At 70.3% G+C, this 115,343-nt stretch carries 96 protein-coding genes, 1 tRNA gene and 2 pseudogenes (2 of these 99 cut by a window edge); 64 read left to right on the top strand and 35 right to left on the bottom strand.

From position 1 onward, the window contains the following. Together ACWPQI_RS13350 and ACWPQI_RS13345 are read left to right on the top strand one after the other, a co-directional pair. A protein-coding gene (locus tag ACWPQI_RS13350) for a PDR/VanB family oxidoreductase (RefSeq protein ID WP_029540103.1) crosses the window boundary here: on the top strand, positions 1 to 823 show its 3' portion. It extends 137 nt beyond the left edge of the window; only the last 823 of its 960 coding nucleotides appear in the window; the start codon falls outside the window, past its left edge; it ends in the stop codon at positions 821 to 823. A gap of 23 nt (positions 824 to 846) precedes the next feature. Next, positions 847 to 2,052: a cytochrome P450 gene (locus ACWPQI_RS13345; RefSeq protein WP_048771058.1), complete on the top strand. Its 1,206-nt coding sequence runs from the start codon at positions 847 to 849 to the stop codon at positions 2,050 to 2,052. Between the two features lie 433 nt (positions 2,053 to 2,485). On the opposite strand, the gene ACWPQI_RS13340 is transcribed toward ACWPQI_RS13345, so the two are convergent. The 3 genes from ACWPQI_RS13340 to ACWPQI_RS13330 all read right to left on the bottom strand — a co-directional run bounded on the left by ACWPQI_RS13340 (position 2,486) and on the right by ACWPQI_RS13330 (position 3,813). After that, on the bottom strand, positions 2,486 to 2,617 hold the full coding sequence (locus ACWPQI_RS13340; RefSeq protein ID WP_017681335.1) for a hypothetical protein: 132 nt from the start codon (positions 2,615 to 2,617) through the stop codon (positions 2,486 to 2,488). Positions 2,618 to 2,753: 136 nt separating this feature from the next. Then, the gene (locus ACWPQI_RS13335) at positions 2,754 to 3,536 is read right to left on the bottom strand and encodes a chymotrypsin family serine protease (RefSeq protein ID WP_010595308.1); all 783 of its coding nucleotides are present in this window, start codon (positions 3,534 to 3,536) and stop codon (positions 2,754 to 2,756) included. 203 nt (positions 3,537 to 3,739) lie between these two features. After that, positions 3,740 to 3,813: transfer RNA gene (locus ACWPQI_RS13330), tRNA-Leu, on the bottom strand. Positions 3,814 to 3,923: 110 nt separating this feature from the next. On the opposite strand from ACWPQI_RS13330, the gene ACWPQI_RS13325 reads away from it, so the two are divergent. Together ACWPQI_RS13325 and ACWPQI_RS13320 are read left to right on the top strand one after the other, a co-directional pair. Further along, positions 3,924 to 4,538, top strand: coding sequence for an ANTAR domain-containing response regulator (locus ACWPQI_RS13325; RefSeq protein ID WP_003937895.1), 615 nt, complete (start codon positions 3,924 to 3,926; stop codon positions 4,536 to 4,538). A gap of 155 nt (positions 4,539 to 4,693) precedes the next feature. Further along, on the top strand, positions 4,694 to 6,019 hold the full coding sequence (locus ACWPQI_RS13320) for an ABC transporter substrate-binding protein (protein WP_010595309.1): 1,326 nt from the start codon (positions 4,694 to 4,696) through the stop codon (positions 6,017 to 6,019). A gap of 53 nt (positions 6,020 to 6,072) precedes the next feature. Here ACWPQI_RS13320 and ACWPQI_RS13315 read toward each other — a convergent pair whose 3' ends face one another. From ACWPQI_RS13315 to ACWPQI_RS13300, 4 genes are read right to left on the bottom strand one after another with little or no spacing between them, the layout of a single operon-like run. Next, positions 6,073 to 6,888: an ABC transporter ATP-binding protein gene (locus ACWPQI_RS13315; RefSeq protein ID WP_026137906.1), complete on the bottom strand. Its 816-nt coding sequence runs from the start codon at positions 6,886 to 6,888 to the stop codon at positions 6,073 to 6,075. A 5-nt stretch (positions 6,889 to 6,893) separates the two neighbouring features. Then, positions 6,894 to 7,934, bottom strand: coding sequence for an ABC transporter ATP-binding protein (locus tag ACWPQI_RS13310; RefSeq protein WP_040275108.1), 1,041 nt, complete (start codon positions 7,932 to 7,934; stop codon positions 6,894 to 6,896). Further along, positions 7,927 to 8,916, bottom strand: coding sequence for a branched-chain amino acid ABC transporter permease (locus tag ACWPQI_RS13305; RefSeq protein WP_040275126.1), 990 nt, complete (start codon positions 8,914 to 8,916; stop codon positions 7,927 to 7,929). The genes ACWPQI_RS13310 and ACWPQI_RS13305 overlap by 8 nt, the downstream gene beginning before the upstream one ends. 5 nt (positions 8,917 to 8,921) lie before the next feature. Continuing rightward, positions 8,922 to 10,268 carry a branched-chain amino acid ABC transporter permease gene (locus ACWPQI_RS13300; protein WP_064066323.1) on the bottom strand — a complete coding sequence of 449 codons (1,347 nt, stop codon included), beginning with the start codon at positions 10,266 to 10,268 and terminating at the stop codon, positions 8,922 to 8,924. A 201-nt stretch (positions 10,269 to 10,469) separates the two neighbouring features. On the opposite strand from ACWPQI_RS13300, the gene polA reads away from it, so the two are divergent. Continuing rightward, positions 10,470 to 13,193 (top strand): DNA polymerase I, encoded by a 2,724-nt coding sequence (gene polA, locus ACWPQI_RS13295; protein ID WP_017681330.1) that lies wholly within the window; start codon positions 10,470 to 10,472, stop codon positions 13,191 to 13,193. 57 nt (positions 13,194 to 13,250) lie between these two features. On the opposite strand, the gene trxA is transcribed toward polA, so the two are convergent. Both trxA and ACWPQI_RS13285 read right to left on the bottom strand, forming a co-directional pair. Further along, a complete protein-coding gene (trxA, locus tag ACWPQI_RS13290) occupies positions 13,251 to 13,622 on the bottom strand; it encodes a thioredoxin (RefSeq protein ID WP_003937902.1) in 372 nt (123 codons plus the stop codon). Between the two features lie 128 nt (positions 13,623 to 13,750). Beyond that, positions 13,751 to 14,758, bottom strand: a complete 1,008-nt coding sequence (locus ACWPQI_RS13285; RefSeq protein ID WP_017681329.1) for a GlxA family transcriptional regulator — start codon at positions 14,756 to 14,758, stop codon at positions 13,751 to 13,753. A 42-nt stretch (positions 14,759 to 14,800) separates the two neighbouring features. Between ACWPQI_RS13285 and ACWPQI_RS13280 the strand changes: the two genes are divergently transcribed. Next, positions 14,801 to 14,968 carry a hypothetical protein gene (locus ACWPQI_RS13280; protein WP_017681328.1) on the top strand — a complete coding sequence of 56 codons (168 nt, stop codon included), beginning with the start codon at positions 14,801 to 14,803 and terminating at the stop codon, positions 14,966 to 14,968. A gap of 28 nt (positions 14,969 to 14,996) precedes the next feature. Here ACWPQI_RS13280 and ACWPQI_RS13275 read toward each other — a convergent pair whose 3' ends face one another. Then, positions 14,997 to 15,515, bottom strand: coding sequence for a 2'-5' RNA ligase family protein (locus ACWPQI_RS13275; RefSeq protein WP_010595316.1), 519 nt, complete (start codon positions 15,513 to 15,515; stop codon positions 14,997 to 14,999). A gap of 19 nt (positions 15,516 to 15,534) precedes the next feature. Here ACWPQI_RS13275 and ACWPQI_RS13270 point away from each other — a divergent pair, with 19 nt between their 5' ends. From ACWPQI_RS13270 to ACWPQI_RS13250, 5 genes and pseudogenes are all read left to right on the top strand, one after another. Beyond that, positions 15,535 to 16,629 (top strand): isocitrate/isopropylmalate dehydrogenase family protein, encoded by a 1,095-nt coding sequence (locus tag ACWPQI_RS13270; RefSeq protein WP_010595317.1) that lies wholly within the window; start codon positions 15,535 to 15,537, stop codon positions 16,627 to 16,629. A 145-nt stretch (positions 16,630 to 16,774) separates the two neighbouring features. Then, the gene (locus tag ACWPQI_RS13265) at positions 16,775 to 17,104 is read left to right on the top strand and encodes an antibiotic biosynthesis monooxygenase family protein (RefSeq protein WP_040275116.1); all 330 of its coding nucleotides are present in this window, start codon (positions 16,775 to 16,777) and stop codon (positions 17,102 to 17,104) included. Positions 17,105 to 17,226: 122 nt separating this feature from the next. Further along, positions 17,227 to 18,099: an ABC transporter substrate-binding protein gene (locus ACWPQI_RS13260; protein WP_010595319.1), complete on the top strand. Its 873-nt coding sequence runs from the start codon at positions 17,227 to 17,229 to the stop codon at positions 18,097 to 18,099. Positions 18,100 to 18,113: 14 nt separating this feature from the next. After that, positions 18,114 to 19,100: an amino acid ABC transporter permease gene (locus tag ACWPQI_RS13255; RefSeq protein WP_010595320.1), complete on the top strand. Its 987-nt coding sequence runs from the start codon at positions 18,114 to 18,116 to the stop codon at positions 19,098 to 19,100. Then, a pseudogene (locus tag ACWPQI_RS13250) lies at positions 19,097 to 19,857 on the top strand (amino acid ABC transporter ATP-binding protein). The gene ACWPQI_RS13255 and the pseudogene ACWPQI_RS13250 overlap by 4 nt, the downstream one beginning before the upstream one ends. Positions 19,858 to 19,870: 13 nt before the next feature. On the opposite strand, the gene ACWPQI_RS13245 reads toward ACWPQI_RS13250, so the two are convergent. The 3 genes from ACWPQI_RS13245 to ACWPQI_RS13235 all read right to left on the bottom strand — a co-directional run bounded on the left by ACWPQI_RS13245 (position 19,871) and on the right by ACWPQI_RS13235 (position 24,372). Further along, the gene (locus tag ACWPQI_RS13245; protein ID WP_010595322.1) at positions 19,871 to 22,666 is read right to left on the bottom strand and encodes an AMP-binding protein; all 2,796 of its coding nucleotides are present in this window, start codon (positions 22,664 to 22,666) and stop codon (positions 19,871 to 19,873) included. A 99-nt stretch (positions 22,667 to 22,765) separates the two neighbouring features. After that, the gene (locus ACWPQI_RS13240; RefSeq protein WP_017681324.1) at positions 22,766 to 23,455 is read right to left on the bottom strand and encodes a TMEM175 family protein; all 690 of its coding nucleotides are present in this window, start codon (positions 23,453 to 23,455) and stop codon (positions 22,766 to 22,768) included. A 68-nt stretch (positions 23,456 to 23,523) separates the two neighbouring features. Further along, positions 23,524 to 24,372 carry a class I SAM-dependent methyltransferase gene (locus ACWPQI_RS13235; protein WP_010595324.1) on the bottom strand — a complete coding sequence of 283 codons (849 nt, stop codon included), beginning with the start codon at positions 24,370 to 24,372 and terminating at the stop codon, positions 23,524 to 23,526. Positions 24,373 to 24,593: 221 nt separating this feature from the next. On the opposite strand from ACWPQI_RS13235, the gene rpsA reads away from it, so the two are divergent. Beyond that, positions 24,594 to 26,057 (top strand): 30S ribosomal protein S1, encoded by a 1,464-nt coding sequence (gene rpsA, locus ACWPQI_RS13230; RefSeq protein ID WP_010595325.1) that lies wholly within the window; start codon positions 24,594 to 24,596, stop codon positions 26,055 to 26,057. 172 nt (positions 26,058 to 26,229) lie between these two features. Here rpsA and ACWPQI_RS13225 read toward each other — a convergent pair whose 3' ends face one another. Next, positions 26,230 to 26,445 carry a hypothetical protein gene (locus ACWPQI_RS13225; protein ID WP_010595326.1) on the bottom strand — a complete coding sequence of 72 codons (216 nt, stop codon included), beginning with the start codon at positions 26,443 to 26,445 and terminating at the stop codon, positions 26,230 to 26,232. A gap of 216 nt (positions 26,446 to 26,661) precedes the next feature. Here ACWPQI_RS13225 and coaE point away from each other — a divergent pair, with 216 nt between their 5' ends. Beyond that, positions 26,662 to 27,879, top strand: a complete 1,218-nt coding sequence (coaE, locus tag ACWPQI_RS13220; RefSeq protein ID WP_026137901.1) for a dephospho-CoA kinase — start codon at positions 26,662 to 26,664, stop codon at positions 27,877 to 27,879. A gap of 30 nt (positions 27,880 to 27,909) precedes the next feature. On the opposite strand, the gene ACWPQI_RS13215 is transcribed toward coaE, so the two are convergent. Both ACWPQI_RS13215 and ACWPQI_RS13210 read right to left on the bottom strand, forming a co-directional pair. Next, complete coding sequence (locus ACWPQI_RS13215) at positions 27,910 to 28,422, bottom strand: ribonuclease FAU-1 family protein (RefSeq protein ID WP_017681321.1); 513 nt, start codon at positions 28,420 to 28,422, stop codon at positions 27,910 to 27,912. Positions 28,423 to 28,471: 49 nt separating this feature from the next. Beyond that, the gene (locus ACWPQI_RS13210) at positions 28,472 to 29,065 is read right to left on the bottom strand and encodes a DUF3267 domain-containing protein (RefSeq protein WP_432373271.1); all 594 of its coding nucleotides are present in this window, start codon (positions 29,063 to 29,065) and stop codon (positions 28,472 to 28,474) included. A gap of 194 nt (positions 29,066 to 29,259) precedes the next feature. Here ACWPQI_RS13210 and uvrB point away from each other — a divergent pair, with 194 nt between their 5' ends. The 3 genes from uvrB (at position 29,260) to ACWPQI_RS13195 (ending at position 32,917) form a co-directional block, all read left to right on the top strand. Beyond that, complete coding sequence (gene uvrB / locus ACWPQI_RS13205) at positions 29,260 to 31,413, top strand: excinuclease ABC subunit UvrB (RefSeq protein WP_010595331.1); 2,154 nt, start codon at positions 29,260 to 29,262, stop codon at positions 31,411 to 31,413. Positions 31,414 to 31,423: 10 nt separating this feature from the next. Beyond that, the gene (locus ACWPQI_RS13200) at positions 31,424 to 32,296 is read left to right on the top strand and encodes an SCO6745 family protein (RefSeq protein WP_029540105.1); all 873 of its coding nucleotides are present in this window, start codon (positions 31,424 to 31,426) and stop codon (positions 32,294 to 32,296) included. 168 nt (positions 32,297 to 32,464) lie between these two features. Beyond that, positions 32,465 to 32,917 (top strand): universal stress protein, encoded by a 453-nt coding sequence (locus ACWPQI_RS13195; protein ID WP_010595333.1) that lies wholly within the window; start codon positions 32,465 to 32,467, stop codon positions 32,915 to 32,917. An 8-nt stretch (positions 32,918 to 32,925) separates the two neighbouring features. On the opposite strand, the gene ACWPQI_RS13190 is transcribed toward ACWPQI_RS13195, so the two are convergent. The 3 genes from ACWPQI_RS13190 to ACWPQI_RS13180 form a co-directional block, all read right to left on the bottom strand. Continuing rightward, positions 32,926 to 33,207 carry a DUF732 domain-containing protein gene (locus ACWPQI_RS13190; RefSeq protein WP_010595334.1) on the bottom strand — a complete coding sequence of 94 codons (282 nt, stop codon included), beginning with the start codon at positions 33,205 to 33,207 and terminating at the stop codon, positions 32,926 to 32,928. A 271-nt stretch (positions 33,208 to 33,478) separates the two neighbouring features. Continuing rightward, entirely contained in the window at positions 33,479 to 35,719 is a 2,241-nt protein-coding gene (locus ACWPQI_RS13185; RefSeq protein ID WP_099528191.1) for a HelD family protein, read from the bottom strand. Positions 35,720 to 35,891: 172 nt separating this feature from the next. Further along, a complete protein-coding gene (locus tag ACWPQI_RS13180) occupies positions 35,892 to 36,938 on the bottom strand; it encodes a DoxX family protein (protein WP_061064843.1) in 1,047 nt (348 codons plus the stop codon). Between the two features lie 129 nt (positions 36,939 to 37,067). On the opposite strand from ACWPQI_RS13180, the gene ACWPQI_RS13175 reads away from it, so the two are divergent. From ACWPQI_RS13175 to ACWPQI_RS13085, 19 genes are all read left to right on the top strand, one after another. Then, positions 37,068 to 37,586, top strand: coding sequence for an SRPBCC family protein (locus ACWPQI_RS13175; RefSeq protein WP_017681315.1), 519 nt, complete (start codon positions 37,068 to 37,070; stop codon positions 37,584 to 37,586). A 147-nt stretch (positions 37,587 to 37,733) separates the two neighbouring features. Then, positions 37,734 to 38,096: an ArsR/SmtB family transcription factor gene (locus ACWPQI_RS13170; RefSeq protein WP_010595340.1), complete on the top strand. Its 363-nt coding sequence runs from the start codon at positions 37,734 to 37,736 to the stop codon at positions 38,094 to 38,096. 83 nt (positions 38,097 to 38,179) lie between these two features. Continuing rightward, the gene (locus ACWPQI_RS13165; RefSeq protein ID WP_017681314.1) at positions 38,180 to 39,982 is read left to right on the top strand and encodes a SulP family inorganic anion transporter; all 1,803 of its coding nucleotides are present in this window, start codon (positions 38,180 to 38,182) and stop codon (positions 39,980 to 39,982) included. Positions 39,983 to 40,159: 177 nt separating this feature from the next. Then, the gene (locus ACWPQI_RS13160; RefSeq protein ID WP_010595342.1) at positions 40,160 to 40,582 is read left to right on the top strand and encodes an Rv3143 family two-component system response regulator; all 423 of its coding nucleotides are present in this window, start codon (positions 40,160 to 40,162) and stop codon (positions 40,580 to 40,582) included. Between the two features lie 266 nt (positions 40,583 to 40,848). Further along, positions 40,849 to 41,208, top strand: a complete 360-nt coding sequence (locus ACWPQI_RS13155; RefSeq protein WP_010595343.1) for an NADH-quinone oxidoreductase subunit A — start codon at positions 40,849 to 40,851, stop codon at positions 41,206 to 41,208. An 83-nt stretch (positions 41,209 to 41,291) separates the two neighbouring features. Beyond that, the gene (locus ACWPQI_RS13150; RefSeq protein WP_432373266.1) at positions 41,292 to 41,852 is read left to right on the top strand and encodes a NuoB/complex I 20 kDa subunit family protein; all 561 of its coding nucleotides are present in this window, start codon (positions 41,292 to 41,294) and stop codon (positions 41,850 to 41,852) included. Further along, a complete protein-coding gene (locus ACWPQI_RS13145) occupies positions 41,849 to 42,607 on the top strand; it encodes an NADH-quinone oxidoreductase subunit C (RefSeq protein WP_235593853.1) in 759 nt (252 codons plus the stop codon). The genes ACWPQI_RS13150 and ACWPQI_RS13145 overlap by 4 nt, the downstream gene beginning before the upstream one ends. Then, complete coding sequence (gene nuoD, locus ACWPQI_RS13140) at positions 42,604 to 43,917, top strand: NADH dehydrogenase (quinone) subunit D (protein WP_010595346.1); 1,314 nt, start codon at positions 42,604 to 42,606, stop codon at positions 43,915 to 43,917. The genes ACWPQI_RS13145 and nuoD overlap by 4 nt, the downstream gene beginning before the upstream one ends. Further along, a complete protein-coding gene (gene nuoE, locus ACWPQI_RS13135) occupies positions 43,914 to 44,786 on the top strand; it encodes an NADH-quinone oxidoreductase subunit NuoE (RefSeq protein ID WP_010595347.1) in 873 nt (290 codons plus the stop codon). The genes nuoD and nuoE overlap by 4 nt, the downstream gene beginning before the upstream one ends. A gap of 1 nt (position 44,787) precedes the next feature. Continuing rightward, positions 44,788 to 46,113, top strand: a complete 1,326-nt coding sequence (gene nuoF, locus ACWPQI_RS13130) for an NADH-quinone oxidoreductase subunit NuoF (RefSeq protein WP_010595348.1) — start codon at positions 44,788 to 44,790, stop codon at positions 46,111 to 46,113. Next, positions 46,110 to 48,581, top strand: coding sequence for an NADH-quinone oxidoreductase subunit G (locus tag ACWPQI_RS13125; RefSeq protein ID WP_064065834.1), 2,472 nt, complete (start codon positions 46,110 to 46,112; stop codon positions 48,579 to 48,581). Before nuoF ends, ACWPQI_RS13125 begins: the two co-directional genes overlap by 4 nt. Positions 48,582 to 48,624: 43 nt before the next feature. After that, positions 48,625 to 49,977, top strand: a complete 1,353-nt coding sequence (nuoH, locus tag ACWPQI_RS13120; RefSeq protein ID WP_051059603.1) for an NADH-quinone oxidoreductase subunit NuoH — start codon at positions 48,625 to 48,627, stop codon at positions 49,975 to 49,977. Next, positions 49,970 to 50,575: an NADH-quinone oxidoreductase subunit NuoI gene (gene nuoI / locus ACWPQI_RS13115; RefSeq protein ID WP_017681310.1), complete on the top strand. Its 606-nt coding sequence runs from the start codon at positions 49,970 to 49,972 to the stop codon at positions 50,573 to 50,575. The genes nuoH and nuoI overlap by 8 nt, the downstream gene beginning before the upstream one ends. 33 nt (positions 50,576 to 50,608) lie before the next feature. Next, positions 50,609 to 51,412 carry an NADH-quinone oxidoreductase subunit J gene (locus ACWPQI_RS13110; protein ID WP_040272775.1) on the top strand — a complete coding sequence of 268 codons (804 nt, stop codon included), beginning with the start codon at positions 50,609 to 50,611 and terminating at the stop codon, positions 51,410 to 51,412. Then, positions 51,409 to 51,708 carry an NADH-quinone oxidoreductase subunit NuoK gene (nuoK, locus tag ACWPQI_RS13105; protein WP_003937937.1) on the top strand — a complete coding sequence of 100 codons (300 nt, stop codon included), beginning with the start codon at positions 51,409 to 51,411 and terminating at the stop codon, positions 51,706 to 51,708. The genes ACWPQI_RS13110 and nuoK overlap by 4 nt, the downstream gene beginning before the upstream one ends. 100 nt (positions 51,709 to 51,808) lie before the next feature. Further along, positions 51,809 to 53,830 carry an NADH-quinone oxidoreductase subunit L gene (gene nuoL, locus ACWPQI_RS13100; protein WP_102031161.1) on the top strand — a complete coding sequence of 674 codons (2,022 nt, stop codon included), beginning with the start codon at positions 51,809 to 51,811 and terminating at the stop codon, positions 53,828 to 53,830. Further along, complete coding sequence (locus ACWPQI_RS13095) at positions 53,830 to 55,461, top strand: NADH-quinone oxidoreductase subunit M (protein ID WP_010595355.1); 1,632 nt, start codon at positions 53,830 to 53,832, stop codon at positions 55,459 to 55,461. Before nuoL ends, ACWPQI_RS13095 begins: the two co-directional genes overlap by 1 nt. A gap of 74 nt (positions 55,462 to 55,535) precedes the next feature. After that, positions 55,536 to 57,107, top strand: a complete 1,572-nt coding sequence (nuoN, locus tag ACWPQI_RS13090; protein WP_230831670.1) for an NADH-quinone oxidoreductase subunit NuoN — start codon at positions 55,536 to 55,538, stop codon at positions 57,105 to 57,107. A gap of 278 nt (positions 57,108 to 57,385) precedes the next feature. Then, positions 57,386 to 57,946 carry an NAD(P)-binding protein gene (locus ACWPQI_RS13085; RefSeq protein WP_307718188.1) on the top strand — a complete coding sequence of 187 codons (561 nt, stop codon included), beginning with the start codon at positions 57,386 to 57,388 and terminating at the stop codon, positions 57,944 to 57,946. A gap of 417 nt (positions 57,947 to 58,363) precedes the next feature. On the opposite strand, the gene ACWPQI_RS13080 is transcribed toward ACWPQI_RS13085, so the two are convergent. Both ACWPQI_RS13080 and ACWPQI_RS13075 read right to left on the bottom strand, forming a co-directional pair. Then, on the bottom strand, positions 58,364 to 59,794 hold the full coding sequence (locus ACWPQI_RS13080; protein ID WP_474738376.1) for a DUF1254 domain-containing protein: 1,431 nt from the start codon (positions 59,792 to 59,794) through the stop codon (positions 58,364 to 58,366). 135 nt (positions 59,795 to 59,929) lie between these two features. Then, on the bottom strand, positions 59,930 to 60,130 hold the full coding sequence (locus ACWPQI_RS13075; protein ID WP_228287191.1) for a helix-turn-helix domain-containing protein: 201 nt from the start codon (positions 60,128 to 60,130) through the stop codon (positions 59,930 to 59,932). A 201-nt stretch (positions 60,131 to 60,331) separates the two neighbouring features. Between ACWPQI_RS13075 and ACWPQI_RS13070 the strand changes: the two genes are divergently transcribed. Beyond that, complete coding sequence (locus tag ACWPQI_RS13070; RefSeq protein WP_201027022.1) at positions 60,332 to 61,171, top strand: alpha/beta fold hydrolase; 840 nt, start codon at positions 60,332 to 60,334, stop codon at positions 61,169 to 61,171. An 84-nt stretch (positions 61,172 to 61,255) separates the two neighbouring features. Here ACWPQI_RS13070 and ACWPQI_RS13065 read toward each other — a convergent pair whose 3' ends face one another. The 3 genes from ACWPQI_RS13065 to ACWPQI_RS13055 all read right to left on the bottom strand — a co-directional run bounded on the left by ACWPQI_RS13065 (position 61,256) and on the right by ACWPQI_RS13055 (position 64,405). Further along, a complete protein-coding gene (locus ACWPQI_RS13065) occupies positions 61,256 to 61,900 on the bottom strand; it encodes a chymotrypsin family serine protease (RefSeq protein WP_017681585.1) in 645 nt (214 codons plus the stop codon). A 347-nt stretch (positions 61,901 to 62,247) separates the two neighbouring features. After that, entirely contained in the window at positions 62,248 to 62,748 is a 501-nt protein-coding gene (locus ACWPQI_RS13060) for a DUF427 domain-containing protein (protein ID WP_040272773.1), read from the bottom strand. A 274-nt stretch (positions 62,749 to 63,022) separates the two neighbouring features. Next, positions 63,023 to 64,405 carry an aldehyde dehydrogenase family protein gene (locus ACWPQI_RS13055; RefSeq protein WP_010595361.1) on the bottom strand — a complete coding sequence of 461 codons (1,383 nt, stop codon included), beginning with the start codon at positions 64,403 to 64,405 and terminating at the stop codon, positions 63,023 to 63,025. 548 nt (positions 64,406 to 64,953) lie between these two features. Here ACWPQI_RS13055 and ACWPQI_RS13050 point away from each other — a divergent pair. Beyond that, positions 64,954 to 75,501, top strand: coding sequence for an SDR family NAD(P)-dependent oxidoreductase (locus ACWPQI_RS13050; RefSeq protein WP_474738375.1), 10,548 nt, complete (start codon positions 64,954 to 64,956; stop codon positions 75,499 to 75,501). A gap of 138 nt (positions 75,502 to 75,639) precedes the next feature. Here the strand turns inward: ACWPQI_RS13050 and ACWPQI_RS13045 are convergent. Next, a pseudogene (locus tag ACWPQI_RS13045) lies at positions 75,640 to 75,822 on the bottom strand (MBL fold metallo-hydrolase); the annotation flags it as partial. Between the two features lie 50 nt (positions 75,823 to 75,872). Here ACWPQI_RS13045 and ACWPQI_RS13040 point away from each other — a divergent pair. From ACWPQI_RS13040 to ACWPQI_RS13030, 3 genes are all read left to right on the top strand, one after another. Beyond that, positions 75,873 to 77,351 carry a recombinase family protein gene (locus ACWPQI_RS13040; protein WP_474738374.1) on the top strand — a complete coding sequence of 493 codons (1,479 nt, stop codon included), beginning with the start codon at positions 75,873 to 75,875 and terminating at the stop codon, positions 77,349 to 77,351. 693 nt (positions 77,352 to 78,044) lie between these two features. Beyond that, positions 78,045 to 78,494, top strand: coding sequence for an HNH endonuclease (locus tag ACWPQI_RS13035; RefSeq protein ID WP_474738373.1), 450 nt, complete (start codon positions 78,045 to 78,047; stop codon positions 78,492 to 78,494). A gap of 1,272 nt (positions 78,495 to 79,766) precedes the next feature. After that, positions 79,767 to 80,492: a GIY-YIG nuclease family protein gene (locus ACWPQI_RS13030; RefSeq protein ID WP_474738372.1), complete on the top strand. Its 726-nt coding sequence runs from the start codon at positions 79,767 to 79,769 to the stop codon at positions 80,490 to 80,492. A 51-nt stretch (positions 80,493 to 80,543) separates the two neighbouring features. Here the strand turns inward: ACWPQI_RS13030 and ACWPQI_RS13025 are convergent, their stop codons facing one another. Next, a complete protein-coding gene (locus ACWPQI_RS13025) occupies positions 80,544 to 81,119 on the bottom strand; it encodes a hypothetical protein (RefSeq protein ID WP_474738371.1) in 576 nt (191 codons plus the stop codon). 340 nt (positions 81,120 to 81,459) lie between these two features. Between ACWPQI_RS13025 and istA the strand changes: the two genes are divergently transcribed. From istA to ACWPQI_RS13005, 4 genes are all read left to right on the top strand, one after another. Continuing rightward, on the top strand, positions 81,460 to 82,959 hold the full coding sequence (gene istA / locus ACWPQI_RS13020; RefSeq protein ID WP_120282719.1) for an IS21 family transposase: 1,500 nt from the start codon (positions 81,460 to 81,462) through the stop codon (positions 82,957 to 82,959). After that, complete coding sequence (istB, locus tag ACWPQI_RS13015; protein ID WP_024101627.1) at positions 82,956 to 83,744, top strand: IS21-like element helper ATPase IstB; 789 nt, start codon at positions 82,956 to 82,958, stop codon at positions 83,742 to 83,744. Before istA ends, istB begins: the two co-directional genes overlap by 4 nt. A 663-nt stretch (positions 83,745 to 84,407) precedes the next feature. Next, positions 84,408 to 85,022 (top strand): hypothetical protein, encoded by a 615-nt coding sequence (locus tag ACWPQI_RS13010; protein WP_474738370.1) that lies wholly within the window; start codon positions 84,408 to 84,410, stop codon positions 85,020 to 85,022. A gap of 159 nt (positions 85,023 to 85,181) precedes the next feature. Next, positions 85,182 to 85,769 carry a recombinase family protein gene (locus ACWPQI_RS13005; RefSeq protein WP_474738369.1) on the top strand — a complete coding sequence of 196 codons (588 nt, stop codon included), beginning with the start codon at positions 85,182 to 85,184 and terminating at the stop codon, positions 85,767 to 85,769. Positions 85,770 to 86,285: 516 nt separating this feature from the next. On the opposite strand, the gene ACWPQI_RS13000 is transcribed toward ACWPQI_RS13005, so the two are convergent. The 3 genes from ACWPQI_RS13000 to ACWPQI_RS12990 form a co-directional block, all read right to left on the bottom strand. After that, entirely contained in the window at positions 86,286 to 87,083 is a 798-nt protein-coding gene (locus ACWPQI_RS13000; protein ID WP_474738368.1) for an HNH endonuclease, read from the bottom strand. A 208-nt stretch (positions 87,084 to 87,291) separates the two neighbouring features. Beyond that, on the bottom strand, positions 87,292 to 88,017 hold the full coding sequence (locus ACWPQI_RS12995) for an HNH endonuclease (RefSeq protein WP_474738367.1): 726 nt from the start codon (positions 88,015 to 88,017) through the stop codon (positions 87,292 to 87,294). Positions 88,018 to 88,070: 53 nt separating this feature from the next. Continuing rightward, positions 88,071 to 89,024 (bottom strand): DNA cytosine methyltransferase, encoded by a 954-nt coding sequence (locus tag ACWPQI_RS12990; protein WP_474738853.1) that lies wholly within the window; start codon positions 89,022 to 89,024, stop codon positions 88,071 to 88,073. Positions 89,025 to 89,307: 283 nt separating this feature from the next. On the opposite strand from ACWPQI_RS12990, the gene ACWPQI_RS12985 reads away from it, so the two are divergent. Continuing rightward, positions 89,308 to 89,703, top strand: coding sequence for a very short patch repair endonuclease (locus tag ACWPQI_RS12985; protein ID WP_474738852.1), 396 nt, complete (start codon positions 89,308 to 89,310; stop codon positions 89,701 to 89,703). On the opposite strand, the gene ACWPQI_RS12980 is transcribed toward ACWPQI_RS12985, so the two are convergent. Next, a complete protein-coding gene (locus ACWPQI_RS12980; RefSeq protein WP_474738366.1) occupies positions 89,680 to 90,006 on the bottom strand; it encodes a hypothetical protein in 327 nt (108 codons plus the stop codon). The genes ACWPQI_RS12985 and ACWPQI_RS12980 overlap by 24 nt on opposite strands. Before the next feature lie 56 nt (positions 90,007 to 90,062). Then, positions 90,063 to 90,299: a hypothetical protein gene (locus ACWPQI_RS12975; protein WP_474738365.1), complete on the bottom strand. Its 237-nt coding sequence runs from the start codon at positions 90,297 to 90,299 to the stop codon at positions 90,063 to 90,065. A gap of 127 nt (positions 90,300 to 90,426) precedes the next feature. On the opposite strand from ACWPQI_RS12975, the gene ACWPQI_RS12970 reads away from it, so the two are divergent. Then, entirely contained in the window at positions 90,427 to 91,389 is a 963-nt protein-coding gene (locus ACWPQI_RS12970; protein WP_474738364.1) for a NaeI family type II restriction endonuclease, read from the top strand. A gap of 238 nt (positions 91,390 to 91,627) precedes the next feature. Here the strand turns inward: ACWPQI_RS12970 and ACWPQI_RS12965 are convergent, their stop codons facing one another. After that, positions 91,628 to 92,791 (bottom strand): SIR2 family protein, encoded by a 1,164-nt coding sequence (locus ACWPQI_RS12965; protein ID WP_474738363.1) that lies wholly within the window; start codon positions 92,789 to 92,791, stop codon positions 91,628 to 91,630. Positions 92,792 to 92,845: 54 nt separating this feature from the next. Continuing rightward, positions 92,846 to 93,535, bottom strand: coding sequence for an MBL fold metallo-hydrolase (locus ACWPQI_RS12960; protein ID WP_474738362.1), 690 nt, complete (start codon positions 93,533 to 93,535; stop codon positions 92,846 to 92,848). A 173-nt stretch (positions 93,536 to 93,708) separates the two neighbouring features. On the opposite strand from ACWPQI_RS12960, the gene uvrA reads away from it, so the two are divergent. Together uvrA and ACWPQI_RS12950 are read left to right on the top strand one after the other, a co-directional pair. Further along, positions 93,709 to 96,642 (top strand): excinuclease ABC subunit UvrA, encoded by a 2,934-nt coding sequence (uvrA, locus tag ACWPQI_RS12955; protein WP_010595365.1) that lies wholly within the window; start codon positions 93,709 to 93,711, stop codon positions 96,640 to 96,642. 51 nt (positions 96,643 to 96,693) lie between these two features. After that, on the top strand, positions 96,694 to 97,833 hold the full coding sequence (locus ACWPQI_RS12950) for a lipase family protein (RefSeq protein ID WP_010595366.1): 1,140 nt from the start codon (positions 96,694 to 96,696) through the stop codon (positions 97,831 to 97,833). A 9-nt stretch (positions 97,834 to 97,842) separates the two neighbouring features. Here ACWPQI_RS12950 and ACWPQI_RS12945 read toward each other — a convergent pair whose 3' ends face one another. Further along, complete coding sequence (locus ACWPQI_RS12945; RefSeq protein WP_017681577.1) at positions 97,843 to 98,544, bottom strand: alpha/beta fold hydrolase; 702 nt, start codon at positions 98,542 to 98,544, stop codon at positions 97,843 to 97,845. Positions 98,545 to 98,662: 118 nt separating this feature from the next. Here ACWPQI_RS12945 and ACWPQI_RS12940 point away from each other — a divergent pair, with 118 nt between their 5' ends. Next, positions 98,663 to 100,474, top strand: a complete 1,812-nt coding sequence (locus tag ACWPQI_RS12940; protein ID WP_017681576.1) for a pyruvate kinase — start codon at positions 98,663 to 98,665, stop codon at positions 100,472 to 100,474. Between the two features lie 12 nt (positions 100,475 to 100,486). Here the strand turns inward: ACWPQI_RS12940 and ACWPQI_RS12935 are convergent, their stop codons facing one another. Beyond that, the gene (locus tag ACWPQI_RS12935) at positions 100,487 to 100,840 is read right to left on the bottom strand and encodes a DUF1844 domain-containing protein (protein ID WP_003937961.1); all 354 of its coding nucleotides are present in this window, start codon (positions 100,838 to 100,840) and stop codon (positions 100,487 to 100,489) included. A gap of 357 nt (positions 100,841 to 101,197) precedes the next feature. Here ACWPQI_RS12935 and infC point away from each other — a divergent pair, with 357 nt between their 5' ends. The 15 genes from infC to argH all read left to right on the top strand — a co-directional run. After that, positions 101,198 to 101,857 (top strand): translation initiation factor IF-3, encoded by a 660-nt coding sequence (gene infC, locus ACWPQI_RS12930; RefSeq protein ID WP_017681575.1) that lies wholly within the window; start codon positions 101,198 to 101,200, stop codon positions 101,855 to 101,857. An 89-nt stretch (positions 101,858 to 101,946) separates the two neighbouring features. Further along, on the top strand, positions 101,947 to 102,141 hold the full coding sequence (rpmI, locus tag ACWPQI_RS12925) for a 50S ribosomal protein L35 (RefSeq protein ID WP_010595371.1): 195 nt from the start codon (positions 101,947 to 101,949) through the stop codon (positions 102,139 to 102,141). 64 nt (positions 102,142 to 102,205) lie between these two features. Then, positions 102,206 to 102,592 (top strand): 50S ribosomal protein L20, encoded by a 387-nt coding sequence (gene rplT, locus ACWPQI_RS12920; protein WP_003937964.1) that lies wholly within the window; start codon positions 102,206 to 102,208, stop codon positions 102,590 to 102,592. A 49-nt stretch (positions 102,593 to 102,641) separates the two neighbouring features. Beyond that, on the top strand, positions 102,642 to 103,454 hold the full coding sequence (locus tag ACWPQI_RS12915; protein WP_010595372.1) for a TrmH family RNA methyltransferase: 813 nt from the start codon (positions 102,642 to 102,644) through the stop codon (positions 103,452 to 103,454). 108 nt (positions 103,455 to 103,562) lie between these two features. Next, positions 103,563 to 104,633 (top strand): phenylalanine--tRNA ligase subunit alpha, encoded by a 1,071-nt coding sequence (pheS, locus tag ACWPQI_RS12910; protein ID WP_010595373.1) that lies wholly within the window; start codon positions 103,563 to 103,565, stop codon positions 104,631 to 104,633. Between the two features lie 54 nt (positions 104,634 to 104,687). After that, the gene (pheT, locus tag ACWPQI_RS12905; RefSeq protein ID WP_010595374.1) at positions 104,688 to 107,174 is read left to right on the top strand and encodes a phenylalanine--tRNA ligase subunit beta; all 2,487 of its coding nucleotides are present in this window, start codon (positions 104,688 to 104,690) and stop codon (positions 107,172 to 107,174) included. Between the two features lie 28 nt (positions 107,175 to 107,202). Next, positions 107,203 to 107,589, top strand: coding sequence for a PspA/IM30 family protein (locus tag ACWPQI_RS12900; protein WP_010595375.1), 387 nt, complete (start codon positions 107,203 to 107,205; stop codon positions 107,587 to 107,589). A 61-nt stretch (positions 107,590 to 107,650) separates the two neighbouring features. After that, entirely contained in the window at positions 107,651 to 108,724 is a 1,074-nt protein-coding gene (gene argC, locus ACWPQI_RS12895) for an N-acetyl-gamma-glutamyl-phosphate reductase (protein WP_017681574.1), read from the top strand. Continuing rightward, positions 108,721 to 109,977 (top strand): bifunctional glutamate N-acetyltransferase/amino-acid acetyltransferase ArgJ, encoded by a 1,257-nt coding sequence (gene argJ / locus ACWPQI_RS12890; protein ID WP_017681573.1) that lies wholly within the window; start codon positions 108,721 to 108,723, stop codon positions 109,975 to 109,977. The genes argC and argJ overlap by 4 nt, the downstream gene beginning before the upstream one ends. Beyond that, positions 109,974 to 110,918, top strand: coding sequence for an acetylglutamate kinase (gene argB, locus ACWPQI_RS12885; protein ID WP_140188637.1), 945 nt, complete (start codon positions 109,974 to 109,976; stop codon positions 110,916 to 110,918). The genes argJ and argB overlap by 4 nt, the downstream gene beginning before the upstream one ends. Beyond that, complete coding sequence (locus ACWPQI_RS12880; RefSeq protein WP_203010730.1) at positions 110,915 to 112,102, top strand: acetylornithine transaminase; 1,188 nt, start codon at positions 110,915 to 110,917, stop codon at positions 112,100 to 112,102. The genes argB and ACWPQI_RS12880 overlap by 4 nt, the downstream gene beginning before the upstream one ends. Before the next feature lie 4 nt (positions 112,103 to 112,106). Further along, complete coding sequence (gene argF, locus ACWPQI_RS12875) at positions 112,107 to 113,036, top strand: ornithine carbamoyltransferase (RefSeq protein WP_474738361.1); 930 nt, start codon at positions 112,107 to 112,109, stop codon at positions 113,034 to 113,036. After that, a complete protein-coding gene (locus ACWPQI_RS12870; protein WP_172603638.1) occupies positions 113,009 to 113,554 on the top strand; it encodes an arginine repressor in 546 nt (181 codons plus the stop codon). The genes argF and ACWPQI_RS12870 overlap by 28 nt, the downstream gene beginning before the upstream one ends. A gap of 59 nt (positions 113,555 to 113,613) precedes the next feature. Beyond that, positions 113,614 to 114,813 (top strand): argininosuccinate synthase, encoded by a 1,200-nt coding sequence (locus ACWPQI_RS12865; protein ID WP_010595383.1) that lies wholly within the window; start codon positions 113,614 to 113,616, stop codon positions 114,811 to 114,813. 2 nt (positions 114,814 to 114,815) lie between these two features. Continuing rightward, positions 114,816 to 115,343, top strand: the beginning of a protein-coding gene (argH, locus tag ACWPQI_RS12860) for an argininosuccinate lyase (RefSeq protein WP_010595384.1). The gene runs 894 nt beyond the window's last position; the window shows 528 of its 1,422 coding nt (coding positions 1–528); it begins with the start codon at positions 114,816 to 114,818; its stop codon lies off the right edge, out of view.

Genomic DNA, 115,343 nt, shown 5'->3' with positions numbered 1-115,343 from the left:
CGACCTGATGCTGCCCAACGGACTCACCCGCCAGTACTCGCTGTGCGGCGACCGCTGGGACGCCCACACCTACCGCGTCGCCGTGCTACGCGAGCCGCACGGCCGCGGGGGGTCGGTGTACATCCACGATCACCTGGCCGTCGGCGATCTCGTCGGTATCGGCGGTCCCCGCAACAATTTCCGGATGGTGCCCTCGTCGCGGTACCTGTTCCTCGCCGGCGGCATCGGCATCACCCCACTGCTGCCGATGATCCGGCAAGCAGACTCGATCGCCGCCGACTGGCACCTCCTCTACGGCGGCCGTACCCGTGACACGATGGCATTCGGCGACGAACTCGCGCGGTACGGCGAGCGGGTCTCCCTCGTCCCCCAGGACCAGAAGGGTCGACTCGACCTCGACGTCGCCACCGAAGCCGCGGCGGCCGGCGCGAAGGTGTACGCGTGCGGTCCGGTACCGCTGCTCGATGCGCTCACGACCCGCGCCACGTCCTGGCCGAAGGGCGCGTTGCGGCTCGAACGCTTCGTCCCTCGGGAGCAGCCGGCCCCGGTCCGCAACAGCCCCTTCGACATCGAACTGGCCAGGTCGGGCCGCACGATCTCCGTCACGCCGCAGCAGAGCGTGCTCGACGCGCTGCGGGCAGCCGGTGTGGGCGTGCTCTCGTCGTGTCGCGAAGGCACCTGCGGAACTTGTGAGACCACGGTCCTGGCCGGAGAGCCCGACCACCGCGACTCCGTACTCGACGACGGCGAACGAGCGGCCGTGGACTGCATGCTCGTCTGCGTTTCGCGATCGTGCTCCGACCGCCTGGTACTCGACCTCTGACCACCTCACCAAGGGATCTCGCCATGACAACTCTCGCACCGACCGGAACACCGATCAGCGACGCCGACCCGTTCGACCTCGATGTTCTCGACAACCCCCTACCGTTCCAGGAGGAACTTCGCGAGGCCGGGCCCGTCGTCCGCCTCGACCGTCTCGGCGTGTTCGGCATGGGTCGTTACGAGCAGGTGCACGCCGCCCTCACCGACTGGCAGTCGTTCCAGTCCGCCGCGGGTGTCGGACTGAGCAACTTCCGTTACGAGAAGCCCTGGCGGCCACCGAGCCTGCTGCTCGAGGCGGACCCGCCGCACCACGACGCCCCCCGTGCGCTCCTCACCCGCATCCTCGGTCCCCGCGCGCTGCGCACGCTCCGGAACGCCTGGATCGACGACGCCGAGGATCTGGTCGACGAGGTCCTGACCCGAGGAACCGAACTCGATGCCGTCACCGACCTGGCCGCGGCGTTTCCGCTGCGGGTGTTCCCGGACGCCGTCGGTATACCCGACGCCGGGCGGGAGAATCTGCTGCCGTACGGGGACCACACCTTCAATGCCTTCGGCCCCGCCAACAGCCTGGTCGACCGGGGTATCTCGCGGATCCGAGATCTGTCGGCCTGGGTCAACGCCCAGTGCGTGCGCGACGTCCTGACCGAGGGCGGTTTCGGAGCGCAGATCTGGGCCGCGGCGGATCGCGGTGACATCACCCACGACCAGGCACCCCTGATTGTTCGGTCGCTCCTCACCGCAGGGGTCGACACGACCGTCAACGGGCTGGCTGCCGTACTGTACGCGTTCGCTACCCACCCCGAGCAATGGCGAGCGGTGCGGGCGAATCCGTCGCTGGCGCGGACCGCGTTCGACGAGGCGGTGCGCTGGGAGTCGCCCGTGCAGACCTTCTTCCGCACCGCCACCCGCGACATCGAGATCGGCGGCACCGTCATCCCCGACGGCCACAAGGTTCTGCTGTTCCTCGGCGCGGCCAACCGTGACCCCCGACGCTGGGAGCGGCCCGCCGCGTTCGACCTCGCGCGCGACCCGTCCGGTCACGTCGGGTTCGGGATGGGCATCCACCAGTGTGTCGGCCAGCACGTCGCGCGTCTCGAATCGGAGGCGCTACTCACGGCGCTGGCCACACGGGTCGAGTCGATCGAGGTCGACGGTCCGGTGCACCGGCACCTGAACAACACCCTCCGCTCGTGGCGGTCGGTGCCGATCCGCGTCCGACTCGCGTGAGCGACGAGGCACAGAGACACCGTGCCCCGCGAGTTCGATCGGCCCACCACCGACACCCGGCGGCTCACCGAGTGCACCCTTCGGGTTCGGCCTGACACGCCGAGCCGGGCGGTTGTCACCGACGCCGCCGGTGTCAGTTGTCACCGACGTCGCCGGCGTCAGTTGTCACCGACGCCGCCGGTGTCAGTTGTCACCGACGCCGCCGGTGTCAGTTGTCACCGACGCCGCCGGCGTCAGTTGTCACCGACGCCGCCGGCGTCAGTTGTCACCGACGCCGCCGGCGTCAGTTGTCACCGACGCCGCCGGCGTCAGTTGTCACCGACGCCGCCGGCGTCAGTTGTCACCGACGCCGCCGGCGTCAGTTGTCACCGACGCCGCCGGCGTCAGTTGTCACCGACGCCGCCGGCGTCAGTTGTCACCGACGCCGCCGGCGTCAGTCGTCGACGACGACCACCACACCGGCGCGCATCAGCACGGCGTACAGCTCGCACAGCGGGGGAGTGAGCAGCCGGACCACGGCGCCGACCACCGCATCCGGGCCCACTGCGACCATCGGGTTCGACATGCCTCGACCGTAGGGACGCCGGATGAACCGAAGTTGACGAACGAGGAAAGAACGGTCGACGAATCGTCCGCGCGGGGGACCTCGCCGGACGACGGCGCGGACACGGAGACGACGTCCGCGGCGACGACTCGCCTCGTCACGGGGTGCACACGAGGGTGAATCCGGCGCCGATGCCGCCCCGGGCGTCGAGGTCCTCGACGATCCGGTCGGCCCGCTGGTAGACCGCGAAGCGCACATCGTCGGGGCGGTAGCCGACGGCGAGGCCGAGCCACTCGCCGGTGTCGGTGCGGACCAGTGGACCACCGGAGTCGCCCTGTTGCATCACGAGCCACGAATTGAGCGAGTTCGGGTTCACCAGCACGTCCCGGGTGCCGGCGACGTCCAGGGCGTCGACGAGGGGCAACGGCCCGCATGCGATCCCGGTCGTGTGCCCGGCCGCGCAGTGCCGGCCGATGTCCTGGTCACCGTCCGGCAGCGAGCCGATCGACTCGAGCGCCACGACCTCGCCGTCGGCGTCCGGGGCCGACGTGTTCGACCCGCGCACCCTGGTCTCGTCGAGCAGGATCACCGCGTAGTCCGGCACCGCGTCGGTCGGCACCCCGAGGGGGTCCACCGAGCCGGGGCTGTAGACGGACGTCTCGGTGCCGATCGGTCCGTGGCCCTGCTCGCCGACCTTCCACACCTCGCCGGCGCCGTTCTGCCAGCAGTGTCCGGCGGTGACGGCGACGAGGCGGCCCTCCCGGTCGTGACCGACCGCGCCGACCGAGCACCAACCCGGCGCGGGATCGGCGCTGGTGAAGGTGATTCCGTCGCCGGGGCGCAGCACGATCCGCTCGTCCGGTACGTGCGCGGCCGCACCCGGCGCCGGGGCGAGCAGCACGGCCGCACACGCCGTCACGAGGAGCAGGGCGCGTCTCATGCCTTCTCCCATCTCCATTCGTGGACCGCGAGATCGGGGGGGGGGGATTGCGGCCACGGACGCTTCACCGAAGTCGGCACGTTACCAGCGTTTCCGCGGGGAGGCGCCCCGGGTTTCGTGTTCGCGTCGCCGGCGCTGCGGGCGCACCGCGAGTCGGAGGCCGGCGGTGTCCCCATTCCGGCCGGAGACCGGCAGTGTGGCGGTGCCCCCGGTGAGACTCGAACTCACACTGGACGGGTTTTGAATCCGTTTCCTCTGCCAATTGGGATACGGGGGCGTCGTGCGCAGACCACTGTAGAAGATCGGTGACTGCCGTCGGCCACCGGTACCCTTCTAACGTTCCACCCCCTCCACGGGGGCCGCCCGAGCGACAGGAGATGGCCGACGATGACAGCCGCCCCGCACGAGAATCCCGCTCAGCCGCGGCGCGTCGTAGTAGCCGAGGACGAGGCGCTGATCAGGCTCGATCTGGTGGAGATGCTCCGCGAGGAAGGCTACGAGGTGGTCGGCGAGGCCGGCGACGGGCAGCGGGCGGTCGAACTGGCGGAGCAGCTGAAGCCGGACCTGGTCATCATGGACGTGAAGATGCCCCGGCGCGACGGCATCGACGCCGCCTCGGAGATCGCCGCCCGGCGCATCGCACCTGTGGTCATTCTCACGGCGTTCAGTCAGCGTGAGCTCGTCGAACGCGCCCGCGACGCCGGTGCCATGGCGTATCTCGTCAAGCCGTTCTCGAAGACCGATCTCGTTCCGGCGATCGAGGTGGCAGCGAGCCGGTTCGCGGAGATCCGTGAACTCGAGCGCGAGGTGGCGGGGCTGACCGAGCGGTTCGAGACCCGCAAACTCGTCGACCGTGCCAAGGGTCTGCTCATGGACAAGCACGCGATGACCGAGCCCGAGGCGTTCCGCTGGATCCAGCGGGCGGCGATGGACCGGCGCACCACGATGAAGCACGTCGCGGAGGTGGTCATCGAGACGCTGGGCGGCGCCGCGGCGGGATGACGGAGCTTCCCGTTACGCCGGTGTCAATTCTTCGATAACGGTCGCGTCACAAGGATTTCGCCCGGGTTCGCGGAACGCGTGGGGCGGATAGGTTTCTGGCCACGTCCCGGTGACGTATCCGGAGACGGTGTGCATGCCGACCGAAGGAGAGTTGGATGGCCAGACGGACCTTCGTCCGCGCCGCTGCGGTGTTCGGAGCAGCGTCTCTCGCCCTTGCGGGGTGTAGCTCGGACAGCGACGATTCCGCCACGGGCGGTTCCGGTGACAGCGCAGCGTCGGCGACGACCGTGACCACCGACTGCGAACCCGCGCAGGCGACCGCCGGGGCCACCCCGGTGACGACACCGCTCAAGATCGGCACCCTGCTACCCGAGACCGGCAGCCTCGCCTTCCTCGGGCCGCCCGAGGTGGCGGCGGTGCGACTCGCGGTGGACGACGTGAACGCCGCCGGCGGTGTGCTGAACCAGCCGGTGGAACTGATCACCGGCGACTCGGGCGACACCACGACCGACACGGCGAATTCCACGGTGGACCGGGAGCTCGCGGCGGGAACCCAGGTGATCGTGGGCGCGGCCTCGTCGTCGGTGTCGTTGAAGGTGATCGACAAGATCACCGGCGCCGGGGTGGTGATGTTCTCGCCGGCGAACACCTCCGACCAGTTCGTGTGTTACCCCGACAAGGGGCTGTACTTCCGCACCGCCCCCACCGATGTGCTGCAGGCCCAGGCGCTGGCGCAGCTGATCTCGGACGACGGTGCCCAGCGGGTGTCGATCATCGCGCTCAACGACCCGTACGGCACCGGCCTGGCCACCAACACCCAGAACAACCTCGTCGAGGCCGGCGTGCCGGAGGATCAGATCCAGAAGATCATCTACGACCCCAACGCGCAGTCCTTCAACGCCGAGGTCGACCAGATCAAGAACTTCGGGCCCGACGCCGTGGCGCTCATCGGGTTCGAGGAGTCCGCGAAGATTCTCACCCGCATGCACGAGGTGGGCATCGGGCCGGCCGACGGGATGCTCGTCTACGGCGTGGACGGAAACATGGGCAATGCCCTCGGTGAGGCCGTCGCGCCGGGACTGCTGGACACGATGCGTGGCACCACGCCGCTCACGGACGTCGGACCGGACTTCCAGAATCGGCTCCGGGCCGTCGATCCCGCGCTGATCGACTTCAACTATTCCGGCGAGTCCTACGACGCCGTGGTGATCTCGGCGCTCGCGGCGGAACAGGCCGGTTCCACCGCCGGTGTGGACATCGCCGCGAACATCAACGACGTCACCCAGGGCGGCACGACGTGTACCAGCTACCAGCAGTGCGTCGATCTGCTGCGCGGGGGCCAGGACATCGACTACGACGGTGTCACCGGCCGACTCGAGTTCACCGACGCCGGCGAGCCGGGGATCGGATCGTACGGGCACCTGGTGTTCGGGCCGGACAACACGCTCACCACGGAGGACTACATCGTGGTCGGTGAGTGACGACGACTCGGTGGGCGGGCCGGGAACCGGATCGGTTCCCGGCCCGCCCAGCGTCAGTTGTGCTTCTGCTCCCTGCTGCCGGCGAGCGTCCCGAGGTACAACTCGACGACCTTCGGGTCGTGCATGAGGTTCGGTCCGGTGTCGGTGTAGGCGTTGCGGCCCTGGTCGAGCACGTAGCCGCGGTCGCAGATCTGCAGGCACCGGCGGGCGTTCTGTTCCACCATGATGATCGACACCCCCGCGGCGTTGATCTTCTTGCAGCGGATGAACACCTCGTCCTGGAACATCGGCGACAAGCCCGCCGACGGTTCGTCGAGCAGCAGCACGGACGGATCCATCATCAGCGCCCGGCCCATCGCCACCATCTGCCGCTCACCGCCGGACAGGGTCGCGGCCTTGACCTTGCGGCGCTCACCGAGGAGCGGGAACAACTCCGCGACGAACGCGAACCTTTGGTCGAATTGCTTGGGCCGCAGGTAGATTCCCATCTCGAGGTTCTCCTCGATGGTCAGTGACGGGAACACGTTGCGGGTCTGCGGCACGTAGCCGAGCCCCTTGCGCACCAGGACGTGCGCGGGAGCGGCGGTGATGTCGTCGCCACGCAGCGTCACCGTGCCGCGTCGCACGGGGATCAGCCCGAACAGCGCCTTGAGCAGGGTCGACTTGCCGGCACCGTTGGGTCCGATGATGCCGACGATCTCGCCGTCGCGGAGGAAGAAGTTGCAGCCGCGCAGGATGTCGACGCCGGGGAAGTACCCGGCGACGATGTCGTCGGCGCGCACCAGTGCCCCCTCGGCGAGGCGGGCGTGTTCCTCGGCGGTGGCCGCGCGCTCGGCCGCGGTCGTCTGCGCCGGTTCGGGGGGCGGCATCTCGCTCACGGCTTCTCCTGCGTCGGAGGCTCGGTACCGGGCCCGGGCCGTCCGGTCCCGTCGGGCAGGTCGCCGAGGACGATGGCGTCCGGCTCGGACAGGTCGCCACCGGTCTCGAGGGTCTGGGCCTCGGCCTCCTCCATCGCCACGGCGAGCGCGGCCGTGGCGCCGACGGGGTTGCCCTCGTCGTCGAACTCGAGCACCTGGTCGTGGTGGCTGCCGAGATAGGCGTCGACGACGGCCGGATTCGAGGACAGCTGGTCCGGCGGAGCCTCGGCGATCACCGATCCCTGCGCCATCACCACCACCCAGTCGGAGATGTCGCGGATGACGTCCATGTCGTGCTCGACGAACACGACGGTCGTGCCGTCGTCGCGCAGGGTCTTGATGTGCCCGAGGAGTGTCTGCGTCAGCGCGGGATTGACCCCGGCCATCGGCTCGTCGAGCATGACCACCGCCGGTTCGGTCATCAGGGCCCGGGCCATCTCGAGGAGCTTGCGCTGCCCACCGGACAGGGAACCGGCCAGGTCGTCGGCCTTCGCGTCGAGGGCGAACCGCGCCAGCATCTCGCGGGCACGTTCGGTGACGGCACGTTCCTGCCGGTGCCACGTCCACGGCAGCAACGCTGCGAGCATCCGTTCCCCCCGCTGGCCCGTCGCACCGAGCCGCACGTTGTCGAGCACGGTCATCTTCGACAGCGCCTTGGTGAGCTGGAACGTCCGCACGATCCCGCGGCGCGCGAGCTGGTGCGGGTGCAGACGTCCGAGCGACGTCCCGTCCATGCTCCAGGTCCCCGTGTCGGGTCGGTCGAACCCGGTGAGCAGGTTGAACAGCGTGGTCTTGCCGGCGCCGTTCGGCCCGATCAGGCCGGTGATGCAGCCGCGCTGGATCTCGAGGTGCGCCACGTCGACCGCCCGGAGACCGCCGAAGGTTCGGGAGAGCGCGTCCACCACGAGGACCGGATCCGGTTTGGCCGCGCCGGGCTCGCGGGCCACGGTGTCGAACAGGGCGGAACGCTGTGCCGCGGGCAGGGTCGCGTCAGGCATCGAGCTGCACCTCCCGCTTGTTGCCGAGGATACCTTGGGGCCGGAACACCATCATGACGGCGATGAGCACGCCGAGGAGGATGTAGCGCATCGCGCCGACCTGCTGCTCGGACAGGGCCAGCAGCGGGTCCGGACCCGAGATGGCCTGGCGCAGCAGGGCATCGGGAATGGTGAGCAGGAACCAGAACAGCATCGCGCCGAGGACGGGACCGAACACGGTGGCGGCGCCCCCGAGGATCAGGGCGCCGAAGGCGAAGAACGTCTGGGCGGTCGAGTAGAAGTCGGGGTTGATCGACTTGGTCTGCAGCGCGTTGAAGATGCCACCGAGCCCGCCGATCGTGCCACCGAGCACCAGCGCCTGCATCTTGTACACGAACACGTTCTTGCCGAGCGATCGGGCGGCGTCCTCGTCCTCGCGGACCGCCTTGAGCACTCGCCCCCACGGGCTGTGACTGAGCAGGTACACCAGACCGCACAGCGCCAGCACCAGGGACCAGCCCACGACCATCGCCCACAGGTCGTCGCCGTAGAACCGCATCCCGAGCAGCGAGTACTGCCGCCCGGAGTCGAACGGGCTGAGCTGGGTGAACGGTCCGGCGAACCCGAACAGTCCGTTGGTCGAGCCGGTCACCGGATCCGATGCGGTGGAGCGGAACACCAGCCGCAGGATCTCGGAGGCGGCGATGGTGACGATGGCGAGGTAGTCGGCGCGCAACCGCAGGGTGGGGATGCCCAGCACCAGAGCCAGCAGGGCCGACGCCGCCAGGCCGACGAGGATGCCGAGCCACAGGGGCTGGTCGTAGGTGACGGTCATGATCCCCACGCCGTACCCGCCGAGCAGGGCGAATCCGATCTGGCCGAAGTTGAGCAGTCCGGCGTACCCGAAGTGCAGATTCAGTCCGATGGCGAGCAGCGCGTAGAAGATCGCCGACGGCCCGATCAACTGGGCGAAGGAAACCTGGAGAACGGCAACGAGATCCACGGCGCTCACCCCACCCTGGCCCGGCTGCCGAGAATGCCCTGCGGACGGACGACGAGGACGACGATCAACACGAGCAGGCCACCGATGTACTTCAGGTCGGGGTTGATGATCAGCGTCGACAACTGCACGAGCAGGCCGACGATCACGCAGCCCAGCAGCGCCCCGTACGCGGTGCCCAGCCCACCGAGGGTGATCCCGGCGAACATCAGCAGCAGCAGCTTGAAGCCCATCTCCCACTGGACGCGACCGCCGAGCTCGGACAGACCGAACAACACCCCGCCGAGGGCCGCGAGTCCGCCCCCGAGTCCCCACACGAACCGGACGACGCGTTCGACGTCGATGCCCGAGGCCGCCGCCAGGTCCCGGTTGTCGGCCACCGCGCGCATGGCCTTGCCGATGCGGGTGCGCTGGACGAGCAGGGCGACTCCGACGAGCACGACGAGGCTGACGACGATGCACGCCAGGTTCACCGGGGTGATCGCGATCGGGCCCCATTCCAGTTGGCGCTGGCCCTGGTAGTCGGCGAACGGCTCGGCCCGGTCGGAGAACAGCGCGAGGATCAGGTAGCGCAGCGAGATCGCGAGGCCGATCGACACGACGAGCTGGGCGATCAGGCCGGTGCGCCGCCGCCGCAGGGGCGCCCAGATCAGCCCGTTGTTGAGCAGGCCGATGGCGATGCCCACCGCGATGGCGAGCAGCGTCGCGGGGATCAACTGGATGCCCAGGCTCACGTTGAAGATCCACGCGGCCACCGCGCCGAGGGTCACGAGTTCCCCGTGCGCGAAGTTCGTCAGGCCGGTGGTTCCGAAGATCAGACTCAACCCGACCCCGGCGATCGCGATCACCAGGCCGAACCGGAGTCCGTCGACGACGGTGCGGATCACCGTCTCCCACCCGGAGGTGCCGAACCCGGAACGCGACTCGCCGAACGAGAAGATGACCGTGTTCGCCCGCCCGGCGACGACGTCGCGCTGGACGGTGGCCCGCACGCTGACCTCGTCGGGGAGGGACTGCTCGTCCACCTCGAACGTGTAGGTGCCGGGGGGCACGGTCAGCTCCCACCGGCCGTCGGCCGCCGAGGTCGCTTCGGCGACCTCGGCGCCCGTGGTGTCGCGGGCCCGGACCGTGACCCCGCCGAGGCGCTGCCCGGCGTTGTTGAGGCTGCCGCTGACCCGCACCCCCTCGCTCGGCTGCGGAGCGGTGGTGACCGGTGCCGGCGGGGGCGTGGGCTCCTGCGCGACCGCGGTCCCGATCCCGGCTCCGAGACCGGCGAGCGCGAGCAGCAGCAGCAGGAGTGTCGGGGCGAGCCGAGGGACCGGCCATCGCTCCCGGAGCGGCACGAATGGGGCCACGCAGGTCCTCCGGATCACGTCGGGGTCGTCGTGCGCGCCGCCGGGGCACCGGCGTCGTGGAACCGGACTTTAGCGGCTGCAACAGCGTTCCACGGCGCTCTGCGATTTCCGCCGCGTATCTGTTCTGTTTCGCCGCGCCGCGCCGCGCACACGGTCGCGGTGGGTCCGGGTTGTCCGAGCCGGTCCCTAGACTGAGGAACCGTGACTCGCGCATCGACCTCCTCCGCACCCGCCGCCTCCGGCGGCGACCGACCGACCCTGTTGCTGCTCGACGGGCATTCCCTGGCGTTCCGCGCGTACTACGCCCTGCCGGCGGAGAACTTCAAGACCCACAGCGGCCAGACCACCAACGCGGTGTACGGGTTCACCTCCATGCTCATCAACCTGCTGCGCGACGAGCAACCCACCCACGTCGCCGCCGCGTTCGACGTCAACCGCGACACGTTCCGGGCGACGGCGTACCCCGAGTACAAGGCCAACCGCAGCTCCGCGCCGGACGAGTTCCGCGGTCAGATCGACATCACCAAGGACGTGCTCGGGGCCCTGGGTATCCCGGTGATGGCCGAGGCCGGTTTCGAGGCCGACGACATCATCGCCACCCTGGCCACGCAGGCCGCGGCCCAGGGATATCGGGTGCTCGTCGTCACCGGCGACCGGGACTCCCTGCAGCTGGTCACCGACGACGTCACCGTCCTGTACCCCCGGCGCGGAGTGTCGGACCTGACGCGGTTCACGCCGGCGGCGGTGGAGGAGAAGTACGGGCTGACCCCGCAGCAGTACCCGGACTTCGCGGCGCTGCGCGGGGATCCGAGCGACAACCTGCCGTCGATCCCGGGCGTGGGGGAGAAGACCGCCGCCAAGTGGATCCGCGAGTTCGGGAGCCTCACCGACCTCGTCGACCGCGTCGACGAGGTCCGCGGGAAGACCGGCGACGCTCTGCGGGCGCACCTGTCGAGCGTGCTGCTCAACCGTCAGCTCACCGAGATGGTGCGGGACATGACCCTGCCCTACACCCCCGACCAGCTGGCGCTGGCTCCCTGGGACCGCGACCGCATCCACCGGTTGTTCGACGACCTCGAGTTCAAGGTGCTGCGCGACCGGCTGTTCGCGACGCTCAGCTCGGTCGAACCCGAGGCCGAGGAGGGCTTCGAGGTGCGCGGCGGCGTGCTCGAGCCGGGCGCGCTCACCGGGTGGCTGGCCGAGCATGCCGGGCCGGGTGCGCGGCACGGGATCACCGTGCTCGGGTCCTGTGTTCCGTACGGCGGTGACGCCACAGCCGTGGCGATCGCCGCGGCCGACGGGGAGGGGGCGTACGTGGACACCACGACCCTCACGCCCGAGGACGAGACGGCGCTGACCGGCTGGCTGGCCGACGCGACGGTGCCCAAGGCGCTGCACGAGGCGAAGGGCGCCCTGCACGCACTGCGCGGCCGCGGCTGGACGTTGGCCGGGGTCACCAGCGACACCGCCCTCGCGGCCTACCTGGTGCGTCCCGGTCAGCGCAGCTTCAATCTCGACGACCTGTCCCTGCGCTACCTCAAGCGGGAACTGCGGGTCGAGGAGTCGGGGGAGCAGCAGCTCTCGCTGCTCGACGACGCCGATGCCGCGGACGCGAAGGCCGCCGAGTCGGCGATTCTGCAGGCCCGGGCGGTGGTGGACCTCGCCGCGGCCCTGGCCACCGAACTCGAAGAGATCGAGTCCACCGCCCTGCTGACCGACATGGAACTGCCCCTGCTGGGGGTCCTCGCCGACCTCGAGACAACCGGCATCGCAGTCGAGGCCGAACGGCTGGAGGACCTGCAGTCCGGCTTCGTCGCGGACGTCGCCGCCGCCGCGTCGGCCGCCTACGACGTGATCGGCAAACAGATCAACCTCGGCTCACCGAAGCAGCTGCAGGTGGTGCTGTTCGACGAGCTGGACATGCCGAAGACGAAGAAGACCAAGACCGGCTACACCACTGACGCCGAGGCACTGCAGAACCTGTTCGAGCAGACCGGGCACCCGTTCCTCGAGCATCTGCTCGCCCACCGGGAAGCGATGAAGATGAAGACCACGGTCGACGGTCTGATCAAATCCATCGCCGACGACGGCCGCATCCACACCACCTTCAACCAGACCGTGGCGGCCACCGGCCGGCTCTCCTCGACCGAGCCGAATCTGCAGAACATCCCGGTGCGCACGGAGGCGGGCCGGCACATCCGCGACGCGTTCGTCGTCGGCCCCGGCTACGACCTGCTGCTCACCGCGGACTACAGCCAGATCGAGATGCGGATCATGGCCCACCTCTCCGGGGACGAGGGGCTGATCGAGGCCTTCAACACCGGCGAGGACCTGCACAGTTTCGTCGGCTCCCGGGCCTTCGGGGTGCCGATCGAGGAGGTCACCCCCGAACTGCGGCGGCGGGTCAAGGCGATGTCGTACGGCTTGGCGTACGGGCTCAGCGCGTACGGGTTGGCGCAGCAGCTGAAGATCTCCACCGACGAGGCCCGCGAACAGATGGAGGCGTACTTCAACCGCTTCGGCGGCGTGCGCGACTACCTGCACGCCGTCGTCGAACAGGCCCGCAAGGACGGCTACACCTCCACCCTCTACGGCCGCCGCCGCTACCTGCCGGACCTGAACAGCGACAACCGGCAGCGCCGCGAGGTCGCCGAACGCGCCGCGCTCAACGCCCCGATCCAGGGCACCGCCGCCGACATCATCAAGGTCGCGATGATCGACGTGCAGACGGCGCTGCGCGAGGCCGGACTGCGTTCGCGCATGCTCCTGCAGGTGCACGACGAGCTGGTGCTCGAGGTGACCGCCGACGAGCGCGAACGGGTGCAGCAGCTGGTGCGGGACAAGATGGCCTCGGTCATCGAACTGTCCGTCCCGCTGGACGTCTCGGTCGGGTCCGGACGCAGCTGGGACGCCGCCGCGCACTGACCGCCCGGCGCGGGCAGGCGCACTCCCGGTCGCGCCGGGAGTGCGCCGGAGCCGGTGCTAGCCCTGCTTCTGGTTCTGTTCGGCGATCTGCCGGCGTACCTCGTCCATGTCGAGGGCCTTGACCTGGGTCACGAGATCCTCGAGCGCGGCCGGCGGCAGGGCCCCGGCCTGGTTGAACACGAGGATGCCTTCCCGGAACGCCATGATCGTGGGGATGGACCGGATGTTCGCCGCCGCCGCGATGCCCTGTTCGGCTTCGGTGTCGACCTTGGCGTGCACGACGTCCGGGTGCTTCTCCGAGGACGACTCGAACGTGGGGGCGAAGGAGCGGCACGGCCCGCACCACGACGCCCAGAAGTCGACGAGGACCACGTCGTTACCGGTGATGATGTCGTCGAAGTTCTGCTGGGTGAGAGTCTGGGTGGCCACAGGGATCCTTTCGGTCGGGTACTGATCGCGTCAACGTCCCGTCGCGACCGTTTCTTCCCGCGGGTACCCGCTCCGGCCGGGGATACCCACCTCGCCGACACCGCGGCGGGCCCCGACCTCGGGGCGGATCATCGCCCGAGGCCGGACCCGGCGCGGAACGTGCGACGGTAGGTGTGCGGCGTGGTGCGGCGCAGACGCAGGAAGTGCTGCCGCAGGACCGCGGCGGTCCCGAACCCGACGCGGTCGGCGACCGCGTCGACGGGCAGGTCCGTGCTCTCGAGCAACCGCTGGGCGGCGAAGACCCGCTGATCGCGCAACCAGCGGGCGGGCGTCGTCCCGGTCTCGGCCAGGAACCGCCGCGCGAAGGTCCGCGGGGACATGTGTGCCTTCGCGGCGAGCGCCGCCACGGGCAGATCCTCGTCGAGGTGCTCGGTCATCCAGTCGAGCAGCGGCGCGAGGGTTTCGGCGGGTGCCGTCGGCAGCGGCATGGCGACGTACTGGGCCTGCCCGCCGTCGCGGTGCGGCGGGACCACCATCCGGCGCGCGATGCCGTTGGCCACGTCGGAACCCTGCTCCCTGCGCACGATGTGCAGGCACAGGTCGATGCCGGCGGCGGTGCCGGCGCTGGTGAACACCGGGTCGTCGTCGACGTAGAGCACGTCCGGATCGACCTTCGCGGACGGGAAGCGTGCGGCCAGCTGCGCCGCGTGGCGCCAGTGGGTGGTGCAGCGGCGATCGTCGAGCAGCCCGGCCGCACCCAGGACGAAGGCACCCGTGCACAGGCTCGCGACCCGCGCGCCGCGATCGACCGCGGCGCGCAGCTTCGCGAACAGTGGCTCCAGATCGGCGATCTCGCCGCCGGCGCCGCACACGAACGACTCGTCGCGGTCGGCGATCCCGGTGCCGCCGGCGGGAATCACGATCAGATCCGCGTCGTCGAGGCGATCGAGGTCGTAGGGGACGTCGATCGTGTACCCGAATCGGGTGGTGACCGGGTGGGGACTGCCCGCGACGAGGCTGAAGTCGTACACGGGCAACCCGTCGTCGGAGCGGTCGAACCCGAACACCTCACAGGCGACACCGAGTTCGAAGACCTCGGTGCGGGGGAGTAGCGGCACGACCACCGTCGTCAGCATGTCACCCAGTCTGCCATCGGATTGGCCGGAAAACGACGCTACATGTCGTTCCTGCCGCTGTCGGCAGGTGCGCCCGCGGACGAGGCTGAGACCATGACCGTCCTCCTGCTCGTCCTCGTCGTGTTCGTGGTGCTCGACGCCCTGGCGCTGACCGGCCGGACGCCCGACACCCACCGTGAGGAGACCCAGTTCGGCGACTACCGCGTCTGATCCGGGACCGGCCCGCGGCGGCGCGGCGTCACACCACCCGCCACTCGCGCCGCGCCTCGCCGTCCCACCGCCGGATGCCCGCCGACACGCCCGTCAGCTCCCGGGTGCCCGCACGGGTCGCCGTGAGCGCCGAGCCGAGCCGGCCCGGCGGCACTCGACGGGCCAGGGTCACGTGCGGGGTCCACTCGCCGGGCCGGATGTGCGGGGGAACACCCGGACAGCCGTCGATCAGCTCGAACACCACCCGCTGCAGCTCGAGCAGTTCGGCCGTGGGCACCACCAGCCGCGCCACCGTCGCGGTACGCGAGCCGAACAGCACCATCCCCCCGAGCCGCACCGGCAACGGCTCGCCCGTGATCCGCTCCCGCATCGCCCCTTCCACCCCCGGCGGGATCGATGCGGCGACCGCGAGCGTGATGTGCGGGCGGTTCGACTCGGACCGGTTGCGGGCCTGACTGACCAGCCCCACGTCCAGCAAGCGCGCCCATTCCTCGCGGACGGCCTGATCCAGGCGGTCGTCGAGGAGCAGTTCCACCGACTGCACCATGGTAGGTAATGATTGCCCCATGACCGACGCCGTCGCAATCCCCGCCCCGCACCGCATCGGACTGCTCGAGGGAGACGGGATCGGTCACGAGATCGTCCCGGCCGCCCGGCGGGTGGTCGACGCCGCCGTCGCCGCCTCGCACGGCCCGCAGATCGACTGGGTGCCGCTGCCGCTCGGCGCCGATGCGATCGCCACCCACGGCACCCCCACCCCCGAGTCCACCCTCGACGCCCTCGCCGGCCTGGGCTCGTGGATCCTCGGACCGCACGACAGCGCGGCCTATCCCGACCCGTTCCGGGCCCAGCTCACGCCGGGCGGACAGATTCGCAAGCGGTTCGGCCTCTACGCCAACATCCGTCCCGCCCGCGCCCTGCCCGGCGTCCGCGCCGTGTCACCGCACATGGACCTCGTCATCGTGCGGGAGAACACCGAAGGGCTCTACGCCGACCGCAACATGGCCGTCGGCAGCGGCGAATTCATGCCCACCCCCGACGTCGCGCTCGCCGTCGGCGTCGTCACCCGGGCCGCCTCCGAACGCATCGCCCACACCGCCTTCCGGCTCGCCGCCCGTCGTCGCCACCGCCTCACCATCGTGCACAAGGCCAACGTGCTGTCCCTGACCACCGGCCTGTTCCGGGACGTGTGCCGAGAGGTCGGCGCCCGGTATCCGTCGGTCACGGTGGACGACGAGCACGTCGACGCCATGGCCGCCCACCTCGTCCGCCACGGCGGCGACTACGACGTCGTCGTGACCGAGAACATGTTCGGCGACATCCTCTCCGACCTCGCGGGCGAGCTGTCCGGCTCGCTCGGCACCGCGGCGTCGATCAACGCTTCCGACACCCAGGCCATGGCGCAGGCCGCCCACGGGGCGGCCCCCGACATCGCCGGCCGCAACCGCGCCAATCCCACGGCCCTCATCCTGTCCGCCGCGATGCTCCTCGACCGGCTCGGCACCGTCCACGACCTGCCCGAGTTCGTCGCCGCCGCCCGCCGGATCGAGCACGCCGTCGAGGCGACCGTCGAGGCCGGCGTGGCCACCGCCGATCTCGGGGGACTCGCCTCCACCGCGGAATTCACCGAGACCGTCGTCGCCCGCACGCTGCGTCGCTGAGCTCGCAGCTCGAGTCGTCGCTGAGCTCGCAGCTCGAGTCGTCGCTGAGCTCGCAGCTCGAGTCGTCGTTGAGCTCGCAGCTCGAGTCGTGGCCGAGCTCGCAGCTGTTGACCTCGAGTCGGCTCGAGGTTCTAGCGTGGCCGCCATGACCACCGAGATCCTGCGCATCGACAAGTTCGCCGTTCCCGCGGCCGCACGGGAGACCTTCCTCGCCGCGGTCCACGAGACCCACCGCGACCTGCGCACCCAGCCCGGCTTCCGCGGCGACGACGTCGTCGAACTGTGCTCCGGGCCGAGCGAATACAACATCGTCACCGTGGTGCGCTGGGCGGATCCCACGGCGCTGCACGAGGCCCGGACGGTCCTGCAGGAACGCCACGCCCGCCGGGGGTTCGACCCGGCCGCGTTCCGCCTCGAGCTCGGTGTCGTCGCGGACGTCGGCAACTACGTACCGGTCGACCCCGGTACCCGGTAGGCAGGTACGACCGGCGCCGCCGGGTCTGTTCGGAGCGGATTCCGCAATACGGGCCCGCCGATGGATACTGTGCGGTTGTGGACGAACCAGCATCTCCCGGACCGACCGGCCGTCGACGCCTCATGGCGGGCCTGCTCGGTGCGCTGCTGACGGCCGCGGTCCTGTCCGGCTGCGTCGTCAACACCGAGTCGACCGTGCCGCCCGGTGACCGGGTCGGCGCCGATCGGGTCGATGCGGTCGCCGACCAGCTCCCGGCGACCGTCGCGGCGACCGGCGAACTGAAGGTGGGCGTCAACGTGCCCTACGCCCCGAACGAGTTCAAGGACGACGACGGCCGCATCGTCGGTTTCGCCGTCGAACTCGTCGAGGCCCTCGGCGACGTTCTCGGCGTGCGCCCGGTGTTCAACGAATCCGACTTCGACCGCATCATCCCCGCCGTCCAGGCGGGCACGTTCGACATGGGCTCGTCGTCGTTCACCGACACGAAGGAACGCGAGCAGTCCGTCGACTTCGTCACCTACTACAGCGCCGGGGTGCAGTGGGCGCAGCGCGTCGGTGACGACGTCGACCCCGACAACGCGTGCGGGCTGCGCGTCGCGGTGCAGACCACCACCTACGAGGACATCGACGAGGTGCCCGCCAAGAGCGAAGCCTGCGTCGCCGCGGGCAAACCCCCGATCGACAAGGTCAAGTACGACAGCCAGGACGAGGCGACCAACGCCCTCATCCTCGGCCGCGTCGACGCGCTCTCGGCCGACTCGCCGATCACTGCGTACGCGATCGCCCGCAGCGACGGCCGGCTCGAAACCGCCGGACCCGTGTTCGACGCCGCTCCCTACGGTTTCGTCGTCGCGAAGGGCTCGCCTCTCGGACCGGTTCTGCAACAGGCGATGCAGCACCTCATCGACTCCGGCGTCTACGCGCAGATCGCGCAGCGGTGGGGCATGGAAGAAGGAACCATCGACACCGCGCAGATCAACGCGGCGACGAGCTGACCGAAAGGGGTGCGATGAGCGACCGTCCGACCTCCCTCACCGGACCGGAACCGCAGACCGAACCGGAAACCATCGAGGCCGTGCCGCTGCGACGGCCGGGCCGTTGGATCGCCGGCATCGTCGTCGCCGTGCTGCTGGCGCTGTTCCTCTACGGCGCCGCCACCAACGAGGCCTACCGCTGGGACGTGTACGCGCAGTATCTGTTCGACCGGCGCATCACCGAGGCGGCCTGGAAGACCGTGCAGCTGACCGTGCTGGCGATGCTGCTCGCCGTCCTGCTCGGCGTGCTCCTCGCGGTCATGCGCCTGTCCCCGAACCCGGTGCTCAAGACCGTCTCGTGGGTGTACCTGTGGATCTTTCGCGGCACCCCCGTCTACGTGCAGTTGGTGTTCTGGGGCCTGTTCCCCTCGATCTACAAACAACTCGACCTCGGCATCCCGTTCGTGCACCAGTTCGTGCACATCGACCTGCAGGGCATCAACGCCGCCTTCCTGTTCGCCGTGATCGGACTCGGCCTCAACGAGGCCGCCTACATGGCCGAGATCGTGCGCGCCGGGATCGGCTCGGTCCCCGAGGGCCAGACGGAAGCCTCGGTGGCGCTCGGCATGTCGTGGTCGCAGACCATCCGCCGGACGATCCTGCCGCAGGCGATGCGGGTGATCATCCCGCCGACGGGCAACGAACTCATCAGCATGCTCAAGACCACCTCCCTGGTCGCGGCGGTGCCGTACAGCCTCGAGCTCTACGGCCGTGCCCGCGACATCTCCGGCGCCAACTTCCAGCCCATTCCGCTGCTGCTCGTCGCCGCCACCTGGTACCTGGCCATCACCAGCCTGCTCATGGTGGGCCAGTACTTCCTCGAACGGCACTACTCGAAGGGCCTGAGCCGCCAGCTCACGACGCGGCAGTTGCAGGCCCTCGCCGACGCGCAGGGCAAGCCCGTGCCCGTCGAGCCCGGCGCCGCGCAGGCACCCGACATCCCCGGAGGAGAACGTCGATGACGCCCATGGTCCAGGCCGACCGGGTCTACAAGAGCTACGGCGCCCTGCGGGTGCTCAACGGCATGTCCCTCGAGGTGCCCGACGGCACCGTCGCCTGCCTGATCGGACCCTCCGGATCCGGCAGTCCACCTTCCTGCGCTGCATCAACCACCTCGAGAACATCGACGCCGGCCGCCTGCACGTCGACGGCCACTTCGTCGGCTACGCCGAACGCGGGGGCAAGCTCTACGAGCTGAGCCCGCGCGCGGCGGCCAAGCAGCGCCGCGAGATCGGCATGGTCTTCCAGCACTTCAACCTGTTCCCGCACCGCACGGCCCTCGAGAACGTCGTCGAGGCGCCCGTGCTGGTGAAGAAGATGCGTCGCCCCGACGCCGTCGCACTGGCCCGGGACCTGCTCGACAAGGTCGGGCTCGCGGCCAAAGCCGACGCCTACCCGGCTCAGCTCTCCGGCGGCCAGCAGCAACGCGTGGCCATCGCCCGCGCCCTGGCCATGGAACCGAAGCTCATGCTCTTCGACGAGCCCACCTCCGCCCTGGACCCCGAGCTCGTCGGCGAGGTGCTGGCGGTCATGCGGGACCTCGCCGCCGGCGGGATGACGATGATGGTGGTCACCCACGAGATGGGCTTCGCCCGCGAGGTCGCCGACCAACTGGTGTTCATGGACGGCGGCGTGGTCGTCGAAGCCGGCCCGCCGCAGGAGTTGCTGCGCAATCCGCAGCACGAACGGACGAAGTCGTTCCTGTCGAAGCTGCTCTAGCGTCCGGGCCCGCTCAGCGGCCGCCGTCGGGTTCTCCGCAGTGCGCGGCGATCACGGCGCGCGCCGCACGCCCGAGCGCCACAGCGGCGTCCCAGCTGTCCCCGGACGGCAGGATCGGCTCGCCGACGACCAGGTGGACCGCCCCGCGGTGGATGATCCTGCCGTGCTCGGGCCACATCATCGCGCGGGTGCCGGTGATCGCGACCGGGACCACCGGAAGACCCGCCCGCGCCGCGATCACGAACGCGCCCAGGCGGAAGGACCGCAGCCCGGGGACCTCCGAGAGTGCGCCCTCGGGGAAGACCACCAGGCGCCCCCCGGTGCGGGCCACCTCGACCAGCCGGTCCGCGTCGGCCACGCTCTGTTCGCGTTCGGTGCGCTCGACGAACCGCGTCCCGAGCCGCCGCAGGAGGAACCCGATGAACGGTTTGCGCTCGAAGACCTCACCGGCGACGAACGTGTAGCTTCCCGGCAGGACCGCCGACATCGCGATGGCGTCCAGGAAGCTGGCGTGGTTGGCGACCACCACACAGTCCGGCAACCGCTCGAGATGCTCGGTGCCGTCCGCGGTCACCGGGGTGCGAGTCAGGCGCGCGAGGGCCCGTGCGGCCCGGCCCGCGGCCGCGCGGCGCGCCGAAAGGCGAGGCAGCACCGCCACGGCGACCAGGGTCGGCAGGCCGACCACGACGACCGTCGACCAGCACCACAGGGCGAACGCCCCGGTCCGGACCAGGTGTGCCGCGCGCCGCAGGCTCGGGACCGCGCCGCGGACGGCGAACCGGGTCAGTTGCCACCACACCGGCCGGGGACGGGCCCGCATGTCGCCCTGTTCGTAGCGTTCCCGGGTGGCCGACCGGCGGATCTTTCCGCTCGAGGTCTTGCGCACCGTTCCGGGCGGGGCGAGCACGATGTCGTCCGGCGGGGTCCCGAGCAGGTCCACCGCGGCCCCGACGATGCGTTCCCGGAGCCGGTCGAGGACGGCCGCTTCGGTCTCGCGTGTCTCGGCCAGAACGACCAGGCGCTCGGTGCCGCCCGTCTGCGCGGTGGTCGCGAACACCGCCACGCAGCCCTTCCGGATGCCGGGGATCTCGCCCACCGCCCGCTCGAGTTCCTCCGGGTGCAGGTTGCGGCCCGCCCGGATGACGAGGTCCTTGACGCGACCGGTGACGTAGAGTTCGCCGCCGTCGAGATAGCCGAGATCGCCGGTGTCGAGCCACCCGTGCCGCGACAGTGCCCGGGTCGCCTGCGGATTGCGGTAGTACCCGGCGGTGGCCGAGGGGCCGCGGAACTCGATCCGGCCCTCGCGCCGGTCGCCCAGCACGTTCGAAGCCGAGTCGACCACCCGGATCCGGTGCCCCGGGAGCGGGTGGCCGCAGGCGACGAACCGCAACGGGTTCGGATCCTCGTCGCCGGCGGGCACCGCGCGGCCCGTCCGCAGGAAACGCTCGCGGTCGACTCGGTCGATCACCGGGCCCCGCCCGACGGGCGGGAAGGTCAGTCCGACGCATGCCTCCGCCAGCCCGTAGACCGGGGCCACGGCCTCACGGCGGAGCCCGTAGGCGGCGAAGCGCTCGCAGAACCGGAGCACCGTCTCCGCATTCACGGCTTCGGCACCGTCGAACAGCATGCGCAGCGAGCCGAGATCGAGCCCGGCGACATCGGCGTCGGCGATTCTGCGCAGGCACAACTCGTAGGCGAAGTTCGGCGCCGCCGACAGGGTCCCGTGCTGGGTGTGGATCGCCCACAACCACCGCTCCGGCCGGCCGAGGAATTCCAGCGGCGACATCACCGCCACCGGCACCGCGAAGTACAGGCCCGACAACCACGCGCCGATCAACCCCATGTCGTGGTAGAGGGGCAGCCAGCTGACGAACACGTCGGAGGGGGAGACCTCGGCGGCCGTGCCCATCGCCCGGATGTCGGCGAGCAGATTCGCATGGGTGAGGGTCACGCCCTTGGGATCACCCGTGCTGCCGGAGGTGTACTGCAGCAGTGCGATGTCGCCGGCGGCGCGGGCGGCGCCGGCGGCCTCCCCGTACCCGGCCAGTTCACCCGGGGTCACGACGTGGCGCACCGTCTGCACCTGGCCGGCCGTCAACCGGGCCAGGCCCGCGGCCTCCGGGTCGGTGACCAGCACACGGACCCGGGCATTGTCGAGGATGCGCACCTGGCGACGGAGGTGGTCGGCGAGCTGGGACGGACGTGCCGGCGGGTAGACCGGGACGGGGACACCGCCGGCCAGGAGCACGCCGGTGAACGTCGTGAAGTAGTCCCGGCCCGTGGGCAGCATCAGACCGACCGCGTCCCCGGGGCGCAGATCGCGGGCGAGCAGTGCGGCGGACACGGTGCCGGCCGCCGAGTACAGCTCGCCGTAGCCGATCTCGCTCCGGTGTCCCTCGGTGAGGATGCGCAGGTGGACACGATCCGGATGGGTGCGGGCGTGCCAGGAGAGCGCCTCGGTGAGGGTGGCGGTCGCCTCCGGGGTCCGTTCGGCGGGTGCCGGCGCGGCCCGCCGCGCGGGCACCGGACCGCGGCGCTCCCGCGCGGGTGCGCGGTGCACCGCCTGCAGGAGCTGACGCGGGGTGCTCACGGTGCCGAGCGCCTCGCGGGGCAGGCGCACCGCGAAGGCCTCTTCGACACGGGAGAACAGTTCGGTGACCGCGAGACTGTCGAGGCCGAGATCACGATCGAAGACGCTGTCGAGGCGCGTGCCGGCGGCGCGGTCGATCGTGTACCGCTCGGCCACCAGATCGCGGACCACCGACAGCAGCAGGGCATCGTCCTGCCCCGAGATCGTAGGCTCGCTCACTGTCGTCTCGCCGCCTGTGGGAGGGACCGGTCGTCCTGCTGCCCAACATAGGCGCGAGTGCGGGCGACGAGAAGGGCTGAAGGCCCCCGGCCGGCCGGTTCACCCCGGTCCGGTGCCCGTTCGGTGCCGGCGGACCCGGAGAAGCCGGAACGGCTCGGCGAGCAGGAGCACGGCGGCCGCGAGATAGAACGCCACCGCGAGCTGCGGCAGGAACGCCGCCAGCACGGTCGAGGCGGCCATGAGTACCGCCGCCGACCACCGCTCGCGGGCCAGCGTCGGCAGTTCGGCGCGGCCCGCCTCGTCGGTCAGGTCGGCGGCGCGCACGGCGTAGACGACCAGCACGTTGCTCATCAGGATCGCCAGGGTCAGGTTCACGCCGAACGCCACCGTCGCCGGTCGTCGCGCCGCGTCGGCCAGGTGGGTCGCCATCAGGCTGGTGGTGAACGGCAGGAAGGAGACGAACAGCAGCAGCAACAGGTTCAGGCGCAGGAAGACCGCGTCGGCCGCCCGCAGCACGCGTGTGAGGTTGATGTGCTCGACCCACACCCCACCGATGAAGGCGAAGCTGACCAGGTATCCCAGAAACGAAGGCCATTCGGCACGCAGGTCCTCGAGCAGCCGGGTTGCCGATTCGGGTACGTCGAGTTCGAGGACGAGCAAGGTGATGACGATCGCGAACACTCCGTCGGAGAACGCGTCGAGCCGCGTGGTGGGCAGCAACCGGCCGCCGCGTCGCGGGGTGTCGTGGCGCGGGCGCGGCGCGCCGGAATCGTCCTCGGCGGGCGTCACCCCACGACCATGACACAGGCGGGTTCGGCGCAGTGGACGATCGGGGGGCGCCGGTGTTCGCGGTCGGATCAGCCCGGCTTGCGGCTGCAGAAGATGGCGGTGCCGGGAAACAGTTCCCCCCGCAGCGGGCTCCACTGGCCCCACTCGCGGTCGAGCCCCTCCGGCCATTCGGGTTCGACGATGTCGCGGATCTCGAGGCCGGCCGCGACGAGTTCGCGCACCCGGTCCCCGATGGTGCGGTGATGCTCGACGTAGGTGGGAACCCCGGTCGCGTCGACCTCCACGTACGGGGTGCGATCGAAGTACGGCAGCATCGCGGTCAGCCCCCGCTCACCCGGATCGTCCGGGAAGATCCAGCGGATCGGATGGTTGACCGCGAACACCCAGACCCCGCCCGGGCGCAGCACCCGCGCGACCTCCCGCATGACCCGTGCCGAGTCGGCGACGAACGGCACCGCCCCGAACGCCGAGCACACGATGTCGAAGCTCTCGTCCGCGAAGGGCAGATCCTCCGCACCGGCCTGCACGAGCGGCACCCGCGGTCCGCCGCGGTCCATCGCGGCCTGCCCGCGCGCGAGCATCCCCATCGAGATGTCCAGCCCCACCGCCCGGGCGCCCCGGCCGGCGAGCCAGCGGGCGCACGGCGCCGAACCGCAACCCACCTCGAGGACGTCCCTGCCGGACACGTCGCCGAGCAGGTGCACATCGTCCTCGTGCAGTCCCTCCGGGCACCACACGAACTCGCCGTCCGCCGAGTCCACACCGAGGAACTCGCCGTGGGTGCGGTGGTAGTCCGCGGCGTCGGCGTCCCACCAGGTGCGGCTCGCACGTTCGCTGTCCCTCGTGCCGAGGCGGGCCCGACCTGCGCGGGTCGTTCCCAGGACGGACTGGGCGTGGGCGTGACGGTCGTCGGACATGTCGTTCAGGGTAGAGCCGCCGGACGGGCGACACCGGCCCGGGTTTGCCCAGCTAGCACCGGGACGCGTAGCCTGAGGGTCGCGAGTGTCCGCCCGTGGCCCGACAGGATCCGGCGCGGTCGCCCGCGGCGGGGTGTGCGCGGCGTTCGCGCGGCGCGCGGTCCGCTCGTCCGACCGAACTTCATCAACCGACTACCAACCCGTCCGGAGCAACTCAACACATGCCCTCCACCACCGTCACCTCGCCGCAGGTAGCCGTCAACGACATCGGCTCCGCCGAGGATTTCCTCGCCGCCATCGACGCCACGATCAAGTACTTCAACGATGGCGACATCGTGGAAGGCACCATCGTCAAGGTTGATCGCGACGAGGTGCTGCTCGACATCGGTTACAAGACCGAAGGCGTCATTCCGTCCCGTGAGCTCTCCATCAAGCACGACGTCGACCCCAACGAGGTCGTCTCCGTCGGCGACGAGGTCGAGGCCCTGGTTCTCACCAAGGAGGACAAGGAAGGCCGCCTGATCCTGTCGAAGAAGCGTGCGCAGTACGAGCGCGCGTGGGGCACGATCGAGGAGCTCAAGGAGAAGGACGAGGCCGTCAAGGGCACCGTCATCGAGGTCGTCAAGGGCGGCCTGATCCTCGACATCGGCCTGCGTGGCTTCCTGCCCGCCTCGCTCGTCGAGATGCGTCGCGTCCGCGATCTGCAGCCGTACGTCGGCAAGGAGATCGAGGCCAAGATCATCGAGCTCGACAAGAACCGCAACAATGTGGTCCTGTCGCGTCGCGCCTGGCTCGAGCAGACCCAGTCCGAGGTCCGCAGCGAGTTCCTGCACCAGCTCCAGAAGGGCCAGGTCCGCAAGGGCGTCGTGTCCTCCATCGTCAACTTCGGCGCGTTCGTCGATCTGGGCGGGGTGGACGGCCTGGTGCACGTCTCCGAGCTGTCCTGGAAGCACATCGACCACCCGTCCGAGGTTGTCGAGGTCGGCAACGAGGTCACCGTCGAGGTTCTCGACGTCGATCTGGACCGGGAGCGGGTGTCGCTCTCGCTCAAGGCCACCCAGGAAGACCCGTGGCGTCAGTTCGCCCGGACCCACGCGATCGGCCAGATCGTCCCCGGCAAGGTCACCAAGCTGGTTCCGTTCGGCGCGTTCGTGCGTGTCGAGGAGGGCATCGAGGGCCTGGTGCACATCTCCGAGCTGGCCGAGCGCCACGTGGAGGTTCCGGACCAGGTCGTGGCCGTCGGCGACGACGCGATGGTCAAGGTCATCGACATCGACCTCGAGCGTCGCCGCATCTCGCTGTCGCTGAAGCAGGCGAACGAGGACTACAACGCCGAGTTCGACCCGTCGAAGTACGGCATGGCCGACAGCTACGACGAGCAGGGCAACTACATCTTCCCCGAGGGCTTCGACCCCGAGACCAACGAGTGGCTCGAGGGCTTCGAGAAGCAGCGCGAGGAGTGGGAGTCCCGCTACGCGGAGGCCGAGCGTCGCCACAAGATGCACACCGCTCAGATCGAGAAGATGGCTGCGGACGAGGCCGCCGAGGCCGCCGCGGGTGTCTCCGGCAGCAACTACTCGTCCGAGACGGGTGCGGAGACCGGCGTCGCCGAGTCGACCGGCGGTTCGCTGGCCAGCGACGCGCAGCTCGCCGCGCTGCGCGAGAAGCTGTCCGGCAACGCCTGACACGTTCGATCGAGGGGCCCCGCACCGATCCGGTGCGGGGCCCCTCGCGTGTGCCGCCCGGAATGGGCGGACGGAAGGGCGGCGGGCACCGGCGCCGGACACCACTGTGGCCCCGCTCCACGAGGAGCGGGGCCACAGTGGTGTCCGGCGCGCCGACCGGGGCCGGAACTGGTCAGCTCACCGCCGGGGTGGTGGCCCACTGGGCCGGCAGCTCGGCGGCGCGTTTGCGTATCGCCGCCTGGCTGTGGCGGGCGTTGCTGAGCAGCATGGTGAACCAGTTTCGCCGGTGTTCGGCGAGCGCGGCGGCCACCTCGGGGATGAGGATGCAGTGAACACCGTTCTCCATGCCGAGACGATGCCGACCGGGCAGCTGAGGGGAGGATCGCATGCGGTGCCTTCTCGAGTGGGGCGGGTAACGACGGTGGTCGGACGCTCGGTCCGACGATATCCGACGCGCCGATGATACTGGGGCAGGTGAGACCGGTGCGATCGGCGTGTTGCCGCCGAAACCGCAGGTCGCGACCTCTCTGTGACCCTGCTGTGACTGCAGTGTGACGACCGGCCGGTGTCCCGCCGCCGGGCCGGTGATGCGACACTGGTCGGCGTGCTGAGACTCGGACTGACCGGAGGTATCGGGGCGGGCAAATCCACCGTCTCCCACGAACTCGTCGCGCTGGGGGCGGTGCTCGTCGACGCGGACACCATCGCCCGCGAAGTCGTCGCGCCGGGCACCGAGGGCCTGGCCGAACTCGCTGCGGCGTTCGGCGAGGACATCCTGCTGCCGGACGGATCCCTGAACCGGCCCGCCTTGGCCGCCAAGGCCTTTGCCAGCGACGAGGCACGGGCGGTGCTCAACGCGATCACCCACCCCCGGGTAGGGGCACGCACCGCCGAGCTGGTCGCCGCCGCCCCGGCCGACGCCGTCGTCGTGCAGGACATCCCGTTGCTCGTCGAGGGAGGCATGGCGCCCGCGTTCCACCTCGTCGCCGTGGTGCACACCGACGCCGACGAGCGGCTGCGCCGTCTGGTCGAACTACGCGCGATGCCCGAGGACGATGCGCGTGCCCGCATCGCCGCCCAGGCCACCGACGAACAGCGCCGTGCCGCAGCGGATGTCTGGTTGGACAACAACGGCGAGCGCGACGTCCTCGCCGCGGCCGTGCGCAGGCTGTGGACCGAGCGGCTCGTGCCGTTCGAGGCGAACCTGCGCGGCCGCGTCCCCGTGCGGCCGGCGCCGGTGCTCGTCGATCCGAACCCGGACTGGCACCGGCAGGCGCAACGGCTGATCGCCCGGCTCGCGCTCGCCGCCGGGGGCCGCGCGCTGCGGATCGACCACATCGGTTCGACTGCCGTGCCCGGTCTGGCCGCCGTCGACGTCCTCGACCTGCAGATCACCGTGCCGGACCTCGCCGCGGCGGAGGCGCTCGACGACGCCCTGGCCGGGGCCGGCTTTCCCCGCATCGCCCACGTCGACCACGACGAGCCACAGCCGTCGTACGGTGCCGGCGGCGAAACCGATCCGGCGGTGTGGGGCATGCGACTGCACGGCAGTGCCGACCCGGGCCGGCCCGCGTACGTGCACCTGCGGGTGCAGGGCTGGCCGGGCCAGCAGTTCGCGCTGCTGCTGCGGGACTGGCTGCGCGCGGACTCCGACGCGGCCACCGAGTACGCCGAGATCAAGCGGGCCGCGGCCCGCGACGCGGCGGCCCGCCACGACCCCGCCGAGGCTGCTGCGGTCTACGCCGAGGAGAAGGCGCCCTGGTTCGACGGCGCCTCCACGCGTGCCCGGGAATGGGCCGAGCAGACCGGATGGTCGGCCTGACGCGCGGGCCGGGGACGGCTGAGCGGCGGCTCAGCGCCAGCTGATCGGCATGGCCAGCGCGGCCAGCCACGCGTCGAGGTCGTGGCCGTGCGTGGCGATGCCGTCGACCGCCCGCAACGCTCGTTGCACCGCGCGCTCGGCGGTCCCGGGATCGAGCAGACCCGCCGCCGCGGCGGCGAGCAACTCGTCGACGTCCTCGACGGCGGTGTCGCGTCCGGTGCGCACCACGAGGTCGAGGTAGTGATCACGCGAATGCCACACGTCCCCTTCGCGCCAGAACTCGCCGATGTCGACGTACCGGTCCTGGTCGCGCTCGAAGCCGGGCCGGAAGTGGAAGATCGAGGCACGTAGGCCCAGCTCCGGCAGCAGCCACGACTCGAGATACCCGAACTGCGGGTGGTCGGCGGGCCGTGCCATGTACAGACCCCACTGCTCGACGCGATACACCTCCACCTTCCGCACGAAGCCCTTCGGGTCGACGTTGGTATGCGCGGCCACGTCGAAGGTCTCGACCTTGACGTGGTGGAGCTTCGCCTCGGACATGACCTGAACGTTACTGTGGTCCGACCCGGCGAACCCGACGGTGCCGGACCTACCGGCCCGTCGGCCCGGCCGGCACCACCGTCGTCGTCTCGTGCCCGTTGTCCTGCACGAGCGCGGAGGCGGGCAGCCGCCACAGCGCGCCGGCCTGGACGTAGTCGCCGGCGGACCCCGCGAAGTTCACCACCGTGACGACGAAGACGGTGAGAACGACGTCGACGGGCACGGTGAACAGCAGGGCCACCAGGACCGCGCCCCACAGCGCCACGGGAGCGAGCGTGACGGTCACGGCCGCGTTCCGCGTGAGCCAGGCGTCGCTGCCCGTCGTCAGGAAGGGGAACCGCACCGCGTACGTCGGACGCACACCGGAGAGGATCCGGGAGACCAGGCCGTGGGTCAGTTCGTGCACCGCCAGGTAGCCGAGACACGCCACGACGGTGACGACGACCGTCGGCGCCGTGCCCCAGCCGCTCCGCAGCGGCAGGTCCAGGAGTACCGCCGCGCCGAAGAGGACGGCGACGGTGAGAACGAGGACGGTCCGCACGGCCGCGACCGCCCGCGTGTCGTTCTTCAGGTCCAGCCGGGTGTGGACCCGGTAGTCCGGTGGCGGCGCCACCGCGGGCTTCGGATCGTTGCGAGCGTTCACGGGTACCCCCTGGAGGTCGCGGTCTCCCGGACGGACTGTCCGACGAGAGCCGGCGGTGGACGGCGGGCCGGTCCGACCGATCATGCCCGGCGGACGACTCCGTGTCCCGGCGGACGACTCCGTGTCCCGGCGGCCACGCACCGGGTCCCCGCCGCCGATCGGCATTGTCGGTGCCGCCGCCTACCCTGGTTCCCATGGCGTTCGCAAGCGAGCATCCCGTTGTCGCCCACTCCGAGTTCCGCCCGGTGGGGGAGATCGAACGAACCGAGGGCCGGTTCGAGGTGGTCAGCGACCACCAACCCGCCGGGGACCAGCCGGCCGCGATCGACGAACTCACGCGCCGCCTGCAGGCGGGGGAGAAGGACGTGGTGCTGCTCGGCGCCACCGGCACCGGCAAGTCGGCCACCACCGCGTGGCTGATCGAGCGGGTGCAGCGCCCCACCCTGGTGATGGCCCCGAACAAGACCCTCGCCGCCCAGCTCGCCAATGAGCTACGGGAGATGTTGCCGCACAACGCCGTCGAGTACTTCGTCTCGTACTACGACTACTACCAGCCCGAGGCGTACATCGCGCAGACCGACACCTACATCGAGAAGGACTCCTCGATCAACGACGACGTGGAACGGCTGCGGCACTCGGCGACCTCGGCGCTGCTCTCCCGCCGTGACGTCGTGGTGGTCGCGTCGGTGTCGTGCATCTACGGCCTGGGCACGCCGCAGTCGTACCTGGACCGCTCGATCGCACTCGAGGTCGGGGTGGAGGTGCCCCGGGACGCCCTGCTGCGCCTGCTGGTGGACGTGCAGTACACCCGCAACGACATGGCGTTCACCCGCGGCTCGTTCCGAGTCAAGGGCGACACCGTCGACATCATCCCCGCCTACGAGGAGCTCGCCGTGCGCATCGAGTTCTTCGGCGACGAGATCGATGCCCTCTACTACCTGCATCCCCTGACGGGGGACGTGGTGCGCAAGGTGGACTCGCTGCGGATCTTCCCGGCCACCCACTACGTCGCGGGACCGGAACGGATGGAACGGGCCGTGACGGGCATCGAGGCCGAACTCGAGGACCGGCTCGCCGACCTCGAGAACCGCGGCAAACTGCTCGAGGCGCAGCGCTTGCGCATGCGCACCCAGTACGACCTGGAGATGATCCGGCAGGTCGGGTTCTGCTCCGGCATCGAGAACTACTCGAGGCATATCGACGGCCGGCCGGCCGGTTCCGCGCCGGCGACCTTGATCGACTACTTCCCGGAGGACTTCCTGCTGGTCATCGACGAGTCCCACGTCACCGTCCCGCAGATCGGCGCCATGTACGAAGGGGACATGTCGCGCAAGCGCAACCTGGTCGAGTTCGGGTTCCGGCTACCCTCGGCCGTCGACAACCGCCCGTTGACCTGGGAGGAGTTCGCCGCACGCATCGGCCAGACCGTGTACCTCTCGGCCACCCCCGGTCCCTACGAACTCGGGCAGGCCGGCGGTGAATTCGTCGAACAGGTCATCCGCCCGACCGGGCTGGTGGACCCGAAGGTCGTGGTCAAGCCCACCAAGGGCCAGATCGACGACCTCGTGCACGAGATCCGCGAACGCGCCGAGCGGGACGAGCGGGTGCTCGTGACCACCCTGACCAAGAAGATGTCCGAGGATCTCACCGACTACCTGCTCGAGCTCGGCATCAGGGTGCGCTACCTGCACTCGGACATCGACACCCTCCGGCGGGTCGAGCTGCTCCGGCAGCTGCGGCTCGGCGAGTACGACGTCCTCGTCGGTATCAACCTCCTCCGCGAGGGCCTCGACCTGCCGGAGGTCTCGCTCGTGGCGATACTCGACGCCGACAAGGAAGGGTTCCTGCGGTCGACGACCAGCCTCATCCAGACCATCGGCCGCGCGGCGCGCAACGTCTCCGGCGAGGTCCACATGTACGCCGACAAGGTCACCGACTCGATGGCGCGCGCCATCGAGGAGACCGAGCGTCGCCGCGAGAAGCAGATCGCCTACAACCTCGAGCACGGCATCGACCCGCAGCCGCTGCGCAAGAAGATCGCCGACATCCTCGACCAGGTCTACGAGGAGGCCGACGACACCGTGGAGGTCGGCGGCTCGGGCCGCAACGCCTCCCGCGGCCGCCGCGCACCGGGGGAATCCGGTCGGGCCGTGAGCGCCGGCGTCTACGAGGGCCGCGACGTGAAGTCCATGCCCCGCGCCGAACTGGCCGACCTGGTGCAGGAACTGACCGACCAGATGATGAACGCCGCCCGCGAGCTGCAGTTCGAGCTGGCCGGAAGGTTGCGCGACGAGATCGCCGACCTGAAGAAGGAACTGCGCGGGATGGATGCCGCGGGTCTCGCGTAGCGTCTGCGGCATGGACCCACAGTCTGCCGGCCGCACCGCCCGTGCCCTCGAACTGATCCACTCCGTCGGGTACTTCGCCCCCGAGGTCGACGCCGCCCTCGGCGACACCGGCCTCGAAGGCGGCCGGATGCGGTACTTCGCGGCGCGTTCCGCCGCGCTCGGCGCCGTCGGCGCCGGCGTCGTGACCGCCACCTTCTACAACTTCAGTCCCCGCCTGGTCGCGTCCGCGATCCCGCGCGCCTGGCAGCTGGCCACTCCCGACGCCGTCGTCGCCGCCCGGTTGCGCGGCATCGACGAGGCACTGGCCCGGATCCTCGGTGCCGAGGTGCTCGACTCCCCGGAGATGCACGAGGCGGCGGAACTCGCGGCGAGCGCCGCCCGGGCGGTCCCCGGGCCGGAGGGCCGGCCGCTGTACGCCGGGCATGCCGACCTGCCGTGGCCGGACGCCCCGCACCTGGTTCTGTGGCACGCGCTGACCCTGCTGCGCGAGTACCGCGGTGACGGGCACGTCGCCGCCTTGCAGACCGCCGGACTCACCGGCATCGAAGCCCTCGTCACCCACACCGCCGCAGGCATCGGGTTCAGCGAGGACTTCGCCCGCGCGCGCCGCGGTTGGAGCGCGGAGGAGTGGACTGCCGCGGCGACGGCGCTGCGTGCCCGCGGACTGCTCGACCGCGCCGGTGAGCTCACCGACGAGGGTTTCGAGGTCCGCGAACTCGTCGAGGACCTGACCGACGACCTCGCGGCGGCGCCGTGGGCGGCGCTGGGCGAGAGCAAGGCCGATCGGCTGATCGAGCTCGCGCTGCCCTGGCGGGACGCCCTCGTGGAGTCCGGCGTGTTCCCCGCGCAGATGTTCGGCCCGCGTTACGGTGACGCACGGTAACGTCAACGGCGGTCAGTGGCGTCGAGCGCACGCCGGCAGGTCTGTGGGATCCACCCCAAAGGCTGCCGGACCCGTCCGATCGGCCGTTACTGTCTACGCAGCAGTCGGAGGGGGGACGCATCGACGGTCGCCCGCCGGCCAGACCCGACCAACTTCATGGAGGATTGCATGAGCGCCTACCGGACCGTAGTCGTCGGCACCGACGGTTCCGAGTCGTCGTACCGGGCCGTCGAGAAGGCGGCAGCTCTCGCCGGTGACGCCGAGGCCCGCCTCGTCATCGCGTGCGCCTACTACCCGGTGGATCCGAAGGACAGCGCCCGCGCCGCCGACGTGCTCGGGGACGACGCCTACCAGGTGACCGGATCGGCGCCCACGTACGACATCCTGCGCACCGCCCGGGAGAAGGCACACGCGGCCGGCGCCCAGAACGTTCTGGAACGGGCCGTCGTCGGGGCGCCCGTCGACTCGCTCCTCGAACTGGTCGCGGAAGTGGAAGCGGACCTGCTCGTGGTGGGCAACCGGGGCCTGAACACCCTCACCGGCCGGTTGCTCGGGTCCGTCCCGTCCGACCTCGCCCGCAAGTCCACCTCGGACGTGCTCATCGTGCACACCGTGCGCTGACCCCCGGGTCAGCAGTACGTCTCGCGGGCGGCACCCACGTAGAACCGGGCGGCATCGTCGCCCTGCAACGACGCCCGCGAGACGGACGCCGCGAAGGCCGCGACCGGCCGGACCGAACCGAGGACCTGGTCTTCCGGCAGTCCGGCAGCCAGCTGTGCACACGTCCCGCGGACGAGCGCCACGAGCGTCTCGTCGGGCACGCCGGCGGCCAGCCCCACCTCGGCCAGGGCCTGTTTGAACCGCAGGGCCGGCCCGTCCAGCGCCGCTGCCTCGACCGGAGCGGCCGCCATCGGGACCGTCACCGGGACGGAGGGCCCGGAGTCGTCGGACGCCGAGGTCCCCGCGCATCCCACGGCCGCGGCGAGGAGCCCGGACCCTGCCAGGAGCCGTGTCCAGTGCCTCCGTGTCCAGTGCCTCCGTGTCCGATCCCTCCGTGTCCGATCCCTTCGAGGCCACGCCTTCCTCACCGCCCCGCCTCCCGTTCCGACCGGCCGCACGTTCGCCCGCAACATACCGCCTGCCGGGACGGGGCGGACGTCGACACGGCACATCGACGACCCCTCACGACCGGGCCGGCGTCGCCAGTGCCGTCAGCGACTCGGGCAGCTCCCCGGTGTGCAGCACTCCGAGCCGCTGGGTGGCGCGGGTGAGCGCCACGTACAGGTCGTTGAGCCCGCGAGGCGACTCCGCCACGATGGCGGCCGGCTCCACCAGCAGCACCGAGTCGAACTCCAGGCCCTTGACCTCCCTCACCGTGGACACCCGCACCGAATCCGACCGCAGGTGATCCCATTGCGCCGCCAGCTCGTGCGGCGCGATCACCGCGGTCAGACCCGGCCCGTCGTCGTCCGCGAGGGCGCTGCACACGGCCTCGAGCAGGTCGTCCTCGACGACGTGCCGGGCCCACGGCGCGAATCCCGACTCGCGCACCGAGCGGGGCGGCACCTGATGCGGGTCGATCTCGGCGAGCACCGCGTGGGCGATCTCCATGATCTCCGCGGGCGTGCGGTAGTTGACGGTCAGCTCGGCCTTCTTCCACCGATTGGCCACGTACGGCTCGAGGATCCGCTGCCAGGACGAGCACCCGGCCGGATCCCCCGTCTGGGCGGTGTCCCCGACCAGGGTCATCCAGCGGTTCGGAATGCGCCGCATCAGCATCCGCCAGGCCATCGCGGACAACTCCTGCGCCTCGTCGACGATCACGTGCCCGTACGTCCAGGTGCGGTCCCCGGCGGCGCGCTCGGCCGTGGTCTCGTGGCTCGACCGGCCCTGCCGCTGCGCGAGCTGGTCGGCGTCGATCAGGTCGTACGCCATCAGGATCTCCGGGTCCAGGTCGTCCTCGAGATCCTGCGGCGCCGACCCGGTCAGGATGTCCAGGGCGCCCTGCGCGTCGGCGATCTGCCTGCGCCACTGCCGCGCGGCCCGCTCGCGTTCGGCGGCATCGTCGACTCCGAGCAGTTCGGCGAGTTCGTCGAGCAGGGGTGCGTCCGCGGCGCTGAACACGCGCGTCGCGGTCGGGCGCAGCAGCAGCTCGCGCTGGTTCTCGTCGAGTTCCGGTGCCGCCGACGCGAGCCGTTCCCGCGAGGCGAACAGCTCGGCGAGCACCTGTTGCGGGCTCAGCTGCGGCCACAGCGAGTCGATCGCCGCCACGATGTCCCGGTCCGACCGCATCTCGGTACGGATGTCGTCGATGTCCTCGCGGCTCAACAGATTCGCCCCGCCGACCGGATCGGCACCGATGATCGACGCGAGCTGGTCGGCGAGGGCGTCCACCACCGCGGCGACGAAGATCGGACGGGCCAGGTTGTGCGGCCGCCGCGACGACCGGGCCCGTCCGCGGGCCCGGGTGACCGTCTTCCGGTCGAGCGTCAGCCGGTAGGTGTCGAAGACGAGGGGGATCGGCGTCGCCGGAACCTCCTGACGATCCCGCACCGCCTTCTTCAGCACCTCGACCATGTCGAGGGAGCCCTTGACGGTGCCCGCCTCGAGCGAGTCCTCCACGGTCGCACGCACCCCGGGGTACAGGTCACCGATCGTGGACAGCAGCACGCCGGTCTCACCGAGGGAGGGCAGCACCTGCCCGATGTAGTCCAGAAATGTCGAGTTCGGGCCGACGATGAGCACACCGCTCTTCGCGAGCTGCCGACGGTAGGTGTACAGCAGAAACGCCGCCCGGTGCAGGGCGACGGCGGTCTTCCCGGTGCCGGGACCCCCCTGCACGACGAGCACGCTCTTGTGCTCGGACCGGATGATCGCATCCTGCTCGGCCTGGATCGTCGCGACGATGTCCTGCATCTGCCCGGTGCGCGCGGCGTTCAGCGCGGCCAGCAGTGCCGACTCGCCGGCGACACCGCCCGCCGAGACGGTCGCGTCGTGCGCCTGGGCCGCGTCGAGATCGAGGTACTCGTCGTTGAGGGCGGTGATCGCCCGGCGGCGTGACCGGATGTGCCGGCGCCGTGTCACTCCCTCCGGCGCCGCCGGCGTCGCCAGGTAGAACGGCCGCGCCAACGGCGCCCGCCAGTCCAGCAGCAGCGGCTCGTAGTCGTTCGTCTCGTCGAGGATGCCGAGGCGGCCGACGTACCGCACCTCCGTCGCGTCGCCGTCCTCGTCGTCGCGGACGTCGATGCGGCCGAAGCACAGTCCGTGCTCGGCCGCGTCGTACTTCGCGATGTCCTCGGTGTACAGCTGCGTGAAGGACTCCCGCTCACTGCGGGCCTGGGGGGTGCCGCCGGTGTCGAGCAGGACACGGCTCAGGCGGGTCTGCGCGTAGGCCCGCATGGAGTCGAGGTGGCCGTACAGCATCGACAGGTAGACCTGCTCACGCTCATGGTCGGGGTGGGACAGGCCATCGGCCGGCAAGGGGTCTCCTCGGGGTCGGACGGGGCGACGGGTGCGCCGCGACGAAGTGCCCAAGAAGTCTAGTGCCGGTCCCGCACCCGCGCAGAATCACCGGGTGCGGGACCGAACCGTGCGGTCAGCGCTGCAGCTGCAGGCGGGCGCGGGTGAGGGCCTCTTCGGCGCGGTGCCGGGCCTGCTGGGCCCGCAGCAGGGACCGTTCCTCCGCCGTCAGCGCCCGCTCCCGGGCGACCTTGGCCAGCTCGGGGCCGCGTTCACGGGCCGTGCCCCACAGCAGCGCGCTGCGTTCGCGAGCGACCTCGGCGAGTTCGGGGCCGCGTTCCTTGGCGACGTCGAGCAGGCCGGTGCCGCGTTCGCGGGCGACCTCGGCGAGTTCGGGGCCGCGTTCCTTGGCGACGTCGAGCAGGCCGGTGCCGCGTTCGCGGGCGACCTCGGCGAGTTCCGGGCCGCGCTCGCGGGCGACGTCGAGCAGGTGCGTGCCGCGTTCGCGGGCCACCTCGGCGAGTTCCGGGCCGCGCTCGCGGGCGACGTCGAGCAGGTGGCTTCCGCGTTCGCGGGCGGTGCCGGCCCTCTCCGACGCCTCCTCCGACAGGGTCCGCACCCGTTCGGCCACCTTGTGCAGGCTCTCGGTCACCGCCTCGCCCGCGGCGTCGTCCTGATGGGGCAGGACGCCGGCGACGGCCTCCTGGGCGCGTCGTGCGGCCCGCCGTCCGCGCCACCCCAGCGACGGCTTGCCCTCGGTGTCCACCGCGGTGATGATCAGTCCGCCGAGCAGGCTCACGTTCTTGAGGAACTGGGTGCGCTGGATGGCGCGGGCCTCCGCGTCCTCGACGTTCCAGAAGTCGTGGCCCGCCACCGTCGTCGGGACGAGCGTGGTGGCCAGTGCGAGCGCCGCCAGCCGCGGGGCCTTGCCCACCGCGAGCAGCGCACCCGCCCCGATCTGCACGGCGGCGTTGATCCGCACGAGCGTCTCGGGATCGTTCGTGATCTTCTCGCTCACCGTGTCCGGGAGCTTCCCCGTCACCGTGTCGGGCAGCATGCCCACCGCCCGGTCGAGTCCCGGCTGCGCGGCCGCCGCCTTGGTGGACGAGTCTCTCAGCGCGTCGATGCCTCCGGCGACGAAGACCGACGCAAGCATGGGGCGGGCGATTCTGCGGACAATCATGTGCTTCCTCCCGTGATCGGTGGCGGTTCCACCTTCGCACGCATACCCCGCCGCCCGGCGGGATATGCGCGTCCGGCCGGGATCACGCCCGCCGGCTCGGGTGTGCGCCGCAGGTGGCACGATGTCGGTGTGCACGGTGGGGGCGAGGAGACGAGGAGCGGCGACGTCGGTGTGGCCGGGGTGCGGGTAAAGCGGACCCCGACCTCGCTCGGGGTCGCGGCCACGCTACCGGTTCCGGTCGCGGCGCTGTTCGAGGTGATCCGGAATCCGTTGCGGCACAGTGAGATCGATGGTTCGGGGACGTTGATCGTCCCCGCGGGGCAGCCCCGGATCACCGCCGTCGGGCAGCACTTCGTCGCGCAGGTGCACTTTCCCGGGGGCACGGCGTATCCGGTGGTCAATCACGTGGTGGCGTTCGAACCCGGCAGGTTGCTCGCCTGGCTGCCCGCCAACCCGGACACCCCGCCGCTCGGCATCCGATGGGAATGGACCTTCGCCGAGGCGGCCGGGGGGACCGCCGTGCGACAGACCTGCGACTGGTCCGCGGTGACCGACACCGCGTACCTGCGCCGGGTGCGGCTCCCGCGGGTCTCGGCCGAGCAGATGTCCGCGAGCCTCGCCCGACTCGAGCGCGCCGCGCGTTCCTGACCTGCTCCGCATGCCCGGTGCTCGCGCCCCCGGTGCGGCGGTGCCCCGACGTGTCGCATGTCACGCGCGCCCCGGTATTGCTGATTGCTAAACTGCGCAAGTACACGCACCGCTCGTCTTGCGGTGGCTCGGACGACGGGAACGGTGATGGTCGCGCAGGCACGTCAGCCCCTCTACCGGATGAAGGCGGACTTCTTCAAGACGCTCGGGCATCCGGCCCGCATCCGGGTCCTCGAGTTGCTCAGCGAGCGCGACCACGCGGTCTCCGAGATGCTGCCCGAGGTGGGGATCGAACCCGCGAACCTGTCCCAGCAGCTGGCGATCCTCCGGCGTGCGGGGCTGGTCACTGCGCGCCGGGAAGGGCTGTCGGTGACCTACGCCCTGACGTCGCCGCGGGTCGCGGAACTGCTGGGCGTCGCCCGCGCCATCCTCACCGGTGTGGTCGCCGGACAGGCAGAACTGCTCGAGGACGATGTTGCCGAACCGGCGGGGGTCCGGGCCCGCGGCTGAGCCGGCCGCTCACCCGGGGCGCCACGCGCGCATTGATTGCAGACTTTATTAAGTTCTTAGTTGTTGTTTGTGGTGGAGGCACGATGTCGATGTCGACGGAGCAGCACGATGCGGAGACCGGGCGCACCGGAGAAGAGGCGACGGGAGCCGGCCCCGTCGTGGCTCGCGCCGCACGGTCGGTCGCCGCGCTGATGCCACGCTGGGGTGAGTGGAAACCGGCCCTGCGTTCGCCCCGCGCCGATCTGACCGCGGGGCTCGTCGTCGCCCTCGTCGCCCTGCCCCTCGCGCTCGGCTTCGGCATCAGCTCCGGACTGGGGGCCGCGGCGGGGCTCGCGACCGCCGTCGTCGCGGGTGCGGTCGCCGCCGTGTTCGGCGGCTCCCGCTTCCAGGTGTCGGGCCCGACCGGCGCGATGACCGTCGTCCTGGTGCCGATCTTCCACGAGCACGGCGCCTCCGGCGTCCTCGCGGTGGGACTCGTCGCCGGCGTCGTTCTCGTGGTTCTCGCCTTCGCCGGCATCGGCCGGGCGGTGCGCTTCATGCCCGCCCCGGTGATCGAGGGCTTCACCGCCGGGATCGCCGTCGTCATCGCCCTGCAGCAGGTCCCGGCCGCGCTCGGCATCGCCCACGCCGAGGGGGAGAAGGTGTGGCAGAGCGCGTTCGACGCCGTCCGACAGTTCGCCGACCGGCCGTCCCTCCTGCCCGCAGCCGTGGCGGTGCTCGTCGCGACGGCCATCCTGATCGGGGGCCGGTACCTGCCGAAGCTGCCGTTCTCGCTCGTCGCGGTGGTGCTGGCCACCGTCGTCGCACAGCTGTTCCATCTGGACGTCACGCGGATCGGGGCCATCCCGTCCGGCTTCGGTGCCCCCAGCCTCGGATTCCTCGACCTCGGCGAGCTGACGTCGCTCCTCGCGCCGGCGCTCGCGGTGGCCGCGCTCGCGGCCCTCGAATCCCTGCTGTCCGCGACCGCCGCGGATTCGATGAGCGTCGGCACCCGGCACGACCCGGACCGAGAGCTGTTCGGGCAGGGCCTGGCCAACATCGCCGCCCCCCTGTTCGGCGGCGTTCCGGCCACGGGCGCGATCGCACGCACGGCCGTCAACGTCCGGTCGGGGGCGCGGTCCCGGCTGTCCGCCCTCACCCACGCCGTCATCCTCGCCGGCATCGTCTACCTCGCCTCGCCGCTCGTCGCGCAGATCCCGCTCGCCGCCCTCGCCGGGGTTCTGCTCGCCACCACCGTGCGCATGGTCGAAACCGCCTCGATCGTCGCGATCACGCGGGCCAGCCGCGCGGATGCGATCGTCATGACGGTGACGTTCCTGGTCACCGTCGCCCTCGACCTCGTGACGGCGGTGGCGATCGGTGTCGGGTTCGCTGCGGTTCTCGCGCTGCGGGCGGTCGCGAGGTCCGCCCGGATCGAGCAGGTTCCCCTCGACGAGGACGGGGATCACGCCGACGAGGAACACGAGTTGCTGCGCGAGCACATCGTCGCGTACCGGATCGACGGCGCCCTGTTCTTCGCCGCGGCCCACCGGTTCCTGCTCGAGCTCGCCGATGTCACGGACGTCAAGGTCGTGATCCTGCGCATGTCCCGCGTGACGGCCATCGACGCCACCGGTGCGATCGTCCTCAAGGACGCCATCACCAAGCTCGAGCACCGGCACATCACGGTGCTGATCTCCGGGGCCAGGCCCGAACATCTGCGGCCGTTGTCCGCCCTGGGGGTGTTCACCACCAAGGACAGCGAGGAGCGGCACGTCTTCGCGACCACACCCCGGGCCATCGCGTACGCCCGCATGCTGGTGCTGCCGGAACACCGGTACGCCCCGGCCGTCGCCGGTGCCGAAGGGCCGAGGCCGGGACCGTTCGAGGCCACTCCGCGCGGGTAGAATCGGCCTCGTGACCGGCCCTCGCCGCAACCTGGTTCTCCTCACCCGGTAACACCAGGTGAGCGCGGGGACCGGTCGCCTGCCGACGGTGGTGCCCGGCGTACGCCCGGCCCGGGTCGGGTGCGCCCCGGCTCGCCTCCCGGGACCGACCGGCTCCGGCCAGTAGCATCTTCCCCCGTGACCGACGCGACCGCGAGTGCCAGCCGCCCTGCCGCCCTGCGCGTCCTCGTCTACAGCGACGACGCCGACACGCGCGAGCAGGTCACCCGCGCGCTGGGCCGGCGACCCGATCCCGAGCTCCCCGAACTCGACTTCGTCGAGGTGGCGACCGCGCCGATGGTGATCCGGCGCATGGACGCCGGCGGTATCGACCTCGCGATCCTGGACGGTGAGGCAGCCCCCGCCGGCGGGATGGGGATCGCCAAGCAGCTCAAGGACGAACTCGAACAGTGCCCGCCCGTCGTCGTGCTGACCGGCCGCCCGGACGACGCGTGGCTCGCCGACTGGTCCCGGGCCGAGGCCGCGGTGCCGCGGCCACTCGACCCGTTCCGCCTCGCCGAGACGGTCGTCGCGCTGCTGCGCGGCCGCAGCACCACCTGACGGCGCCGCGGGACGCCCGCCCCGGCGGGCCGCGCGAGTGGGCCGGTCCGCGAACGGTCGGGCGAAACGGAGAAATCGCGCCGCGTGGTATCCGCCTCGGGGAGACACCCCGCCGGTAGGCTGAGCCGTACATCACAATGATGCGGTTGAAGTGACCCACGGCACCGACACCGCCTCGTGATCGTTCGGCCCCAGCGGCCGAGAGGTCGGCAAGGGCAACGGAGTCGGCGCGGGTGGCCGGCTCGCACGGAGAGGAGCCAGGCGCCGTGAACGTCTACATCCCCATCCTCGTGCTCGGCGGGATCGCGGTCGCGTTCGCCGTGTTCTCCGTCGTCGTGTCCTCGGTGATCGGCCCGAGCCGCTACAACCGGGCCAAGCTCGAAGCCTACGAATGCGGGATCGACCCGACCCCGCAGCCGCCGGGCGGCGGCAGGTTCCCGGTGAAGTACTACCTGACGGCCATGCTGTTCATCATCTTCGACATCGAGATCGTGTTCCTCTACCCGTGGGCCGTCCACCTCGACGCCCTGGGGGTCTTCGGGCTGGCCGCGATGGCGCTGTTCGTGTTCAACGTCGCAGTGGCCTACGTCTACGAGTGGCGGCGGGGTGGTCTCGGCTGGGACTGACCGCGGCAGGTATTGGGTGCGACAGGGAATGGGATTGTGCCGTAATGGATTCGAACACCGACCGAAAGTGATAAGAGTCGGACATGGGTCTCGAGGAGAAGTTGCCGAGCGGCTTTCTGCTGAGCACGGTGGAGAGCTTCGCCGGTTTCGCACGCAAGGGTTCGCTGTGGCCCGCGACCTTCGGGCTCGCGTGCTGCGCGATCGAGATGATGACCACCGTGTCGCCGCGGTTCGACATCGCACGGTTCGGGATGGAGGCGTTCCGGGCCTCGCCGCGACAAGCCGACCTCATGATCGTCGCCGGCCGGGTCAGCCAGAAGATGGCCCCGGTGCTGCGGCAGGTCTACGACCAGATGGTCGAACCGAAATGGGTGCTGGCCATGGGGGTGTGCGCCTCCTCGGGCGGCATGTTCAACAACTACGCCATCGTGCAGGGCGTCGACCACATCGTCCCGGTCGACATCTACCTCCCCGGCTGCCCGCCCCGACCGGAGATGCTGCTGCACGCCGTCCTGATGCTGCACGAGAAGATCCAGCAGATGCCGCTCGGCGTGGACCGGGAGAAGGCCGTGCAGGCCGCCGAGGAGGCGGCCCTGGCTGCCGGCCGGTCCGTGCTGCCCACTCCCCGGGGGGCGGCCCGATGACCCCTCCCTCGGACAACGAACGGTCCTCGCTGCCGGTGGACCGGGCCGCCACCACCGGACCCGAGGGAACGCTGCCGGCGCAGCCCGCCGGTGACGCCGAGGTGATCGGCGTCCGTCAGGGCATGTTCGGCGTGCGCGGCAGCGGTGACACCTCCGGCTACGGGCGGCTCGTACGCCCGGTGACCCTGCCCGCCGGCACCCCGCGCCCGTACGGCGGCTACTTCGACGACGTCGCCGACGCCCTGCGCGACGCCGTCGCCGCATCGGGGACGGAGTTCGAGGACGCGATCGAGAAGGTCGTCGTCCACCGCGGTGAGCTGACCTTCCACGTCCGGCGGGAGCACCTCCCCGAGGTGGCCCGGCGCCTGCGCGACGACCCGGACCTGCGCTTCGAACTGTGCCTCGGCGTCGACGGGGTGCACTACCCGCAGGACACCGGCCGCGAACTGCACGCCGTGTACCCGCTGATGTCGATCACCCACAACCGCCGCATCCGGCTCGAGGTGTCGGCCCCGGATGCCGATCCCCACATCCCGTCGCTGTACGAGGTGTATCCGACCAACGACTGGCACGAGCGCGAGACCTACGACTTCTTCGGGATCGTGTTCGACGGGCACCCGTCGCTGACCCGCATCGAGATGCCCGACGACTGGTCGGGGCATCCTCAGCGCAAGGACTATCCGCTCGGCGGCATCCCCGTCGAGTACCACGGAGCGGAGATCCCGCCGCCCGACGAGCGGAGGGCGTACACATGACCGACCTGACCGAAGGACCGGTCCACACCGTCGTCGGCGAGGACTGGGACAGCATCGTCGAGGCCGCCCGCGCCGCGGCCGCCGACCGCGGCGACGAACGCATCGTGGTCAACATGGGACCGCAGCATCCGTCGACCCACGGAGTGTTGCGGCTCGTGCTCGAGATCGAAGGCGAGACCGTCACCGAGGCGCGCTGCGGAATCGGCTACCTGCACACCGGCATCGAGAAGAACCTCGAATACCGCACCTGGACCCAGGGCGTCACGTTCGTCACCCGGATGGACTACCTGTCCCCGTTCTTCAACGAGACCGCCTACTGTCTCGGCGTCGAGCAGCTGCTCGACATCACCGAGGCGATCCCCGAACGAGCCACCGTCGTGCGGGTGCTGCTCATGGAACTCAACCGGATCTCCTCGCACCTGGTCGCCCTCGCCACCGGCGGCATGGAACTCGGTGCGATGACCGCCATGTTCCTCGGTTTCCGCGAGCGCGAACTGATCCTCGACGTGTTCGAGACCATCACCGGTCTGCGCATGAACCACGCCTACATCCGGCCCGGCGGACTCGCGCAGGACCTGCCGGACGGCGCGGTCGAGAAGATCCGCGACCTGCTCGCGCTGCTGCCGCGGCGACTGCGGGACATGGAGAACCTGCTCAACGAGAACCACATCTGGAAGGCCCGCACCCAGGGGATCGGCTACCTCGACCTGACCGGGTGCATGGCCCTCGGCATCACCGGACCCGTGCTGCGCTCGACCGGCCTGCCGCACGACCTGCGCAAGGCACAACCGTACTGCGGCTACGACACCTACGAGTTCGAGGTGTGCACCGACACCGGCTGCGACGCCTACGGCCGCTACCTGATCCGGATCGACGAGATGAAGGAGTCGATCAAGATCGTCGAACAGTGCCTCGACCGGCTGCGTCCCGGTCCGGTGATGGTGGAGGACAAGAAGATCGCGTGGCCGGCCGACCTGTCGCTCGCCGCGGACGGTCTCGGCAACTCCCCGGAGCACATCCGCAAGATCATGGGCAACTCGATGGAGGGCCTGATCCACCATTTCAAGCTCGTCACCGAGGGCTTCCGCGTCCCACCCGGCCAGGTGTACACCGCCGTCGAATCCCCCCGCGGGGAACTGGGGGTGCACATGGTCAGCGACGGCGGCACCCGGCCCTACCGGGTGCACTTCCGGGATCCGTCCTTCACGAACCTGCAAGCGGTGTCCGCGATGTGCGAGGGCGGCATGGTCGCCGACGTCATCGCCGCGGTCGCCAGCATCGATCCCGTGATGGGGGGAGTGGACCGGTGACGCAGCAACCGCGAGTAGCGATCGACCCGGACCCGGCCACGGGGCCGGTGCTCATCCCGTTCGGCGTCCGCCCCGACGAACCGTCCCGGCTGGCGCGGCCCGGCGCCCGCGAACACTACCCCCCGGACGTCCGTGCCCGCCTCGAGGCCGACGCCGACGAGATCGTCGGTCGCTATCCCCAGCCGCGCTCGGCCCTGCTGCCGCTGCTGCACCTGGTGCAGTCCGAGGACGGCTACCTCACCCCCGCGGGTGTCGAGTTCTGCGCCGGCCGGCTCGGACTGACCGGAGCCGAGGTCGGGGCGGTCGCCACGTTCTACTCCATGTACCGGCGCGAACCCACCGGCGACTACCTCGTCGGTGTCTGCACCAACACCCTGTGCGCGATCATGGGCGGCGACGAGATCCTCGAAGCGCTGGAACACCACCTCGGGCAGCGTCCCGCGGCCGGCACCGCCTCGGACCCGGGCTCGGACACCACGCCGGACTCGCGCGGCGAGAGCGCCGGCTCCGTCACCCTCGAACGCCTCGAGTGCAACGCGGCCTGCGACTTCGCGCCCGTCGTGATGGTCAACTGGGAGTTCTTCGACCACCAGACCCCGGACTCGGCGCGTGCGCTCGTCGACGACCTGCGCGCCGGCCGGCCCGTCACCCCCACCCGGGGCGCGCCGCTGTGCACCTTCCGGCAGACCGCCCGCATCCTCGCCGGGTTTCCGGACGAGCGGCCCGGCGCCGTGGCGGCGGGCGGCAGCGCAGGAGCGGCATCGCTCGCCGGTCTGCGCATCGCCCGGGAACGGGGCATGCGGGCGCCGGAACCGGACCACCCCTCCGGCCCGGACCCGGCCGCCGGTCCCCGATCCGAGGGAGGCTGACGTGACGCTGACCCCTGTCCTGAGCCGCTACTGGGACGAACCCGAATCCTGGACCCTCGACACCTACCTCCGCCACGACGGCTACGAGGGCCTGCGCACGGCGCTGCGCATGCACCCCGACGAGGTGATCGGCACCGTCAAGGAGGCGGGGCTGCGCGGCCGCGGCGGCGCCGGGTTCGCCACCGGGGTCAAGTGGAGTTTCATCCCCCAGGGCGACGGCAAACCCCACTACCTGGTGGTCAACGCCGACGAATCCGAACCGGGCACCTGCAAGGACATGCCCCTGCTGCTGGCCACCCCGCACGCCCTCGTGGAGGGTGCGGTCATCGCCGCATACGCCATCCGCGCCGCGCACGCCTTCGTCTACGTCCGCGGCGAGGTGGTGCCGGTGCTGCGCCGGCTGCAGGCCGCCGTCGCCGAGGCCTACGCCGCCGGCTTCCTCGGCCGCGACATCCTCGGCAGCGGCTACGACCTCGACCTCGTCGTCCACGCCGGCGCCGGGGCCTACATCTGCGGGGAGGAGACCGCGCTCCTGGACTCCCTCGAGGGCCGGCGCGGCCAACCCCGCCTCCGACCCCCGTTCCCCGCCGTCGCGGGGCTGTACGCACGCCCGACCGTCGTCAACAACGTCGAGTCGATCGCGAGCGTGCCGTCGATCCTGCACCACGGGATCGAATGGTTCCGCTCCATGGGAACCGAGAAGTCCCCGGGCTTCACGCTCTACTCCCTGTCCGGTCACGTGGCGACCCCCGGCCAGTACGAGGCGCCCCTGGGCATCACCCTGCGGGAGCTGCTCGACTACGCGGGCGGTGTCCGGGCCGGGCACCGGCTGAAGTTCTGGACCCCCGGCGGCTCGTCGACGCCGCTGTTCACCGACGAGCACCTCGACGTCCCCCTCGACTACGAGGGTGTCGCCGCCGCCGGATCCATGCTGGGCACCAAGGCACTGCAGATCTTCGACGACACCACCTGCGTAGTGCGCGCGGTGCTGCGCTGGAGCGAGTTCTACGCGCACGAGTCCTGCGGCAAGTGCACCCCCTGCCGCGAAGGCACCTACTGGCTCGTGCAGATCCTGCGACGGCTCGAGCGCGGCGACGGAACCGCAACGGACCTGGACACCCTGCTCGACCTCTCCGACAACATCCTCGGCAGGTCGTTCTGCGCACTCGGCGACGGGGCGACCAGCCCCGTCACCTCCTCGATCCGGTACTTCCGCGACGAGTACCTGGCGCACTTCGAGCAGGGCGGCTGCCCGTTCGACCCGCACCTGTCCACCGTCATGGCCGGGGCCGGCGCGAACCGACCGCACGACGGAGGTGCCCGATGAGCGTCCACACCAACCGCGACACCACCGGCCTGCCGCCCGCACCGGACCTGGTCACCGTCGTCGTCGACGGCGTCGAGATCGGCGTCCCGAAAGGCACCCTCGTCATCCGCGCCGCGGAACTGCTCGGCGTCCAGATTCCCCGCTTCTGCGACCACCCGCTGCTCGAACCCGTCGGTGCCTGCCGCCAGTGCCTCGTCGACGTGGAAGGCCAACGCAAACCCGTCGCCTCCTGCACGACCCCGGTCACGGACGGCATGGTCGTGCACACGCAGCTGACCTCCCCGGTGGCGGACAAGGCGCAGAAGGGCGTGATGGAGCTGCTGCTGATCAACCATCCGCTGGACTGCCCGGTCTGCGACAAGGGCGGCGAATGCCCCCTGCAGAACCAGGCCATGTCGAACGGGCGTGCCGAGTCCCGGTTCACCGAGACCAAACGCACGTTCCCCAAACCGATCTCGCTCTCCGCGCAGATCCTCCTGGACCGCGAGCGATGCGTACTCTGCGCCCGGTGCACGCGGTTCTCCCAGCAGATCGCCGGCGACCCCTTCATCGAACTGATGGAACGGGGTGCCCTGCAGCAGGTCGGCATCTACGAGAAGGAACCGTTCGACTCGTACTTCTCCGGCAACACCGTGCAGATCTGCCCGGTCGGCGCACTCACCGGAGCGGCCTACCGGTTCCGCGCCCGGCCCTTCGACCTCGTGTCGAGCCCGAGCGTGTGCGAACACTGCGCCAGCGGCTGCGCCCAACGCACCGACCACCGGCGCGGCACGGTGCTGCGCCGGCTGGCCGGCGACGACCCGCAGGTCAACGAGGAGTGGAACTGCGACAAGGGCCGATGGGCCTTCACCTACGCCACCCAGCCCGACCGTCTCACCACCCCGCTGGTGCGGGGCGACGACGGCACGCTCACGCCCGCCTCGTGGCGTGACGCCCTGCGCGTCGCCGCCCGTGGCCTGACCGCCGCGCGCGGCCGTACCGGGGTGCTCGTCGGCGGCCGCGTCACCGTCGAGGACGCGTACGCCTACAGCAAGTTCGCCCGGCTCGGCCTCGACACCAACGACATCGATTTCCGGTCGCGGCCGCATTCCGCGGAGGAGGCACAGTTCCTCGCCGCCCGCGTCGCCGGGCGCTGGCCCGGCGCCGGAGCCGTGACGTACGACGACCTCGACAACGCCCCCGCCGTCCTGCTCGTCGGATTCGAACCCGAAGACGAGTCGCCGATCGTGTTCCTGAGACTGCGCAGAGCGGTCCGCAAGGGAGGACTGGCGGTGTCCGCGATCGCACCGTTCGCGAGCCGCGGCCTGACGAAACTGCGCGGACGGCTCCTGCGGGCCGTCCCCGGCACCGAGCCGGACCTGCTCGACACGCTCCGCCTCGGCGCCCGACCCGGCGACCGCGATGTCACCGAGACGGCCGAACTCCTGACCCGACCCGGGGCGGTCGTCCTGGTGGGGGAGCGGACGGCGGCAATCCCGGGCGCCTTGACGGCCGCCGGCCGGCTCGCCGACCACACCGGCGCGCGGCTCGCGTGGATCCCGCGACGGGCCGGGGAACGCGGTGCGCTCGAGGCCGGGGCCCTGCCGGGACTTCTGCCCGGTGCCCGCCCGGTCACCGACGCCGAGGCCCGGCGCCAGGTTGCCGCCGCATGGGGCGTGCCGGACCTGCCGTCCTCCGTCGGCCGGGACACCGGACAGATCCTCGCCGGCGCTGCAACCGGCACCCTCGGGGCCCTGGTGATCGGCGGGGTCGACGTCGACGATCTGCCGGATCCGCACGCCGCCGTCGCCGCGGTCGACGCCGCCGGCTTCGTCGTCAGCCTCGAACTGCGGCGCAGCGCGCTCACCGACCGAGCCGACGTCGTCTTCCCCGTCGCCCCCGCCGTGGAGAAACCCGGAACGTTCCTCGATTGGGAGGGCCGGGAGCGCCCCTTCGCCGCCGCACTGCGCAATACCGGCGCCCTGCCCGATCAGCGGGTGCTCGGCGCGATCGCCGACGAGATGGGGGTCCGCCTCGGGCTCGCCGACGCCGCGGCCGCCGTCGACGAGCTCGTCGCGCTGGGGTCCTGGGACGGCGAAGCCGCCGGGTCACCGGACGTCGCGCCGCGCGGCACGCCGGCGCCCGGCACCGGTGAGGCGGTGCTCGCCGGATGGCGGATGCTTCTCGACCGCGGACGGATGCAGGACGGTGAACCGCATCTCGCCGGGACCGCCCGGCGGCCGGTCGCGCGCCTGTCCGTCGCCACCGCCGCCGAGATCTCGGCGGACGACGGGGACCCGGTGACCGTCGCGACGGACCGCGGCTCGGTCACGCTGCCGCTGGTGGTCACCGACATGCCGGACCGGGTCGTGTGGCTGCCCCTCAACTCGCCGGGGTCCGCGGTGCATCGGCAGCTGGCCGCGTCCGTGGGCGACATCGTCCGGATCGGCCGGGCGGAGCGCTCGTCGCAGGGGGTGGCCGATGAGTGACGTCACGCTGTTCGGCGCTGCGACGGTACCGGGGCCGGGGGTCCTGTCGGCGCAGTCCGGGTACCCCGATCCGGCCGCGTTCGGTCAGGATCCGTGGTGGCTGGTCGTCGGCAAGGCGGTGGCCGTCTTCGTCTTCCTGGTGTTGACGGTGCTCGTCGCCATCCTCGTGGAACGAAAGATATTGGCGCGCATGCAGATGCGCGTCGGACCGAATCGGGTGGGCCCGCGGGGGTTGCTGCAGAGCCTCGCCGACGGCGTCAAACTCGCCCTGAAGGAGGGCATCGTTCCCGCGGGCGTGGACAAACCCATCTACGTCCTCGCGCCGATCATCGCGACGGTGCCGGCGTTCATGGCGTTCGCCGTCATCCCGCTCGGACCGGTGGTCTCCGTCTTCGGCCAGCGCACCCCGCTGCAACTGACCGACCTTCCGGTGGCCGTGCTGTACATCCTCGCTGCGACGTCCATCGGCGTCTACGGCATCGTGCTCGCCGGCTGGGCATCCGGGTCCACCTATCCGCTGCTGGGCGGTCTGCGCTCGACGGCGCAGGTGATCTCGTACGAGATCGCCATGGCGCTCTCGTTCGCGGCCGTCTTCCTGCTGTCGGGCACGCTGTCCACCTCCGGCATCGTCGCCGCCCAGGACGGCACCTGGTACGTCTTCCTGCTCCTGCCCTCGTTCCTCATCTACGTCACGTCCATGGTCGGCGAGACGAACCGGGCACCGTTCGACCTGCCCGAGGCCGAGGGCGAACTCGTCGGCGGCTTCCACACGGAGTACTCGTCGCTGAAGTTCGCGATGTTCATGCTCGCCGAGTACGTCAACATGGTGACGGTCTCGGCGCTGGCCACCACCCTGTTCCTCGGCGGCTGGCGCGCACCGTGGCCGCTGAACATGTGGGAGGGCGCGAACTCCGGCTGGGTGCCGCTGCTGTGGTTCGTCCTCAAGGTGTGGGGATTTTTGTTCCTGTTCGTATGGCTGCGCGGCACGCTGCCGCGGCTGCGCTACGACCAGTTCATGAATCTCGGCTGGAAGGTGCTCATCCCGGTGGCGCTCGGCTGGATCATGGTCGTCGCCGTGATCCGCGTCCTGCGCACGGAGGGCCTGGACCGGTGGCAGATCGTCCTCGCCGCGACCGGCGTGGTCGTCGCCCTGGCAGTGCCGTCGCTGCTGTGGAACCGCATGAGCTCCGGTCGCGTCCGGCCCACCGGCACCCCCGGCGGCCCGGCGGTCACTGCCGAAACCGAGCAACCGTTCGACCCGATGGCCGGCGGCTTCCCCGTCCCGCCGTTACCCGGCCAGACGCTGCCACCGCGGCGTCGGCGCACCCCCGTCACCGCAGCCGCCGAGAGCGGGCGCCGTGGCGATCCGACCACCGAGGAGAATCGCGATGCCTGACTTCCTCGATCCCATCGCCGGATTCGGCGTCACCTTCCGGGCGATGTTCGACAAGGCCCAGACCGAGCGATACCCCGAGCAGAAGGAACCGACCGCACCGCGCTACCACGGCCGCCACCAGCTCAACCGCCACCCCGACGGGCTCGAGAAGTGCATCGGGTGCGAGCTGTGTGCCTGGGCGTGCCCCGCCGACGCCATCTACGTCGAGGGCGCGGACAACACCGACGACGGGCGATACTCGCCGGGGGAGCGCTACGGACGCGTCTACCAGATCAACTACCTGCGCTGCATCGGATGCGGTCTGTGCATCGAGGCCTGCCCGACGCGGGCGTTGACCATGACCAACGAGTACGAGATGGCCGACGACAACCGGACCGACCTGATCTACGACAAGACCAGGCTGCTCGCCCCGCTCGGGCCCGGCATGGTGGCACCACCCCACGACATGTACCCGGGCACGACCGACGAGGACTACTACCTCGGCGCGGTGACCGAGGCCGCGCCCGGCACCACCACGGCCGCTGCCGGGCAGGGGGAGGACGCCGTCGCACCCGACCGGGAACCGACGCAGCCGCGAGGCGGTCGCGATGTGGCGTGACCGGCGGAGAGGGGAGTGGTCTCGATGGACCCGATGACGCCGGCCCTGCTGACGGCCGAAGCCGTCACCCGCACCTCCACCGGCGAGGCCGTGCTGTTCTGGATCCTCGGAACGCTCGCGGTGCTCGGCGCACTCGGCGTCGTCGCCGCGTCCAAGGCCGTCTATTCGGCGATGTTCCTCGCGGTCACCATGATCATCCTCGCGGTGTTCTACATCGCCCAGGATGCGCTGTTCCTCGGAGTCGTGCAGATCGTGGTCTACACGGGGGCGGTGATGATGCTGTTCCTGTTCGTGGTCATGCTCGTCGGCGTCGACTCCTCCGACTCGCTCGTCGAGACGCTGCGCGGCCAGCGGGTCGCCGCGATCGCGGCCGGCCTCGGATTCGGCCTGCTGCTCGTCGGCGGTCTCGGCAACGCCGCCGTCTCCGAGTTCGCCGGCCTCGACGCAGCGAACGCCGCCGGCAACATCACCGGCCTGGCCGAGCTGATCTTCGTGCGGTACGTCTGGGCGTTCGAACTCACCGGCGCCCTGCTGATCACGGCCACGATCGGCGCCATGGTCCTCGCTCACCGGGAACGATTCGGGCTGCGCAAGACCCAGCGGGAATTGTCGCAGGAACGCTTCCGCGCCGGTGGTCGCGCCACCCCGTTGCCGAGTCCCGGTGTCTATGCCCGGCACAACGCCGTCGACGTGCCGGCCCGGCTGCCCGACGGGTCGTACTCGGACCTGTCGGTCAGCGAAGTGCTCCGGCAGCGCGCCGTGACCGTCGACGACGCCGGACCGCGCGAGAGCGACGCACCGCGCGGCGGGTCGTCGGGTGAGGAGGAATCGCGGTGAACCCCGAGAACTACCTGTACCTGTCCGCCCTGTTGTTCACCATCGGCGCGGCCGGCGTCCTGCTGCGCCGCAACGCGATCGTCGTGTTCATGTGCATCGAGTTGATGCTCAACGCCGCGAACCTGGCGTTCGTCACGTTCGCGCGTATGCACGGCAATCTCGACGGCCAGGTCATCGCGTTCTTCACGATGGTCGTCGCCGCCGCCGAGGTCGTCGTCGGCCTCGCGATCATCATGACCATCTTCCGTTCCCGCCGTTCGGTTTCCGTCGACGACGCCAACCTCCTGAAGTACTGACGCCCCCGGACGACACCCGTCCGCCCACGCACGAGGAGGAGACTGTGCCCGAGACGACCGTGCCCGAGACGACAACCGGCGCCCCGACGGGTGGACCGGCATGAACGGGATCTCGTCGACGGTCTGGCTGCTGCCCGCGCTGCCGCTGTTCGGCGCGGTCGTACTGCTGCTGACCGGCCGGCGCAGCGACACGTGGGGACACCTGCTCGGCTGCGCGACGGCACTGGCCTCGTTCGCGCTCGGCATCGCCCTCTTCGTCGACATGCTCGGCCGCGACACCGCCGACCGCGCCGTGAACCAGGACCTTTTCGAGTGGGTGCCGGTCGCGGGACTGCAGATCGACTTCGGTCTCCAGCTCGACCAGCTGTCGATGTGCTTCGTGCTGCTGATCACCGGCGTCGGCTCGCTCATCCACGTCTACTCCGTCGGGTACATGGCGCACGGCCCCGACCCCTCCGGTCGCTCCGCTGGTTCCGCTGCGGGGGCGTCGGGTCGCTCCGCTGGTTCCGCTGCGGGGGCGTCGGGTCGCTCCGCAGGCTCCGCTGCGGGGGCGTCGGGTCGCTCCGCAGGCTCCGCTCCCGGACGCCGGTTGTTCTTCGCCTACCTCAACCTCTTCCTCGCGGCGATGTTGCTGCTCGTCCTCGCCGACAACTACTTCGGTCTGTACGTGGGCTGGGAAGGCGTCGGTCTCGCCTCGTACCTGCTGATCGGGTTCTGGCAGTACAAACCGTCCGCCGCGACGGCCGCGAAGAAGGCGTTCGTCGTCAACCGTGTCGGCGACATGGGTCTGGCCGTCGCCATGATGATCATGTTCGCGACGTTCGGGTCCGTGACGTTCGACGACGTCTTCGCCGGCGCCGACGGAGCGAGCGACGGCGTGCTCACCGCACTCGGCCTCGTGCTGCTGCTCGCCGCATGCGGCAAGTCCGCCCAGGTGCCCCTGCAGTCCTGGCTCGGTGACGCGATGGAGGGCCCGACACCGGTGTCGGCACTGATCCACGCCGCCACCATGGTCACCGCGGGCGTCTACCTCATCGTCCGGTCCGACGTGCTCTTCGACCTCGCCCCCACCGCGCAACTCGCCGTGGTGATCGTGGGCACGGTGACCCTGCTGTTCGGAGCTGTCATCGGGTGCGCCAAGGACGACATCAAGAAGGCACTCGCCGCCTCGACCATGAGCCAGATCGGCTACATGGTCCTCGCCGCGGGCCTCGGTCCCGCCGGATATGCCTTCGCGATCATGCACCTGCTCACCCACGGCTTCTTCAAGGCCGGCCTGTTCCTCGGGGCCGGATCGGTGATGCACGGGATGAACGACGAGGTGAACATGCGGCACTACGGCGGCCTGCGCACCGTCATGCCGATCACGTTCGTCACCTTCGGTCTCGGCTACCTCGCGATCATCGGCATTCCGCCGTTCGCCGGGTTCTTCTCCAAGGACAAGATCATCGAGGTGGCGTTCGGCGCCGGCGGTGCGGAAGGGATCGTCCTCGGCACGGCAGCCCTGCTCGGGGCCGGCCTCACCGCGTTCTACATGACGCGGGTGATGTTGATGACCTTCTTCGGCAGACGTCGCTGGGCCGCCGACGTCCACCCCCACGAGGCGCCCGCCGTGATGACGGCGCCCATGGTCCTGCTCGCCCTCGGCTCGGTCGGCGCCGGTGCCGCCCTCACTCTTGGCGGGGCGCTGCAGAACTGGCTCGAACCGGTGGTGGGGGCCACGGAGATCGAACACCTGCTCCCGGTGTGGGTGATCACCGCCCTCACCCTCGCCGTCGTGCTCGCCGGTGTCGCGGTGGCCTACCGGCAGTACGCCCGGCGCGAGATCCCCGACGCCGCCCCCGCCGACGTGTCGGCGTTCACCGTCGCCGCCCGCAGGGATCTCTACGGCGACGCCGTCAACGAGGCGGTGTTCATGCGGCCCGGACGGTCCCTGACCACGACCCTGGTGACCGTCGACGACAAGGCCGTCGACGGGGCGGTCGACGGGATCTCCGCCACGGTCGGCGCCCTCTCCGCCCGGATGCGGCACCTGCAGACCGGGTTCGTGCGGTCCTACGGCTTGTCCATGTTGGTAGGCGCGGCCGTCGTGGTCGCGGCGATGATGCTGGGGAGGCTGTAGTGGGCAACTTTCCCTGGTTGACGACCCTGTGGGTGGTGCCGCTCGTCGGCGCCGTCGTCGTCCTGGCGATTCCCGCCCGGATGCGGAGCCTCGCCAAGGGCGCCGCGCTGGCGGTCGCGGCCGTGGTGCTCGTGGTGGCGTGCGTGCTGGCGATCGGATTCGACCCGGCGGGCGAGCAGTACCAGTTCGTCGAATCGCACCCGTGGATCCCGGCCCTGGGCACCCGCTACACGCTGGGCGTGGACGGCATCGCGCTCGTGCTGGTGCTGCTCACCGCGGTGCTGCTTCCGCTGCTGATGCTGGCCGGTTGGAACGACACGACACCGGCCGAGCCCACCGGCACCGCCCGCCCCTCCACGCCGCGGCGAACCACACACCTGTACATGGCGCTGATGCTCTCGGTCGAGGCGATGGTGATGGTCTCGTTCACCGCGCTCGACGTGTTGCTGTTCTACATCTTCTTCGAGGCGATGCTCATCCCGATGTACTTCCTCATCGGGGGCTTCGGGGATCGGCTCGGAGATCGAGGCCGGCGCTCCCGCGCGGCGGTGAAGTTCCTGCTCTACAACCTGTTCGGTGGGCTGATCATGCTGGCGGCGGTGATCGGGCTGTACGTGGTCACCGCCCGGCAGGGCGCCGGCACGTTCGACTTCCGGGAGATCGTCGCCGCCGTCACCGACGGCGGTCTCGGTGCCGACACCGTGGTGCTCCACGCCCTGTTCCTCGGTTTCATGTTCGCGTTCGCCGTGAAGGCGCCGCTGTGGCCGTTCCACACCTGGCTGCCCGGCGCCGCGGTGCAGGCCACCCCCGCCGGGGCGGTGCTGATGATGGCCGTGGTCGACAAGGTCGGCACGTTCGGCATGCTGCGCTACTGCCTGCAGTTGTTCCCCGAGTCGTCGGTGTACTTCGCGCCCGTGATCGTCACGCTCGCGGTGATCGGCATCGTCTACGGCGCGGCGGTCGCCATCGGTCAGACGGATGTGATGCGTCTGATCGCCTACACCTCGATCTCGCACTTCGGGTTCATCATCCTCGGCATCTTCGCGATGACCAGCCAGGGCCAGGCCGGCTCGACGCTGTACATGGTCAACCACGGCATCTCCACCGCCGCGCTGTTCCTGATCGCCGGGTTCCTCGTCTCCCGGCGCGGATCCCGCGCGATCGCCGCGTACGGCGGCGTCCGCAAGGTCGCCCCCGTCCTGGCCGGGACGTTCCTCGTCGCGGGACTGGCGACCCTGTCCCTGCCGGGCCTGGCACCGTTCGTCAGCGAATTCCTGGTGCTGGTCGGCACCTATCCGCGCTACCAGGTCGCCGCCGTGGTCGCGGTGCTCGCGCTCGTCCTGTCGGCGATCTACGTGTTGTGGCTCTACCAGCGCATGATGACCGGACCGGTCACCGGCGGCAACGAGCACGTGCGCGACCTGGTGCCCCGCGAACTCGCCGTCGTGGTGCCGCTCATCGCGTTGCTCCTCGTCCTGGGCGTCTACCCCAAGCCGGCCCTCGACGTGATCACCCCCGCGGTCGACCAGGTCCTGGTCACCGTCGACCGGCCCGATCCGGAGCCCGCCGCCCCGCCCGAGCCCGTCGCGGGCGGGACCGGCACCGACACCCACGGAGGGACGCACAGGTGACTCCCTTGAACGGAACCCTCGTTCTCGCTCAGGCGATTCCGGCTCCCGACCTCCGCTACGGCCCGCTCTCTCCCATGCTGATCGTGTTCGGGGTGGCCGTTGCCGCGGTGCTCGTCGAGGCGTTCGTTCCCCGCCGCGGCCGGTACGCGAGCCACCTGCTGCTCGCGCTCGGTGGTCTCGGCGCCGCGTTCGTGGCCGTCGTCGTCCTCGCCGCGGGCCTGGACTTCGCCGCCGGCGCCGCACCCGGGTACAGCGCCGCGGTCGACGCCGTCGCGGTCGACGGACCCACCCTGTTCCTGCAGGGCACCATCCTGCTCGTCTCGATCCTCGCAGTGCTGCTCGTCGCCGAACGCGGCATCGAGCCGAATGCCCGCGGTGCCACGCCGGAGGGGCCGGGCGCGGCGGTGGCGACCGGGCGCGGCGGGGCCGACGCGTTCGCCCCGCAGGCGTCCGTGGTGCCGGGCAGCGTCGCCGAGCGCGAGGCCGCCGCGCAGGGGATGTCCCAGACCGAGGTGTTCCCGCTGGTGCTGTTCGCCGTCGGGGGGATGCTGCTGTTCCCGGCGTCGAACGACCTGCTCACCATGTTCATCGCGCTCGAGGTCCTGTCGCTGCCGCTGTACCTGCTGTGCGGCCTGGCCCGTCGGCAGCGCCTGCTCTCCCAGGAAGCGGCCCTGAAGTACTTCCTGCTCGGCGCCTTCTCCTCGGCCTTCTTCCTGTTCGGGGTGGCGCTGCTGTACGGCTACGCGGGCACCGTGCGCCTGGCAGGTATCGCCGACGCCGTCGCCGTCCGCGCGGACGGCGACGCGCTGGTGGTGATCGGTGCGGCGATGCTCGCGGTGGGTCTGCTGTTCAAGATCGGCGCGGTGCCGTTCCATTCCTGGGTCCCCGACGTCTATCAGGGGGCCCCCACGCCGATCACCGCCTTCATGGCGGCGGCCACCAAGATCGCGGCGTTCGGCGCGATGCTACGCGTGTTCTACGTGGCGCTGCCCGGACTGCGAGACGACTGGCGTCCCCTGCTGTGGGGCGTGGCGATCCTGACGATGGTGGCGGGCTCGGTGCTGGCCGTGACGCAGAACGACGTCAAACGGATGCTGGCCTACTCGTCGGTCGCCCACGCCGGTTTCATCCTCACCGGTCTGATCGCCGCCGACCGGGCCGGGCTGGCGTCGACGATGTTCTACCTGTTCGCGTACGGCTTCAGCACTCTCGGTGCGTTCGCCGTCGTGACCCTGGTCCGCGACGACCTCGGGGAGGCGACCCACCTGTCCCGCTGGGCGGGCCTCGGGCGGCGCTCGCCGCTCGTCGGCGCGGTGTTCGCCCTGTTCCTGCTCGCGTTCGCCGGCATCCCGCTCACCAGCGGGTTCGTCAGCAAGTTCGCCGTCTTCGGGGCGGCGGCGGGCGGCGGCGCCGTTCCGCTCGTGATCGTCGGCGTGGTCAGCAGCGCCGTCGCGGCGTACTTCTACGTGCGCGTCATCGTGCTGATGTTCTTCGATGAACCGGACCGCGACGCCCCCGCGGTCGTGGCGCCCAGCGCCCTGACGACCGTCACGATCGCCGCCGGGGCGGTGGTGACCGTGGCGCTCGGCGTCTTCCCGCAGCCGTTGCTCGAGCTGGTGGACCGGGTCGCGGTGTTCCTCGGTTGACGGTTCCGTGACGAGCGCGGGGATCCGGGCGGACGAGGACGCAGCCGCCGAACACGAACGCGGCCGCCCGCGCCGAAACCGCCGCCGCCCGCGCCCAAGTCGACGCTGCCCGCGAACACGCCGACGAACTGCGCACCGAACTACGCGGACTCCGTTCCACAACCTCGGGTCCGAGCGAGTCGCGATGACCCCGGAGGGGTGCACTCCTGTCCCCGTGCCGGCACCCGGCGAGCGGTCGACTCGGGTGGGGGCCGTCTTCGCGCGGGGCCGGGCAGGGGATGTGGCCGGGTGGGTGCTCGGTGAGACCGCCCCAGCCGGTGCCACGCCCGCGGTGTATGTCGGGCAGTTGCCGGCGCCGGGGTCGTAGCTTCGGTTACCCCGGGCTCCCGGTGCGGGAGTCGGTCCCGTCGCTGTTTGCCCTGACATGGTTGTCTAGAGCGTCGCTCCCTGGAACCGGGTCGCGAATGCACTGTCAGCAGTCCATCACGGCTGTTCCGTGCCGGGATCGGACAAACCGGTCCGCACGCGAGGGGGATACCGCGATGACCGACGGATACGACGCGATCACGATCGGATCGGGTTTGGGCGGGTTGACGGCCGCAGCGTTGTACGCCAGGGCAGGACATCGGGTCCTGGTTCTCGAACGCAACGACGACTTCGGCGGGGCGGCCACGACCTACCGGCACGGGGCCCTCACCATCGAAGGATCGCTGCACCAGACGTCCGGATTCTCGTTTCCGGAGTGTTCTGCGGGCGGGTCGGCGCCGGAACCGGCCCCGGCGGGGCCGAGCCGGGCGATCGTTGCATCGACTCGCCGGGAGGGATTAGGTTCGAGGTGAGCGGCGGCCGCGGGAACGGCCCGAAGGAGGCACGCGATGACGGCTTCCCGGGAACCTGAGTCGGACGCCTGGGCCGCAGTCCATGCGGGGAGGTCGGGGCTGGTGTGGTCGCAGCAGACAGTCGCGAGCGTGGGGGAGTCGATCACCTCGCTGGCCAAGGACACCCTGCCCGGCTCGGTCGGGGCCGGCATCACGCTGCTCGCCGCGGACGGCGCCGAGGCTCTTCGTGTGGGTCAAGACCGCGGACGAGATCCTCGCGAACCTCGCCCGCTACGCACCCGAATCAATGAAACAATCAACGACTCAGGACACCAGTCGGGAGTTCGAAACCCTCCGCGTCCACCAGGGAGTGGCGGTGAAAGACGTAGCGGATCCCGGTTCTTCGCGGCCGGAGACGAGCTGCTCTCCCCCGTAGTGTTACCCGACCGGTTCGATGTCGGGCAGTCTCCATGTCTTGTCGAACCACGGTTCCAGCGGACCGTAGAGCCGGACTATCGCGAACCAGCTCTTGCCGGGCAGGGTCTGGATCCAGTTGCGGCTGCCCTCGGGCCGTTCGGGACCGAAGTGGACGTCGACTGAGCCGTCCTCGTTCGAGATCATGTCGCGGTCGCTGGCAACGGTGGGCCATTCCTGGTCGGTCTGCAGCATCGACCGGGTCTGGGTGTCGTAGACGACGATCGACCAGAAGGTGTTGACCGGCACGTTCGGCGGGACGTGCAGCCGGTAGGACCTGCCGCCGTCGAAGGGCGCGTCGGTGGCGTCGACGAACGCCGTGACATACTGCGATCCGGCGCCGACCATCTCCGTCAGGTACGCCGGACTCGATCCGCTCCCTATGAAGCCGAGCGCGGCCGCGGCGTCGAGCACCGCGGCGCCATTGTCCTGGAACTGGTAACCGGCGAAGAGAAAGACCCGCCAGGCGCCGTCCGGGTAGTAGCGTGCCTCGGGCTGGCGGACCCGGTAGAGGAGCGCGCGGGCGGTCGCGTCGCCGACCGCGGCTGCCTCGGTCAGGATTGCCCGCATCCGCTCGTCGGGGTCGAACGGTTTGCCGTGCTGGATGCCGACGGCGGCGAACATCCCCAGCGTGACCGGGTCGGATGACTCCGGCAGCTCGGACTGCACCACCTCGTTGAGCAGCTCCCAGTACTGGTAGTCGGCAGCCGGGATGGTGACCCACGGCTCGAAGGAGACGTTCACGGATCGCATCGGCGGCGGGTCGTCGGCCTGAGCCAGCGGGTAAGCCCGGGTCTTCGCCTTGATCATGTCGGCGGCCGGATGCGGGTCGCCATGCTCGTCGCGGAAACCGCGCGAGACGAGGACCATCCCGTAGCTACGGGACCGCAACACGAAGTAGCCGTCCGGGACCTCGCCGTCGTATGCGGGCGGAAGGAACAGGTACTTGCCACCCTGGCCCTTGTCGGGTCCGGTCGCGCCGATGTCGACGACCCAGCGCCCCCACGAGTCGTCGATCAGGCCGTACACGTCGGGCGGGGCGTCCAGGACGACGGGTCCGTCGTGGAGGTCGATCCACATGTAGAAGTACACAACGGTCGTGTGCATCGCCGGTCCGACGGTGCACGGGTGGCACAGGTCCTCCCAGAGCGCCACCGTGGTGTTCGCCGGGCCCCAGCGCAGCAGCCCCCGGCGCCACGCCGCCCAAGACACCGGATGCTGCGCCAGCAGGTACGCCTGCACCGCCCGCTGGAAGTCCAGGTTGTCGAACAGTGTCCGGGTCGTCTCGTCGTCCGGGACTCCGTCGAAGAACCGCAGCGTGCCCAACCGGGTGCGGACCTCGTCCGGCATCTCGATGCCGGGCGGAATCGGGGTGCTGTTCGCAGGTGAGGTCATCGCGTCCTCCTGTGTCGATAGCCCTTGCCGAGATTCTCCGCCGCCGACCCGACGGCTCGCGCCACCTACTCGGGATGCGCCGTCTCAGCCTTCACTGTCTGCCGGATCGGCGAGGAGGAACGGGCGGCCAGATGTTCATGTCGTCTCCGGGGGCGGGCGGACCTGCCAGTCGACCGTCTGTCCCACCGCCTGCGCGTACCGTTCGAGGGTGGACAGGCGCGGATCGAGATCGCCGCGCTCGAGTCGGGCCACCGCCGACTGGGAGGTGCCCATCCGGGCCGCGACCAGGGTCTGGCTCAGTCCCTGCCGTCGCCGGGCCGCCGCCAGCTCGTCCACAAGCGCTCGCCGCCTATCGGAGAGACGGTCCACACCCGGGAACGACGTTCGACGAGGCGACGTCGACATATCGGCAATGCTATCTCGGCAATGCGCTACCGGACAGCGCCGTCGCCACGCCCCTTGACACGGGCGGCGCCCGGAACGATCCTCGACCCATTCCGAGACGGTCCCGCGTCCCGGGTCGATACGGAGCGCGCCATGACAATGCCTCGAATTCCGGATACGCGACGGTCGTACCTGCGGGTGCGGGACGTCGATCTGTACTGCGAGGACACCGGCGGTGAGGGCGAGCCCATCCTGTTCCTGCACGGGTTCTTCTTCGACGGGCGAATGTACGAGGCGCAGATCGCGGCGCTGCGGGATCGGTACCGCTGCCTCACCCTCGACTTCCGGGGACAGGGCCGATCCGGGCACGCCCGGACCGGATTCCAGCTCGAGCAGCTCACCGCCGACGTGCTCACCGTGATCCGGCGGCTCGACCTCGCACCCGCGCATCTGGTGGGGCTGTCGATGGGGGGCTTCGTCGGCATGCGCATCGGCGCGCGGGAACCGGACCTGTTGCGCTCGCTGACCCTGCTCAACACCGGCGCGACGCCGCATCCGCCCGTGAGGTACCCGCTGCACCTTGCCCTCACGGCCGTGGCCCGGCTTCTCGGGCCGTCGCCGGCCCTCGTGCTGCGCGGCATCGAGAAGGAACTCTACGGCGAACCGTTCCGCACCGACCCCGGCCGGGAGGCCGAGCGTGAGGTGTGGCGCAGGCGGTGGGCGACGGCCGACCGGTCGTCACTGGCGAACACGATGCTCGGCATGATGGTCCGCCCCGACATCCGGGACGAGCTGCCCGCGGTGAGCGTGCCGACGCTGATCGTCGCGGGACAACTGGATGTCGAGATGCCGCCGCGTCTCGCCCGCGAGATGCACGCGCTGATCCCGGGCTCGCGACTGGTGGAACTCGACGGGGTGGGCCACAGTTCGACGCTGGAGGACCCGGCCCGGGTCACCGGGATCCTGGAGAGCTTCCTCGCCGAGATCGGCTGACCGAGGGACCTCTCCCCCCGGATGCGGTCGTGGCCGCCGGTCCGTCCCGCACCCGGGCGACGGCGCCGTCACGACCTGCGCCCCCTAGATCGGACGGAACCCCGCCCCGGCCCCGCCCCGCGCATCGGCGTCGCCGACGACGGCCGTCATGCTCGTGCCGACCTCCGGACCGAGGCAGGCAACGGTGAGATAGCCGTTCACCATGCCGACGAGCGTGGTTCCGACCACCACCGGGCCTCCCGAGTCGCCGAGGTCGACGCACGTCTGCGTCCAGGTCTGCCCCGAACCGAACACATCGCCGTAGGCCACCCCGCAGGTCTGCCCCGTGGTGCGGCCCTGCTTGCAGACGATGTCCGGGAACTGCGCCGGACCCCCGATCCCCGTGATCGTCGTGTTTCCCACCCGATTCACGGGAACCACCTTCGCCGGCTCGAACACGATCACCGCGTAGTCCAAGTCCGCATCGGTGTAGGCGATCGTGCCGACCACACCGGCGTCCGGATCCGCCTCCGAGGCAACCGTGGAACCGGCGTTTCCGCAGTGTCCCGCCGTGAATCCGACCAGCCGGCCCCCGGAATCGGGACCGATCGTGGTGAGGGTGCAGTAGTTCCGGCCGTCCATGACGATGCCGGAGCCGCCGCCGAGGACGGCCGGATCGGCGGCCGCTGCAACACCGGTGCCGGCGAGCAGCGACGCGCCGACGGCGAGAACGAGGATGCCGAGTCTCATGGCGGGTGTCTCCCGAAGGTCGAGCGAACGAGCCGGACACGCGCAGGAACGGGAGGGTCGCGCGTACGATCCACCGCCCTCGGGCGCTGTTTCTCGATCATCCGCCGCACCGGGTGCTGTTCGCAGCGTTTTCCGGGACGGGAGAGTGCGGCGTGAGTCGACCCGGGAAGGGGAACGACCGCTCCCGGTCCCGGTCGGCCGGCCTTCCGCGGCGGCTCAGGGAATCGTCCGTGCCGCCGGGGCGTCGACCTCGAACCTTGCCGGCCGGACGAGGAACCGCTCATCGACCCAGTCCGGTTTCCGCGCCTCCCGCAGGCGCGCATCGGCTTCGGCGTACTTCGGAGCGGTCACCAGCCCGCCGACCCGGGGATTCCTTTGAACGGGCCGACGACCGAGCTGGTGATCCAGCCGCCGTAGAAACCGCCCGGTTGCGGGACCACCTCCTCGCCGTCGACGGTGCACCGGTCGACCTGGGCGGCCATCACCGCGACCGCCCCGGCGAGCGCCCGGAAGGCGGGGGAGGGATCGCGGTAGGTCCACGCCGCTTTCGGCGCGACCCGCGAGGCGGTCACCAGGTCGTAGTAGCTCGCCCTGCCCTTCCACTCGCACCACGACGAGCCCGGCGTCTCCCGCAGCACCCCGTCGGCGAAGGCTTCGGCGGGAAGGTAGTAGGTCGGCGGATGGCTGGTCTCCAGTACCCGCCAGGCGCGCGTGGTCGACGCGATGGTCCGGCCGCCCAGTTCCACGGTGATCGAGCCGGTGAAGGTCTCGAGGCGGGGCGGTCGGGGGTAGTCCCAGACCGACTCCTGCCCCGCAGCAGGTTCGACGGGTTCCGGCCGGGTTGTCACGGCGACCTCCTCGTGGTCACCTCCCCAGGGTACGAGGACGACCGAGGCGCCGGGGCTGCCGGGCGGGTGCCGGGCAACCGAGATGCCCCTGCGTTCCTGGGCGGCGAGCCAGGACCGCAGCACTGCGCGGCTCGCCGGTTCCGAGCCGTCGGGGCCGACGCGACCGGTCGATCCGTCCTCGGCCGTGTCGGTGTCCTCCGTTCCGGAGGGTGTCGGTGTCCTCCGTTCCGGAGGGTGTCGGTGTCCTCCGTTCCGGAGGGTGTCGGGGGACCGCTCAGAACAGTCGCCGCATGATCTTCAGCGCAGCCTGGGTGTAGGGCGGGTAGTTCATCGCCGGATCCGGACGGAACGGTTTGGCGAGCACCGCCTTGCGGTGGCTGAGCGCCTCGAAACCGTAGCGTCCGTGGTATGCCCCCATTCCGCTGGCACCCACGCCACCGAACGGCAGTTGTGGCGCGAGGACGTGCATGCCGACGTGGTTGATCACCACGGCACCCGCGCTGATTTGCTGCGTGATCTTCCTCTGGGTGCTCAGCGACTTGGAGAACACGTACGCTGCAAGGGGTTTGGGGCGGGCACCGACGAAGTCGAGGGCTGCGTCGACCGAGTCGACGGTGAGAATCGGCAGGATGGGCCCGAAGACCTCGTCCGTCATGACGGCGTCGTCGGGTGCCGGATCGACGATCACGGTCGGTTCGACGGTGAGAGAGTCACGATCGCACCTGCCGCCGGTGACGATGCGCCCGGTCGTGGACTCCAGATACGCCTCGAGCCGATCGAAGTGACGCTGGTTGACTACCCGCATCCCCGGCTGCGGTTCCTCGCTGCGGAACAGGGCGATCGTGTCGACGATCGTGTCGACGAGCGCGTCGCGGACGGACCGCTCGACCAGTACGTAGTCGGGCGCGATGCAGCTCTGTCCGGAATTGAGGAGTTTGACCCAGGCGATACGCCGCGCGGTGACCTCGAGATCGGCGTCCTCGGCGACGACGACGGGAGACTTGCCACCGAGCTCGAGGATCACCGGCGTGAGCTGCGGGGCGGCGGCGGCCATGATCTTGCGGCCCACCTCGGTGCCGCCGGTGTACAGGGCGAGATCGAAACCCTGCGCGAGCAGACTCTGGGTGAGCTCGGCATCGCCTTCGGCGACCACGACGGCCTCCGGGTCGAGGTAGTGCGGAATCAGCCGGGCGAGCAGCGCGGACGTGGCGGGGGCCAGTTCCGACGGTTTGATCACGGCACAATTCCCGGCGGCCACTGCCGCGACGAGCGGACCGAGCGTCAGATACACCGGGTAGTTCCACGGTGCGATGATCAGGACCACTCCCATCGGCTCGTACTGCACCCAGCCGAGCGCGGGAAACTGGTTGAGCGACAAGGGCTTCGGTCGAGGAAGCATCCAGCGCCGGACCCGCTTGCGGGCGTAGGCGGCTTCGGCCCGGGTGGAAGCGAGGTCGGCGAGCCAGGCTTCGACCGCGTTTCGGCCCAGGTCCTCCTGTAGGGCGGCCGCAATCTCGGCCTCGCGCTCGTCGGCGAGTTTCTCGATGCCGCGGAGCTGGCGGATGCGCCATTCGGCATCGCGCGTGCGTCCGGTCGCGTAGGCCTTCCGCAGCCGGGCCAGCAGTTCTGCCGATGTGTCGGTATCTGTGACGGTCACGGGGTCCTCCAGGCGAAAGTCGAGGGTTGATGTGCGGTGGGCTTGTCGCGGCGGAACGGCGGACGGCGACACGGGCGGCCGGGGCGAGGTCGACGACGACAGAACCTCGGGTGCGGGCCGTCGCGATGCGCCGGCGCAAGCAGCACCCGGGCGGCGGCCCGAGCCCGCGGCGGCGGGTGGCACCGAGTCGGGCGGTGCCGCGCCGACGCTCGGTGCCCTGACATCCGGCTCGGTGCCCTGACATCCGGCTCTGCGCCCTGACATCCGGAGCGATGCCCATCGCCACAGTCTAGGACCGCTGGTGCCCTGCGGATACGTGTCGGTCGGCCCACGTCGGTGCGCGGCAAGAGCCCGACGAGCAACTCGATCGGAAGGCCGCGGAGGTCCCCGAGCGCTCCGGACGGTATTCGTCCGAGGCGCGCCCACAGTCGTCTCGCACGCCGCACCGGTCACACTCGCACGAGCAGATCGCTGTGTCCGGGTGGGGGGCGGCGGATACCATCGAGTTCTCGGCGCAGGCACGACGGCTCTCGGATTGGAGCTCGATTATGGCCGATGATGCGAAGCTCCTCGACTATCTGAAACGGGTGACCGCAGAGCTCTATCAGGCCCGGGAGAAGCTTCGCGAGGTCGAGGGGGTGAGCCGCGAACCGATCGCCGTCGTCGGGATGGGGTGCCGGTTCCCCGGCGGGGTCCGCTCCCCACAGGACCTGTGGCACCTGGTGGAATCCGGTACGGAGACCGTCGCCGCATTCCCCGCGGACCGCGGTTGGGAAGCGGCGGACCTCTACGATCCGACGGGCCGGCAGGCCGGCCGGACGTACACGGTGCACGGCAGCTTTCTCGACGATGCGGCGGGTTTCGACCCGGAGGTCTTCGGCATCTCGCCTCGCGAAGCACTGGCGATGGACCCGCAGCAGCGACTCCTGCTCGAGACGAGCTGGGAGACCTTCGAGCACGCCGGCATCGATCCGCGATCCGTGCACGGCAGGCAGATCGGCGTCTTCACCGGTCTGTCCGGGATCGACTACTCGGCACGGGCGGGCGGCGCCCCGCCCGAGGAACTCGCGGGCTACTTCATCACCGGCACCGCGATGAGCGTCGCCTCCGGTCGTGTCGCGTACAGCTTCGGACTGAACGGACCCGCGATCACCGTCGACACGGCGTGCTCGTCGTCCCTGGTGTCCGTCCACCTCGCCATGCAGGCGCTGCGCCACGGCGAGTGCGAACTCGCCCTCGCCGGCGGGGCGACCGTCATGTCGACGCCCGCGGTGTTCGTCGAGTTCAGCCGGCAGCGTGGACTGGCCCGAGACGGGCGCTGCAAGGCATTCGCCGCCGCGGCCGACGGCACGGCGTGGGGCGAAGGCGTCGCGATCCTCGCGCTGGAACGCCTGTCCGACGCCCAGCGCAACGACCACCGGATCCTCGCCGTCGTCCGCGGCAGCGCGGTGAACCAGGACGGCGCCAGCAACGGCCTGACCGCCCCGAACAAGCAGGCCCAGGAACGGGTGATCCGGCAGGCCCTGGCCGACGCCGGACTCGGCCCGGCCGACGTCGACGCGGTCGAAGCCCACGGCACCGGCACCACGCTGGGCGATCCCATCGAGGCGTCCGCCCTGCTGGCCGGCTACGGCCGCGATCGGCCCCCCGACCGGCCGTTGTGGCTCGGTTCGGTGAAGTCGAACCTCGGGCACACCCAGGCCGCCGCCGGAGTGGCCGGCGTGATCAAAATGATCATGGCGATGCGTCACGGTGTGCTGCCGAAGACGCTGCACGTCGACCGTCCCACCCCCCACGTCGACTGGACCGCCGGATCGGTGTCCCTGCTCACCGAGAACCGGGAATGGCCGGCGACCGACCGGCCCCGCCGCGCGGCGGTCTCCTCGTTCGGCATCAGCGGCACGAACGCCCACGTCGTGCTGGAACAACCGGCCCCACCGCCGGACGCCGCGCCCCCCGAGGGGACCGACGGCTCGGACGACGTCGTGGCCTGGTTCGTGTCGGGCCACACCGAACCGGCGCTGCGCGCGCAGGCGCACCGGCTGCGGGACTACGTCGCCGGCCACCCCGAGCTGACCCCCGCGCAGGTGGCCGGCCCGCTGCTGACCTCCCGCGCGACCTTCCACCACCGCGCCGCCGTGCTCGGCGCCGACCCGCGCGCCCTGCTGTCCGGTCTCGACGCGCTCGGCCGAGGCGCCCCCGACCCCGGTGTGATCACCGGCGTCGCGGTCGAGGCGGGCGACCGGCCGGTGTTCGTCTTTCCCGGGCAGGGCGCGCAGTGGGTCGGCATGGCCACCGCACTGCTGGAATCCTCCCCGCTGTTCGCCGACAGCCTGCGCGAGTGCGCCGACGCCCTCGCCCCGCACACCGAGTTCGCGCTGCTCGACGTGCTCCGCGACCGCGATCCGTCCGCCCTGGACCGGGCCGACGTCGTGCAACCGGCGCTGTTCGCGGTGATGGTCGGGCTTGCGCGGCTGTGGCAGGCACACGGCGTCGAACCGGCGGCCGTGGTCGGACACTCGCAGGGCGAGATCGCCGCCGCCCACGTCGCCGGCGCGCTGACCCTGCCCGACGCGGCGCTCGCCGTCGCGGCCCGCAGCCGCGTGATCACGGAATCGGCCCGCCGCGGCGGTGGCATGGCGTCGGTGGGTCTGCCGGCGGACGCCGTGCGGCAGCAGATCGAACCCTGGGCCGGGACCGTCGGGGTGGCGGCGATCAACGGTCCGGCCGCGACGGTCGTGTCCGGCCCCGGCGACGCCCTCGAGGTGCTGGTCGCGCGGTGGCAGGCCGACGGTGTCCAGGCCCGGCGCATCACCGTGGACTACGCCTCCCACTGCGCGGACGTCTCGGTGCTGCGCCGGCCCATTCTCGACGCTCTCGCCCCGATCACCCCGCAGCGTTCGCGGATCCCGTTCTACTCGACGGTGACCGGGGACGTGATGGACGGCACCGCACTCGACGCCGACTACTGGTACCGGAACCTGCGCCGACCGGTGCGCTTCGAAGACGCGACGAGGTCCCTGGCCCGCGACGGGTACCGGCTGTTCGTCGAGTCGGGCAGCCATCCGGTCCTGACCGTGCCGCTGCAGGAGACCCTGGACGCGGCCGGCGTCGCGGGTCGCGCCCTCGGCACCCTCCGCCGCGACCGGGCGGGCCTGCGTCAGTTCACCGCCGCCCTCGCCGAGGCACACGTGTCCGGGGCGCACATCGAGTGGGGCCGGGTCGGGTGGGCTCGCCGCGCCGGTCACCGGCAATGGGTGGACCTGCCCACGTATGCCTTCCAGCATCGCCGCTACTGGCTGGACGGGGGCGCGCCCCGACGTGATGCCGCAGCCGGCATGGACGCCGGGGACCACCCGATGCTCGCCGCCTCGGTCGAGCTCGGCGACGGTCGCGGCGCCGTGTTCACCGGCGTGCTGTCGCCGCACCGACTGCCGTGGCTGAACGAGCACGCCGTGGACGGCACCGTCGTGCTGCCCGGCACGGCGTTCGTCGAACTCGCCCTGCACGCCGGGCACCGCGCCGGCTGCAGCCGTCTCGCGGAACTCACCCTCGAGACACCCGCGGCGATTCCCACCGGTGGGGAGCTCGCGGTGCAGGTCGCCGTCCTCACCGCCGACGACGCCGGGCACCGCACGGTGTCGGTGCACTCCCGTCCGGCGGACGCCGCGGCGCAGACCCCGTGGACCCGGCACGCCGTCGGCACCCTCACGGCGGCGGTACACACCGCGCCCGTTCCGATCCGGCCGTGGCCCCCGGCCGATGCGACGCCGATCGACGTGAGCGGCCTGTACGACGCGCTCGACGAGACCGGATACGGGTACGGGCCGACGTTCCGGGGCCTGCGCGCGGCGTGGCGCCGCGGTGACGACCTGTACGGGGAGGTGCGCCTCGGGGGAGAGGACCCCGCCGCGACGGTCGCCGGGTACGGGATCCATCCGGCGGTGTTCGACGCGGCACTGCACCTGATCGCGTTCGCCGCCGCCGCGGCCGGCGCCCGCGACCTGCGGCTGCCGTTCGCCTGGGACGACGTGCAGCTGCACGCCGTCGGCGCCGTCGCCCTGCGCGTGCACATCGCCCCGGCCGGACCCGAACGGTACCGGGTGGCCGCGTACGACACCGCCGGCCATCGCGTGCTGACCGCGCAGTCGCTGGCGCTGCGGCCGTTCGCCGGTCCGCGCACCCCGGCCGCCGCGACCGGCACCGGCCTCTACCGCGTGGAGTGGATCCCGGTCGACGCCGGCGCCGCGCCGACGGCGGATCTCACCCCGCTCGGGGAGGCGCTCACCGGCGGCGATCCCGCCGGCCGCACCCTGCTGCTGGCCGGGGAACCGGGCGACGAACCCGACGTGCCGACGCGCGCGCACGCCGCCGCGGAGGCGGCGTTGCGGGCGGTACAGGCGTGGCTCGCCGACGACCGTCTCGCCGAGACCCGACTGCTGGTGACGACGCGGCGCGCCGTGACGGTCGCCGACGACGAACCGATCGACGTCTGCGCCGCGCCCGTGTGGGGGCTGATCGGTGCGGTGCAGAACGAACACCCGGACCGGATCACCCTGGTGGACCTGGACCGGCCGCCCGGTGACCTTCCCGATCCCGGTGTGCTGTCCGCGGCCCTGGCCTGCAACGAACCACAACTGGCGGTCCGCGCCGGGACACTCCTCGCGCCCATGCTCGCGCCGGCGGCGCCCACCACCGATGCGCCGCACGGGGATCCGGTGCCGTTCGGCCCCGACGGCACCGTCGTCGTCACCGGCGGCACCGGCACCATCGGCCGGCTCGTCGCCCGTCACCTCGTGCGGCGGTACGGGGTGCGCCGGCTCGTGCTGACCGGCCGACACACGGTCCGCGCCGAGCGGGCAGCGGAACTCCGCGCCGAGTTCGCCGACGCGGGCGCCGAGATCCGCGCCGTGGCCTGCGACGTGGCCGATCGAGCCGCGGTGGCGGCCTTGCTCGATGCGGTCCCCGACCTGTCGGGTGTCGTCCACGCCGCCGGGGTGCTCGACGACGCCACCGCCGCCACCTTGACTCCGGACCAGCTGCACGCCGTCCTGCGCCCCAAGGTGGACGGTGCCTGGCATCTGCACGAGCTCACGCGCGATCGCGGTCTCGCGGCGTTCGTGCTGTTCTCCTCCGCGGCGGGTGTGCTCGGCGGCGCCGGCCAGGCGAACTACGCGGCGGCCAACGTCTTCCTCGACGCGCTCGCGCAGCACCGCCGCGCCGAGGGGCTACCGGGACTGTCCCTGGCCTGGGGGCTGTGGGACCGACCCAGCGGGATGACCGCCCATCTGAATGCGGCCGATCTGGATCGGTTGCAGCGCACCGGCATAGACACCCTCACCCCGGAGGCCGGGCTGGCCCTGTTCGATGCGGCACTCGCCGCGAACCGTGCGTTGACGGTGCCGATACGGCTCTCCACGCCCTCCCGCAGGCCCGACGGCGAGGCCCTTCCCCCGATCCTGCGCCGAGTGCTCGGCCCGTCCCGCCGGCGCGCCGCGGCCGCCCCGTCGGCCCCCGGCCTCGCCGACGAGCTGCGCGCGCTCGACCCCGCCGAGCGGCACGCCCGGGTCCTCGACATCGTCACCACGCACGTTGCGGCGGTGCTCGGCCACGACGGGAAGGAGGCCATCGATCCGGAGCGTGCCTTCAAGCACCTCGGCTTCGACTCGCTCACCGCGGTGCAGCTACGCAACCAGCTGACGACGGCCACCGGGGTGCGGCTGGCCGCGACGGTGGTGTTCGACCACCCCACCGCGGACGCGCTCGCCCGCGAGATCGCGGCCCGGCTGCTCGGCCCCGAGGACGACCCGCACCCGGCCCCCGCGGCGCGCCGGCACCGCGACGACGACCCGATCGCGATCGTGGGAATGGCCTGCCGATACCCCGGTGGGGTCTCCTGCCCGGACGAGCTGTGGCGCCTCGTCCGCGACGGCCGCGACGCCGTGGGCGCGTACCCCGACAACCGCGGCTGGAACCTCGACGAGGTGTACGACCCGGATCCCGAGCGCAGCGGCACGACCTACATGCGGGCCGGCGGCTTCCTCCACGACGCCGACCGGTTCGACGCCGCGTTCTTCGGGATCAGCCCCCGCGAGGCCGTCGCGATGGACCCGCAACACCGACTGCTACTCGAAAGCGCCTGGGAAGCACTGGAACACGCGCGAATCCCGCCGAACTCACCCGGTCTCACCGACACCGGCGTGTACGTCGGAATGATGGGCGGCGACTACGGATTCCACCTCATGACCCGGCGACACACCGACGCCGAGGGCTACCTCATGACGGGCACCAGCAACAGCGTCGCCTCCGGCCGGATCGCCTACTCGCTCGGCTTCACCGGTCCCGCGGTCACCGTCGACACCGCGTGTTCGTCGTCGTTGGTGGCGCTGCACCTCGCGGCACGGGCACTGCGCGACGGCGAATGCACCCTCGCGCTGGCCGGCGGGGCGACGGTGATGGCGACCCCCGGCGTGCTGATCGAGTTCAGCCGCCAACGCGGACTCGCCCCGGACGGGCGGTGCAAACCGTTCTCCGATCGAGCGGACGGCACCGGGCTCAGCGAGGGCGCGGGCATGGTCGTGCTCGAGCGGCTGAGCGACGCCCAGCGCCACGGCCACCGGGTGCTGGCCCTGATCCGCGGCTCCGCGGTCAACCAGGACGGCGCCTCCAACGGCCTCACCGCCCCGAACGGTCCGTCGCAGGAACGGGTGATCCGGCAGGCGCTGGCCGACGCCGCCCTCGACCCCGCCGACATCGACGCGGTGGAGGCCCACGGCACCGGCACGACACTCGGCGACCCGATCGAAGCCCAAGCGGTGCTCGCCACCTACGGGCAGCAACGCGACGGCCGGCCGCTGCGGCTGGGGTCGGTGAAGTCGAACATCGGCCACTCCCAGGCGGCGGCCGGGGTGGCCGGCGTGATCAAGATGGTGATGGCGATGCGGCACGGCGTGCTGCCGCCGAGCTTGCACAGCGACGCCCCGACCCGGCACGTCGACTGGACCGCCGGCGAGGTCGCCCTGCTCGCCGACCCGATCGCGTGGCCGCAGACCGGACGACCCCGCCGCGCCGGCGTCTCCTCGTTCGGCATCAGCGGCACCAACGCCCACCTGATCCTCGAGCAGCCCCCCGACGTCGCCGCCCCACCGGCCCCGCCCCGGCCGGCGTCGCCCCTGGTGTGGGTGCTCTCCGCCAAGACCGACGAGGCGCTGCGCGCGCAGGCCGCCCGGCTGACCGACCTCCTCGACACGCAGTCCCCGCCCGACCCCGCCGACCTCGCCTACTCGCTGGCCACCACCCGGTCCGGCTTCACGCACCGCGCCGCCGTCACCGGCGAGACGCTCGCCGACCTGCGCGACGGCCTGACCCGCCTCGCCGAGGGACGCGCAGGCGGCAACGCCGTCACCGGGACGAGCACCCGTGGGAAGACGGCGTTCATGTTCACCGGCCAGGGCGCGCAGCGGATCGGAATGGGCCGCGGCCTCTACGACACCTACCCGGTGTTCGCCCGCGCCCTGGACGAGACCTGCGCCGCGCTCGACGAACACGTCGACACCCCGATCCGGCAGGTGCTCCGGGGCGACGCGGACGACGCCGCCGCGAAACTCGACCGCACCGAGTACACCCAGCCGGCCCTGTTCGCCGTCGAGGTCGCCCTCTACCGACTACTGCGGGAATGGGGCCTCACACCCGACTACCTGATCGGGCATTCGATCGGAGAACTCGCCGCGGCCCACGTCGCGGGCGTGTTCAGCCTGCCCGACGCCGCCGCCCTGGTGGCCGCGCGCGGACGACTGATGCAGGCCACCGCCCCCGGGGCGATGATCGCCGTCCGGGCACGCCCGGAGGACATCCGGTCGCGGATCGACGGCCGAGTCGACCTCGCCGCGGTCAACGGCGCCGAATCCGTGGTGCTCGCGGGGGCCGCGGCCGACGTGCACACCGTCGCCGCCGAACTGTCCACCGCAGGGATCCCGGTCACCCCGCTGCGGGTCGAACGCGCATTCCACTCGGCGCTGATGGACCCCGTCCTCGACGAGTTCACCACCGTCGTGTCGAGCACGGCGGCGCAGCCGCCGACGATCCCCGTCGTCTCCACCCTCACCGGGCGCGTCGCCACGGCCGAGGAACTGACGTCACCGCAGTACTGGCGCCGGCACCTCCGCGACGCCGTGCGCTTCCACGACGGCATGCGCACCCTCGCCGAACTCGGCGTCACCCGCTGCGTCGAGATCGGACCCGGCGCGGGCCTGGCCGCCCACGCCGCCGAGGTCGTCGCGCACCCGATCGCCGCGCTGCCCGGGCGCGGGGACGACGCCCGGGGGTTCGTCGAGGCGGTCGCCGCCGCGTCCGTGCAGGGCCTGACGATCGACTGGGATCGGGTGCTGCCCGGCCGCCCGGTGGACCTGCCCACGTACGCCTTCCGGCGCCGCTCCTTCTGGCCGTCGGCGCCCGCACGCACCAGCGGTGATCCGACGGAGCTGGGGTTGAGCCCCGCGGAGCATCCGCTGCTCGGCGCGGCCGTGACCCTCGACGACGACACCACCGTGTTCACCGGAGCGCTGTCCCGGCACCGGGATTCGTCGCTCGCGGCGCCGCAGCCCGACGACGGCGCTCCACCGACCGACGCTCCGCAGACGCTGATACCAGCCGTCCTGGTCGAGCTGACCCTGCACGCCGCCCACCACGTCGGGTGCGAGCGCATCGCCACTCTCACGCTGCACCACCCCCTGGTCCTCCCGGCCGCGGGGCTGCTGCCGATCCGGGTGCTCGTGTCGCCCGCCGGCGACGACGGCGCGCGCACCGTCACCGTCTCGTCGAACATCGGACCGGCCGACGGCCCCTGGGTGCGGAACGCGTCGGCGACCGTCGACGACGTGCCCGCAGCGCCACCGGACCGGCTCCCGGGCGACACCGCGACCGAGGTGCGCCTCGACGACGACCTCGACCCGAGCGGCTTCGGCATCCATCCGCACCTGCTGCAGGCGGCGCTCGACCCCGTCCTCGGCCCGGACGACTGGCCGCTGACCTGGTCGGGAACCCGGCTCCACCGCACCGGTGCGCGGGCGGTGTCGGTGCGGTTCGGGACGGGCGAGGACGGGCGGCATCGCGTCGTCGCCGCCGATGCCGACGGCGCGCCGGTGCTGACCGTCGAGGCGCTGCACGTGACACCCCGGGCGGACGACGGGCACGGCGCGGGCCCGTCCGGCGCGCGGCGACTGCACCGGCTGGCCTGGACCCGAATCGACGACGTCCCGTCCGCGCCGCCGCCCGGGCCGCTGGTCGTGCTCGGCGACGCGGATCTGGGCTCGAGCTTCCCGCGCTGTCCCGACGCGGCGGCGCTGCGCACCGCGAGGGCAGCCGCTCCCGACGACGGGCGGCCCTGGACGGTGCTGGTGGGATGCGGCACCGACGGCGACCCGGGGCCGGAGGCGACCCACCGCCTGTGCGCCCGGACGCTGCGACTGCTGCAGGACTGGCTCGACGACGCCGAGTTCGCCGACAGCGTGCTGGTGGTCGTCACCCGCAACGCGGCGGCCACCGGCGAGGAGGCCGACGGGCACGACGTCGACCTCGCGGCTGCGGCCGTGTGGGGTCTGGTGGGCTCCGCGCAGAACGAGAACCCGGGGCGGTTCGTGCTGCTCGACCTCGACCGCGAGACGGACGTGGACGTGGCGATCACGTCGGCCGTGGCCAGCGGGGAACCGCAGGTCGCGGTCCGGGACCGAACGATGCTCGTGCCCCGACTGCGGCGCATGCCGGCCGTCGAGCGGTCCGGACCGCTGTTCGATCCCCGCGGCACCGTGCTCGTCACCGGCGGCACCGGCACGCTGGGAACGTCGGTGGCGCGCCACCTCGTCAGCGCACACGGGGCGCGGCACCTGGTGCTGACGAGCCGGCGCGGACCCGACGCCGAGGGAAGTGACCGGCTGTGCCGCGAACTGCGCGGTGCGGGCGCCGAGGTGACCGTCGTCGCCTGCGACACCGCCGACGAGGCGGCACTGGCGGGGCTGTTGGCCCGGATCCCCGCCGAGCACCCCCTGACCGCGGTGATCCACGCGGCCGGTGTCCTCGACGACGCCACGCTCACCTCGCTCACTCCCGACCGGCTCGACGCGGTGCTGCGGCCGAAAGTGGACGCGGCCTGGCACCTGCACCGGCTGACCGCCCGGGTCCACGCCTTCGTGCTGTTCTCGTCGCTCTCCGGGGTCCTCGGCGCGCCCGGGCAGGCGAACTACGCGGCGGCGAACCGGTTCCTCGACGCCCTCGCCCAGCACCGGCGAGCCCAGGGCCTGCCCGCGGTGTCGATCGCGTGGGGAATGTGGGCACCGCCGAGCGCCATGACCGGCAGGCTCGGCGCGGGGGATCTCGCCCGGGCCCGCCGCAGCGGTCTGGTTGCGATGAGCGAGGCCGACGCCCTGGACCTGTTCGACAGTGCCGTCGCCGGCGACGCCCCCGCGGTGGTGGGGGCCCGGCTCGAGCACCCCGATCCGGCCGGGCCGTCCGTTCCCGCCCCGCTGCGCGGACTCGTGCGGCAGTCGCGGCCCCGCGCGGCGGGATCGGGGTCGGCCGTGTCCGGACCGAACGGATCCGGGCCGTCCGAGTGGGCGCAGCGGCTCACCGAGCGGCCGGTGCCGGAACAGCGGCACCTCGTGCTGGAGCTGGTGCGAGCCGGCGCTGCCGCAGTCCTGGGCCACGATGCGTCGGACTCGGTCGATCCCGACCAGGCGTTCAAGGAACTCGGCTTCGACTCGCTCGCCGCGGTCGCCCTGCGCAACCATCTCGGTGCCGCGACCGGTCTGCGGTTGCCGCCGACGGTGGTGTTCGATCATCCCAGTCCCCGGGCCGTCGCCGAGTTCCTGCGCGCCGAGCTGGTCCCGGATCCGGTGTCGGTGGCCGTCGCCGGGATCGACCGCCTGCGGGCGGCCGTCGCCGAACTCGGCGCCGACGACGAGGCACGCGCGGCGGTCGCGCGGCGGCTCGAAGCCCTGCTGGCCGACCTCGAGGGAGCCGAGGGGAGCCGCGCCGACACGGTCGGCAGGATTCACGCCGCGACCGGTGACGAGATCCTCGACATCATCGACCGGGGTCTGTGAGCCGGCGAGCGGTCTCCGAGTGACCGCGGAGGAGGTGGTCTGCGCAACGAACGCCGGCCCCTCCGGTCACGGAGGGGCCACCGTCGCAGCTGCGCGAGTGCGCTGCCGCAGGACGGCGACCTGCCGCAGCTCACCGGGTCACCAGCCCCGTTCGCGCCACTCCCCGAGATGGGGACGTTCCGCGCCGAGCGTGGTGTCCTTGCCGTGGCCGGGGTAGATCACCGTGTCGTCACCGAAGCGGCCGAACAACTTGGTGTCGACGTCGTCGTACAGCGAGGCGAACTTCTCGGCGTCCGCGGTCTTGCCCAGCCCACCCGGGAACCCTAACGGTCAGTAACGGGTAATATCGCGGGACAGCAAAGGAGCGGCCCGTGGCTGATGGAACGCCCAGTTCGGAGCGAGTAAGGGCGGCGATCTATGCCCGCATCTCGCAGGATCCCCGAGGGTTGGAAGAAGGTGTTTCCCGACAGGTTGAAGACTGTGAGAAGCTCGCAGTCAATCGCGGATGGGAAGTGGTCGCCCGATACACCGACAACGACATCTCGGCGTTCAGCGGCCAAGGTAGGCCCCAGTACGACGCTCTCATGGCCGCTGCGCTGAGCGGTGAGATCGATGTGATCGTGACCTACGGGCTGTCCCGGTTGTGGCGCTCCCGGCAAGAGCGTGCCGTTGCCATCGGGCAACTCGGGAAGGCGCGGATCGACGTGGCGCTGGTGAAGGGTTCGGATCTCGATCTCAGTAGCGCAGCGGGGCGGATGTACGCCGACGTGCTTGGCTCGTTCGACACCGCCGAGTCGGAGATCAAGAGCGAACGAGTCGCGCGAGCAGCGCAGCAGCGAGCCCAGGAGGGGCGGGCTAACGGTGCATGTGCTTTCGGGTGGACCCGGGTCTACGACCGCGACGCGCAGGGACGTGTGGTCGCTTGGCGCGACGAGGTCGACGAAGCGGCTGCAGCGATCGTCCGGAGCATAGTCGGGGATCTCCTCGCCGGGGTGACCCTGCGGGCAATAACGGCGCGCCTGAACGAACAGGAGATTGCAGCTCCGCGCGGGGGGAAGTGGATTCCGTCGTCGGTTCGCAAGCTGGCGCTGCGCGACCTCAATATCGGCGTTAGGACACACCGACTGCAGGTCGAGGGGCGCGGCGGAAGGAAAACCAAGACCGTCGAGACCTATCGAGGGGCCTGGGACCCGATTGTTGCCGAGGCCGACCACCAGCGTGTCAAGGAGCTGCTCACCGACCCTGTGCGCCGAACTCAGCGGGCCGCCGCGCGTACCCACCTGCTCACCTTCGGTATCGGCCGGTGCGGATCTTGCGGCGGTGGTCTCGTGGTGTCCCGTAAGGGAGCGCCAGGCAAGAAGACGAGCCTCTACGTCTGCAAGGAACGGGGATGCGTCGGTCGCCGGGAGGAATGGGTGGACGAGTTGGTGGTCGCCACCGTTGTCGAGCGTCTGGCACGACCGGATGCTGCAGAGATCTTCCAGGCAGACGACGGCTCCGAGGTCGACCAGGCTCGGAAGGACGTTATACGGCTCCGCGCCAAGTTGAATGAAGCGGCGGACCTGTTCGTCGAAGACAAGATTGACCGGGAAACTTTCGAACGCATCACCGGACAGACCCGGCCGCTCCTCGAAGCCGCAGAGCGGCGCGCACGGCCTGCGGCTGGGGTGCCTCCTGTGCTGACCCAGCTGATCGACTCGGCGGCCACCCGCGAGGCCTGGAACGCGCTCGCCGTCTCTCAGCGACGAGCGGTGCTCGAGGCGCTCAAACTGGAGGTCATCATCCACAAAGCGCGCGGCGGGCCCGGATTCAAGCCCGAAAGCGTCGAAATCGCCTGGTCGGCGCACTAGCCCCGCCGGACGGACTCGGATCCCCTCCGGCTGCAGGGCTCGGACCGATCGCCGCCGCCCGCACATCGTCGACAAAATCTTCCTGTAGCCCACTAGCCCCTAACTGGCCAGGTAGACTAGGTCTTACAAGCGTCCGGGTGGGCAGGTTCGGCAGCCAGGCACACAAGCCCGGGGAGCGCGGCACAGGTATCGAAACTGGCATCCGCACACCGCGTTGAAGAGATGCGCCGGACATTCTCCTCATCACGAGGCCGTGAGTGCGACAGAATCCGCTTCTCTGTCGTGAGGTCTCGATGGCAAAATCCTTGCACCGCCTGGCCGGTCGCTACGGCGCTCTGAAAAAGAATCTCGATGTCGACGACCCGAGGGTGGTCGACGCCCACTGCGAGCTTGTCACACTGCAGTTACGTGCCCACATTGCAGATGTCCTCGCTGTCTCGCCTCCCTTGAGGCCTGAGCAGATCGAAAGTATCCGGGCTGTGCTGGTCGGCGGTGCCCGATGAGTGCATCCGAGGAAACATCCGCAGATCTGGGCGGCTCGATCTCCGAACGGGCCCGTGAACTGGTCGAGAAGGCCCCGCCCCTCACGAGCACCCAAGTGGCTCGTCTCCGGAGCCTCTTCGCGCAAGCGGGAGGCGAGCGGAGGTGAGGGAAAAAAGGAGAATCCGCCCCGTTGCGAGCGAGGCGGATCAGATGGTCAGCCGGACCGCGATCCATCCTACCCCCAGGGTTTGCACTTCCTGCCGTGCACCGAAGCGCTTGGACGAGATGGCGATCGACCGGTCATGCCGAGAGGGACGACGGTCGGTGTGCATCCTGTGCCGAGCGGAGTACGACCACCGCCGGGCGTGGGAGGTGGACTATCGCAGGCGCTGTTTGAAGCAGGGGTATGTGGCGGTGGTCCAGTCCTTTACGCGTGAAGACGTGGTCGAGCAGTACGGCGATCGATGCTTCTACTGCCACACGGGCGATTTCGAGACGCTGGATCACATTCTTTGTGTCGCCGCAGGAGGCCACCACACGATCGAGAACGTCGTGCCTGCCTGCGCCGGGTGTAACCGGCGAAAGTACTTCGCGATCGACCGGCACATGATTGCTGTAGTGCGCTCTCGCCGAACACCTATCAGTGGGTCGGCGTCGTGAGCGCGGCAGGCGCACGGACCGTGCCGGGTTGGACGCGCTCCCGAGCAGATGACCATGACTCGGCCGAACGGACCGCCCTCGATCCCGCCCTGCCTGGCTGGGCTGTCGATGCCATTTCGCAAGGGTTGCCGGAACATGCGGCACGCGACACCCGGCGGGTGTGGGGGGTGTACGTCCGGATCGCAATGAGCGCACACCGCCGAGGCTGGACGGAGACCGAGTTCCTAAGGGAGGTGACCGCCCCCTCCAGCCGCCTTTGGGGACAGCTGATGCTCCGCCGGGACGGTCGCACATCTTCGATGCCCAGCGCATACAGGGCGGTCAGGAAGGCATGGGAGACCGGTGCCGCCAATCTCATCGACACCGGTCTTCGGACCCCCGAGGACCTTCGGGTTGATGCCGTAGAGCGCGCGTATGCGTGGAGCGACCGTCTCGGAAGTGGAGTCGACGAACTGAGTCCCATCGAGTCGGCGGTAATGGCCTATGTGGTGAGCGAAACGGAGCGACGGAGGATGCTGCGCGTCACCTGCCCCGGTCGGGAGGTTGCGAAACACGCAGGGACTTCACATCGAACTGCAGCAAGGACGCTCAAAGCACTCACCGACCGGGGGTTCCTGGTGCAGCACTCTCCCGGTCGGCGTGGTGAGGAAGGAAAAGGAAAAGCGGCGATCTACGGCTTGGTTGACCCTGAGGGGCTTGGCACATATACACGGGGAAATCCCCCTATGTGCCACCACTCGGGTGAAGTCGACTCAACGTAGCCTGGGATGGGATTGTGGCACATAGGGAAATGACCGGGAAGAAGGTAGCGGCGGCTGGCGTGCGTACTGGTCGGGCGCAGAAGACGAGCACCCTGGCAGTGCATGACGGCATCCTCTTCTGCGCGTCGAGCCTGCAGGGCAGGCGCGTGACACCCGTTGGCTACCAACCCGGGGGCAGGTCCTCGTGGGGGTGGTTGTGCACCAGAAGTGTAGTGAAGGACAACCAAGGCCAAGATAATGCGTTCGTTCCACCGCATGGGGTCCAGCACATGAGGACTGCGTTCGTCCCACGAAGCTTGGCGCACCTGGCGCACTGCGGGCGGATGCCGATGGCACCAGCGCGTCAACGAATCGGAATAACGGCCTAGCGGTCTCGTGCGACGATCGGTGAGTGACAGAGCGATCAGTACCGGAGGATGCCACGGGAGCCGGGGGTGGTTCTACAACTACCCGTGTAGAGCTCGGTCCGATCCGGCCTTCAGCCGGGGTTCGTGCTGAGCTCGTCGCGTTCTTGGAACGCGACCCTAAGCGGCTCGGCGAGGTCTACCGTCTGTTGAAGGCTGACCGGAGCGCTGAGGAGATCGCTTCGGAACTCGAGGTCTCGACCTCGACCTTCGTCTGGATGCACGAGCGCCAGATTCGTAGCCTGCTCGACGGTGATTTACCGACTGCGCCGACAGTTGCGTTGCAGGTGGCGCGGAAGTTCCGGAGCGTGCTGAAGACGGGGGAGTGGTCGAGCGAATGCATCACGTACCTTGAGCACAACCTCGCCGAGCTTGAGCGTCGCGCGACCGACGAGTCGGCCCGGTCCGTCGAGGTCCAGCAAGCGCAGTCGCAGACCGAGGAAGCCGAGGCTCGCAACGAGGTCGGCATCTACGTCTACGCCTTGCCGCACTACCTTCTGCATCCGTACGAGCCAGACAGCGGGCGCACCTTGATGAAGGTCGGCCGCAGCGACAGTGACGTCATCGTGCGCTTCCGGAACCAGACCCGCACTACCGCGCTACCGGAGGAGCCGATCCTCCTCCGCATCTACAGGACTGCACCCGGAGCGGCGACCCAGGCAGAAGTAACGTTCCACCGACTCCTAGAGGCGGCGGACCACAACCGGAGCGTGGCGCGGACAGCGGGACGCGAGTGGTTCGTCACAAGCACGCGCTTCCTCGACGAGGTCGCCCGGGCCTTGGGGTTCGATACGGTGGTGGTGAACGAAGCCGGTGTGTCGGACGATGATTGACGCACTAGCACTCTTGAGCGACATCGCTCGGTGAGGCTTATCAGGTAGCGGTTACCGATCAGAGCCAGACGTCCCGCTGCCGCCGTGCCCGCCGTCGGCGGAACCGTCGCCACCGACGAATCCGCCACGGCCGCCCGCGCCGCCCCCGCCGCCGGGCCAGCCTCCGTGACCCCCATTTCCGCCGTTGGCGGTTCCGCTGCCCCCGACGCTGCCCCCGTCGCCTCCATGACCGCCGTTGCCGCCGTGAAAGCGTGACTGGAAGCCCGGCAGGGTCCCCTTGACGCCCTCGGGCGTCTCGTAGTAGCCCGCATAGTGACGGGCACGAATCCGAAAACCTGAGCTCGCCGATAGCTCACGTTGAAGTTCGCGTTCTGCCAAGACCCAAGTTCTCGCCAGCCAGCCACTCACGAGGACCAGCACCCCGGCGAGGACAGCAGGAAGGCCGACTTCGCCATCGACGATCGTGGCTACGGTGACGCCGCTGAGCGTCGCCAGACCGACTAGAGCGGCTCCCGTTCCCCGAGCACCTTCGAGCGCGTGTCGTCGCATCAATGACGGCAGGGGTTCCGGCGGGGGCGGGTCCTCGGGTTCTTCGAACAGGAAGCGCAAACGGTCGATGTCCGTCACCGGGGTCCTCTCATCGGATCGAGCGAAGCGTCGTGCCGAAGGTACGGCGTGGCACCGACAGGGCCGCTCCCACACCTGTCCAGGCTCATTGGCGGCTTGTAGGGGTTTCCTCCGAGAGGCCAGGCGGGTTAGTCCGGCCAGGCGGAACGCGGGTACGAGTCCGGCGCTCAAGTGTCCATGGCCATGAGAAAGTCCCCACTGGTGGCCGAGTAACGGTCCCCACCGGTGGCCAGATGAAAGTCCCCGCCTCGTGTTCGTCGTGATTCCCACCGGAACACCAGGCCTGAGCGGTGAAGGTGAAGGTGCCACCCAGTCACCTGTCACCGCCCAGGGAGTTCCATTGAAGTCTGCGAAGGACCGCATGGACATCATTTCCGCCTACCGCGAGGTCGGCACCTACCGAGGCGCCGCCGAGATGTGCGGCACCACCCACAAAACCGTCCGCCGTGTCATCGAACGATTCGAAGCCGGCGACACCCCACCCCCACGACAACCCCGCCCCCGCAACTACGACACCGTCACCGAGATCGTCGCAGAACGCATCGCCTCGTCCCGCGGCAGAATCTCCGCCAAACGCCTGCTCCCCATCGCCGCGGCCGCCGGATACACCGGCTCGGACCGCAACTTCCGCCGCCTCGTCGCCGACGAGAAAACCAAGTGGCGCAAAAACAATCACCGCGGTCGCCGCCCCGCCGTGTGGACACCGGGTGAATACCTGGTCATCGACTGGGCCACCCTCGGTGCCGGCCTGCACCTGTTCTGCGCGGTGCTGGCGTATTCACGGTGGCGGTTCGTCGCCTTCGCCACCGACGAACGCGCCGCCACCACCTTGACGCTGATCGCCGAGGCCCTCGCCGCGATCGGCGGGGTGCCCACCAAGGTCCTGGCCGACCGGATGGCCTGCCTCAAAGGCGCAGTCGTGGCGAACGTGGTGGTCCCGACCCCGGACTACGTGCGGATGGCCACCCACTACGGGTTCCGTCCCGACTTCTGCCACGCCGCCGACCCCGAATCGAAGGGCGTCGTCGAACACCTCGTCGGCTACGCCCAACGCGACCTGGTCGTCCCGCTGCTCACCGACGCCGACCTGTCCGGCCGACCGGTGGACCTGGCCGCCGCGAACGCCGCCGCGAAGGCCTGGTGCATCGAGGTCAACACCCGGGTGCACACCGAGATCGACGCGGTCCCCGCCCAGCGCCTGCGCGAGGAACAGGCCGTGCTCGGGCCGCTGCCGTCGCTGCGACTGCAGATCGGGCCGCCACCGGTGACCCGCAAGGTCGACAAGCTCTCCTGCATCCGCTTCGGCTCGGCCCGCTATTCGGTGCCGACCCGCCTGATCGGGGCCACCGTCACCGTCACCGCCGGCGAGGGGCGACTGCTGATCGCCGACCCCGCCACAGGGGAGGTCGCCGCCGATCACGCGCTCACCGCCCCGGGCACCGCGTCGATCCTCGACGAGCACTACCCGACCCCACGACAGGCTCCCAGTCGTGGTCCGCGACCGAAAACCGAAGTCGAGAAACGATTCTGCGCACTCGGTCCGGTCGCCGAACAGTTCCTCGTCGGCGCCGCCGCGGCCGCCAACACCCGCCTGCCCGCCGAACTCGCGGTGCTCCTGGACCTGCAGGCCGCGCACGGCACCGATGCCCTGCTCGCCGCCCTGACCCGGGCAGTGGCGTTCCGGCGGTTCCGCGCCGACGACGTCCGTTCCATCCTCGACGCCGGCGCCGGGGTTCCCCAACCCCGCCCCGGCGGTGAGGCGCTGGTGCTGGACCTGCCGACCGCCCCGACCCGATCTCTCGACGCCTACGCCGTCACCCGAGAGGAGACCGCACGATGAGCAGTTCGAGCACCGCCGTTCCGCCGGCGGTCGCGGCGTTGCCCGCCGACCTCGACGCCGGTCTGCGCCGACTCAAACTCGCCACCGTCCGCCGCACCGCCGCCGAGGTCCTGCAGACCGCCAAGACCCAACGCTGGACTCCGGAGGAGGTGCTGCGCACCCTGATCGAAGCGGAGTTGGCCGCCCGCGACGCCTCCAACATCGCCGCCCGACTCAAAGCGGCCGCGTTCCCCGTCGCCAAGACCCTCGACAGTTTTATCGTCGCCGAGTCCTCCATCCCACAAGCCACATTCGACTACCTGATCGGTTTGGAATGGGTTCGTTCCCACGCCAATCTGGCGTTGGTCGGCCCGCCGGGTACCGGAAAATCCCACACCCTGATCGGGTTGGGGATCGCGGCCGTGCACGCCGGGCACAAGGTCCGCTATTTCACCGCCGCCGACCTCGTCGAAGCCCTCTACCGCGGCCTGGCCGACAACACTGTCGGCAAGACCATCGACACGCTGTTGCGGGCAGATCTGATCATCGTCGACGAGGTCGGGTTCGCGCCGCTGGACGACACCGGCACCCAGTTGCTGTTCCGACTCGTCGCCGGCGCCTACGAACGCCGATCCCTGGCGGTCGCCTCGCACTGGCCGTTCGAGCAGTGGGGCCGGTTCCTGCCCGAACACACCACCGCCGCCGGCATCCTCGACCGGCTCTTGCACCACGCCACCGTCGTGCTCACCGACGGTGAGTCCTACCGGATGCGCCAGGCCCGACACGAACGAGGTGAACGCCCCTGACCCCAACCCCGAACACCCACGAGGCGGGGACTTCCACCTGGCCAAGAGCGGGGACACCACGATGGCCGTTGACACTCAAGTGCGTCGAAGGCTAAGCGATCCTCTCCTGGGCGACGAGGACGTCGCGGAATCCGCCCGGTTCTCCTGTGCGGCAGACCACGCCCGTTCGAGCTGCCAGACTGGGGACACGACAGGACGACCGGCGTTTCCCAGCGGCGCGAGTGCGGGAATGGGGCCGACCGGAGAGGTTCGTTCTCCCGGTGGCTACCGTTGCCCTCCGGCGCGAGTGGTGTCACTGACCGCGCAGGTCGTCCGAGGTCGAGGTCGGAGCACGGCAGGCAGGATCAGTTCGAGAGACCGCCGGTGCCTGCGCGCAGCCGAGAAAGCCAGTCAGGCAGCACGCGACGCGTGCGTGCTCGTCGATACTGCTCTACTCGCCCGGCATGGATTCGCCACGACCCTGGGCGGCGGAGTCGCCGATCCCAGGTTCAACCCGGACGGCGGTGGCGGTACGGGGTGAGCATGGGACGACTGGAGAGGACCGCGTTCCGAGGGGCTATCGTCGGGCTGGTGCGAAGGGCCCGCTCGCCGCCGTCTACGGGTCGGCCAGATGGTCATTTGGCGGTCGGCGCAACATGCCGTCCCGTTTGTCAGAATGCGTAAATGTCATCGTCACGCTTCCAGACCAAGTTCGCCGAGCAGCTTCGGTATCTGAACAGTTCCGCAACGCTCTTCGACAACGGCGACGAGGTCGAAGCAATCCGATTGGCCACCTCGTTGCGCGTCTTGCTGCACGACACCAGGTCGGGTGTGTCCTTATTTACTCACACCGGACGGAAGGGGGAGAGTCTGCTCTCCTCCTCGCGAGGCTTCGGAGACTGGCGGGACTACCTAGGGCATCGGATCGATCTGGCATCGCCAGACCCTATCCGGATGACAGCGCTTCTTGGTGATCACTTCCGTGAGGTGCCCGTGCAGGAGTGGTGGGATGGAGAGGTAGTTTTCGTTCACGACGGTGTCGACTACACCCGGAAGCGGATCATCCTGAGCGCGGCCGACAAGGACGGTGGCGCACATGTCGATGCGAGGCTCGAAGAGTATTACGAGGTTCTTCAGGCGGGCGAGTATGCACTCGGTATCACAGGGGCCCTTTCCTTCCGTGGCCCGGCCCCGTTCGAGCAAGGGGTAACGATCTACCCGAAGAATGCCCACTTTGCACTCCTGCGGCAGTTCGCCCACGAAGTTCTTTCTTCGGCGAAGCGTGCGGGCTGGATGTAGTTGTTGGCCGTAGAGGTGTCTCGAAACAGTTCTGAATGAGACACCCGGACCATGCGGTTGTCGGGAAGGGCTTTCCCCAGGTCGAGATGTCTCAAAAGTTTGTCTCACAATATCTGTCTCAATATTGCCGAGATGGACTATTTGAGACACACTGGGTGCATGAGCGAGACAGTTGCCCCGACAGGAACCCGAATCGGGTACGTCCGCGTGTCCACCGTGACCCAGACGCTTGAACAGCAGGAGGCTGCTCTCGCCACCGCCGGGGTTACCAAGATCTTCCAGGACAAGATGTCCGGTGCCCGCGACGACCGGCCGGGGCTCGCCGCCATGCTCGAGTACGTGCGCGACGGTGACACCGTCGTCGTGTGGAAACTCGACCGACTCGGGCGCAACACGCTCCACATCCTCGAGGTCGTGCGCGCCCTCACGGAGCGTGGCGTCACTCTTGTGTCGACTTCGGATGGCATCGATTCGTCGACGGCAACCGGACGCATGGTGATCGGAGTGCTGGCCTCGATGGCCGAGTTCGAGCGTGAGCTCGCCAAAGAGCGGAGTGCACTCAAGCGCGAGGCCGCGCGGAAGAATGGCACCAAATTCGGTCGTCCCCGCAAGGTCGACGACGCTCAGGCGATCGCTACCGCCCGTCGGATGAAGAGTGACGGCCATACTGGCAGGGACATCGCGAAATTCCTCGGCGTCAGCCGCGCGACGCTGTACCGCCTGTTCGCCGAGCAGCCTTCGAAGTAGGCGGCGTCGAGCTCGGATCTCGTTGCGATGCAGAGCCGGGTGCTCGGCGGGACGAGACGTCCTGCCCGTTGCTGATCCTCTAAATATGCAGCTACGCTTGTGGAGCCGGTAGGGATGCCCTGATTCGCCCTCGGATCCGGCCAGTGCATGGCAAGGCAGGGCAGGGGTTCGGAATCGTTTTCGATCTCCATAAGGAGCAGCCATGCCTATCAATCACACCGACGTTCGGTCCTTGGCCGGTCGTCGCGGGTACGTGCTTCACGCCCAGCGCCCCGGTGCATATACGTCGGTTGGGTACAGCCTGATTGACCCGGTGGGGAACTGGATCGTTTACCCTGCTGGTGCGCAGGCCCAGGTCGGGGCCGAACTCGACGATATCTACGGGTTCCTTACTGCCCCCCAGGTCAACTGATGCTGCTGCCACGGCCCCGGAGCGGGGCCGTGGCATCCTCACTTGTGCCGCCTTCCGCTGCGGCGGCTTTAGTCTCGTCGCGTCAAGCGATTCGTTACGGCCTATCAGCTGCGGTGCCTGATGCGTTTCCTGAGTTCGGGAACCGTGTAGGGGTTGGGCTTGCGTCGGTGTGCCATGACATGGCAATTGGCGCACAGCGGTACCAAATCGGTAATCGGATCGACCTGGTAGTTCTCACCGATCTGCGAAATTGGCACGATGTGGTGGACTTGGATGTAGCCAGCGCCGATGCGACCGTACTGGCGCTGGAAATCCAGGCCGCAGGCTTTACAGGTGATGCCGTGATGGGCGATGCAGGCCTTGCGCGCTTCGCGGCTGCGCTCGAAACGGTTGACCTGCACGGTCCGTGACGCACCTTCTGGGTACGTGCCCGGAACCTCTTCGTCGTCATCCTCGGTAGTCGCCTGAGCGTGCTCGGCCCACCGAGCGCGTAGAGCAGGGAGTTGCGCGGAGCCGATGGACGTTCCGGACCGATAGATCTTCCGCCAGGGGACGCCGGGAACGGCATGTTCCAGGGTGGGCACGTCGAGGAGCTCGGACTCGGGGAGGAGCCAGTCGAACAGGATGTCGACGAAGTTCGACCTCTTGTCCGAATCCTTCGGATCCTCCTCGTCGAGACGTATATCGGTCACCGTCGCATGCCCCAGGATCCCCCGACCACTGGCATCGGTGCCGCCCTGTTTGAAGAACCAGGCCTCCGTGCCTGGCCCGATCCCTGTCCGATGATTCGCGATGGACCAGTCGGATGGGCGTGGACCCCACTCGCGCACCGAGCGGGCGAACGAGTCGTAGTTCCACCCATTCCACTTCTGAGGATTCCAGCACAGGAGGATCGCGTTCATCCAACGAGGCTGCCACAACGCCAGCATCGCGTGTCACCTGATTGACCGACGTAGCCCGATACACCGGGGTGCGGTCCGTACGCCATCGATGAAGACGGCCAAGCAGTCGGCTTCCCATCGGAAAAGTAAGCCTGCACGCTGAGACGTCTGTCGCGTTCCCGGCGTACAACGCCATGCCGGGAACGCGAAGAGATCCTTCTGGGAGTTCTTAACTCTCAGGCCCGGTCGCGCGCTCGAGCCGCTCGATGAGCTCGTTCCGCTCGCCAGGATTCAGCCGTCGCGCCCGGTCGTAGAGGACGTCGAGCTTGGACCGGAGCCTTCTGTTGCTGCGGAGCCACTGCAACATGGTTGCCTTCTCGGCTCGCTTGAGGCCCTTGACTTCGGCATAGACCTCGTCGAGGGTCTCCGGCAACCCAGCTTCCTCGCGTACAGGCTCGTTACATCGCTTGCACTCGACCTGAAGATTGTCGATATCGTCGGTGCCGCCGAGTTCCTGCGGGATGCGGTGGCCAATCGACATCACGGCGTTGCCCTCAGGCGGGTCAGGGTACGGTTCGCCGTTCGCGACGCCGCAGATCACACATCGGTGACCGTCCCGCTCAAGCACTCGCCGACGGAGCGCACCCCCGATTCGGCCGGAGGTCTTCGGTCGGGGTCCTTGGCCGGGGTGCCAGCCCTTGGCGAGGACTCGGTACTCGTCATGGCGAAGCTGGGCGTCCTCGTGGGAGGACGGCAGCCGCCAGCCGAGCTTGCGCAACTCCCGCATCCGACGGTTGAAATGCTCCTGGTCGTTTGGGAGGTTCTCGCTACCCACGGCTTCGCGCAGCTCGCGAAGGGTGAAACGGTCGCCAACTTCCTTGTTGAAGAACAGCCAGGCTGCAATCTTCCTCTCGGCCCCGTACGGACGCTTAGTCCCAGGGGCGAACTCAAGCATCCACCAGAGCGTGCCGCCAGGAGCGTAGGCAGGATCCGGATACCGCCTAGCGGTCATGCGACGACGGACTTCCCGTCCCGCGCGTCTGCCTCTGCGAGCGCATTGCGGATCGAGACGCCAACAGCTTCCGCAACTGGCGGCGGGAAGGCATTGCCCACCTGCCGATAGGCAGCGGTCTTCCTGCCGCTGAATTTCCAGTTCTTCGGGAAGCCCTGGACGACCGCAGCCATCTCGACGGTGAGTCGGGGCATCCCGACGAACCCGGGCTCCGGCGGATTCTCCGCGATGCTCCCGCCGTTTACTCCGAGCTCTCGCCAGGCTGCCCGGGCGCGGGTCGGTCCGAGGTCCGGACCTCCGTGCTTTTTGCTTCCACCCACCAGGGCGGGCCCGACGTTGTTGGCACTCTTCGCCCAGTCCGCCGCAAGCTCCCAGCCGCCCTTCGACATCATCGTCCGGAGCGCCTGGCCGACGGTGACCCTGCGCGCGCTGGGCTCAGGCCATTCGAAGTGCTCGGCCGCATCCGGCTGCATCGCCACGAAGATTGCCCGCTGTCGTGCCTGAGGGACGCCGAAGTCTGCCGCGTTGAACAGCTCCCACCCGCAGTAGGTGTAACCGAGGTTCTCGAACTCGGCGATGACTTCGTCGCGGTACTCGTTGAACTTCTTGGCCAGGATGCCCCGCACGTTCTCGATCATGACTGCGCGGGGCTCGAGCTCCCGGGCCAGCCGCACCATCTCCGGAAAGAGGTCGCGCTCGTCGGCAGCGCCGAGCTGCTTACCCGCGAGACTGAACGGAGGGCACGGAACACCGCCTGCGAGCAGATCGACACCCTTGAGGCGGGCTTCGGGCTCCCAGGTGCGCAGGTCGGTCTCGATGACACCCCACTCGGGCCGGTTCATTCGGAGCGTCTCGCACGCCGCCTCGTCGATCTCGACGCAAGCGAGGTGGTCGAACCCGGCCTTCTCGAGTCCCAGAGCCTGGCCGCCAGCACCGGCACAAACTTCCACGGATGTGTATGTCAACGTCGTCTCCTCGTCGTGTCTGGAGATGAGTCGATCATGGGGCTCCGACACCTTCTCTCGATCGTGATTTACAGGGGTCTCTACCAGGTCATTTGCATCGCTGAAGGCAGACTATGCCGGGCTCCGGCAGAAGCGGTGGAGGCCCGCCGTAGGCACCGTGGCAGCGGCCCCGAACTGTACCCTGCGGTGCATGCAGCCAGATGCTGGCCTCGGCAGTGAGGCGACCGCCGCACAGCCCTACACGACGTCCCCGGGGCGGTCGAGGAACATGCGGGCGATCCGGAGGACTGGAACGAAGCCCGAAACGCGCCTGCGTTCAGCGCTGCACGCTCGGGGGTTCCGGTTCCGCAAGGACTATGCGTTGCGCATCGAGGGCAGGCTCGTCCGGCCCGACATCGCGTTCACCCGCAGGAAGGTTGCCGTGTTCGTCGACGGGTGTTTCTGGCACTCGTGCCCTCAGCATGGACGTCACCCAGGCGTGAACGAGAGTTACTGGTCGCCCAAGCTGCGGCGCAATGCCGAGCGGGACAAGGAGCAGACGCGGCTGCTACAGGAGTCAGGCTGGCGCGTGCTGCGGATCTGGGAGCACGTCGCGGCCGAGGATGCGCTCGCTGCGGTTCTCGCCGTCCTTGAGGATGACTCAGGTGAGGACCGGGGGCAGTAACGGCACGAGCGCGGCCACCGAGTTGTCAGCGACGGATTCGAGCGAAATCTCCTCGGAAGTGTCTGCAACGTCGTAGATCGCCACTGTCCAGCCCTTGTGGTCCGTCCGCACCCAGGCCAGGGGGCCGTCGGCGTCGACGATCAGTGCGAATTGCTGGCTGCCGAGATCAAGTTTGATTGCGGCACACATCCCGCCGGTTTGGGTGAAGTCGGCGCGGTAACCCCGCGAGCGGAGCAATTCGAGGACGTCCCGGTACTCCCGTTCACCTTCCTCCATCGCCTGGCGGTATTCGTCGACGTTCACCTGATTTCCTCCATCGGGCACTCTTGCGCTGTCCGGGCTGGCTCACCGGGCACTGTTTAGAAGTCGTCGGGAGACACTGTGAACCCCCCCGACCCGGTGATGTCCGAGAACGAGATCCCCGTCATCAGCATCGCCAGCACTTCCGGTGCGCTTTCGCGCTTGATGACCTTCTCCGTGCCGTTGGGGAAGAGCAGGCGTACGCAGTTCTGGCCAGCGCGTGACAGGGGCTGTACACCCAGCTTCTGGCCGTCGCTGACCTCCAGCCAGTTGATCTCGTCCGAGTCGCCGCTCATGCCCTAGACGGTAACCCCCGTCGGTGACCGGAAGGGAACTGCCTCACCGGACCGGCGGGTCTTCCGCTCGTAGCCCGGATTGCCGTGTTTGGTTACCTCGCCCAACTTTTCCGAATGCGAGGTAACCATGAACACATTGTTTGACTCCGCGCCCGAACCTGGCGAGGACGCTGGGCTCGATGCAGTCGAGTCCGAACTGTACCGACTGGACCCGACCGGTGACCGCGTCGCGGCAGTCCTCCGGGACACGCTGGACCAGCTCTACGACGGCCAGCACACAGGCCGCTGGAGTTTCACCCAATTGCATAAGACCGAGAAGACCCATATGGGCACCTTGGTCGAGATCAATCTGCACCGGGAGTTCGGCTTCGAGGACGGCGACGCGACCGACTACCGGATCGCAGGTGTCGAGGTCGACTGCAAGTATTCGATGCGGCCGGGAGGGTGGACGCTCCCACCCGAGGTGATTGGGCACATCGCGCTGCTGGTGACGGCCGAGGACACCACGGCGACATGGCGAGCGGGGATCGTGCGTGTCGAAACCGGGTTGCTCAACGCAGGACGGAACCGCGACCAGAAGGGCACTCTGTCCGCCGAGGGGCGCAACCGCATCAGGAGGATGTGGACAGGGCACGGCCGTCTCGCGCCGAATCTGTTTCTGGACCTCGACCCGGTCATTCGAGAACGGATCTTTGCTGCCCGTGCCAGCCGGGGGGACAAGCATGGTCAGGCCAGGACGAACGAACTCTTCCGCAGCGTCCAGGGCCGGATCATTCGCCGGGCGGAACTGGCGACGGTTGCGCAGCAGGACGACTTCATGAAGCGTGCCCGGGGCAATGGTGGTGCCCGGGACAAGCTTCGACCCGAAGGCATCCTCGTGCTGGGTCATCAGGACAACGACCCACTTGTCGCTCAGGCGCTCGGCCTCCCGGTCCCCAGGAAGGGCGAGCTGATCTCGGCCCGGGTGGTTCGTGCTCGGGCGGACCGTGCGGATCCGGTGGCGGAGATCGCGGGAGTGGGGTGGACGCTGGCGAGGCCCGACGATCCGGTGGAGGAAGCGCCGGTGATCCCTCGGGGCAAGTCCGAATAGGTCGTTTGGCCCGGCGAAGGCCGCAGCTGGGACCTTGGCGCAATGAGGTGCCAGCTGCGGTCGTTGCACGGGGAGGCCCGTGCCCTTCCGCGCGACGTCGGATTCCGATGCGACCGCGAAGTTCGTTACCCGGGCACCTTAACGGTCCGGGCGTGGCCTTGGATGGGTTGAGTAGGGATGATTCAGGTACCTTTCACTGCCGCCCACTGTCTGATGTCGTTCGTGTCGCATCCGACGCTTAAGTCGTGAACTTCTTCCATGCGTCGGAACCGACGAGCGCGGTTGCGCCTTCCCGGAACACAGTTAGCCATGATGACGAGTCGCCCGAAGTGGTCTCCCAACCCAGGGCAGATTCAATGGTGGCGACGTCGGGAGACTCGCCGAGCGTGACAACGAGAACATGTGGTCTAGTCGGGCGTGCCTCGAAGCTAGCGCGCAGGCGGTCGTTGACGCAGTAGTCGCGAAATGAGTACCCGACCACGAGCCAATGGTTGGCTTCGGCCAGCCCCTCTGCGAAGACTTCGTACCCCGTCGCGAATGGTTCCTCAGCTACAAGCTGCGTCTTGTCGTATTGGTTCGCTAGAACGATGAGGGGCTGATAGGGCAGCAAGCCGCGTCGATACGCATCCCAGATCGTTGCGGGGTCCTCGCCAAGTGCTTGTGCTCGGAGGGCACCGACTGGAAACTTCCATTGGTTACCGTCCGTATCCATCCAGAAGGTAAGTGATCCATGAAGGTTCACGAGCCGGATGGGGCGCGTCGACCAATCCATGAAGTCAGCCGCCCCACTGCGTAGCGGGTAGGTCGGATAGATAAAGTCGCCGGGTACCGCAGCGGGTTGAGAGGGCCACCCTCTCGCCATGTCGCAAAAGTCACTTCTGTGATCCGCCATCAGCGCAGACAGCACAAGCGTGTCGTAGTTGAGATTGGCGATCGTCTTATGCCCATCGAAAGCTCCGACTACCTCGGAGAGCAGATCGCGTAGTGGGCCACTCTCGTCCTCGTAGGCGATTGATCGCTCTGCGATGACTTCCAGGACGTGGCCGACTCCTTGCCTCTGTACGTCGGTGACAAACTTCTGGACCCGGGCTATTGATGACGTCAGGGATTCGTTGGACTGGTCGACCAGGTCGGCGTACAGCATGAGGTCTCCCAGAATGTTGCTTTGCCCGCCGAACGCCCCGATTAGGGCCTCGAAGTCGTTCTCAGCGTTGATGCTGAGGTCATGGTTGGCCACCTTGTGCATCGCCGCCGTCACGGCGTCAGAATCTGCGTGGGTCGCGGCGAGGCGTGCCATCACCTCCGCCGTGATCTGGTTGAGCAAGAGCTCTTCGTTAAACGCCACGCTCAGGCCGTTTCCTGCCAATAGGGCAAGGTGCCGAGGGTTGTCGCTGGAGGTCATAGAGGTTCCTGAAAGTGTCCGGGGAAACTACGAGGTTAGGTGGCGTGTCAGGGGTTACCAGCCCCGCTCGCGCCACTCGCCGAGATACGGGCGCTCGGCTCCGAGGGTCGAGTCCTTGCCGTGTCCGGGGTAGAAGATCGTCTCGTCGTCGAACCGGTCGAAGATCTTGGTGGTCACGTCCCGATAAAGCGAGCTGAACTCCTCAGGCTTTGTTGTCCGCCCAAGACCCCCCGGGAAGAGGGAGTCACCGGTGAAGATGTGGTGCCGGCCGGTGCCGGTCTCGGTGAGGACCAGCGCGATCGAGCCCGGGGTGTGTCCGGACAGGTGGATCACCTCGAGGCCGAGCTCGCCGACGGCGACGGTGTCGCCCTCCATGAGCAACCGATCGGGTGTGACCGGGAGCGGCTCGGCGTCGAGCGGGTGCGCGGCCGTGGGAACCCCGGTCGAGGCCGCGACCGCCTCGAGGCCCTGCCAGTGGTCCCAGTGCTGGTGGGTCGTGACGATCAGCTCGAGTTTCGGGGCGTGCTCGGCGAGGAACCGGGTGAGCAACTCCGGCTCGTTCGCCGCGTCGAGGAACACCGAGTTGCCGGTGGCGGAATCCGTGATCAGGTAGGTGTTGTTGTCCATGGGTCCGACGGACAGCTTGACGATGGTCGCGCCGGGCACGGTGCGGCGCTGCGCGGGTCCGCCGGGGGTGACCTCGCCGGTGTAGTCGTCGTCGATGACCAAGGGCTGCTGCGACATGTGAGGCACGTTACCGCCGTGGTCCGTCGCCCGCGTGCACGGCGGTCGGGAACCGGAACGTGTCGGTGGGCGCGCCTACCATGGTCCAGGGCCGAGTTGCGCGACGTGACGTCGGTGAATCGAGATGCGACCGGATCCGACCATCCAGGGGATCCGACGAGGAGGGACGTGGCGTGGCGGATCGCCTGATCGTGCGTGGCGCGCGGGAGCACAACCTGCGGGGGATCGACCTGGACCTGCCGCGTGACAGCCTGATCGTCTTCACCGGCCTGTCCGGGTCGGGCAAGTCGAGCCTGGCGTTCGACACGATCTTCGCCGAGGGGCAGCGCCGCTACGTCGAGTCGCTGTCCGCCTACGCGCGCCAGTTCCTCGGCCAGATGGACAAACCCGACGTCGACTTCATCGAGGGCCTGTCACCGGCGGTGTCCATCGACCAGAAGTCCACCAACCGGAACCCGCGCTCGACCGTCGGCACCATCACCGAGGTCTACGACTACCTGCGCCTGCTGTACGCCCGCGCCGGCACAGCGCACTGTCCGCAGTGCGGGGAGCGGATCGCCCGGCAGACGCCGCAGCAGATCGTCGACCAGGTCCTCGACATGGAGCAGGGCACGCGGTTCCAGGTGCTCGCACCCGTCGTGCGCACCCGCAAGGGCGAGTTCGTCGACCTGTTCGAACAGCTGACCGTGCAGGGGTACGCCCGCGTGCGGGTCGACGGGGTGGTCCATCCCCTCACCGATCCGCCGAAGCTGAAGAAGCAGGAGAAGCACGACATCGAGGTGGTCGTCGACCGGCTCGCGGTCAAGTCCGGTGCCAAGCAGCGGCTCACCGATTCGATCGAGACCGCGCTGCGCCTGGCGGAGGGCATCGTCGTCCTCGACTTCGTCGACCGGGACGAGAACGCGGCCGACCGCGAGCGCCGCTTCTCCGAGAAACTCGCCTGCCCCAACGGGCACCCGCTGTCCATCGACGAGCTCGAACCCCGGTCGTTCTCGTTCAACTCCCCGTACGGTGCCTGCCCCGAGTGCACCGGCCTCGGCATCCGCAAGGAGGTCGACCCGGAACTCGTCGTGCCGGACCCGGAACTCAGCCTCGAGGACGGCGCGATCGCGCCCTGGTCGATGGGGCAGACCTCCGAATACTTCACCCGGCTGCTGTCCGGGCTGGCCGACATCATGGGCTTCGAGATGTCCACCCCGTGGAACAAGCTGCCGGCCAAGGCCCGCAAGGCCATCCTCGAGGGCAGCCCGGAACAGGTGCACGTCCGCTACAAGAACCGGTACGGCCGGACCCGGTCGTACTACGCCGAGTTCGAGGGCGTGATGCCGTTCCTGCACCGCCGGCTCGAACAGACCGAATCCGAACAGATGAAGGAACGGTACGACGGGTACATGCGGGAGATCCCGTGCCCGGCGTGCGCGGGGGCGCGGCTGCGTCCGGAGATTCTGGCGGTGACGGTCGCCGCGGGCGAGCACGGGCACAAGTCCATCGCCGAGGTCTCCGACCTGTCCATCGCCGAATGCGCGGAGTTCCTCGGCGCGCTGACCCTCGGGGCGCGGGAGGAGGCCATCGCCGGGCAGGTGCTCAAGGAGATCCAGGCACGTCTCGGGTTCCTGCTCGATGTGGGACTCGAGTACCTCACCCTCTCCCGCGCGGCCGGCACCCTGTCGGGCGGGGAAGCGCAACGTATCCGGCTCGCCACCCAGATCGGCTCGGGCCTGGTCGGTGTCCTGTACGTCCTGGACGAGCCGTCCATCGGCCTGCACCAGCGCGACAACCGCCGGCTCATCGAAACCCTCACCCGGCTGCGTGATCTCGGCAACACCCTGATCGTCGTCGAGCACGACGAGGACACCATCCGGGCGTCGGACTGGGTCGTCGACATCGGGCCGTACGCCGGTGAGCACGGCGGTCGGGTGGTGCACACCGGCCCGTACAAGGAACTGCTCGACTGCACCGACTCGCTCACCGGCGCGTACCTGTCCGGCCGCCAGCGGATCGAGGTGCCGCAGCAGCGCCGGCCGGTCGACCGCAAACGTCAGGTCACCGTCGTCGGCGCGCGCGAGAACAACCTGCGCGGCATCGACGTGGCCTTCCCGCTCGGCGTGCTCACCGCGATCACGGGCGTCTCCGGCTCCGGCAAGTCGACCCTGGTCAACGACATCCTCGCGACGGTCATGGCCAACAAGCTCAACGGCGCGCGGCAGGTGCCCGGCCGGCACACCCGCGTCAACGGGCTCGACCAGCTCGACAAGCTCGTCCAGGTCGACCAGTCGCCGATCGGGCGTACGCCGCGGTCGAATCCGGCCACCTACACCGGTGTGTTCGACAAGATCCGCACCCTGTTCGCCGCGACCACCGAGGCCAAGGTGCGCGGCTACCAGCCGGGCCGGTTCTCGTTCAACGTCAAGGGCGGCCGGTGCGAGGCGTGCTCGGGCGACGGCACGCTCAAGATCGAGATGAACTTCCTGCCCGACGTGTACGTGCCGTGCGAGGTGTGCCACGGGGCCCGCTACAACCGCGAGACCCTGGAGGTGCACTACAAGGGCAAGACCATCGCCGAGGTGCTGGACATGCCGATCGAGGAGGCCGCCGAGTTCTTCGAGCCGGTCACCTCGATCCACCGCTACCTGCGCACCCTCGTCGACGTCGGCCTCGGGTACGTGCGCCTGGGCCAGCCCGCCCCGACCCTGTCCGGCGGCGAGGCCCAGCGCGTCAAGCTCGCCGCGGAACTGCAGAAGCGGTCGACGGGCCGCACCGTGTACGTGCTCGACGAGCCCACGACCGGACTGCACTTCGAGGACATCCGCAAGCTGCTCGGCGTGATCAACGGTCTCGTCGACAAGGGCAACACGGTGATCGTGATCGAACACAACCTCGACGTGATCAAGACGGCGGACTGGATCATCGACATGGGCCCCGAGGGCGGCTCGGGCGGCGGCACCGTCGTTGCGCAGGGCACACCCGAGGACGTCGCCGCCGTCGAGGGCAGCTACACCGGCAGGTTCCTGAGCGAGGCGCTCGCCGAGCCCGTCGCGCCGGAGCCGGCGCCCGCCCGCAAGCCGGCACGCAAGCGCGCACCACGGAAGGTGGCAGCGGCGAGCTGACCCTGACGGCGCCGACGCGCCGCGGACCGCAAAGGGGGGACCGTGAGGCGGATGTTCGTCGAGGCTCGTGTCCGTGGGGTCGTCGCCGTGCTGGTGACGAGCATGCTGCTCACGGCCGGGGTCGCGGCGGCGCAGCCGCCGAGCCGTGAGACGGACCCGCCGGGCAGCGTCGTCCGGGTCGAGCCCCTACCGCGGCAGTGGTGGCTGCCCGGCGCGGTCGCCGCCTCGGTGGTCACCTACCGCACCACCGGCCCCCGCGGGGTGCCGGCCCTGAGCACCGGCGCGGTGTTCGTGCCGCCGGGTGCCGCGCCCGCCGGTGGCTGGCCGGTGATCTCGTGGGGGCACGGCGCCGTCGGGATCGCGGACCGGTGCGCCCCCACGGTCGACGGCCGCATCGACAACGGATACCTCGCGCACTGGCTCGCCCAGGGATACGCCATCGTCGCCACCGACTACGTCGGCCTCGGCACCCCCGGCGTGCACGCCTACCTCGACGGGCCGTCGGAGGCGCACGCCGTGATCGACATGGTGCGGGCCGCCCGGACGGTGGAACCGTCCCTCGGGCCGAGCTGGGTCGCACTCGGCCAGTCGCAGGGCGGCCAGGCCGTCATGGTCGCGGCCTCCCTCGCGACCCGGTACGCACCCGAACTCGACTACCGCGGCGCCGTCGCGCTGGGCGTGCCGTCCAACATCGAGCACCTCGTGCCGCTCGGCGACCCCGCCTTTCCGCCGCTGCCGCTCACCGGCACCGCCGTGTTCATCGCCTACCTGCTGGCCGGGATGCGCGCGACCTACCCCGAGGTCGAGGTCGACCGCTTCCTCAGCCCGCGGGGCCGCGGCGTTCTCACCCGGCTCGAGGACCTGTGCTACCGGGAAGCTGCGGCCGAGTTCGCGGACCTGTCGATCGGCGATCTGCTGGCGCGGCGCACCGACGACCCGGCCCTGGTCCGCGCCGCCCGCGACATGCTCGAGATTCCCACCCGCGGCTACGATCGCCCCCTGTTCCTCGGTCAGGGCCTGACCGACACCGTCACCCCGGCGCCGTTCACGGTCAAGCTCGTCGCCGACCTGACTGCGGCCGGTACGCGATTCGTGTTCCACCCGTATCCGGCCGGTCACCTCGAGACGATGCGCGCCTCGCTGTCCGACGCGACGGCGTTCGTCCGCGACCTGTTCGCCCCGGGTGGGTGACCTCACCCCTCAACGGCGAGCTGCCGCGTCGAGCACCGCCGCGAGTTCGGCGGGACGCGACCACATCGGCCAGTGCCCGGTCGGCAGATCCACATACTGCACGTCGGCGAGCCGGCCGAGCTCACTCGCCACGGGGTGCCCCGCCTGCGCCATCTGCCGGATCGACGCGGACGGAAAGCTCGTGCACACGACGGTCGTCGGGACCGCCAGGCGCGCGTCCCCGCGCAGGGCGAGCGGGGTCCGCGCCGGACCGGCCGGATGCGGCACCGCCCGCTCCCGGAACCGGTCCAGCGCGGCGCCGTCGAGTCCCATCAGGCTGTTGCCGGCCGCTTCGAGTTCCGCCCACGGCGGCAGCGGAATCTCCGCCACGGCGGCATCGAGATCCGGCCGCAGCGCGGCGGCCTCCGGCAACGGGCCGGTGTCGACGTACACCAGACGGGCCACGTCCGCCGGGACCCGGTCCGACGCCGCGTACGCGACCGGGCCGGCGCCGCTGTGCGCGACGACGACCGCACCGCCCGCCACCGCCTCCACGACGGCACCGACGTGGTCGTCGAGCGTGATGCCGGAGCGGTCGGCCCGGACGGACTCGAGCCCGGGCAGTGTCAGGGCGTCGACCCGATGCCCCCGCGCCCGCAGATCCTCGGCGACGGCCTCCCACGCCCACGCGCCGAGCCAGAATCCGGGAACGAGGACCAGGTGCGTGCCCATGACCACCATCCTCGGGCATCCCGGTGACGGTGCGGGCCACCGACACGGTCGCCCGCAGGAACGACACTGTTCAACCGGGCGCAAACCCCGCGAAACTCCGCGCCCCTACGGTGGGCGCATGACCGGTGCGCACGGCGACCTCGCGGCCCTCGCCGCCGCGCTCGACGAGCTGCGGGACGGCCTCGTCACCGCGGCCGGCGCCGACGAGCGCTGGGCGCAGGCGCACCCCGCTCACCGGGCCGGCGCGGAGAACCTGGCGCACTACGTCGCGCTGCGGCGCCGCGACATCCGCGTGCTGCAATCCCAACTCGCCGCGTGGGGACTGTCGTCGCTGGGACGCGCCGAAGCCCACGTCCTGGCCTCCGTCGACGCGGTGCGCCGCGCCGTGGCCGGCCTCGCGGACCTGCCCGAGGTCGACACCCGCCCCGGCCCGGTCGACTTCGTCACCGGCGAACGCCTGCTCGAACGCAACGCCGCCGCCCTGCTCGGCCCCGTCCGCGGTGGCCGCCGGACCCGCATCATGGTGACGCTGCCGAGCGAAGCGGCCACCGACGCCGACCTCGTCGACCGGATCGTCGGGGCCGGTGCCGAACTCGTCCGGATCAACTGCGCCCACGACGAACCCGACGCGTGGGCCGCCATGATCGAGCACGTGCGCCGCGCCGAACGCGCCCACGGCCGGCACGTCACCGTCACCATGGACCTCGCCGGCCCGAAGCTGCGCACCGGCCCCGTCGCCCCCGGTCCCGCGGTGGTGCACGCCAAACCCGAACGCGACGCGCTCGGCCGCACCGTCGCGCCCGTCCAGGTGCGGCTCACCCGCCCCGGCTCCGCGGCCGCCCCCGGCGAGGTGGTCGTCCCCGTCGCCGACGAGCTGTGGCTGGCCCGGCGCCGACCCGGCGACCGCATCACCTTCCGCGACACCCGCGGTTCCAAACGCACCCTGGTCGTCACCGGCACCGCCGCCGGGGACGTACGCACCGAACTGACCGACACCGCCTACCTCGTACCCGGCACCCGGCTGACCGCGCGCGGTGACGCCACCGCCGTCGCGGCGCTCCCGCCACGCGAACGCAGACTCACCCTGCACGTCGGCGACGAGCTGATCCTGGACCCGGACCTCACCCCGGCCGACCCGGACGCCCATCCGCCCCGGATCGGCTGCACCCTGCCCCGGGTGTTCGACGACACCCGGATCGGGCACCGGATCTTCTTCGACGACGGCCGGATCGGGGGGATCGTCGAGGAGGCCGGCCCGGAACGGCTGCGGATCCGCATCACCGACGCGGACCTGCGCGGCTCCCGGCTGGGCACGGCCAAGGGCATCAACCTGCCCGACACCGAGTTGCGGCTGCCGGCGCTCACCGACGAGGACCTGGACCGGTTGCCGTTCGTGGTCACGCACGCGGACGCGGTCAGCCTGTCCTTCGTCCGCAGCGCCGCCGACGTCGCGCGCCTGCAGGACCGGCTCGCCGAACTCGGCGGCGCCCGCCTCGGGGTGATCCTCAAGGTGGAGACGGTGGCGGGCTTCGAGAACCTCCCGGCCATCTTGTTCGCGGCCCTGCACTCACCCCGGGTCGGGGTGATGATCGCGCGCGGCGACCTCGCCGTCGAGGCCGGGTACGGCCGGCTGGCCGAGGTGCAGGAGGAGATCCTGTGGGTGTGCGAGGCGGCGCACGTCCCGGTGATCTGGGCGACGCAGGTCCTCGACACCCTCGCGCGCACCGGCCGTCCCTCGCGCGCGGAGATCACCGACGCCGCGGCGTCGGGCCGCGCCGAATGCGTGATGCTCAACAAGGGCCCGTACGTCGACCACGCGGTGCGGTTCCTCGACGACGTGCTGTGCCGGATGGCCGACCATCAGCGCAAGAAGGACTCGCTGCTGCGGCGCCTGCGGGCCTGGGAGGAGCCGGGCGTGCCGCTGCGGTGAGACCGGCCCGGGTCAGAAGACCGGGCCGGTGTACTTCTCGCCGGGACCCTTGCCCGGCTCGTCCGGGTAGGCCGACGCCTCCCGGAAGGCCCGCTGCAGCGCCTGCAATCCCTCGCGCAGCGGCCCGGCGTGCGGGCCCAGGTACTCCACCGACGCGGTGACCAGCCCGGCCAGGGCGGTGATCACGCGGCGCGCCTCGTCCAGGTCGCGGTGGGTGCCGGCCTCGGGATCCTCGTCGGCCAGGCCGAGCTTCTCGGCGGCGGAACTCATGAGCATCACGGCGGCGCGGCTGATCACCTCGACGGCCGGGATCTCGCCCAGGTGCCGGACGTCGTCGGCCACGGTCGGATCGGGGGTGTCGGTCATGACTTCACGATCCCACCCGCCGCACGCTGCCGCGAGAGCGGGTCGGGCCGCAGCCGGCGATTCGATCGCGGGGCCGAAGTTTGCTAGGCTGTGGGACACGACCGTCCGCGCGCACTGCGCGTGGGCAGCAAAGTGGAGTCCGACTCCCACCTCTGCGCGACCCATGACCTGGTCATGATCTCCGCTCAGTGGTCCGGTCCGCCGCCCTCCGGGATGTCCGGGGAGTGTGCGCCCCGAGTGATCGGGGGACGAGACCGCACGACCGTCGAGTCGTGCGGTCCGTCGGGCCGGTCGGTATTCGGACCCCGCCCGGTGCGCGAGCACCGTCGGCGGGGTTTTTCGTCGGAAGTCGGCCCCATGTGCTGCGGCGCGGTCACCCGGACCGCACCGCTCTACCTAGGAGGCCCCATCAGCGCTGAGACCCGCATCAACGAACGCATCCGAGTTCCCGAGGTCCGGCTCGTCGGACCCGGCGGGGAACAGGTCGGAATCGTGCGTGTTGAAGATGCACTCCGCCTGGCATACGAAGCCGATCTCGATCTGGTCGAGGTGGCCCCTGACGCCCGTCCACCGGTCTGCAAGATCATGGACTACGGCAAGTTCAAGTACGAGGCTGCCCAGAAGGCGCGCGAGTCGCGCAAGAACCAGCAGCTGACCGTCATCAAGGAGCAGAAGCTCCGACCGAAGATCGACGACCACGACTACGAGACCAAGAAGCGCAACGTGGTGCGTTTCCTCGAGGCCGGGTCGAAGGTCAAGGTGACGATCATGTTCCGTGGCCGCGAGCAGTCCCGCCCCGAACTCGGGTTCCGGCTGCTGCAGCGCCTCGGCGCCGACGTCGCCGATCTCGGCTTCATCGAGACCGCCCCCAAGCAGGACGGTCGGAACATGACCATGGTCCTGGCGCCGCACAAGGGCGCCAAGACCCGCGCCAAGGCGCAGGAGACCGCTCAGGCCTCCGTCGCCAGGCCGGCTCCTGCCGCGGACAAGCCTGCGGCAGGCGACGGCACCGCGTAGCTCCGCCGGTCGACCGGGCCCACCGCCCGGCCGGCCGCTGCGCGCGTGCCGGACGAACACGAGTAAATCCCCGACGAACTGAGGACTCCATGCCCAAGTCGAAGACCCACAGCGGCACCGCGAAGCGATTCAAGGTGTCCGGCAGCGGAAAGATCCTGCGCCAGAAGGCCGGCCGCCGCCACCTGCTCGAGCACAAGTCCTCCCGGGTGACGCGTCGCCTCGATGGCAAGGCCACCGTCGCCGACGTCGACGTCCCGCGCGTCAAGCGCATGCTCGGCATCTGAGCTTCCTTCCCCGACCGACCCCCGGGGGCGATCGACTGCCCCCCGAGATTGACAGGACATATCAGTGGCACGCGTGAAGAGGGCCGTCAACGCCCAGAAGAAGCGCCGTTCGATCCTCGAGGCTTCCAAGGGCTACCGCGGGCAGCGCTCGCGTCTGTACCGCAAGGCCAAGGAGCAGCAGCTCCACTCGCTGACCTACGCCTACCGCGACCGTCGCGCGCGCAAGGGTGACTTCCGCAAGCTGTGGATCAGCCGCATCAACGCCGCTGCCCGCGCCAACGACATCACCTACAACCGCTTCATCCAGGGCCTGAAGGCCGCGGGCGTCGAGGTGGACCGCAAGATCCTCGCCGAGCTCGCCGTCTCCGACGCCGAGGCGTTCGCCGGCCTGGTCGCCGTGGCCAAGGCCGCGCTGCCCGCCGACGTCAACGCGCCGGCCGACGCCGCCTGAGCGCAGCGCCGAGACGACGCTGAACGACACACCGGCACAGGAACGACCCGTGGACCCGCTCACCGAGCGCACCCCGCGGGTCGTTTCTGCTGTCAAACTGCTGCGCACCGCCGACCGCCGCAAGGCCGGCCGCTTCCTCGCCGAGGGCGAGAACTCCGTCGGCGAGGCCCTCGCCACGGCCGTCGTGCACGAGGTGTTCGTCACCGAGGCCGCCGCCGCCCGCTACCACGGTCTGCTCGACGCCGCCCACCGCCGGGGCGTGCGGGTCTGCACCGTCACCGAGCGGGCCGCCACCCGGCTCTCGGACACCGTCACCCCGCCGGGCATCGTCGCCGTGTGCGATCTGCTCGACGTGCCGCTCGCGCGGGCCCTGACACCGTCGCCCCGGCTGCTCGCCGTGCCCGTCGGGATCGCCGAGCCCGGCAACGCCGGCACCGTCATCCGCGTGGCCGACGCGGTCGGCGCCGACGCGGTGGTCCTCGCCGGCGACAGCGTCGATCCCCACAACGGCAAATGCGTCCGGGCCTCCGCGGGCAGCGTGTTCCATCTCCCGCTCGCCCGGGAACGCGACACCGGTACGGTTCTCGACGCACTCGCCGCCGCCGGACTGCAGGTGCTCGCCACCGCCGCCGACGGCGAGGTCGATCTCGACGACGCCGACGAGCTGCTCGCCGCCCCCACCGCCTGGCTGTTCGGCAACGAAGCGCACGGTCTCGACCCGGCGGTCGCGGCACGGGCGGACCATCGGGTGCGCATTCCCATCCGCGGCCGCGCCGAATCGTTGAACCTTGCCACCGCGGCCTCGATCTGCCTGTACGCGAGCGCGCGCGTGCAGCATCGCGCCGACAGGGCCGTGCCCTGACGGGACCCGGCCATCACCTAGGATTCGGGTGCTGCGCTGGCGCGATCCGCTCGACGCCGAACGTGGCACCACACCCACTGTTCGCCCGAAGAAGGAGATGCACCGGTCGTGGCCAAGAATGAGGGCGGCACCCCGCCGGCAGTCGATCCGAGCGCCCTGAGCGAGGAGTCGCTCGCCGCGTCCACCCAGGCCGCACTGAAGGCGTTCGCCGCCGCCACCGACCTCGACGCACTCGCGCAGGCCAGGATCGACCACCTCGGCGACAAGGCTCCCGTCTCCCTCGCCAAACGCGCCCTGGGTAGCCTGCCCGGCAACCAGCGCGCCGACGCCGGCAAGCGGGTCAACGCCGCTCGCGGCGCTGTCACCGCGGCGTACGACGAGCGCCGCGCCGTGCTCCTCGCCGAGCGCGACGCCGCGGTCCTCGTCGCCGAGGCCATCGACGTCACCCTCCCCGCCGGCCGCCGCCCCGCCGGTGCGCGGCATCCCATCACGATCATCTCCGACCAGATCGCGGACGTGTTCGTCGGCATGGGCTGGGAGATCGCCGAGGGCCCCGAGGTCGAAACCGAGCACTTCAACTTCGACGCGCTGAACTTCCTGCCCGACCATCCCGCCCGCACGATGCAGGACACCTTCCACATCGCGCCGGAGGGCTCACGGCAGGTGCTGCGCACCCACACCTCGCCGGTGCAGGTGCGCACCATGCTGCACCGGGACATCCCCATCTACGTGGTGTGCCCCGGCCGCACCTTCCGCACCGACGAGCTCGACGCCACGCACACCCCGGTGTTCTCCCAGATCGAAGGCCTCGCCGTGGACAAGGGCCTGACCATGGCCCACCTGCGCGGCACCCTCGACGCGTTCGCCCGCGCCCTGTTCGGACCCGAGACCCGCACCCGGATGCGCCCGAACTACTTCCCGTTCACCGAGCCGTCCGCCGAGGTGGACGTGTGGTTCCCCAAGAAGAAGGGCGGCGCCGGCTGGGTCGAATGGGGCGGCTGCGGCATGGTCAACCCCAACGTGCTGCGCGCGAGCGGCATCGACCCGGACGAGTACACCGGCTTCGCGTTCGGCATGGGCCTCGAGCGCACCCTGCAGTTCCGCAACGGCATCTCCGACATGCGCGACATCGTCGAGGGCGACATCCGCTTCACCCTCCCCTTCGGGGTGCAGGGCTGACACCGCCCGACCCGAGATCCGACTACCGAACCGACCGAAAGAGCTGAGCGAAAAGTGCGAGTAGCGCAGTCCTGGCTGACCGAGATCCTGCAGCGCGCCACCCCCGAGTGGGACGTCACTGCCGAGGAACTCGACGCGGGATTCGTCCGGGTCGGACTCGAGGTGGAGGAGGTCGACACCCTCGCGCGCATCGACGGCCCCCTCGTCGTCGGCCGCGTCCTCGAGATCACCGAGCTCACCGAATTCAAGAAGCCCATCCGATTCTGCCAGGTCGACGTCGGCGAGGACGCCCCGCGCGGCATCGTGTGCGGCGCCCGCAACTTCGCCGAGGGTGACCTGGTGGTCGTCGCACTGCCCGGCGCGGTGCTGCCCGGCGGCTTCGCCATCGCCTCCCGTAAGACCTACGGCCAGGTCTCCGACGGGATGATCTGCTCCGTCGCCGAGCTCGGGGTCGGCAAGGACCACTCGGGCATCCTCGTGCTCGAGGAGGGCACCGCCGAGCCGGGCACCGACGCCAACGACCTCCTCGGCCTCGGCGACACCGTCATCGAGCTGAACATCACGCCCGACCGCGGCTACTGCTTCTCGTTGCGCGGCCTGACCCGCGAACTCGCGTGCGGCTTCGACCTCGAGTTCGCCGATCCCGCGCACGTCGCACCCCACCCCGCCGACGGCCCGGCGTACCCCATCCGGCTCGAACGCGAAACCGGCGCCACCCGCTTCGCTGCCCGCAAGGTCACCGGCATCGACCCCCATGCCGTGTCCCCGTGGTGGCTGCAACGGCGGCTGCTGCTGTCCGGCATCCGCCCGATCTCCCCGGCGGTCGACGTCACCAACTACGTGCTGCTCGAGCTCGGCCAGCCGCTGCACGCCTTCGACGCCGCCACCCTCCGCGGTGAGCTCGTCGTCCGGCGTGCGAAGGCGGGGGAGAAGCTGACGACACTCGACGGCGTCGAACGCACCCTTGATCCCGAGGACGTCGTCATCACCGACGACTCCGGGGTGATCTCCCTCGCCGGCATCATGGGCGGCGCCGCGACCGAGGTGAGCGGCACGACCACCGAGGTCCTGCTCGAGGCCGCCACCTGGGATCCGCTGGCCGTGTTCCGCAGCGCCCGGCGCCACAAGCTGGTGAGCGAGGCGGGCAAGCGTTTCGAGCGCAACGTCGACCCCGAAGTGGCGCTGCCGGCCCTGGACCGGGCCGCGGCGCTGCTCGTGGAGATCGCCGGTGGCCGCGTCGAGCCGGTCCTGACCGACCTGTCCGTCCCCGTCGAGCCGGTCTCGATCCGCATGGACATCGACCTGCCCGACCGCACCGCCGGGGTCGCCTACCCGACCGGCACCGCCGCGCGCCGGCTCACCCAGATCGGGTGCGGCGTCGAGGTCGGTGTCGGCCCGGACGGACACGGCCAGCTCGTGGTCACGCCGCCGACCTGGCGTCCCGACCTGCGTCAGCCCGCCGACCTCGTGGAGGAGGTGCTCCGGCTCGAGGGGCTCGAACAGATCCCGTCCGTGCTCCCGGCCGCCCCGGCGGGCCGCGGACTGACCCCGAGCCAGAAACGACGCCGCGCCGTGGGCCGCGCCCTGGCCGCCGACGGTCACGTCGAGGTGCTCGCCCCCGTCTTCCTGCCGGCGCACGTATTCGACACGTGGGGTCTCGCCGCCGATGACCCCCGCCGCACCACCACGACGGTCCTCAACCCGCTCGAGGCCGATCGTCCCGAGCTGGCGACGACGCTGCTGCCCGGCCTGCTCGAGGTGCTCGCCCGCAACGTGTCCCGAGGTCAGCGCGACCTGGCGCTCTATGCGATCGCGCAGGTCGTCCTGCCCGGCCCCGGCACCCGGCCGGTGCCGCCCCTGCCGGTGGACCGGCGCCCCACGGACGAGGAGATCGCGCTGCTCGAGGGCTCGCTGCCTGCGCAGCCCGTCCACGTCGGGGCGGTGCTGTGCGGCCTGCGGGAACCCGCCGGGCCGTGGGGGCCGGGCCGGCCCGCGGACGCGACCGACGCGTTCGCCGCGGCCGAGACCGTCGCGGCCGCCGCGGGTGTCCGGCTGCAGCGCCGCGCCGCGCAGTACCTGCCGTGGCATCCGGGCCGCTGCGCCGAACTGCTGGTCGACGGTGTCGTCGTCGGTCACGCCGGTGAGTTGCATCCGGCAGTGCTCGAGCGGGCCGGGCTGCCCGCCCGCACGTGCGCCTTCGAACTCGACCTCGACGCGCTGCCGATGGTGGAGTCGCTGCCGGCGCCGAAGATCTCCCCGTTCCCCGCTGTGCTGCAGGACGTCGCCGTCGTCGTGGCCGAGGAGATCCCGGCCGCCGACGTCGAGGAGGCGCTGCGCGCGGGCGGCGGCGAACTGCTCGAAGACATCCGCCTGTTCGACGTGTTCGAGGGGGCGCAGGTGGGGGAGGGGCGTAAGTCGCTCGCCTTCGCTCTGCGCTTCCGCGCGGCAGACCGCACCCTCACGGAGGACGAGGCCAGCGCGGCCCGGGACGCCGCTGTGGCCGCGGCCGGCACGGCGGTCGGCGCCGAACTGCGGCACTGAGCCACCGCCGCGGACGTAGCCTGGGAGCATGACCACCGATCCGTCCTCACCCGCCCCCGATGCCCCGGACGCGCCCGTGCCGGACGTGACCCCGGCGGAACCGGGTTCGCCGTCGGTGCCGGATGTGACCCCGGCGGAACCGGGTTCCCCGTCGGTGCCGGATGTTCCGCCGTCCCCGGTCGGGCCGGACGTGACACCCGCCGAGGGGAAGGACCCCGGCTACACCTCGGCCGGGGTACCCACGTTCGACGCGGTGCGGGAGAAGATCGAGCGCCGCGCGGGCACCGCGACCGGTGCGGAGGAACTCGCCCGCGAGAGCGCAGCGGGACGCACGCTCGAGGAGCAGTTCGACGAGCGCCGACAGGCCGCCGCCGACAGGCTGCGCGAGATCCGTCGCTCGCTGGCCGAGGGGTGAACCGGGCTCGGTCCGACCCACCCGTATGAATGAAGTTGCATGATGGTGCATAATCAATCGCATGGGTAACTCACCGGAATTCACGGCGACCGCACAGTCACCGATTCGGGTCGCCGTCGCAGGGGCGAGCGGGTACGCGGGGGGCGAGATCCTGCGTCTGCTCCTCGGGCATCCCGCCTACCAGGACGGCCGGCTCGTCGTCGGTGCACTCACCGCCGGTGGCAACGCCGGCGCGAGGCTCCGCGAATTCCATCCCCACCTGCTCCCGCTTGCCGACCGCGTCCTCGACGCCACCGACTCCGAGACCCTGAGCGGCCACGACGTCGTGTTCCTCGGCCTGCCGCACGGCCACTCCGCCGTCATCGCCGAACAGCTGCCCGACACCACCGTCGTCATCGACTGCGGCGCCGACTTCCGCCTGTCCGAGTCCGCCGACTGGGAGCGCTGGTACGGCGGGGAACATGCGGGGACCTGGCCGTACGGGATGCCAGAACTACCCGGCAAGCGCGAGCACCTGATCGGCGCCACCCGGATCGCGGTCCCCGGCTGCTATCCCACCTCGGCCACCCTGGCCCTGGCCCCCGCCGTCGCGGCCGGCATCGTCGAGCCGACAGTCCACGTCGTCGCCGTATCCGGTACCTCCGGCGCCGGCAGGTCCCTCCGAGCCGACCTCCTCGGCTCCGAGGTCATGGGCTCGGTCCGGGCCTACGCCGTCGGCGGAGCACACCGGCACACCCCCGAGATCAAGCAGAACCTCGCCACCCTGACCGACGCCGCAGTGTCCGTCTCCTTCACCCCCGTGCTGGCGCCGATGCCGCGGGGCATCCTCGCCACCTGCACCGCCCCCACCACCGCCACCGCCGACGAGGCCCGGGCCGTGTACGAGAAGGCCTACGCCGACGAGCCGTTCGTGCAGGTACTGCCCGAAGGGACGCTGCCCAGCACCGGCGCGGTACTCGGCTCCAACGCCGTGCAGCTCGCCGTCACCGTCGACCCCGACGCCGGCGTCCTCGTCGTCGTCGCCGCGCTCGACAACCTGACCAAGGGCACCGCCGGCGCGGCGGTGCAGTCCATGAACCTGGCGCTCGGCCTGCCCGAGACCGCCGGCCTGTCCACCGTGGGAGTCGCCCCGTGAGCATCGACAGACAGTCCACCGACGAGCACGTCTACGCCGACGCGGTCGAGATCGCCGGCGGCCGCCTGATCCGCACCCAGGGCGTCACGTCGCCGGCCGGGTTCCGCGCCGCCGGTATCCCCGCCGGCATCAAGGCCTCCGGCAACCCGGACCTCGCGCTGGTCTTCAACGAGGGCCCGGAGCTGACCGCAGCCGGCGTCTTCACCACCAACAAGATCAAGGCCGCGCCCGTGCTGTGGTCGCAGCAGGTCCTGACGTCCGGCGCGCTGCGCGCCGTGATCCTCAATTCCGGCGGCGCCAACGCCTGCACCGGACCGGGCGGCTTCCAGGACACCCACGCCACCGCGGAGAAGGTGGCCGAAACGCTCAGCAACTGGGGCACCGAGACCGGTGCCGGCGAAGTCGCGGTGTGTTCGACCGGCCTCATCGGCGACCGACTGCCGATGGACAAGGTGCTCGCCGGTGTCGCGGAGATCGTCCACGAACTCGCCGGCGGGATCTCCGGCGGCACCGATGCCGCCTACGCCATCATGACCACCGACACCGTGCCCAAACAGGCCGCCCTGCACCACGCCGACAAGTGGAACGTCGGCGGCATGGCCAAGGGCGCAGGCATGCTCGCCCCCGCCCTGGCCACGATGCTGTGCGTGCTCACCACCGACGCGGTGGCCACCGCCGAGCAGCTCGACCGTGCCCTGCGCGCCGCCACCCGGCTCACGTTCGACCGTCTCGACGTCGACGGGTCGACCTCCACCAACGACACCGTGCTGCTGCTCGCGTCCGGAGCCAGCGGCATCGCCCCCAGCCAGGAGCAGCTCGACGCCGCCGTCCTCGCCGTGTGCGACGACCTCGCCGGGCAGATGATGGCCGACGCCGAGGGCGTCACCAAACGGGTCACCGTCACCGTCCGCGGCGCCGCCACCGAGCAGGACGCCCTCGTGGGCGCCCGGACCGTCGCACGCGACAACCTCGTCAAGACCGCCCTGTTCGGTTCCGACCCCAACTGGGGGCGTGTGCTCGCCGCCATCGGCATCGCGCCCATCGCGCTCGACCCCGATCGCATCTCCGTCACGTTCAACGGATCCCCGGTGTGCCTCGACGGCGTGGGCGCTCCCGGCGCCCGAGAGGTCGACCTGTCCGGCCCCGACATCGCCCTCGACATCGACCTCGGCGTCGGTGACGCCGAGGTGACCATCCGCACCACCGACCTCTCCCACGGATACGTCGAAGAGAACTCGGCCTACTCGTCATGACCGGAACCGAGACGACCACCGATCCCATCGCGCAGCTCACCGCCCACCAGAAGGCGTACGTCCTCGCCGAGGCGCTGCCGTGGCTGCAGAAATTCCGGGACAAGACCGTCGTGGTCAAGTACGGCGGCAACGCCATGATCGACGACCGGCTCAAGCGCGCCTTCGCCGCCGACATGGCATTCCTGCGCACCGTCGGCGTCCATCCCGTCGTCGTCCACGGCGGCGGACCGCAGATCAACGCCATGCTGAAGCGACTGGGCATGGCAGGGGAGTTCCGCGGTGGTTTCCGCGTCACCACCCCCGAGGTGATGGACGTCGTCCGCATGGTGCTGTTCGGCCAGGTCGGCCGCGAACTCGTCGGCCTGATCAACGCCCACGGCCCGTACGCCGTCGGGATCTCCGGCGAGGACGCCCACCTGTTCACCGCCACCCGCCGCACGGTCGTCGTCGACGGCGAGGACACCGACATCGGTCTCGTCGGCGACGTCACCTCCGTGGACCCCGCCGCCGTCCACGACCTCGTCGCGGCCGGTCGCATCCCCGTCGTCTCCACCATCGCCCCCGACGCCGACGGCGTGGTCCACAACATCAATGCCGACACCGCCGCCGCCGCGCTCGCCGAGGCGCTCGGCGCGGAGAAACTCGTCGTCCTCACCGACGTCGAGGGCCTCTACACCGACTGGCCCGACCGCAGTTCCCTCGCCACCAGCATCGACGCCGACGCCCTGGCCGAGCTGCTGCCGTCCCTCGACGCCGGCATGGTCCCCAAGATGGAAGCCTGCCTGCGAGCCGTCCGCGGTGGCGTGCCCACCGCCCACGTCATCGACGGCCGCCAGCCGCACTCGGTGCTGCTCGAACTCCTCACCGAGGAAGGCATCGGCACGATGGTCACTCCCACCCACCCCCGGGCGACCGCGCCCACCCAGGAAGGCACCCCATGACCGGCACCTCCGAACTCCAGCAGCGCTGGGCCGGGTCGCTGATGAACAACTACGGCGTCCCCAAGGTCGCCCTCGTCGCCGGCGACGGTGCCGTCGTCACCGACGCCGACGGCAAGCAGTACCTCGACCTGCTCGGCGGCATCGCCGTCAACGCCCTCGGCCACCGCCATCCCGCCATCCGCGACGCCGTCACCGCGCAACTCGACACGCTCGGTCACGTGTCCAACCTCTACGCCAGCGGACCCGTCGTCGAACTCGCCGAACACCTCCTCGCGCACTTCGGGCACCCCGGCCGGGCGTTCTTCTGCAACTCCGGCACCGAAGCCAACGAAGCCGCGTTCAAGCTCGCCCGGCTCACCGGACGCCCCAAGATCATCGCCGCGGAGAAGGCCTTCCACGGCCGCACCATGGGGGCCCTGGCCCTCACGGGCCAGCCGGACAAGCGCGCCCCGTTCGAACCCATGCCCCCCGGCGTCGAATTCGTCCCCTACGGCGACGCCGAGGCCCTCGACGCCGCCGTCGACGAGAACACCGCCGCCGTGTTCCTCGAACCGATCATGGGCGAATCCGGCGTGGTCGTGCCCCCCGAGGGCTACCTCGTCCAGGCCCGCCGGATCACCGCAGAACGTGGGGCACTGCTCGTTCTCGACGAGGTGCAGACCGGCATCGCCCGCACCGGGACGTTCTTCGCCCACCAGACCGCCGGAATCGTGCCCGATGTCATGACCCTCGCCAAGGGTCTCGGCGGTGGCCTGCCCATCGGTGCCGTCCTCGCCACCGGTCCGGCCGCCGAGTTCTTCCAGCCCGGCAAGCACGGCACCACCTTCGGCGGCAACCCGGTGTGCGCCGCCGCCGCGCTCGCCGTCCTGCGCACCATCGACGAACAGGACCTGCTCGCCCACGTCGACGCCGTCGGCAAGTCCATCGCCACCGGCATCGAGGCACTCGGCCACCCCCTCGTCGACCACGTCCGCGGCGCCGGCCTGCTGCTCGGCATCGTCCTCACCGACACCCGGGCCCCCGCCGTCGAAGCGGCAGCCCGGGACGCCGGCTATCTCGTCAACGCCGCCGCCCCCGACGTCATCCGCCTCGCCCCACCGCTGATCCTCACCCAGGAACAGGCCGACGGATTCGTCGCGACACTGCCCTGCGTGCTCGACGCCGCCCGGCAGGAAGGAAACTAGACCCATGGTGAAGCACTTCCTGAAGGACGACGACCTCACGCCCGCACAACAGCGCGAGGTTCTCGACCTCGCCGCGGCCCTGAAGAAGGCGCCGTTCTCGGCCCGCCCGCTCGAGGGACCGCGCGGCGTCGGCGTCATCTTCGAGAAGAACTCGACCCGCACCCGCTTCTCCTTCGAGATGGGAATCGCCCAGCTCGGCGGCCACGCCGTCGTCGTCGACGGCCGCACCACCCAGCTCGGACGGGAAGAAACCCTGCAGGACACCGGCCGCGTCTTGTCCCGCTACGTCGACGCCGTCGTCTGGCGCACCTTCGGCCAGGACCGGCTCCAGGCGATGGCCGAAGGCGCCACCGTGCCCCTCGTCAATGCCCTGTCCGACGAGTACCACCCCTGCCAGGTCCTCGCGGACCTGCTCACCCTGCGCGAGCACAAGGGGGAGCTGCAGGGACTGAAACTGACCTACTTCGGTGACGGCGCCAACAACATGGCGCACTCGCTCATGCTCGGCGGCGTCACCGCCGGCATCGACGTCACGATCGCCGCCCCCGCCGGTTTCGCTCCGGATCCCGCCGTCGTGGCAGCGGCCCGCGCCCGCGCCGCCGACACCGGCGCGCAGATCACCCTCACCGAGGACGCGCGCGCCGCCGCCACCGGTGCCGACGCCCTCGTCACCGACACCTGGACCTCCATGGGCCAGGAGAACGACGGACTCGACCGCGTCGGTCCCTTCCGTCCGTACCAGGTCAACGCCGAGCTGCTCGCGCTCGCCGACCCGAAGGCCGTCGTGCTGCACTGCCTGCCCGCCCACCGCGGTGACGAGGTCACCGACGAGGTCCTCGACGGACCGCAGTCGGTGGTGTGGGACGAGGCCGAAAATCGCCTCCACGCCCAGAAGGCGCTGCTCGTATGGCTGCTCGAGCAGCGCGAACGGTAGCCGTGAGCAGCGTGGCCGAACCGTCGAGCGGCGCCGGCGCCGCCGCGGCCCCGACCCGCGCGGCCCGGCAGGCCCGGATCACCGCGCTCGTCGCCACCCGTGCGATCCGCAGCCAACCGGAACTCGCCGCGCTGCTCGCCGCCGAAGGCATCGAGGTCTCCAACGCCACCCTCTCCCGCGACCTCGAGGAGCTCGGTGCGGTCAAACTCCGCGGCGCCGACGGCGGCCCCGGGGTGTACGTCGTCCCCGAGGACGGGAGCCCCGTCCGAGGCGTCTCCGGAGGCACCGACCGGCTCTCCCGCCTCCTCGGCGAACTGCTGGTCTCCACCGACTCGAGCGGCAACATCGCGGTGCTCCGCACCCCACCAGGAGCAGCGCACTATCTGGCCAGCGCACTCGATCGGGCATCATTACCCGAAGTGGTCGGCACCATCGCCGGCGACGACACCATCGCGGTGATCGCGCGTGAGCCCCTCACCGGAGCCGACCTCGCCGCGAAGATCGAATCCCTGGCCTGATCCGATCGCGCACCGAGCACCGATAGCCGCACGTTCAATCAAGAAGGAGCACAAACACAATGGCCGATCGCGTCGTACTCGCCTACTCGGGCGGGCTGGACACCTCCGTCGCCATCAGCTGGATCGGCAAGGAGACCGGCAAGGAGGTCGTCGCCGTCGCCATCGATCTCGGCCAGGGCGGCGAGGACATGGAGGTCGTGCGCCAGCGCGCCCTCGACTGCGGCGCGGTCGAATCCGTCGTCGTCGACGCCAAGGACGAGTTCGCGGAGGAGTACTGCCTGCCGACCGTGCAGGCCAATGCCCTCTACATGGACCGTTACCCGCTGGTCTCCGCGATCAGCCGCCCGCTGATCGTCAAGCACATCGTCGAGGCGGCCCGCGAGCACGGCGGCACCGTCGTCTCGCACGGGTGCACCGGCAAGGGCAACGACCAGGTCCGGTTCGAGGTCGGATTCGGCGCCCTCGCCCCCGATCTCGAGGTCATCGCACCCGTCCGCGACTACGCGTGGACCCGTGAGAAGGCCATCGCCTTCGCCGGCGAGCACAACCTGCCGATCAACGTCACCAAGAAGTCCCCGTTCTCGATCGACCAGAACGTGTGGGGCCGGGCCGTCGAGACCGGCTTCCTCGAGGACCTGTGGAACGCCCCCACCAAGGACGTCTACGACTACACCGAGGACCCCAGCCTCAACTGGCAGGCCCCCGACGAGCTGATCATCACCTTCGACAAGGGTGTGCCCACCGCGATCGACGGCCGGTCGGTCACCGTGCTCGAGGCCATCCAGGAACTGAACCGCCGCGCCGGCGCCCAGGGCGTCGGCCGTCTCGACATGGTCGAGGACCGGCTCGTCGGCATCAAGAGCCGCGAAATCTACGAAGCCCCCGGCGCGCTCACCCTCATCCACGCCCACCAGGAACTCGAACACGTCACGCTCGAACGCGAACTGGGACGGTACAAGCGTCGCGTGGAGGAGCGCTGGAGTGAGCTGGTCTACGACGGCCTCTGGTTCTCGCCGCTGAAGTACGCGCTCGACTCGTTCGTCCAGAACACCCAGGAGCACGTCTCCGGCGACATCCGGCTCGTCCTGCACGGCGGCCATATCGCCGTCAACGGTCGCCGCAGCGCCGAATCGCTGTACGACTTCAACCTCGCCACCTACGACGAGGGCGATACCTTCGACCAGTCCAACGCCAAGGGCTTCGTCCAGATCCACGGCCTGTCCTCCAAGGTCGCCGCGAAGCGGGATCTGGGCCTGTAGCGATGACCGCTCACGGCACCAACGAAGGCGCCCTGTGGGGCGGCCGGTTCGCATCCGGACCGGCCGCCGCCATGGCGGCGCTGAGCAAATCCACCCACTTCGACTGGGCACTCGCCCCCTACGACGTCCGAGCTTCCAAGGCACACGCACGGGTGCTGCACAAGGCCGGACTGCTCAGCGATGCCGACCTGACCGCCATGCTCGACGGTCTCGACAGGCTCGCCACCGACGTCGCCTCCGGTGCGTTCACCCCCGCCGAGTCCGACGAGGACGTCCACGGCGCTCTCGAACGTGGGCTCATCGAGCGGGTCGGACCCGAGGTCGGAGGCCGGCTGCGCGCCGGCCGCTCCCGCAACGACCAGGTCGCCACGCTGTTCCGGATGTGGCTGCGCGACGCGGCGCGACGCATCGCCGACGGGGTCCTCGCCGTCGTCGACGCCCTCGCCGACCAGGCCGCCGCCCATCCCACGGCCGTGATGCCGGGCAAGACCCACCTGCAGGCGGCACAGCCGGTACTGCTCGCGCACCAC

This window comes from Rhodococcus sp. LMD, assembly GCF_056108245.1.
This window is presented reverse-complemented; position numbering and strand designations above follow the sequence as displayed.

Coding starts and splice junctions, on each gene's coding strand:
- ACWPQI_RS13010 (WP_474738370.1), top strand. CDS start 84,408: ATGTCATCGTCACGCTTCCAGACCAAGTTCGCCGAGCAGCTTCGGTAT.
- uvrB (WP_010595331.1), top strand. CDS start 29,260: ATGGCGTTCGCAAGCGAGCATCCCGTTGTCGCCCACTCCGAGTTCCGC.
- ACWPQI_RS12975 (WP_474738365.1), bottom strand. CDS start 90,299: ATGAGCGGCGACTCGGACGAGATCAACTGGCTGGAGGTCAGCGACGGC.
- ACWPQI_RS13315 (WP_026137906.1), bottom strand. CDS start 6,888: ATGCCGCCCCCCGAACCGGCGCAGACGACCGCGGCCGAGCGCGCGGCC.
- ACWPQI_RS13085 (WP_307718188.1), top strand. CDS start 57,386: ATGTGGCCGGGTGGGTGCTCGGTGAGACCGCCCCAGCCGGTGCCACGC.
- ACWPQI_RS13310 (WP_040275108.1), bottom strand. CDS start 7,934: ATGCCTGACGCGACCCTGCCCGCGGCACAGCGTTCCGCCCTGTTCGAC.
- ACWPQI_RS12985 (WP_474738852.1), top strand. CDS start 89,308: ATGCGGGCGATCCGGAGGACTGGAACGAAGCCCGAAACGCGCCTGCGT.
- ACWPQI_RS13285 (WP_017681329.1), bottom strand. CDS start 14,758: ATGCTGACGACGGTGGTCGTGCCGCTACTCCCCCGCACCGAGGTCTTC.
- ACWPQI_RS13180 (WP_061064843.1), bottom strand. CDS start 36,938: ATGATTGTCCGCAGAATCGCCCGCCCCATGCTTGCGTCGGTCTTCGTC.
- nuoL (WP_102031161.1), top strand. CDS start 51,809: ATGAACGGGATCTCGTCGACGGTCTGGCTGCTGCCCGCGCTGCCGCTG.
- ACWPQI_RS12960 (WP_474738362.1), bottom strand. CDS start 93,535: ATGTCGCAGCAGCCCTTGGTCATCGACGACGACTACACCGGCGAGGTC.
- ACWPQI_RS13000 (WP_474738368.1), bottom strand. CDS start 87,083: ATGAACGCGATCCTCCTGTGCTGGAATCCTCAGAAGTGGAATGGGTGG.
- ACWPQI_RS13215 (WP_017681321.1), bottom strand. CDS start 28,422: ATGTCCGAGGCGAAGCTCCACCACGTCAAGGTCGAGACCTTCGACGTG.
- ACWPQI_RS13335 (WP_010595308.1), bottom strand. CDS start 3,536: ATGAGACGCGCCCTGCTCCTCGTGACGGCGTGTGCGGCCGTGCTGCTC.
- ACWPQI_RS13050 (WP_474738375.1), top strand. CDS start 64,954: ATGGCCGATGATGCGAAGCTCCTCGACTATCTGAAACGGGTGACCGCA.
- ACWPQI_RS13280 (WP_017681328.1), top strand. CDS start 14,801: ATGTCGTTCCTGCCGCTGTCGGCAGGTGCGCCCGCGGACGAGGCTGAG.
- istB (WP_024101627.1), top strand. CDS start 82,956: ATGAGCAGTTCGAGCACCGCCGTTCCGCCGGCGGTCGCGGCGTTGCCC.
- rpmI (WP_010595371.1), top strand. CDS start 101,947: ATGCCCAAGTCGAAGACCCACAGCGGCACCGCGAAGCGATTCAAGGTG.
- ACWPQI_RS13265 (WP_040275116.1), top strand. CDS start 16,775: ATGACCACCGAGATCCTGCGCATCGACAAGTTCGCCGTTCCCGCGGCC.
- ACWPQI_RS13005 (WP_474738369.1), top strand. CDS start 85,182: ATGAGCGAGACAGTTGCCCCGACAGGAACCCGAATCGGGTACGTCCGC.
- ACWPQI_RS12935 (WP_003937961.1), bottom strand. CDS start 100,840: ATGACCGACACCCCCGATCCGACCGTGGCCGACGACGTCCGGCACCTG.
- ACWPQI_RS12945 (WP_017681577.1), bottom strand. CDS start 98,544: ATGGGCACGCACCTGGTCCTCGTTCCCGGATTCTGGCTCGGCGCGTGG.
- ACWPQI_RS12970 (WP_474738364.1), top strand. CDS start 90,427: ATGAACACATTGTTTGACTCCGCGCCCGAACCTGGCGAGGACGCTGGG.
- ACWPQI_RS12880 (WP_203010730.1), top strand. CDS start 110,915: ATGACCGGCACCTCCGAACTCCAGCAGCGCTGGGCCGGGTCGCTGATG.
- ACWPQI_RS12950 (WP_010595366.1), top strand. CDS start 96,694: ATGTTCGTCGAGGCTCGTGTCCGTGGGGTCGTCGCCGTGCTGGTGACG.
- ACWPQI_RS12900 (WP_010595375.1), top strand. CDS start 107,203: ATGACCACCGATCCGTCCTCACCCGCCCCCGATGCCCCGGACGCGCCC.
- ACWPQI_RS13150 (WP_432373266.1), top strand. CDS start 41,292: ATGGGTCTCGAGGAGAAGTTGCCGAGCGGCTTTCTGCTGAGCACGGTG.
- ACWPQI_RS13125 (WP_064065834.1), top strand. CDS start 46,110: ATGAGCGTCCACACCAACCGCGACACCACCGGCCTGCCGCCCGCACCG.
- ACWPQI_RS13165 (WP_017681314.1), top strand. CDS start 38,180: ATGTCGATGTCGACGGAGCAGCACGATGCGGAGACCGGGCGCACCGGA.
- ACWPQI_RS13065 (WP_017681585.1), bottom strand. CDS start 61,900: ATGAGACTCGGCATCCTCGTTCTCGCCGTCGGCGCGTCGCTGCTCGCC.
- ACWPQI_RS12965 (WP_474738363.1), bottom strand. CDS start 92,791: ATGACCTCCAGCGACAACCCTCGGCACCTTGCCCTATTGGCAGGAAAC.
- ACWPQI_RS13345 (WP_048771058.1), top strand. CDS start 847: ATGACAACTCTCGCACCGACCGGAACACCGATCAGCGACGCCGACCCG.
- ACWPQI_RS13195 (WP_010595333.1), top strand. CDS start 32,465: ATGAGCGCCTACCGGACCGTAGTCGTCGGCACCGACGGTTCCGAGTCG.
- ACWPQI_RS13185 (WP_099528191.1), bottom strand. CDS start 35,719: ATGCTGTACGGCCACCTCGACTCCATGCGGGCCTACGCGCAGACCCGC.
- ACWPQI_RS13200 (WP_029540105.1), top strand. CDS start 31,424: ATGGACCCACAGTCTGCCGGCCGCACCGCCCGTGCCCTCGAACTGATC.
- ACWPQI_RS13235 (WP_010595324.1), bottom strand. CDS start 24,372: ATGTCCGACGACCGTCACGCCCACGCCCAGTCCGTCCTGGGAACGACC.
- ACWPQI_RS13225 (WP_010595326.1), bottom strand. CDS start 26,445: ATGCGATCCTCCCCTCAGCTGCCCGGTCGGCATCGTCTCGGCATGGAG.
- ACWPQI_RS13080 (WP_474738376.1), bottom strand. CDS start 59,794: ATGACCTCACCTGCGAACAGCACCCCGATTCCGCCCGGCATCGAGATG.
- argB (WP_140188637.1), top strand. CDS start 109,974: ATGACCGGAACCGAGACGACCACCGATCCCATCGCGCAGCTCACCGCC.
- ACWPQI_RS13320 (WP_010595309.1), top strand. CDS start 4,694: ATGGCCAGACGGACCTTCGTCCGCGCCGCTGCGGTGTTCGGAGCAGCG.
- infC (WP_017681575.1), top strand. CDS start 101,198: ATGTGCTGCGGCGCGGTCACCCGGACCGCACCGCTCTACCTAGGAGGC.
- ACWPQI_RS13270 (WP_010595317.1), top strand. CDS start 15,535: ATGACCGACGCCGTCGCAATCCCCGCCCCGCACCGCATCGGACTGCTC.
- ACWPQI_RS13110 (WP_040272775.1), top strand. CDS start 50,609: ATGACGCCGGCCCTGCTGACGGCCGAAGCCGTCACCCGCACCTCCACC.
- ACWPQI_RS13255 (WP_010595320.1), top strand. CDS start 18,114: ATGAGCGACCGTCCGACCTCCCTCACCGGACCGGAACCGCAGACCGAA.
- ACWPQI_RS13260 (WP_010595319.1), top strand. CDS start 17,227: ATGGCGGGCCTGCTCGGTGCGCTGCTGACGGCCGCGGTCCTGTCCGGC.
- nuoN (WP_230831670.1), top strand. CDS start 55,536: ATGCTGATCGTGTTCGGGGTGGCCGTTGCCGCGGTGCTCGTCGAGGCG.
- ACWPQI_RS12940 (WP_017681576.1), top strand. CDS start 98,663: ATGACCGGTGCGCACGGCGACCTCGCGGCCCTCGCCGCCGCGCTCGAC.
- ACWPQI_RS13035 (WP_474738373.1), top strand. CDS start 78,045: ATGGTCAGCCGGACCGCGATCCATCCTACCCCCAGGGTTTGCACTTCC.
- ACWPQI_RS13190 (WP_010595334.1), bottom strand. CDS start 33,207: ATGGCGGCCGCTCCGGTCGAGGCAGCGGCGCTGGACGGGCCGGCCCTG.
- argC (WP_017681574.1), top strand. CDS start 107,651: ATGGGTAACTCACCGGAATTCACGGCGACCGCACAGTCACCGATTCGG.
- ACWPQI_RS13275 (WP_010595316.1), bottom strand. CDS start 15,515: ATGGTGCAGTCGGTGGAACTGCTCCTCGACGACCGCCTGGATCAGGCC.
- rpsA (WP_010595325.1), top strand. CDS start 24,594: ATGCCCTCCACCACCGTCACCTCGCCGCAGGTAGCCGTCAACGACATC.
- ACWPQI_RS13070 (WP_201027022.1), top strand. CDS start 60,332: ATGACAATGCCTCGAATTCCGGATACGCGACGGTCGTACCTGCGGGTG.
- ACWPQI_RS13340 (WP_017681335.1), bottom strand. CDS start 2,617: ATGTCGAACCCGATGGTCGCAGTGGGCCCGGATGCGGTGGTCGGCGCC.
- ACWPQI_RS13145 (WP_235593853.1), top strand. CDS start 41,849: ATGACCCCTCCCTCGGACAACGAACGGTCCTCGCTGCCGGTGGACCGG.
- ACWPQI_RS13170 (WP_010595340.1), top strand. CDS start 37,734: ATGGTCGCGCAGGCACGTCAGCCCCTCTACCGGATGAAGGCGGACTTC.
- nuoD (WP_010595346.1), top strand. CDS start 42,604: ATGACCGACCTGACCGAAGGACCGGTCCACACCGTCGTCGGCGAGGAC.
- ACWPQI_RS13325 (WP_003937895.1), top strand. CDS start 3,924: ATGACAGCCGCCCCGCACGAGAATCCCGCTCAGCCGCGGCGCGTCGTA.
- ACWPQI_RS12995 (WP_474738367.1), bottom strand. CDS start 88,017: ATGCTTGAGTTCGCCCCTGGGACTAAGCGTCCGTACGGGGCCGAGAGG.
- ACWPQI_RS12865 (WP_010595383.1), top strand. CDS start 113,614: ATGGCCGATCGCGTCGTACTCGCCTACTCGGGCGGGCTGGACACCTCC.
- nuoI (WP_017681310.1), top strand. CDS start 49,970: ATGCCTGACTTCCTCGATCCCATCGCCGGATTCGGCGTCACCTTCCGG.
- ACWPQI_RS12870 (WP_172603638.1), top strand. CDS start 113,009: ATGGCTGCTCGAGCAGCGCGAACGGTAGCCGTGAGCAGCGTGGCCGAA.
- argF (WP_474738361.1), top strand. CDS start 112,107: ATGGTGAAGCACTTCCTGAAGGACGACGACCTCACGCCCGCACAACAG.